Annotated in this window: 70 protein-coding genes, 1 tRNA gene and 1 pseudogene; 28 read left to right on the forward strand and 44 right to left on the reverse strand. The window is 52.2% G+C overall.

Annotation, left to right across the window (positions count from 1 at the left end; translation table 11 throughout):
* Positions 1–360 precede the first annotated feature (360 nt).
* Genes LZ634_RS00435 through LZ634_RS00455 form a run of 5 tightly spaced genes read right to left on the reverse strand, consistent with a single transcriptional unit; the run spans position 361 to position 3,227 of the window.
* Positions 361–798: a PerC family transcriptional regulator gene (locus LZ634_RS00435; RefSeq protein ID WP_234501792.1), complete on the reverse strand. Its 438-nt coding sequence runs from the start codon at positions 796–798 to the stop codon at positions 361–363.
* 18 nt (positions 799–816) lie between these two features.
* Positions 817–1,557, reverse strand: coding sequence for an ATP-binding protein (locus LZ634_RS00440; RefSeq protein WP_061283795.1), 741 nt, complete (start codon positions 1,555–1,557; stop codon positions 817–819).
* A 2-nt stretch (positions 1,558–1,559) separates the two neighbouring features.
* Positions 1,560–2,384, reverse strand: a complete 825-nt coding sequence (locus tag LZ634_RS00445; protein WP_234501793.1) for a DUF1376 domain-containing protein — start codon at positions 2,382–2,384, stop codon at positions 1,560–1,562.
* Between the two features lie 54 nt (positions 2,385–2,438).
* Entirely contained in the window at positions 2,439–2,993 is a 555-nt protein-coding gene (locus tag LZ634_RS00450; protein WP_234501794.1) for a toxin YdaT family protein, read from the reverse strand.
* Positions 2,994–2,996: 3 nt separating this feature from the next.
* Positions 2,997–3,227, reverse strand: coding sequence for a transcriptional regulator (locus tag LZ634_RS00455; protein ID WP_202216112.1), 231 nt, complete (start codon positions 3,225–3,227; stop codon positions 2,997–2,999).
* A gap of 122 nt (positions 3,228–3,349) precedes the next feature.
* On the opposite strand from LZ634_RS00455, the gene LZ634_RS00460 reads away from it, so the two are divergent.
* The 6 genes from LZ634_RS00460 (at position 3,350) to LZ634_RS00485 (ending at position 8,538) form a co-directional block, all read left to right on the forward strand.
* The gene (locus LZ634_RS00460; protein WP_234501795.1) at positions 3,350–3,754 is read left to right on the forward strand and encodes a helix-turn-helix domain-containing protein; all 405 of its coding nucleotides are present in this window, start codon (positions 3,350–3,352) and stop codon (positions 3,752–3,754) included.
* Between the two features lie 269 nt (positions 3,755–4,023).
* Positions 4,024–4,209, forward strand: a complete 186-nt coding sequence (locus LZ634_RS00465) for a hypothetical protein (RefSeq protein WP_052284084.1) — start codon at positions 4,024–4,026, stop codon at positions 4,207–4,209.
* A 41-nt stretch (positions 4,210–4,250) separates the two neighbouring features.
* Positions 4,251–4,595, forward strand: a complete 345-nt coding sequence (locus LZ634_RS00470; protein ID WP_082221741.1) for an Rrf2 family transcriptional regulator — start codon at positions 4,251–4,253, stop codon at positions 4,593–4,595.
* A gap of 141 nt (positions 4,596–4,736) precedes the next feature.
* Complete coding sequence (locus LZ634_RS00475) at positions 4,737–7,223, forward strand: exonuclease (RefSeq protein WP_234501796.1); 2,487 nt, start codon at positions 4,737–4,739, stop codon at positions 7,221–7,223.
* A gap of 69 nt (positions 7,224–7,292) precedes the next feature.
* The gene (locus LZ634_RS00480) at positions 7,293–7,571 is read left to right on the forward strand and encodes a DUF4224 domain-containing protein (RefSeq protein ID WP_072129105.1); all 279 of its coding nucleotides are present in this window, start codon (positions 7,293–7,295) and stop codon (positions 7,569–7,571) included.
* Positions 7,510–8,538 (forward strand): tyrosine-type recombinase/integrase, encoded by a 1,029-nt coding sequence (locus LZ634_RS00485; protein ID WP_234501797.1) that lies wholly within the window; start codon positions 7,510–7,512, stop codon positions 8,536–8,538. The genes LZ634_RS00480 and LZ634_RS00485 overlap by 62 nt, the downstream gene beginning before the upstream one ends.
* Before the next feature lie 103 nt (positions 8,539–8,641).
* On the opposite strand, the gene LZ634_RS00490 is transcribed toward LZ634_RS00485, so the two are convergent.
* Together LZ634_RS00490 and LZ634_RS00495 are read right to left on the reverse strand one after the other, a co-directional pair.
* A tRNA-Ser gene (locus tag LZ634_RS00490) sits at positions 8,642–8,729 on the reverse strand.
* A gap of 142 nt (positions 8,730–8,871) precedes the next feature.
* Positions 8,872–10,491, reverse strand: coding sequence for an ABC transporter substrate-binding protein (locus tag LZ634_RS00495; RefSeq protein ID WP_234501798.1), 1,620 nt, complete (start codon positions 10,489–10,491; stop codon positions 8,872–8,874).
* A gap of 235 nt (positions 10,492–10,726) precedes the next feature.
* On the opposite strand from LZ634_RS00495, the gene yccA reads away from it, so the two are divergent.
* Positions 10,727–11,386 carry an FtsH protease modulator YccA gene (gene yccA / locus LZ634_RS00500; RefSeq protein WP_234501799.1) on the forward strand — a complete coding sequence of 220 codons (660 nt, stop codon included), beginning with the start codon at positions 10,727–10,729 and terminating at the stop codon, positions 11,384–11,386.
* An 89-nt stretch (positions 11,387–11,475) separates the two neighbouring features.
* A complete protein-coding gene (gene tusE, locus LZ634_RS00505) occupies positions 11,476–11,805 on the forward strand; it encodes a sulfurtransferase TusE (protein ID WP_234501800.1) in 330 nt (109 codons plus the stop codon).
* Here tusE and yccX read toward each other — a convergent pair.
* A complete protein-coding gene (gene yccX, locus LZ634_RS00510; RefSeq protein WP_414467717.1) occupies positions 11,802–12,086 on the reverse strand; it encodes an acylphosphatase in 285 nt (94 codons plus the stop codon). The genes tusE and yccX overlap by 4 nt on opposite strands.
* 136 nt (positions 12,087–12,222) lie before the next feature.
* On the opposite strand from yccX, the gene rlmI reads away from it, so the two are divergent.
* Both rlmI and hspQ read left to right on the forward strand, forming a co-directional pair.
* Positions 12,223–13,413, forward strand: a complete 1,191-nt coding sequence (gene rlmI, locus LZ634_RS00515; RefSeq protein ID WP_234501802.1) for a 23S rRNA (cytosine(1962)-C(5))-methyltransferase RlmI — start codon at positions 12,223–12,225, stop codon at positions 13,411–13,413.
* A gap of 63 nt (positions 13,414–13,476) precedes the next feature.
* Complete coding sequence (gene hspQ / locus LZ634_RS00520) at positions 13,477–13,794, forward strand: heat shock protein HspQ (RefSeq protein WP_234501848.1); 318 nt, start codon at positions 13,477–13,479, stop codon at positions 13,792–13,794.
* A gap of 43 nt (positions 13,795–13,837) precedes the next feature.
* Here the strand turns inward: hspQ and LZ634_RS00525 are convergent, their stop codons facing one another.
* Complete coding sequence (locus LZ634_RS00525; RefSeq protein WP_234501849.1) at positions 13,838–14,251, reverse strand: CoA-binding protein; 414 nt, start codon at positions 14,249–14,251, stop codon at positions 13,838–13,840.
* Between the two features lie 133 nt (positions 14,252–14,384).
* Between LZ634_RS00525 and mgsA the strand changes: the two genes are divergently transcribed.
* Positions 14,385–14,843, forward strand: coding sequence for a methylglyoxal synthase (gene mgsA, locus LZ634_RS00530; RefSeq protein WP_234501803.1), 459 nt, complete (start codon positions 14,385–14,387; stop codon positions 14,841–14,843).
* A 43-nt stretch (positions 14,844–14,886) separates the two neighbouring features.
* Here mgsA and helD read toward each other — a convergent pair whose 3' ends face one another.
* Positions 14,887–16,941: a DNA helicase IV gene (gene helD, locus LZ634_RS00535; RefSeq protein ID WP_234501804.1), complete on the reverse strand. Its 2,055-nt coding sequence runs from the start codon at positions 16,939–16,941 to the stop codon at positions 14,887–14,889.
* Positions 16,942–17,064: 123 nt separating this feature from the next.
* Here helD and LZ634_RS00540 point away from each other — a divergent pair, with 123 nt between their 5' ends.
* On the forward strand, positions 17,065–17,511 hold the full coding sequence (locus tag LZ634_RS00540; RefSeq protein WP_234501805.1) for a YccF domain-containing protein: 447 nt from the start codon (positions 17,065–17,067) through the stop codon (positions 17,509–17,511).
* A 20-nt stretch (positions 17,512–17,531) separates the two neighbouring features.
* Complete coding sequence (gene yccS, locus LZ634_RS00545; RefSeq protein WP_234501806.1) at positions 17,532–19,658, forward strand: YccS family putative transporter; 2,127 nt, start codon at positions 17,532–17,534, stop codon at positions 19,656–19,658.
* Between the two features lie 11 nt (positions 19,659–19,669).
* Here the strand turns inward: yccS and LZ634_RS00550 are convergent, their stop codons facing one another.
* Positions 19,670–20,278, reverse strand: a complete 609-nt coding sequence (locus tag LZ634_RS00550; protein WP_234501807.1) for a TfoX/Sxy family DNA transformation protein — start codon at positions 20,276–20,278, stop codon at positions 19,670–19,672.
* A 218-nt stretch (positions 20,279–20,496) separates the two neighbouring features.
* On the opposite strand from LZ634_RS00550, the gene sulA reads away from it, so the two are divergent.
* Together sulA and ompA are read left to right on the forward strand one after the other, a co-directional pair.
* On the forward strand, positions 20,497–21,006 hold the full coding sequence (gene sulA / locus LZ634_RS00555) for an SOS-induced cell division inhibitor SulA (protein ID WP_234501808.1): 510 nt from the start codon (positions 20,497–20,499) through the stop codon (positions 21,004–21,006).
* 353 nt (positions 21,007–21,359) lie between these two features.
* Positions 21,360–22,415 carry a porin OmpA gene (gene ompA / locus LZ634_RS00560; RefSeq protein WP_234501809.1) on the forward strand — a complete coding sequence of 352 codons (1,056 nt, stop codon included), beginning with the start codon at positions 21,360–21,362 and terminating at the stop codon, positions 22,413–22,415.
* A gap of 93 nt (positions 22,416–22,508) precedes the next feature.
* Here the strand turns inward: ompA and matP are convergent, their stop codons facing one another.
* The gene (gene matP, locus LZ634_RS00565) at positions 22,509–22,964 is read right to left on the reverse strand and encodes a macrodomain Ter protein MatP (protein ID WP_234501810.1); all 456 of its coding nucleotides are present in this window, start codon (positions 22,962–22,964) and stop codon (positions 22,509–22,511) included.
* A gap of 184 nt (positions 22,965–23,148) precedes the next feature.
* Between matP and LZ634_RS00570 the strand changes: the two genes are divergently transcribed.
* Positions 23,149–24,909 carry an AAA family ATPase gene (locus LZ634_RS00570; RefSeq protein WP_234501811.1) on the forward strand — a complete coding sequence of 587 codons (1,761 nt, stop codon included), beginning with the start codon at positions 23,149–23,151 and terminating at the stop codon, positions 24,907–24,909.
* A 69-nt stretch (positions 24,910–24,978) separates the two neighbouring features.
* Positions 24,979–25,497 carry a bifunctional 3-hydroxydecanoyl-ACP dehydratase/trans-2-decenoyl-ACP isomerase gene (gene fabA, locus LZ634_RS00575; protein WP_003035875.1) on the forward strand — a complete coding sequence of 173 codons (519 nt, stop codon included), beginning with the start codon at positions 24,979–24,981 and terminating at the stop codon, positions 25,495–25,497.
* Positions 25,498–25,599: 102 nt separating this feature from the next.
* On the opposite strand, the gene rmf is transcribed toward fabA, so the two are convergent.
* From rmf to rlmKL, 6 genes are all read right to left on the reverse strand, one after another.
* The gene (gene rmf / locus LZ634_RS00580; protein WP_073971187.1) at positions 25,600–25,767 is read right to left on the reverse strand and encodes a ribosome modulation factor; all 168 of its coding nucleotides are present in this window, start codon (positions 25,765–25,767) and stop codon (positions 25,600–25,602) included.
* A gap of 261 nt (positions 25,768–26,028) precedes the next feature.
* Positions 26,029–26,586, reverse strand: coding sequence for a membrane integrity-associated transporter subunit PqiC (gene pqiC, locus LZ634_RS00585; RefSeq protein WP_234501812.1), 558 nt, complete (start codon positions 26,584–26,586; stop codon positions 26,029–26,031).
* Positions 26,586–28,223: an intermembrane transport protein PqiB gene (pqiB, locus tag LZ634_RS00590; protein WP_234501813.1), complete on the reverse strand. Its 1,638-nt coding sequence runs from the start codon at positions 28,221–28,223 to the stop codon at positions 26,586–26,588. The genes pqiC and pqiB overlap by 1 nt, the downstream gene beginning before the upstream one ends.
* Before the next feature lie 4 nt (positions 28,224–28,227).
* Positions 28,228–29,487, reverse strand: a complete 1,260-nt coding sequence (gene pqiA, locus LZ634_RS00595) for a membrane integrity-associated transporter subunit PqiA (protein WP_234501814.1) — start codon at positions 29,485–29,487, stop codon at positions 28,228–28,230.
* A 13-nt stretch (positions 29,488–29,500) separates the two neighbouring features.
* A complete protein-coding gene (locus LZ634_RS00600; RefSeq protein ID WP_234501815.1) occupies positions 29,501–31,408 on the reverse strand; it encodes an ABC transporter ATP-binding protein in 1,908 nt (635 codons plus the stop codon).
* Positions 31,409–31,420: 12 nt separating this feature from the next.
* The gene (gene rlmKL / locus LZ634_RS00605) at positions 31,421–33,526 is read right to left on the reverse strand and encodes a bifunctional 23S rRNA (guanine(2069)-N(7))-methyltransferase RlmK/23S rRNA (guanine(2445)-N(2))-methyltransferase RlmL (protein WP_234501816.1); all 2,106 of its coding nucleotides are present in this window, start codon (positions 33,524–33,526) and stop codon (positions 31,421–31,423) included.
* Positions 33,527–33,624: 98 nt separating this feature from the next.
* On the opposite strand from rlmKL, the gene LZ634_RS00610 reads away from it, so the two are divergent.
* The gene (locus LZ634_RS00610) at positions 33,625–34,734 is read left to right on the forward strand and encodes a YcbX family protein (protein ID WP_234501817.1); all 1,110 of its coding nucleotides are present in this window, start codon (positions 33,625–33,627) and stop codon (positions 34,732–34,734) included.
* Here LZ634_RS00610 and zapC read toward each other — a convergent pair.
* Complete coding sequence (gene zapC / locus LZ634_RS00615; RefSeq protein WP_234501818.1) at positions 34,731–35,273, reverse strand: cell division protein ZapC; 543 nt, start codon at positions 35,271–35,273, stop codon at positions 34,731–34,733. The two genes, LZ634_RS00610 and zapC, sit on opposite strands and share 4 nt — an antisense overlap.
* 164 nt (positions 35,274–35,437) lie before the next feature.
* Positions 35,438–36,448 (reverse strand): quinone-dependent dihydroorotate dehydrogenase, encoded by a 1,011-nt coding sequence (pyrD, locus tag LZ634_RS00620; protein ID WP_234501819.1) that lies wholly within the window; start codon positions 36,446–36,448, stop codon positions 35,438–35,440.
* A gap of 251 nt (positions 36,449–36,699) precedes the next feature.
* Here pyrD and ssuE point away from each other — a divergent pair, with 251 nt between their 5' ends.
* On the forward strand, positions 36,700–37,275 hold the full coding sequence (ssuE, locus tag LZ634_RS00625; RefSeq protein ID WP_234501820.1) for an NADPH-dependent FMN reductase: 576 nt from the start codon (positions 36,700–36,702) through the stop codon (positions 37,273–37,275).
* A gap of 126 nt (positions 37,276–37,401) precedes the next feature.
* On the opposite strand, the gene pepN is transcribed toward ssuE, so the two are convergent.
* A complete protein-coding gene (pepN, locus tag LZ634_RS00630; protein WP_234501821.1) occupies positions 37,402–40,014 on the reverse strand; it encodes an aminopeptidase N in 2,613 nt (870 codons plus the stop codon).
* 264 nt (positions 40,015–40,278) lie between these two features.
* Between pepN and pncB the strand changes: the two genes are divergently transcribed.
* The 4 genes from pncB (at position 40,279) to LZ634_RS00650 (ending at position 46,206) form a co-directional block, all read left to right on the forward strand.
* Positions 40,279–41,481, forward strand: a complete 1,203-nt coding sequence (pncB, locus tag LZ634_RS00635) for a nicotinate phosphoribosyltransferase (protein ID WP_234501822.1) — start codon at positions 40,279–40,281, stop codon at positions 41,479–41,481.
* A 167-nt stretch (positions 41,482–41,648) separates the two neighbouring features.
* Complete coding sequence (gene asnS, locus LZ634_RS00640) at positions 41,649–43,049, forward strand: asparagine--tRNA ligase (RefSeq protein ID WP_234501823.1); 1,401 nt, start codon at positions 41,649–41,651, stop codon at positions 43,047–43,049.
* Positions 43,050–43,664: 615 nt separating this feature from the next.
* Entirely contained in the window at positions 43,665–44,831 is a 1,167-nt protein-coding gene (locus LZ634_RS00645) for a porin (protein ID WP_320673439.1), read from the forward strand.
* 184 nt (positions 44,832–45,015) lie between these two features.
* Complete coding sequence (locus LZ634_RS00650) at positions 45,016–46,206, forward strand: amino acid aminotransferase (protein WP_234501824.1); 1,191 nt, start codon at positions 45,016–45,018, stop codon at positions 46,204–46,206.
* A gap of 79 nt (positions 46,207–46,285) precedes the next feature.
* Here the strand turns inward: LZ634_RS00650 and LZ634_RS00655 are convergent, their stop codons facing one another.
* The 7 genes from LZ634_RS00655 to cmoM form a co-directional block, all read right to left on the reverse strand.
* Complete coding sequence (locus LZ634_RS00655) at positions 46,286–46,933, reverse strand: MBL fold metallo-hydrolase (RefSeq protein WP_234501825.1); 648 nt, start codon at positions 46,931–46,933, stop codon at positions 46,286–46,288.
* A gap of 65 nt (positions 46,934–46,998) precedes the next feature.
* Entirely contained in the window at positions 46,999–47,550 is a 552-nt protein-coding gene (locus tag LZ634_RS00660; protein WP_234501826.1) for a YcbK family protein, read from the reverse strand.
* Between the two features lie 184 nt (positions 47,551–47,734).
* A complete protein-coding gene (gene ldtD, locus LZ634_RS00665; RefSeq protein WP_234501827.1) occupies positions 47,735–49,519 on the reverse strand; it encodes a L,D-transpeptidase in 1,785 nt (594 codons plus the stop codon).
* A gap of 291 nt (positions 49,520–49,810) precedes the next feature.
* A complete protein-coding gene (gene mukB / locus LZ634_RS00670; RefSeq protein WP_234501828.1) occupies positions 49,811–54,259 on the reverse strand; it encodes a chromosome partition protein MukB in 4,449 nt (1,482 codons plus the stop codon).
* Positions 54,259–54,963, reverse strand: a complete 705-nt coding sequence (mukE, locus tag LZ634_RS00675; RefSeq protein ID WP_234501829.1) for a chromosome partition protein MukE — start codon at positions 54,961–54,963, stop codon at positions 54,259–54,261. Before mukE ends, mukB begins: the two co-directional genes overlap by 1 nt.
* Positions 54,944–56,266 carry a chromosome partition protein MukF gene (gene mukF / locus LZ634_RS00680; protein WP_234501830.1) on the reverse strand — a complete coding sequence of 441 codons (1,323 nt, stop codon included), beginning with the start codon at positions 56,264–56,266 and terminating at the stop codon, positions 54,944–54,946. Before mukF ends, mukE begins: the two co-directional genes overlap by 20 nt.
* The gene (gene cmoM, locus LZ634_RS00685; protein ID WP_234501831.1) at positions 56,259–57,053 is read right to left on the reverse strand and encodes a tRNA uridine 5-oxyacetic acid(34) methyltransferase CmoM; all 795 of its coding nucleotides are present in this window, start codon (positions 57,051–57,053) and stop codon (positions 56,259–56,261) included. Before cmoM ends, mukF begins: the two co-directional genes overlap by 8 nt.
* A gap of 128 nt (positions 57,054–57,181) precedes the next feature.
* Between cmoM and elyC the strand changes: the two genes are divergently transcribed.
* Positions 57,182–57,961: an envelope biogenesis factor ElyC gene (elyC, locus tag LZ634_RS00690; RefSeq protein WP_234501832.1), complete on the forward strand. Its 780-nt coding sequence runs from the start codon at positions 57,182–57,184 to the stop codon at positions 57,959–57,961.
* Here elyC and LZ634_RS00695 read toward each other — a convergent pair.
* The 13 genes from LZ634_RS00695 to LZ634_RS00755 all read right to left on the reverse strand — a co-directional run bounded on the left by LZ634_RS00695 (position 57,938) and on the right by LZ634_RS00755 (position 72,874).
* A complete protein-coding gene (locus LZ634_RS00695) occupies positions 57,938–58,831 on the reverse strand; it encodes a YcbJ family phosphotransferase (RefSeq protein ID WP_234501833.1) in 894 nt (297 codons plus the stop codon). The two genes, elyC and LZ634_RS00695, sit on opposite strands and share 24 nt — an antisense overlap.
* 141 nt (positions 58,832–58,972) lie before the next feature.
* A complete protein-coding gene (gene kdsB, locus LZ634_RS00700; RefSeq protein WP_234501834.1) occupies positions 58,973–59,719 on the reverse strand; it encodes a 3-deoxy-manno-octulosonate cytidylyltransferase in 747 nt (248 codons plus the stop codon).
* Positions 59,716–59,898, reverse strand: coding sequence for a protein YcaR (ycaR, locus tag LZ634_RS00705; RefSeq protein WP_234501835.1), 183 nt, complete (start codon positions 59,896–59,898; stop codon positions 59,716–59,718). The genes kdsB and ycaR overlap by 4 nt, the downstream gene beginning before the upstream one ends.
* 51 nt (positions 59,899–59,949) lie before the next feature.
* The gene (locus tag LZ634_RS00710) at positions 59,950–61,182 is read right to left on the reverse strand and encodes a winged helix-turn-helix domain-containing protein (protein WP_234501836.1); all 1,233 of its coding nucleotides are present in this window, start codon (positions 61,180–61,182) and stop codon (positions 59,950–59,952) included.
* Between the two features lie 30 nt (positions 61,183–61,212).
* Positions 61,213–62,193 carry a tetraacyldisaccharide 4'-kinase gene (gene lpxK / locus LZ634_RS00715; RefSeq protein ID WP_234501837.1) on the reverse strand — a complete coding sequence of 327 codons (981 nt, stop codon included), beginning with the start codon at positions 62,191–62,193 and terminating at the stop codon, positions 61,213–61,215.
* Entirely contained in the window at positions 62,190–63,938 is a 1,749-nt protein-coding gene (msbA, locus tag LZ634_RS00720) for a lipid A ABC transporter ATP-binding protein/permease MsbA (protein ID WP_234501838.1), read from the reverse strand. The genes lpxK and msbA overlap by 4 nt, the downstream gene beginning before the upstream one ends.
* 36 nt (positions 63,939–63,974) lie before the next feature.
* Positions 63,975–66,236 carry a ComEC family protein gene (locus tag LZ634_RS00725; RefSeq protein WP_234501839.1) on the reverse strand — a complete coding sequence of 754 codons (2,262 nt, stop codon included), beginning with the start codon at positions 66,234–66,236 and terminating at the stop codon, positions 63,975–63,977.
* 245 nt (positions 66,237–66,481) lie between these two features.
* Positions 66,482–66,766, reverse strand: coding sequence for an integration host factor subunit beta (gene ihfB, locus LZ634_RS00730; protein ID WP_052284034.1), 285 nt, complete (start codon positions 66,764–66,766; stop codon positions 66,482–66,484).
* A 152-nt stretch (positions 66,767–66,918) separates the two neighbouring features.
* Positions 66,919–68,592, reverse strand: coding sequence for a 30S ribosomal protein S1 (gene rpsA, locus LZ634_RS00735; protein ID WP_061283710.1), 1,674 nt, complete (start codon positions 68,590–68,592; stop codon positions 66,919–66,921).
* Between the two features lie 113 nt (positions 68,593–68,705).
* A complete protein-coding gene (cmk, locus tag LZ634_RS00740) occupies positions 68,706–69,389 on the reverse strand; it encodes a (d)CMP kinase (RefSeq protein WP_234501840.1) in 684 nt (227 codons plus the stop codon).
* 186 nt (positions 69,390–69,575) lie between these two features.
* Positions 69,576–70,859, reverse strand: a complete 1,284-nt coding sequence (gene aroA / locus LZ634_RS00745) for a 3-phosphoshikimate 1-carboxyvinyltransferase (protein ID WP_234501841.1) — start codon at positions 70,857–70,859, stop codon at positions 69,576–69,578.
* Positions 70,860–70,930: 71 nt separating this feature from the next.
* Positions 70,931–72,019 carry a 3-phosphoserine/phosphohydroxythreonine transaminase gene (serC, locus tag LZ634_RS00750; RefSeq protein WP_234501842.1) on the reverse strand — a complete coding sequence of 363 codons (1,089 nt, stop codon included), beginning with the start codon at positions 72,017–72,019 and terminating at the stop codon, positions 70,931–70,933.
* A gap of 162 nt (positions 72,020–72,181) precedes the next feature.
* Positions 72,182–72,874 (reverse strand): DUF421 domain-containing protein, encoded by a 693-nt coding sequence (locus LZ634_RS00755; protein ID WP_234501843.1) that lies wholly within the window; start codon positions 72,872–72,874, stop codon positions 72,182–72,184.
* A 128-nt stretch (positions 72,875–73,002) separates the two neighbouring features.
* Between LZ634_RS00755 and ycaO the strand changes: the two genes are divergently transcribed.
* From ycaO to pflA, 4 genes are all read left to right on the forward strand, one after another.
* Positions 73,003–74,763: a 30S ribosomal protein S12 methylthiotransferase accessory factor YcaO gene (gene ycaO, locus LZ634_RS00760; RefSeq protein ID WP_234501844.1), complete on the forward strand. Its 1,761-nt coding sequence runs from the start codon at positions 73,003–73,005 to the stop codon at positions 74,761–74,763.
* A 404-nt stretch (positions 74,764–75,167) separates the two neighbouring features.
* Positions 75,168–76,025, forward strand: a complete 858-nt coding sequence (gene focA / locus LZ634_RS00765; protein WP_052284027.1) for a formate transporter FocA — start codon at positions 75,168–75,170, stop codon at positions 76,023–76,025.
* A 55-nt stretch (positions 76,026–76,080) separates the two neighbouring features.
* On the forward strand, positions 76,081–78,363 hold the full coding sequence (gene pflB / locus LZ634_RS00770; RefSeq protein ID WP_234501845.1) for a formate C-acetyltransferase: 2,283 nt from the start codon (positions 76,081–76,083) through the stop codon (positions 78,361–78,363).
* 206 nt (positions 78,364–78,569) lie between these two features.
* Positions 78,570–79,310 carry a pyruvate formate lyase 1-activating protein gene (pflA, locus tag LZ634_RS00775; protein WP_061283698.1) on the forward strand — a complete coding sequence of 247 codons (741 nt, stop codon included), beginning with the start codon at positions 78,570–78,572 and terminating at the stop codon, positions 79,308–79,310.
* Positions 79,311–79,380: 70 nt separating this feature from the next.
* Here pflA and LZ634_RS00780 read toward each other — a convergent pair whose 3' ends face one another.
* The 3 genes and pseudogenes from LZ634_RS00780 to LZ634_RS00790 form a co-directional block, all read right to left on the reverse strand.
* Positions 79,381–80,799 (reverse strand): APC family permease, encoded by a 1,419-nt coding sequence (locus tag LZ634_RS00780; RefSeq protein WP_234501846.1) that lies wholly within the window; start codon positions 80,797–80,799, stop codon positions 79,381–79,383.
* A 250-nt stretch (positions 80,800–81,049) separates the two neighbouring features.
* The gene (locus tag LZ634_RS00785; protein ID WP_234501847.1) at positions 81,050–82,201 is read right to left on the reverse strand and encodes an MFS transporter; all 1,152 of its coding nucleotides are present in this window, start codon (positions 82,199–82,201) and stop codon (positions 81,050–81,052) included.
* Positions 82,202–82,464: 263 nt separating this feature from the next.
* Positions 82,465–82,555: pseudogene (locus LZ634_RS00790) on the reverse strand (dimethyl sulfoxide reductase); the annotation flags it as partial.

Below are 82,555 nucleotides of genomic sequence, written 5' to 3' on the forward strand. Positions count from 1 at the left end.
CTTAAAAAGTAATGAGGATCTTCTTCTATAATAATATTTCTGATGTCAGTGTACTGTCGGCCATTAATAAATGATGAGTAAATACGCTCAAGCTTTTCATTATATTTTTTAAAACTATTCATTAAATCCCTACTCATCATTGATATCACATAAATACTTCATGGATTCTATCAATTATCAAACAAAGCAACAAGCAAAATAAATCAATAAAAAACCTTTTATTTCAATAAGTTATAGCAACATGGCTTATGCAGATCATTCTGCGCGTATGCATACCTAATAGCTAAAAATATTAAAGCCAGCCTTATTAATACAAACTTCTTTTAATCGATATCAACGAACCTTGTATGCTAGTTTATATTACCTTGCCGCTTTGCTTAGACAATGTCTTCTTAAAATTGCCACCTTCCATAGCTCATTTGAAGTGCTAGTCATCCCCATGATCGAGGTGTAAGCCGTCGCAGCTCTCCGCCAGAGCCCTTTGCTCTCCAGCGCTTTGGCCTTTGCCATTGCCTCCTGAACTTCCTGCAGGTTTTCTGGTGCAGAGCGCGGCGCCATATCCGGCAATTCAACATCGGGGATATCAACACCTGCACGCACCCGGTAAACGTACTGAGTGCCGTTGTTAATTCGTCCCAGCTTTCCTGCGTAGTACAGCTGGCGCAGATGATTTCCCGCACTGCTTGACGGAAGATCCAGCGCTTCACAAATATCCTGCAGGACGCAATCAGGCGTTCTGTCCACAATGGCGAGCACCAGCTGCGCCTGTGTTACTCGGTCTTTGGTCTTTTTGGTCATTGGTCAAAACTCGCTTTGTTACTTAACAACCCGTAAATGGGTCACGTTTTTGCGGTAACTTCCCCAGGTAAAATTCACCCAGATACCGCCGTCCATCGTCAGGCGATCCATTACTCGCTCGCCTAAGATATTCGTCAGTTCGTCATGGTTGAGGTTGGTCAATACCCCGACCGGTTTCATTGCCGCCAGGCGGCGATCGATAATCTGATTAAGTACCACCTGCTCGCCGCGTGTTTCTCGCTGTACCCCTACTTCGTCCAGCACCAGCAAATCGACGCGACACAGGCTATCCAGCAACGACGCTTCTGACTGGCCGCCGTCGTAGCACTCCCGAACTTTCAGCATCAGGTCCATGACGGTGATAACCAGCACGCTGTGATCTCGTTTGATCAGACTGTTGCCGATGGCCGCCGCCAGATGGTTTTTCCCAGTTCCGCAGCCGCCACTGAAAATGAAGCTGGCAAACCCGGTACCAAAATGATCGGCATAGCTCTTTGCCATGCTCAACGCATGCCGCTGGCCATCGCTGTTTACCTGGTAGCTGGCGAACGTGCAGCCGCGGTGAAGTTCGCAGATGCCAGACCGCCCGATGATCTTTTCGGTGCGAACTTTGCGGTTTTCTTTCTCGACTTCAGCAGCTCGTTTTTGCCCCTCCGTCCGCTGCCACTCCATCAGCTCCTGCGCATTCTGGAAGCGAGGCTGAACACCCGGCGGCATCATTTTTTGTAAACGGCTAAACAGGTCGCTCGTTGATTTCATGGTTATCCCCTGAATCCCGGTGGGATCGTTGTGTCAGGTTGAGAAATCTTTATCCCGGTCGTTTTTTTTGAACCGCCAAAGCTACGTGGCTGTGATCGGGAGTTTCTGAGGCTTTGTGCAAACGCCTGCTCCCACTGCTGGTGGTGTTTAACCTTGCCCTCTGGTTCCCAGAAGTCGCGGAACTGTTGCAACTCTTCGGGGGAGTAGCCCGGTTCAGTACCAAGCTGGATGCCCCACAACGCTGCTTGTTTCACAAAGTCGGGTCCCGGATGCCATTCAGGGGTGATCGAGAATTTCCCGAAAGGCGCGAGATATTCCTGGCCGGGACTTTTCCCGTTCTGTTCAACGCCAGGCTCGCACGCTTCTCTCTCTCTGGTTTTATTTATTAGATCTGTATCTGGATCTTTATTAGTTTGGTTTCCGTTGTCGTTCTGTTCCAACGGTGGATTAACACCCGTTGAACGCCCGTTCCCATTCCGTTGGTCATTCGTTGATTTTTTAGCCTTTCTAGCCTCTGCCGAGGCTTTTCCCGCTGCTGACTTCTGACTAATTGACGTTTTGACGGCTTCAAGATCTCTCTCGATTCTTTCCTGCGACCACTCGGTGCCGTTATCGTTGAAAAACTCTTTCAACGAACTTTCAACGGCAATCCAACGGTCGTTACTCAGCCGTGCAATTTTCGCTAGTCGGTTTTTGGGGATCGGCCTGCCTGTCTGCCAGTAATTGAACATCAGCAGCAGGTATGCTCCATGCTCTTCCGTAGACAAATGCATGGTGTCTGCCAGATAGTCAGCAATGTAGAGTTGCATGTAAGGCAGTGCTGCCATGGTTACTCCTACCCTCAACTTGCAGAGGATTTATGGTCATTGGTAAAAACTCGATTAAAAACACTGTGGCGCTACGGCGGCTACGCTCGCCAGTAGTGGTCCCGCCAGATCTGCTGGAAGCAGGTTAAACAATGCGATTGCAGCCTCTCTTATCTCGCGTTCAAGCTTCTGAACCGGAGCTCCTAACAACTTCGCCTGGTGAGCATCGCTGCACTCTTTGATCGCGCTGGCCACCAGCTCTGTTTCCGTTAATCCCTGCTTTAATCCATATTTACGGGCTACTTCAATCGGCATCGCATCAGCAATTGCCGTGGAAAGCTGGATGACATAGCCTGTGTATTTCTCAGAGCCGTTTTCGTTCTTCAGATAGCGATACAGGTTTTGCTTGTTAACACTGATGCCGCGCCCGTTTTGTTTTTCCCACTGCTCGGCCACCAGCTGCGCCACTATTTCCTGTGCTTTGCCTGGAATCGCGGATTCCCATTCCAAGACTGCCGCATAGATTTTTTGGCACTGCATGCCGTCCCGGCGACGCGGTAAATACTGATTTTTCATTTTCAGTGTTACCGACTTCTGTTGGTTATGATTTGTATAGGTCACTGATTGCATTTTTCAGAGCTCCTTCTGGGGCAGACCATCTGATTTATTTGGATAAAGATCCGGGCGTAATTCATGCGGTGTAACTTTCCAGTCAAGAGCCCTGCAGGCATTAAGTACCTCAGTGCTTGCTACCTGCGTTCTAAACCAGACAGAGACTGTCTGAGAGTTTTTGCCCAAACGACGCGCTAGCTCCGACTGACTCCCGCATAACGAAATGATTTTCTGTTGTGTTGCTTCGTTCATGTCACCTCCAAATTTATGAATCATATAATTGATAAATAATTTGTCAGTGTCAAGAAACTTAATCAGTCACAATTGAAAAGAAAGTTTGTATGCTTGTTTGATGGTTTGATTTGGATGCAACTATGAACTTCGAAGAAAGACTGTTAAGAGCTCTTGAGGAAGCTGGCATATCTCAATCTGAGTTAGGCCGTAGAGTTGGGGTGAACTCCCAGACAGTCAGCAACTGGTGTAATACAGGAAACTTTCCTCGCAAAGAAAAGCTTGAACTGTTCCCGCAAGCACTGGGTAAGCCTTTGTATTGGTTCTTTATGACTGATGAGGAAGAGGCTAAACTTGAAGCGACTACTGCTAGCAAGACCGTCCTGACCGAAAAGCAAAGCGAGCTGCTGGAAATCTTTGATCAGCTTCCTGAAATTGAACAGGATAGGTTCGTGCTCCTGGCTAGCCAGAGACTCGAAGAGCTTGATAAGTTTATGGCTGAGTTTCTGAGCAAACGTAAATTAGACCCCCATTCCCAGAAAGATTGAATCCCTTCAAAAAAATGCCGCGTATATGCGGCTTTTTTTTCGCCTATCCCTCACCCACAACAGACATACAAAACATCACTGCAATAATTTATATCAATTATGCGTTGACGGCTGACATATTTATTTGTAGTCTGATTTTGAAATATCAGCAGCTGGTTGCTAACCAGACAGCACTGTTTTGAACATTCAGCAGTACAAACGAAACACACAGTAAGCGCAGCAGGCATTACGTTCCGTCAGCCAGACGTAAAAGGCACACAGGAGAAATCATGATTGATTTTGCACGCAGACCAGCACGCCAGCAGGCCGTGAAGCTGAGTTGCTTTGCAGCCCGACCAGCTCGGCAACAAGCCGTGAAATTGAATTTAATCGAAGTGTGGATCCGCCGACTCTGCTACTTCCTAGCCCAGAAAGGCGACCCGGCTGCCGACCAACAGCCAGTAAAAAGTTTCTAATCGAGTTTTGACCAATGGCCGTCGCGGCCGGAGATGTGAATATGGAATTTGGAATGAAACGCGTTCTGGCATCCGTCCAGGCCGTCGCTACCCTGAACAAAATGTACGATGGTTCGCCGGTGTCCCTGACGGCTATCAGCAAAGAATCAAAGCTGTCCACTTCATACCTCGAGCAGATATTCAAAAAGCTGCGCAACGGTAACCTGGTTATCTCGCAGCGCGGACCCGGTGGCGGTTATAGCCCTCGAGGTGAAGACATCACCGTTACAGACGTAATCACTGCGGTATCTAAACTGCCAGCCCATAAAACCTTTGAGCCTATCCTGCGAGCGCTTGACGGCGTTCACGTGTCGCAGCTGCTGCGGGGCGATTCTCCAGCCCCATAAAGCACAAAACCCGCGCAAGGCGGGTTAAGCACCCGGAAAGCCGACCAAAGCGTTCCGGTTTCGAGTTTTGACCAATGACCACCACCAAGGCGGCTGCCATCAGCTGCCGGGTATCTTACAACCTGAAGGAGCCCGAACGCAATGAACAACTATGCGTACCTGATTAAAGCAAAAGCGAAAGCCACTGAGGCTAAAAGCATTTTTTGCTGGTTTTCTGCAAAATCTGATTCGCGAGCAGACCGCGAGATACTGAACATCCTTGAGGACGAAGGGATCACCGTCGGACGTGCTGCCGACCACCAGCTCCCTATCCGCACAAACTTTCCTGTTCTGGACGATCTGCCAGTAGAAAGCGTACTGGATGACACCTGGTGCGACCGTTACCAGCTAGATGACAACAACTGCTGGCAAAAAATCGTTGTGGAAGCCACGCCACCAGCTGTTTCCGAAAAGACTAAAACAGAGAGTAACGACTACATTTCTGTTCGCGAGCTCTCCCCTGCTCAACAGGTGGCCTGTCACTGGCTCTACGGCAAGCAGCACCCATCACAGGAAGAAGTCAGCACCATCAATGAATATCTCAAGAATAATGACGGTACTCACAATGCGCTGTGTGTCGCAGCTGCTGCGCTAACATCTCCGGACGTTTTAGAACTGACAGATAAACTCGCGGCAAAACTTATTGAGTCAGGCTGCGCCTGTGCGGCGCGTAGTTTGCTGGTTAAGCTGTTAGCAGAAATCTGGCATGAAAAAACTGATGAAATGACCGGGCAGGACATAGCCCTGTTTGTCCAGGACTATGAAACATGCGACACCGAAGATGAACGCGTTGCAGTGGTAGAAGCCTGGACACGGAAGCAAGAGCCACAAACCGAGCCAGAAAACCTGCAGGTAGCTGTTGCCAGCATGTCATTCCGCCGTCGTTTGCTGGCTCAATACTTAACTCATGAGCTGGTGACCATCGCCGACACAGACCTGATTAAACAAATCGCTGACGCCGAAACAGACACCGATAACAGCTACGTTCAGAATCTGCTTCTGGCCGCCGAGAACGCCGGTGAGTTTAAGGATAAGGCGAACGACGCAAACCTTAGTTTCCTGTGTGAAGCGATCAAATCAATCTGGCCGTCTGAAAATAAAAAACCAGAGCTCAACCAGTTAATCTCTTTCATCCGTGACTGGTGGATTACCCCGCATATCAACCGCGGCGTATTCGTGAAAGCATGGCGTACAGGCAAACCATGTGGTCCGATCCCAATGAAAACCACAGACACAGGGACAAACGCTGGCGGCGTTGGCAAAACAGACCGCGGAGATTTGTTAGAGCATTCCCTTGATACGCTGGACATCGATATCGCGGCCGCATTACTACCGATGGATTTTGATATTTACGCATTCCCTCGAGGGATCCTGCAACGTAGTAAGGACATCGTAAAAAACAAGCAAACAATGCCAGCGTTTAGCGCCTGGTCTGAATTGCTGCGGAAATCCGCTGGCATCCTGGACTATTCCCGCGCCGCAATATTTGCCCTGATTCGCCAGGCACGCCCGGAGATCCATTTATTCCCGAGCGAGCACCTTGCTTATATCAGCAAAAATCTGACGGAAACGGACCACGCTAACCCTAGCGCTGAATTACTCGCTGCGGCCCGGCATTTACCTTCCCCAGAAGATGAAAGCACTGATGTATCAACTGAGGATTCTCTGCGTGACGATATGAGCAAAAGACTCGCCGCCGGCCGCGGTGAATTTGTCGAGGGAATTAGCGACCCGAATGATCCTGAATGGGTTCATGAAGATCTCACCAAACCCAGAACAACTGAAGTCTGCAATGTCGGTAACGGGATATTTTCCATCGACAACTTAATTACAACCGTAGCGACACCTGATACAGCAATAGATCTGGAGACTACCAGCAATGTGCAGATGGAAGAAACTCGCAGTAATGAAGCCACGATTGCTCCTGAAGTGCCAATCAGCAAAACAGCAACTGACACAACTGCAGGCAATGTTGAAGATGGTGATCAAACAGATCCCATGATTAATGATACCGGTCATCACAATGATGATTATCGGCACCTCATGGTTGACCTCGAAACCATGGGAAATAAATCAAACGCTCCTATTGTTTCGATCGGCGCAGTTTTCTTTAACCCGAACACCGGCAATACAGGGGCAGAGTTTTATACAGCGGTTTCCCTTGAATCCTCCATGCTCCTTGGTGGTGTCCCTGACGCCGGGACAATTATCTGGTGGTTAAAACAATCCCCTGAAGCCCGTTCTGCTATTGCTATAGCCGACACCATAACTCTGATTGATGCGCTGGAGCTATTTTCTGATTTCATCAGCGAAAATTCAGACGCCGGTTCTGATGTGCAGGTTTGGGGGAATGGCGCGTCGTTCGACAACGTGATCCTGCGTTCATCCTATGACCGCGCCGATATCGAATGCCCGTGGAAGTTTTGGAATGATCGCGACGTGCGGACCATGACAGAACTGGGCAAAGCTATCGGTATTAATCCGCGCTACGACATCCCATTTGATGGGGACATGCACAATGCCCTCTCTGATGCCCGTCATCAGGTCAAATATGTTTCCGCCATCTGGCAGAAGTTAACGAATAACTGATTTTTTCTTTTCAGAAAACAGCCCACCAGCCGGTTACTTTTAACTGGCTGGCTATCTGAGGTGATAGCTATGCAAAACCTAACACTGTCACCGGCGGAAATAGAAGAAATAACAGGTTACAGACGCTACACAGAACAGCAGCGACAGCTCAGATGTCACGGAATCCCTTTCACCATCGATGGTAGAAACAGGCCGATTGTTCTGCGTAAAAATCTGGAGCCAGATATTACTGAATTACCAAAGGTTGATGAGTATGTTGCAACGGAACCAAATTTCGACGCCATTTATGGGACGACCACGAAAAAACCCCGCGGATGCGCAGCTGCCGCCCAGGGTTACCAAAAATAAGTACAGCTATGTGTGGAAGCCCAAGGGAACGAAATTAAGCATAACCCTTGGGAAGATCAGAGAAACCAGCATGTCAGCGCTTTGGCGGAGATATGAGGAGGAAAAAGCCAAATGTCACGACGTAATGACATTTTCCAAACTGTGGGGAATGTTTCTGGCGAGCCCAACGTTTACAGAACTAGCGGCCAGAACCCAGAAGGATTACCACCAGCATGAAAAGAAACTGTTAGCTGTATTCGGTAAGGTCAAAGCCGACGATATTAAAATTGAGCAAGTCCGAATTTATATGGATAAGAGAGGGATCAGCAGTAAGAACCAGGCAAATCAGGAAGTATCAAGTATGTCGCGGGTATTTGGCTGGGGATTTGAACGAGGTTATGTCCGTAATAATCCGTGCAAAGGGATTAGGAAATTTACTCTGGTTGATCGTGATGTCTATATTCCCGACGAGGACTACCTGGCAATTTATGAACATGCTCGCGTAGAGGTTCAGGTAGCAATGGAAATATCGTATTTGTGCGCAGCACGCGAGGGAGACGTGTTTGATTTGATGGTGCAGGATCTTATGACGGATGGGATCTTTATTGAGCAAAACAAAACAGGGAAAAAACAGATTAAGGAATGGACGCCACGACTACGCGCAGCGATAGATAAAGCGCTGGCGCAATTAGTTGGAAGATCTGCCGCTGGTTTTGTAGTCCCTAGCCCATCAGGGGGGAGACTGAACCGTAAAACGTTCAATACCTGGTGGAATGATGCCAAGAAAGCAGCAGGACTGAAATTAGGGAAAAAGATCCCTGGAACATTCCATGATATCAAAGCTAAGGCGATTTCAGATTTTGAAGGTAGCAGCAAAGACAAGCAGCTGTTCAGCGGACACAAAACTGAGATTCAGGTTACGACCTACGATAGAAAGGTCAAAATATCACCGACGTTGAACGTGCCGCCACTGGCCAAAAAGGAATAAATGAGGAGGGTTAAAACGAGAAATATACCAAGTGAATATACCAACACTATACCAAGAGCCCAAAACAACAAGGGGCTACCTTTCGGTAACCCCTTGTTTAATTTGGCGGAAGCGTAGAGATTCGAACTCTAGAACCCTTTCGGGTCGCCGGTTTTCAAGACCGGTGCCTTCAACCGCTCGGCCACGCTTCCAATGAGGCGCACTATAAACATCCCGAACGGACCTGTAAAGCACCAATACGTTCGTTTGCCTGAAAAACAGCCAAAAAGTTGTTGTTCGTCTGAAAAAACAACAAAACGGCTAGTTTTACAGCGCTTTAGCCGCCTTTTTCGCTTAGTGCTTTTTGATGTACATATCTTTGGTGTAGTAATAACCCAGTCTGTCTGGGGTAAATCCACCGACCCACGGTTTCACCAGGTGCGTGCGCACGTAGTGGTACACCGGAATCGCCGGAACATCACGCCCCAACATATCTTCTGCTTTCTGATAGTCGCGTGCGCGCTGGGCCGGGTCCTGCGCTTTTGCGGCATCGCGCAGCGCAGCGTCATAATCCGGGTTGCTGTATTTCGCCGTGTTCTCGCTATCACCGGTACGGAAGGTATTCAGGAAAGTCGACGCATCGTCGTAATCGGCAATCCAGGCGTAGCGCACCACATCAAAGTTGCCGGTGTGCATGGTATCCAGCATGGTTTTCCATTCCTGGTTTTGCAGCTTCGCTTCCACTCCGAGGTTTTTCTTCCACATCGATGCCGCCGCAATCGCTATGCGCTGATGTGATTCCGAAGTGTTATAAAGCAGATTAAACGACAGCGGATGCGAATCATTAAATCCTGCTTCCGCCAGCAGCTTCTTCGCTTCCGCGATTCGTTTATCGCGCGGCCAGGAAGCGTAGTCCGGTCCATTGAGCTTCACGCCGCCGATTTCAGGTTGGCTGATAACCCACGCCGGGCGCTGCCCCTGCCCCAACACTTTTTCAGCAATGATGTCTTTATCCAGCGCCATATTCAGCGCTCGACGCACGCGCACATCGTTGAAGGGGGCGCGGGTCGTATTGAATTCATAGTAATAGGTTGCAAGTTGCGGCGAGACATCAACCTCATCACCCAGCGTTTTTTGCAGCTGGCTGAACTGGTTAATCGGCAGCGTATAAACGATATCCACTTCCCCCGCTTTATAGCGGTTAACATCCGCCGCCTCAGAACGAATCGGCAGATAGGTCACTTTATTAACAACCGTATGTTTGTCATCCCAATAGCGCGGATTACGGACGGCGACAATGCGCTCATTCACCACCCAATCAGTCAGGCTGTAGGCACCGCTGCCAACAAAATGCTCTGGCTTAACCCATTTATCGCCGTAGCGAGTAATCAATACTTTATCAAGCGGCACCAGCGAGGGATGGGCCAGCATGGCGAGGAAAGATGAGGTGGGCTGTGACAGCGTGACTTCCAAAGTGGTGTCGTTCAGGGCCTTCACGCCAAGCGTGTCAGGATCTTTTTTACCCAGCGCGATATCAGCGGCGTTAACAATGTGCATGTTGCCCGGATAGCTGGCATACGGTGAACCGGTGGCTGGCGTCACCAGGCGCTGCCAGCTCCAGACAATATCCTGCGCGGTAATGGCGGAGCCATCTGCCCACGTAATACCGGGACGTAAGTGGAAGGTCCAGACGGTATTGTCTTTATTCTCCCAGGATTCGGCCAGACGTGGTTCGATACTGCCATCGCCCTTCACTGCCACCAGCCCATCGAACAGATCGCTGATAATGTTGAACTCGACGTCGCTTTCCACTTTATGTGGATCCAACGATGCCGGTTCATTACCGTTGCTGCGCACTAATGTCTGTTGTTCGGCAAGCGCGGTACCTTCCGGCACGTTTGCGGCCTGTGCGGCTCCTGCCATACCCATGGCCAGTATTACCATTGTGATGTAGTTATGTTTTTGTATTTTCATTTCCATTGCCTTGTTGTTTTAACCCTTTTCACTCTTGGCACGGATATGAAATAACGCAACTTCTTTCAACGACCTATAAGATATTGATCTCGCTCTTTGCTGCTTTCGCGAGGATTCTGTGAGCTGGCAGTAATCCCCTGATTAAGCAGAGTAAAGATGGGTAAAAACATTTGGGTATAAAGGAAACTTTTCTTATGCTGAGCCACTAATAACATCTGTCATAAGAGAGTGACTCATGGATCGCATAATTACATCATCGCGTGACCGCTCATCGCTTTTGAGCACGCACAAAGTCCTGCGTAATACCTATTTTCTGCTGAGCCTGACGCTGGCATTTTCTGCCATCACCGCCACTGCCAGCACCCTGCTGATGCTGCCATCTCCGGGATTAATCCTGACGTTGGTCGGCATGTACGGCTTGATGTTCCTGACCCATAAAACGGCAGACAAGCCGGTGGGCATTCTGTCGGCATTCGCGTTCACCGGTTTTCTGGGCTATATCCTGGGGCCAATCCTGAATGCTTACCTGTCTGCAGGTATGGGCGACGTTATCGGCATGGCATTAGGCGGTACGGCGCTGGTGTTCTTCAGCTGCTCGGCCTACGTGCTGACCACCCGTAAAGACATGTCCTTCCTCGGCGGTATGCTGATGGCGGGTATCGTAGTGGTGCTGATTGGTATGGTGGCGAACATCTTCCTGCAGCTGCCGGCGTTACACCTGGCCATTAGCGCGGTGTTCATTCTGATCTCCTCAGGCGCAATCCTGTTTGAGACCAGCAACATCATCCGCGGTGGTGAAACCAACTACATCCGTGCGACGGTGAGCCTGTACGTTTCCCTGTACAATATCTTCGTCAGCCTGCTGAGCATTCTGGGCTTCGCAAGCCGCGACTAACCCCAAGCCGCTTCAGTATCAAGGCCTCGCTTATGCGGGGCCTTTTTATTTGCTACACTTCCCGCCATCTGTTTGTTGTGTGAAAAATTATGCTTATCTACGAAAACACCGAAATTGAGACCGATAGCGAAGGCTATCTCAAAGACACGACGCTCTGGAGCGAAGGGCTGGCGGCGGCAATAGCGGCTAATGAAGGGATTGAACTGAGCCCTGAGCACTGGGAAGTCGTCCGTTTTGTGCGTAATTTCTACCTCGAGTTCAACACCTCGCCGGCTATTCGTATGCTGGTGAAGGCGATGGCCAACACCTTCGGTGAAGAAAAAGGCAACAGCCGTTATCTGTATCGTCTGTTCCCGAAAGGCCCGGCCAAACAGGCAACAAAAATCGCTGGCCTCCCTAAACCGGTGAAGTGCATTTAATAGCGAATACTAAAGTTGCTCCACGCTTGTTCGGGTTGATGAGGCTCTGCCAGAACTTTATCAACCCGGGCGCTGCGAGGACCACCGGCTTTTAACCACGCCAGCAGTTTCTCCACCTGCTCATCATTACCGCAGGCCACCACTTCGACGCTGCCGTCATCCAGGTTCTTCGCATAGCCGCAGAGGCCAAGTCGCAACGCCTCCTGCTGGGTAAAATAGCGAAAACCCACGCCCTGAACCTGACCGTAAACCCAACAAATCACACATTTATCCACGCGGATTTCCTCCCGTACATTTTTACTTTATCCAGACACTGTAGCGTCAATCGCCTGCACATTCTTCCGCCGTTCGTTGCATTTGTGCGGGGAAGTCGGGAAAATGCAGCCTGATTCCTTCAAAAAGCCAGATATAAAAACTATGAGTGTACGTTTAGTGTTAGCCAAAGGGCGCGAAAAATCATTGCTGCGCCGTCATCCCTGGGTCTTTTCCGGCGCAGTCGCCCGCATGGAAGGCAAAGCCAGCCTCGGCGAGACCATTGATATTGTTGACCATCAGGGTAAATGGTTAGCCCGTGGCGCGTATTCTCCTGCGTCGCAGATCCGTGCCCGCGTCTGGACATTTGACGCTAACGAAACTATCGATATCGACTTCTTCGTCCGCCGCCTGCAGCAAGCACAAAGCTGGCGCACCTGGCTGGCGCAAAAAGACGGTCTGGACAGCTACCGTCTGATCGCCGGTGAGTCTGACGGCCTGCCGGGCGTCACTATCGACCGCTTTGGCTCGTTCCTGGTGTTGCAGCTCCTGAGCGCCGGGGCTGAGTACCAGCGCGCGGCGCTTATTAGCGCCCTGCAAACGCTCTATCCGGAATGTGCTATTTACGACCGTAGCGATGTCGCGGTACGTAAAAAAGAAGGGATGGAACTGACACAAGGGCCGGTCACCGGCGAACTGCCGCCTGCCCTGCTGCCGATTGAAGAACACGGCATGAAGCTGCTGGTGGATATTCAAGGTGGGCATAAGACCGGTTATTACCTCGATCAGCGCGACAGCCGTCTGGCGACCCGTCGCTACGTCGAGAATAAGCGCGTGCTGAACTGCTTCTCCTACACCGGTGGTTTTGCCGTTTCTGCACTGATGGGCGGATGCAGCCAGGTCACTAGCGTCGATACCTCTCAGGAAGCTCTGGACGTTGCCCGCCAGAACGTTGAACTGAACAAACTCGACCTCAGCAAAGCAGAGTTCGTGCGCGATGACGTGTTCAAACTGCTGCGCAAATACCGCGACCAGGGTGAGAAATTCGATGTAATCATCATGGATCCACCGAAATTCGTTGAGAACAAAAACCAGCTGATGGGCGCTTGCCGCGGCTATAAAGACATCAACATGCTGGCTATCCAGTTGCTGAATCCCGGTGGCGTACTGCTGACCTTCTCTTGCTCTGGTCTGATGACCACGGATTTATTCCAGAAAATCATCGCCGATGCCGCTGTAGATGCCGGTCGTGATGTACAATTTATAGAGCAGTTCCGTCAGGCAGCCGATCACCCGGTGATTGCGACGTACCCGGAAGGACTCTATTTGAAAGGGTTTGCCTGCCGCGTCATGTAACTTGAAAAGCGAAATGGTGTCTATATATAGATAGTAGGCGCTGTTTCCCGGGAGGTGTATATGATGATTACCAGCAAATTCGGTATTGGCCAACAGGTGCGTCACTCCCTGCTCGGCTACCTGGGTGTGGTGGTGGATATCGACCCGGTTTACTCACTTGACGATCCCGAGCCCGACGAGCTAGCGGCTAACGATGAGCTTCGTGCGTTGCCCTGGTATCACGTGGTGATGGAAGACGACGACGGTCAGCCAATGCACACCTATCTGGCCGAAGCGCAGTTAAGCAGTGAGCCTCGTGAGGATCATCCGGAGCAACCTACGATGGATGAACTGGCCCGCACCATTCGCCGACAGCTACAGGCACCGCGGCTACGCAACTAGCCGCCCGCTATAATGAAGAAACCCCGCTACGCGGGGTTTTTTATTACTTCGCCAGACCAAGCCGGGGAATCTCGATCGCCGGACAACGATCCATCACCACGTTCAGCCCGGCATTGCGCGCCAGCACCGCCGCCTGCTCGTTAATCACCCCAAGCTGCAGCCACAGCGTTTTTGCGCCAATCGCAATCGCGTCTTGCGCCACACCCCATGCGGCTTCCGAGTTGCGGAATACGTCAACCATATCCACCTTTTCCGGTACGTCAGCCAAAGTGGCATAGCCTTTTTGCCCAAGCAGCGTACTTCCCGCTACCTTAGGTGAAACCGGGATCACGTGATACCCCTGATCCAACAGGTATTTCATCACCCGGTAGCTCGGGCGATCGGGTTTATCGCTGGCTCCCACCAGTGCGATGGTGCGCGTTGTGGTCAAAATACTGGCAATATCATTTTCAGTCATCATTATCCTCCTGGCCAATCACTTAAGTGTAAGCGAGTCCGCTAACGTCGCGCGTCAAATTTTTGCCAATCAGAGCTTGCAGCCTGATTCGCTTGCAGTAATCTGTCTGGATTACACACTTAGGGATAGTTTTATGGAACTCACTACTCGTACCCTGGCGGCGCGTAAACACATTGCGCTGGTCGCGCACGATCACTGCAAAGATATGCTGATGAAATGGGTGCAGCGTCATCGTGAATGTCTGGCGCAACATACGCTATCAGCCACCGGCACCACCGGTAATCTGGTACAACGTGCAACCGGCCTGGAAGTGCAGGCGCTGCTGAGCGGCCCAATGGGCGGCGATCAGCAGGTAGGCGCTCTAATTTCGGAAGGTAAAATTGATGTCCTGATCTTTTTCTGGGACCCGCTTAATGCCGTTCCGCACGACCCGGACGTAAAAGCCCTGCTGCGACTGGCTACCGTATGGAACATTCCGGTGGCCACAAACGCTTCAACTGCTGATTTTATCATCCAGTCGCCAAACTTCGGCGAGCCGGTTGATATTTTGATCCCTGATTATCAACGCTACCTCAGCGAACGACTGAAATAAGTCGCTGATAACACCGGCACCGCTCCTGCGGCGCCGGTAAAGATTACGGCTTACGCGCGACCGGTACCGACAGCTGCTTTAACACTTCAACAAACGGCGACGGCTGAGCCTTATTAAACAACAGCCAGACTCTCTGCTTAGCGCGGGTGATGGCCACATACAGTAACCGTCGTTCTTCGGCATCCGGGAAATCCTCCGGCATTGGCAGCAACGCCTGCTCCATAATCGACTCTCTGGCGGGAGCCGGGAAACCATCGAACCCTTCCTGAAGCCCCAGCACAATTACGTATTCAGCCTGTTGGCCTTTGCTGGCGTGTACGGTTATAAAATCGATATTCAGATTCGGCCAGCGGGTCGCCGCCTTCGCCAGCGCGGCAGGCTTGAGATGGTGGTAACGGGCAAGGACGAGGATCCGTTGCTCGGGTGTGGCGTAACCACTAAGCTTATCAAACAGATCGTCGAGCTTATCGTCTTCCAACAGCGTGACGGCGTTTTTATCCCCTGCGCTCAAGCTGTTAAGCGGTTTACTCAATTGATGCGGGTTTTGCTGAATGAAGCGGTTGGCTATCTCACCGATACGGCTATTAAAACGGTAGGTGGTATCCAGCGCGCAGTTATCCCCTTCACCAAAGTAGTGATTGAACGCGGTGGTCAGCGACAGCTGCGCGCCGCTGAAACGATAGATGGCCTGCCAATCATCGCCCACGGCATACAGCGATGTTTGTGAGTTCTGTTTCCGTAGTGCGGCCAGTAGCGCCGCGCGCTGCGGAGAGATATCCTGGAATTCATCAACCAGAATATGCTTCCACGGGCTGACAAACTTACCTTTTTCCAGAATGATAATGGCCTGATGGATAAGGCCCGAGAAATCCACCGCGCCTTCATTTTTCAAGGCTGTTTTCCAGGCTTTAAGCAGCGGTGCCATCAGCTTGATACGTTTACCGAAAAGATCGCGCACCTCTTCCGGCGCAGCGGCGATCATTTCAGCCTGTGAGCCACCGTGCATTCGCATCAGGCTTACCCAGCGGTCTAGTCGGCTGCCCATCCGTTTCAGGATCTTTTCATTCTCCCAGAAACTTTCATCCGCTACGTCCCAGCCCAGCTCTTCCTGCAACCAAAGCCGCCAGCCTTTCGCCTGGGCTTTTTTCTCACGACACTGCGCCTGCCAGCACTCGGTAAATAGGGTATGACGCGCGGCGGTATCATTCTCCAGTTTACTAACCACCGGCACTTTTTTACTGCCCTGCTGGATGATAAACAATGCCAGCGCGTGGAAGGTTCTCGCGGTGATCGCATCGGTATGCAATCGGGTTTGCAGGCGCTCGTCCATCTCTTGCGCCGCTTTACGACCAAACGCCAACAGCAATATCTGCTCAGCCGAGGCTTCACCGCGCGCCAGCAGCCAACCAGCACGCGCTACCAGCACGGAAGTTTTACCGCTTCCCGCACCAGCAAGCACCAGCAATGACCGCTCGCCGTTAACCACCGCCTGTGCCTGGGAAGCGTTGAGCGGGGAAGATTCAATCTGGGCAAAAAAGTCGCTGTACTGGCTGAGCATAGCCTCGGTATAGCGCTGGTTGTGCTTCGCCCTGCCACTTTCTTTATCAGCAAGCCAGGCCTGACACTGCAGCCAGGCTTCGCGACAGTTATCAAACTCGGCAAGACGGCTTGTCGGCAGCGGTAGACCTTCGAGCGCGGTAATAATTCGCTGACGAATCGCCTGCGCCTGTTGGCGGCTTAGCCATTGGCTTTCTAGGCTGCTGCCAGCGATAATCGCCAGCTGTGACTGGAGAAGCCCGGCGGCAATTTCACTCATTTCCGCACTCCACTCCTGCCATAGCCCCAGCAGATGACGGTGAAAACGCTGGGTATCGCTCCACTCCGTTCCGTGCAGGCGCACAACTTTGTCCTCTGGCAGAACGAATTCCAGCTCCCCCCACACCAGCCCGCGCTTGCAGTTGATGTTCAATAACTGATTGAAAGGAATAAGATATTCATGCTGAGGGCCGGATGCCCTGACGCCCGCATTGAGGATCTCAACCCGGTCGTAAGGATGCTGCGCCATGCGCTTGCCCAGCGTCGTTGCTTTTAATTCCATGTCATGCCGAGTCCTGACTTTTTTCGATATCTCACAGTGTAACCGCCAGAGAATAGGTGCTCCAGCGTAAAAAAACGTTACAATCATCAGGTCTTATTTTTCACAGCGCTGCACAGAGGTTTTATGCGTACTGTTCTGAATATTTTGAATTTTGTATTAGGTGGTTTTCTGACAACGCTGGGCTGGCTGATAGCAACGCTGTTCAGCATCGTACTGATTATCACACTGCCGCTCACGCGTTCATGCTGGGAAATCACCAAGCTGTCGCTGCTGCCGTACGGTAATGAAGCCGTGCATGTTGACGAACTGGAGCCTGGCGCAAAAAGCAGCGTCATGAATGCTGGCGGCACACTGCTGAACATTATCTGGCTGGTGCTGTTTGGCTGGTGGCTGTGCCTGACGCACATCATGGCGGGTATTGCTCAATGCATCACGATTATTGGTATCCCGGTAGGTATTGCGAACTTTAAAATTGCCGCTATCGCCCTGTGGCCGGTAGGCCGTCGCGTGGTACCTGTCGAAGTGGCGCGTGCTGCACGTGAAGCTAACGCCCGCCGTCGTTTTCAGTAAATCAGGATCCATCACAGAAGATGCTAAGCCCCTTGCTTCGCCGCTATACATGGAACAGCGCCTGGCTCTATAACGCCAGAATTTTTATCGCGTTAGTTGGAACCTGCGCTCTGCCCTGGTGGCTGGGCGACGTAAAGCTGACCATCCCGCTCACGCTGGGCGTGGTTGCCGCCGCGCTGACCGATTTAGACGACCGTCTGAGCGGGCGGCTGCGTAATCTGGTCATCACGCTTGTCTGTTTTTTTATTGCGTCCACTTCGGTAGAACTGCTTTTCCCGTGGCCGTGGCTGTTTGCGCTGGGGCTGACCGTTTCAACCATCGGCTTTATTTTGCTTGGCGGCCTGGGCCAGCGTTATGCCACTATTGCCTTTGGCGCATTGTTGATCGCAATTTACACCATGCTTGGCGTATCACTTTACAGCCAATGGTATATGCAACCGCTGCTGCTGATTGCCGGCGCGGTCTGGTATAACCTGCTGACGCTGACTGGACACCTGATTTTTCCTATTCGCCCGCTGCAGGATAACCTCGCCCGCAGCTATGAGCAGCTTGCTCACTACCTTGAGCTAAAGTCACGGTTGTTTGACCCTGACCTTGACGATGAAGATCAGGCACCGCTTTACGAGCTTGCGCTGGCTAATGGGCAGTTGATGGCCACGCTAAACCAGACTAAAGCTTCTTTATTAACCCGCCTGCGCGGAGACCGAGGCCAACGCAGCACACGTAGAACGCTGCACTACTATTTTGTGGCGCAGGATATTCACGAGCGCGCCAGCTCGTCGCACATTCAGTATCAGGCACTGCGGGATAACTTCCGCTATAGCGACGTAATGTTCCGTTTCCAGCGCCTGCTTTCTATGCAGTCGATGGCCTGCCAGGCGCTGGCAAAAGCCATTTTGCTGCGTACGCCTTATCAGCACGATGCGCGGTTCGAACGCGCATTTACCCACCTGGATGCTGCACTCGACCGTGTCCGCGCCAGCGGAGCTGCGCCGGAACAGATAAAAGCGCTGGGTTTTCTGCTTAACAACCTGCGAGCTATTGATGCGCAGCTTACAACAATCGAATCAGAGCAGCTGCAGTCGCAGATGAAAAGCGAAACGGAAACGCTGTTGGCAGATGATAGCTTGCACGGCTTTGATGATATTCGCTCACGTCTTAGCCGCAATATGTCGCCTGAATCCGCGCTCTTTCGCCACGCGGTGCGCATGTCGCTCGTCCTGTGCGCAGGCTATGCTTTTATTCAGTTTACCGGCCTACAGCACGGTTACTGGATCTTGCTCACTAGCCTATTCGTCTGTCAGCCAAACTATAATGCCACCCGTCACCGGTTGGCGCTGCGTATTATTGGTACGCTAGTGGGAGTGGCACTCGGCTTGCCGATTCTCTTGCTGGTGCCGTCTCTTGAAGGACAACTGGTGCTGATTGTGATAACCGGCGTCCTGTTCTTCGCCTTTCGCAACGTACAGTATGCCCATGCGACTATGTTCATTACATTACTGGTACTACTGTGCTTCAACCTGCTCGGCGAGGGGTTTGAAGTGGCACTGCCTCGCGTCATCGATACTCTGATCGGCTGTGGTATTGCGTGGATAGCGGTGAGTTTTATCTGGCCAGATTGGAAATTCCGTAATTTACCTCGAGTTCTTGAGCGCGCCGTCGATGCTAACTGCCGCTATCTCGACGCCATTCTTGAGCAATATCATCAGGGACGTGATAACCGTCTGGCCTATCGGATTGCGCGACGTGATGCTCATAATCGCGATGCTGAACTGGCGTCCGTCGTGTCAAACATGTCGACCGAGCCGAAAGTTACCGCTGAAATGCGTGAAACGGCGTTTCGTCTGCTGTGCCTGAACCACACTCTAACCAGTTATATCTCTGCGCTGGGCGCCCACCGCGAGAAATTAACTACACCTGAAATCCTGGCTCTTCTGGACGATGCCGTTTGCTATGTCGACGATGCTTTACATCATCAGCCTTCGGATGAAGACAGGGTTCAATTGGCCTTAGCTGGATTAGCCGCACGGATTAACCATCTCGATACTCGTCCTGACAGCAAAGAGCCATTAGTACTGCAACAAATCGGTTTGATGATTTCACTGTTACCGGAAATCTGTCGGCTACAAAAGCAAGTTCTGGCCTGATGCTAAACGTCTTATTTTTTTTGCATACAGGTTTGCGCCCAACTCTGCAACTCCTGACGCCTTTGCGTCAGAAGTGCGGCAGCATGGACACCAGTAATAGCCCCCTCGAGTGCATAAAGCACATTAATACTGATCTGTTTACGAATCTGGCGAAGACGGAGCCATGCGGTTTTCGCCCCCATTTGCCGTAGCGTCCGTGCATCCATAATGCCGGCTTCATTCAGCAATAATTCCATATGAAAAGAGAGATTAGGTAAATCCTTTAAGCGCGGTGGCATCATCTGTAGAGATTTCTCGCGTCGCGCATCCTCCAGCGAGGATAGGCCAAGCTGCAATAACACAGATTGATTCGACCACAGTGCAGCGTCAACGCGGAAGTATTTTAACTGCAACGGCATCCCTCGCTTACGCAACGTTAATAATGGCGGTGAGTGTTGAGCCTGATAAGTGGCATTTTGTTCACACATCCGCAGATACAACTCTCCCTCTGCAACCATAGCAAAGACCGTGCTGTCGACAGCCAGACTGTAGCCGCCGAACAGCGCCCGTGACCTGATTTTCCCTAATGTTGAGAAACATTCCTGGGATTGATAAATCCGTTTATATGATATTTCCTTCATGATTAATCCTTAATAATCATGGATGTGGGTGTATCTAATTCACTAATAGAACATTTAATAAGCAACATAAGGAAGTTCACCCTGGACGGCAAGATGAATTTGTTGTCCTGAGCGATTTGTATCCAATTTTGCGAGTTACTTTCAGAAATTGAGGTTGATCTTTAATGATATGGGTAGTACTGTATATTCATACAGTAACCCACAAGGTTGGATTAGCTATGTATACTTCTGGTGTTGTTAATCATTCTTCTGCAGCTGTTACAGCAACGGCTTCCCATGCTTTCACTTCGGCGAAAAGTACTTCTGCTGCCTTAATTAGTGAAGTGCTCTATCGCGAAGATCAGCCAATGATGGCGCAGCTGTTATTGTTACCTTTGCTCCAACAGTTGGGGCAGCAGTCGCGCTGGCAGCTTTGGCTTACCCCACAACAGAAACTGAGCCGTCAGTGGGTACAAGAGTCTGGACTGCCGCTAACAAAAGTAATGCAATTGCGTCAAATGTCGTCATGCGACATGCTCGACTCTATGGTTAGGGCATTACGTACCGGAAATTATAGTGTGGTTATCTGTTGGTTAACGGATGAATTATCAACAAATGAGCATGCCCAATTACTGGCGGCAGCTGAGGAAGGTAACGCGATGGTGTTCATAATGCGCCCAGTTCAAACTTCATCACACCCCACTGGACAATTTAATGGGCTAAAAATTCACTCGAATTTGTTCCATTAAGCTAAATTAGGATTATTCCTGGTATTTTTTTTGCAGATTTTTTATCTCTTAGATTTCCTGATAGATTTTTCTCAAAAGGCTTGTCTGGTGCGGTTTCTGGTAGTTTGAGCTGTTTGGTTTTCGACCAAATTTGTTAAATATTGCGTATACAACTCTTTTTTTTTCATAAGCCTGACGGAGTTCACACTTGTAAGTTTCGAACGACGTTGTAGACTTTACATCGCCAGGGGTGCTCAGCTTACACCGCAGATATCTGCTAAGTAATTCACTAAGCCCCACCCCGGTGGAAGGATTTAACCGTGAGTCTATTTAGAGCTTCATGGCAAATTTTGGATGATAACGAGGCGCAAAAAATGAAAAAGACAGCTATCGCGATTGCAGTGGCACTGGCAGGCTTCGCTTCTGTGGCGCAGGCCGCTCCGCAAGACAACACCTGGTATGCTGGTGGTAAACTGGGTTGGTCCCAGTTCCATGACACCGGCTGGTACCAGGCTGACAAAAACAACAACGGCTCTACCCACAACAGCCAGCTGGGCGCAGGCGCGTTCGGTGGCTACCAGGTTAACCCGTACGTTGGTTTCGAAATGGGTTACGACTGGTTGGGCCGTATGGAATACACCGGTAGCCAGACTAACGGCGCACTGAAAGCTCAAGGCGTTCAGCTGACCGCTAAACTGGGTTACCCAGTAACTGACGATCTGGACATCTACACCCGTCTGGGCGGTATGGTATGGCGTGCAGATTCCAGCAACAACAAAGCTGGCGATCACCACGACACCGGCGTTTCCCCAGTATTCGCTGGCGGCGTTGAGTGGGCTGTGACTCGCGACATCGCTACCCGTCTGGAATACCAGTGGGTTAACAACATCGGCGACGCAAACACCGTTGGTGTACGTCCTGACAACGGCATGCTGAGCGTAGGCGTTTCCTACCGCTTCGGCCAGCAGGATGCAGCGGCTCCAGTAATCGCGCCAGCTCCAGCTCCAGCTCCAGAAGTACAGACCAAGCACTTCACTCTGAAGTCTGACGTTCTGTTCAACTTCAACAAAGCAACTCTGAAACCAGAAGGTAAGCAAGCTCTGGATCAGATGTACAGCCAGCTGAGCAACCTGGATCCGAAAGACGGTTCCGTAGTGGTTCTGGGCTTCACTGACCGTATCGGTTCTGACGCTTACAACCAGGGTCTGTCCGAGAAACGTGCACAGTCCGTTGTTGATTACCTGGTATCTAAAGGTATCCCAGCAGACAAAATCTCTGCACGTGGCATGGGTAAATCTAACCCAGTTAGCGGCAACACCTGTGACAGCGTGAAAGCGAAAGCTGCGCTGATCGACTGCCTGGCACCAGATCGTCGCGTAGAGATCGAAGTTAAAGGTAGCAAAGACGTTGTAACTCAGCCACAGGCTTAAGTTATCGTCTAATAAAAAACCCCGCGCTGCGGGGTTTTTTTTTGCCTGTCGGTTTGTCGGTTTTTAACTACGCCAAACAACCTCAAACCAAGTCTACTTATCCTTACCCAACATCGCTTCAAGATCCTGCTTAAGGCTGGACATCTTCGTCGCGTACTTCTCTTTGTTTTCAGCATCTTCAATCAGCTGGACAACGGTTTCCGATAACGTTTTCCCGCGACGTTGCGCCAAACCGGCCAGTCTCTGCCAGACGGCAAACTCCAGATCGATAGACTTCTTGCGCGTATGCTGATGTTCAGCATTAAAATGGCGCTTGCGGCGTGCACGAATCGTCTGCTTCATTCGGTTAACCAGTTGCGGGTTAATATGCTGAGCGATCCAGTCATTAACCTGAACGGGTTCATGTTCCAGTTTCAGCAAAACATCGACAGCCTCTTGTGCGGCGCTGGCTTCAATGTAGCGGGTGACGGATTCGCCTTCCCGGTGCTTTTTAACCAGGTATTTCCACTTCCAGCCGCTTTCAAGATTTTCCAGTTGTTGATATTTCATTGCGATCTCAGTGTGACCGTGTAACTCTTTTCAGAATAACAGTTTTTTCTCAATGTGCTGAGAAGAAATCTGCAACTGTGATATCGATTAAGCCAACAACAGAAGATACTTCCGTATTCTCCGTGAGCTTCCCGTTGGCATCAGGTATAATCACGCACTTTACATCTGACTAAAAATAGCGACATTGACTATAAATACTCTTTCCCGGCGCTTTCTCGCCCCCGCGACTGAAGCATTTCAGGCGCTATTTGCCCAGCCTGATCTGGCCTCAGAAAACGAATCCTTATTCAGTGAACTGCAGGCGCGTTTACATTACGCCCTGGAGCAGTTTCTGCATCCTCAAGGTGTCTCCCCCCTCTTGCTGGTCAAAGCACCAGAAGAAAAAGATTACCTGCAGCTGCTCACGCAGACAACGCTGTCGCTGCGTAATAACGATGAGTCGGCCCTGACAGGCGTCGATTATCAAGTTAACGGCAGCAAAATCACGGTCACGCCAGCGCGCAGTACCGATGATAATTTTGCCAGCACCGGGCCAGTTATCTATGCCGACTGGATCGAAGCCGAGCAGCTTTTTGGTTGTGTTCGCCAATTCAATGGTGAAATCACTCTACAGCCGGGCCTCGTTCACCAGGCCAATGGTGGCATTCTGATTTTGTCACTGCGTACGCTTATGGCGCAGCCGCTGCTGTGGATGCGCTTGAAAAATGTGATTTCACACCAGCGATTTGACTGGCTCACTTTCGACGATGCGCGCCCTCTGCCGGTCAGCATTCCCTCCATGCCTCTGACACTCAAGCTCGTCCTGGTGGGCGATCGTGATTCGCTTGCCGACTTCGAGGAAATGGAACCAGAGCTGGCTGAAACTTCACTGTACAGCGAATTTGAAGACAACCTGCAAATCAGTGATGAAGAAACGCTTAAGCAGTGGTGCCAGTGGGTCTGGAATGTCGCTCGCGAAAAATCCCTGCCAGGTCTTGCTGCCGATGCATGGCCACTGCTGATGCAGGAAGGTGCCCGCGATACCGGCGACCAGGAGATTATGCCGCTCTGCCCGCTGTGGATTGCGCGCCAACTCAGAGAAGCCGCTCCGTTCACTGACAACGATGTCATCAATGCAGAACAGCTTAAAACCATGCTGGAACAGCGTCTGTGGCGAGAAGGCTTCCTGGCTGAACGTATGCAGGACGAAATTCTGCTTGAGCAGATCCTGATTGAGACTGAAGGTGAATGCATCGGTCAGATCAACGCTCTGTCAGTTATCGATTTTCCTGGCCACCCGCGTCCGTTTGGTGAACCGTCACGTATTACCTGCGTGGTACACGTCGGCGACGGTGAATTCACCGACGTTGAGCGTAAGGCCGAACTCGGCGGTAATATTCATGCCAAAGGGATGATGCTGATGCAGGCCTTCCTGATGGCTGAGCTCGATTTGGAGCAGCAACTGCCCTTCTCGGCGTCGCTGACGTTTGAGCAGTCATACAGTGAAGTTGATGGCGACAGCGCCTCAATGGCAGAGCTGTGCGCTCTTATCAGCGCCCTGGCCAACGTGCCTATCAACCAGAGTATCGCAATCACCGGCTCTGTCGATCAGTTTGGTCGCGCGCAGCCGGTAGGTGGTCTGAATGAAAAAATTGAAGGTTTCTTCGCTATCTGCGCACAGCGTGGCTTAAGCGGCAAGCAGGGGGTCATCATTCCTTCCGCTAACGTTCGCCACCTGAGCCTCTCAAGTGAGATTCAGGAAGCGGTAGAAGCCGGGGCGTTCTCTATTTGGGCTATCGATGATGTCGGTGATGCGCTGCCGCTTCTGACGCAGCTCAACTGGGATGGCGAAGGGCAAACGCTACTGCAAACGATTCAGGAACGCATTGCACAGGCCACTCAGCCGGAGCCTCGCTACCGTTATCCGTGGCCGTTACGCTGGTTAAACCGTTCACATTCCAACTGATCGGACTTGTTCAGCGTACACGTGTTAGCTATCCTGCGTTCCGAACTTAAAATAAGGCTTACTTAAAACATGGTAGATAAACGCGAATCCTATACAAAAGAAGACCTTCTTGCCTCTGGTCGCGGTGAACTGTTTGGCGCAAAAGGCCCGCAGTTACCTGCACCTAGCATGCTGATGATGGATCGTGTCATTAAAATGACCGAAACCGGCGGCAACTTTGACAAGGGTTATGTTGAAGCTGAGCTCGATATCAATCCGGACCTGTGGTTCTTCGGTTGTCACTTTATCGGCGATCCGGTGATGCCTGGCTGTCTGGGTCTGGACGCAATGTGGCAGCTGGTTGGTTTCTACCTGGGCTGGCTGGGCGGCGAAGGCAAAGGCCGCGCGCTCGGCGTGGGTGAAGTGAAATTCACCGGTCAGGTTCTGCCAACGGCGAAAAAAGTGACCTACCGTATTCACTTCAAACGCATCGTTAACCGTCGTCTGATCATGGGCCTGGCGGATGGTGAAGTTCTGGTTGATGGTCGTCTGATCTATACCGCGAACGACCTGAAAGTAGGTCTGTTCCAAGACACTTCTGCATTCTAATGCGACTCATCTTCAGGCTTTACTGGCCTGGCGGTTGATTAGTATTGTGAATCAAAAGGCGAAACCTCCGCAGTGCGGAGGTTTCTTTTTAAAGAGACAGTGTCAGGCAACTACTGCCCTGTCCTCCATGGCTTCTCGCCAGCCTCCCAGCCAGTAAGACCTCTGGTTAATAGTCTGGTAAGGACACATTTCTTTTGACCGTCCGGTAATCCCGGCCTGGTACCCACGCTGATGTGCCCGATCCAGGCGATCTCGTTTTTGTCTCTTCATGCCTCGTTTCCCTCATATCTTGGTCTGGTGGAAAAGAAAACAGTGGTTACAAAGTATGCGACCACATAATACGAATACCGCTAAAAAATGGCCCCGTCAATGCGCAGAATTCATACCAATGTCATATTTGTGAGCTAATCAGAAGTTCATTTGTACAAAAAACGTGATGTGGCATAAGTAACCAGTTGAAGCCAGACGTAAAAAAACCGCCGTCGGTTTTGCACCGACGGCGGTCCTTAGAACAATTAATTCTATTTATGGTTAGCGATTGATGGTCTGCGCAATAGAAGCGGCTTCCTGACTCCAGGCCTGGGCCAGAATTTTCACCATCGCATCATAACCATCCTGCTGCTGCGCCATTTCGATATGGAATGGACGCTTGATCAGCTGGCCCTGATGATTGAGCAACCATTCACCGCTCACCACCACTTTACCATCAAAGCGGCCATGGAAACCGGTCACAGAGACGTTCAGCGTGTCCTGATCGCTGCCTAATGGCTGTGATGACACCACCCAACCCGGCAGCTGATTGCTGAGGTTAAACACCAGCGTCGTACGCAGCTGCTGGTCCAGCGGACTGGCCCAGAGGTTATTGCTGGCAATCACATACTGAACGTCACTGGTCTGATAGACCACACCGCTGCCAGCGAGAAAATCAGGCACGTTAACTTGTTCAACCCACAGCATACGCTGGTGTGCGGTGGCGCTGTTTTGCACAGTGCCTGTTGCCAATGGCAGCTGGTAATAGGTTTTATTATCCCCGCTGCTGCTGCAGGCCGCCAACAGGCAGGCCGCAGCCATTACTAACCACTTCTTCATTATTTCGCCCTCTTAGGCTCTGGATCTTTCTTATCCTTCGCTTCGAATACCAGCGCGTTGCTCTTCTCATTCAATGTTTTCAGCACCGGCTGTAGTTCACGCAGTACCTGATCCAGACGCTGCATATCGGCAACCATTTTGTTGTAAGCCGCCGAACCCGGCTGGAAGCCCTGCATACTACGATTCAACTCGCGAAGCGTTTTCTGCATATCGGCCGGCAACTCCTGCGCTGACTGGCTAGCGGTGATTTTATTCAGGTTATCCAGCGTCGTTTGCAGACGACGCATCGTATTCTGAGTTTCACTGAGCGTATTGGTTGCCTGTTGAACCATCGGCGTGAGAGGCAGATTGTTAAATTTATCCAGCGTCTCCATCACTCGTTGCTGAATTTGCGCCAGGCCACCGCTTACCGAAGGAATAATATTGATACCATCGAATGTTTTCACATTAGAGATAGCCGGTTCTTTCGGGTAGAAGTCGAGATCAATGTACAGCGCGCCCGTGACCAGGTTCCCCGTTTTAAGCGATCCGCGCAGACCACGTTCAATCAATGCTGGCAGATGACCACGAATATCAGGACTCTCGCCAAACTGAGTGGCCAGGCGTTCAGGTTCAATCTGGATTTTCACCGGAATACGGTAGTCGCTGGACAATGCCTGGTGCAGCCTATTGGAGAAGTACGGTACCTGAGCGACAGTCCCTAAACGAATGCCCCGGAACTCGACCGGTGCGCCAACCTGCAGGCCGCGAACCGAATCTTTGAAGAACATCAGATAGTCAATATGCTGGGTATACAGCGAATCCTGAATACTTTTCTGATCGTCATAGAGTTTGAATTCGGTCTTCTCGACGATGGGTTGACCGAGATCGACGCCCTCCGGTACATCAAAGCTGACGCCGCCGCTAAATAATGTCGCCAGCGATCCCATTTCCACCCGCATCCCGGCAGAAGTGAGATCCATAGCCACACCGCTGTCTTTCCAGAAACGCACGTTACTGGTCACCAGACGGTCGTTTGGCGCACTGATAAACAGCTGGTAAGAGATGCTGCGATTTTTTGGGTCAAAAGTACTGGTTTCGACTGACCCTACACGATAGCCGCGGAACAACACCGGATCGCCCGGATTCAGTTGCCCTGCTTTTTTGCTGTCGAGTACCACGCGAATACCTTTAGCATCCGGCGGCGCGAGTGGTGGGGCATCAAGCAACTGATAGTTGCTAGGCTCAGGTCCTTTCGATCCCGGCTGTAGTTCGATATAAGCCCCGGACAATAGCGTCCCGAGCCCACTGATTCCTTCGCGGCCAATTTGCGGCTTCACAACCCAAAACACGGAGTCTTTATGCAGCAGTTTTTCCATGCCGGAATTCAGGCGCGCTTTAATTTCCACGTGCGTCAGATCATCGGTCAGGGTGGTACTCATCACCACGCCCACATCCACGCTGCGGCTTTTAATCGTCGTTTTACCACCCTCAATACCTTCAGCGTTGGTGGTGATTAACGTCACCTCCGGTCCCTGATGACTGTAATGATAAAACAGGATCCATGCGCCAATCAGCGCCGTGACAATCGGGAAGATCCAAACGGGAGACCAGTTTTTCACTTTCTGCACATTTGCCTCCCCACTCTTGGTTTCCATGCTTTTACGATTCCTTATGGCTTGATTCAGGTTCCCGATCCCAGGACAGGCGCGGATCAAAGGTCATTGCTGAGAACATAGTCATGATGACAACCAACGCAAACATCAGCGCACCAATGGCCGGGTAGATATTCATTAACCCCCCAATGCGCACAAGCGCGGAGAGCACTGCAATTACAAACACATCGATCATTGACCAACGCCCGACGAACTCCACTACTTCATAAATCAGGTGCATGCGTTCGCTGTCCCGGTGACGACGTTTAAGCCCGTTCGCATCCAGACACAGCCAGGCAATAGCGATCATCTTCAACGTCGGGACCAAAATACTGGCGATGAAAATCACCATGGCCACCGGATACGAGCCTTCACTCCACAGCAGGATCACCCCGGCAATAATCGTCGACGGCATCTTGTCGCCCAACAGATCGGTAATCATGATTGGCAAGATATTGGCGGGGAGATAAAGCATGATTGATGTTACCAGCAGTGCAACTGTCCACTGAAGGCTGTTTTTACGCCTCACATGGCCTTTGCTGTGGCAACGAGGACACTCATGCAATTCTGCGGGGAGAATCGCCGTGCAGCACGAACAGGAGCGTAACCCCTGCTGCATCCCGGTTATTCCCGGTTTTAGCGGCCGAGAAAGCATTGGCATAGCGCCGATGTCGTCCCACAGCCAGCGGCGGTCGACGCACTGGAAAGTGCGCAGTTGCAGCAGACAGAAGAGACACCATGGCAGGAAGCTGCTGCCCACACCAACGTCGCCATAGGCCATCAGCTTCACAAAGCTCACCAGCACGCCAGCGAGGAAAATTTCCGCCATTCCCCACGTTTTGAGCGTAAACAGAATACGCGCCAGGAATGTTTTAAGCCTGTAGGGCATTTTGACCTGATTGACCAGCAACAGAATGGTTATCAAGCAAAATGCCGGCACCAGCTGCACGAACAGCAGAAAAAAGGTGCCGAGGCTAGCGTAGTCTTCGGAAAACATAACGCTGGGGATTTCCAGCAGTTCAATTTCACTCTTGACGCCTGCCACGTTCATACTGATAAACGGAAACAGGTTCGCCAGCAGCAGCATAAAGAGCGCCACCAGGACGTACGCCGTTGGGCGCCGTCTTGGTTCATCCCACGAAGTGGTTAGCGTTGTACCACAACGTGGGCAATTTGCCTTATGTCGATGCTCAAGGTGCGGCAACGCCACCAGCATGTCACACTGTGAACACAGAATATGCTGCGCAGCATGATGTTGTTCGCACATGAAAAGTCCTCAATCAGGCGCCGTTTTTCAACGCTTCCAGATATTCCCATCGTTCAAACGCTTCTTCCAACGCCTGCTCTGCCTGCGTCATGTCAGCCAGTACCTTTTGAGTATGGTCATGAGGCTGGCTAAAGAACGTCGCATCGGCAACCTGTAACTGTAACGCTTCCAGATCCGCTTCCAGTTTTTCCAACTTTTGCGGCAGCTGCTCCAGTTCGCGCTGCAGGTTATAGCTTAATTTGCTACCCCCACGTTTGACAGTTTCTGCTTTTGGTTGGGCCGCTTCCGGAGTTTTTTTCACTGCCGCCTGTTGATGCGACTGTGATTGTGCCTGCTGCCCACGCGCATCGTGATAACCACCGACATAACGACCAATACGCCCTTCACCTTCGAAGATCCAGCATTCGGTCACGGTATTATCCACAAACTGACGATCGTGGCTCACCAGCAGTACGGTTCCCTGGTAGCCATCGATAAGCTCTTCCAGCAGTTCGAGCGTTTCGACATCCAGGTCATTGGTTGGTTCATCGAGAATCAACAGATTGCTTGGTTTCAGGAACAGGCGCGCCAGCAGCAGACGGTTACGCTCACCGCCGGACAGCGCACGTACCGGCGTCATCGCTCGTTTAGGGTGGAATAAGAAGTCCTGCAGATAGCCTAGTACATGGCGCGGTTTACCGTTGACCATGACCTCTTGCTTACCTTCCGCCAGGTTATCCATTACCGTTTTGTCCGGATCCAACTCTGCACGGTGCTGGTCGAAGTAAGCTACTTCCAGCTTAGTACCCACGTGGATACGCCCGCTATCGGCCTGCAGCTGGCCCAACATCAGTTTAAGCAACGTGGTTTTACCGCAACCGTTAGGCCCAATCATGGCGATTTTGTCGCTACGCTGTACCTGTGCGGAGAAGTTTTTCACCAGCACTTTGCCATCGACCTGGTAATTGACGTCTTCCATTTCGAACACGATCTTACCGGAACGCGAGGCCTCTTCGACCTGCATCTTCGCGCTGCCCATCACTTCACGGCGCGCGCTACGCTCGTTACGCATCGCTTTCAACGCACGGACACGGCCTTCATTACGCGTACGACGTGCTTTAATGCCCTGACGGATCCACACCTCTTCCTGCGCGAGTTTGCGATCGAATTCGGCGTTTTGCAGTTCTTCAACGCGCAGCGCCTCTTCTTTCTCCAGCAGGTACTGATCGTAATTGCCAGGGTAGGTCACCAGATTACCGCGATCGAGATCGACAATACGGGTCGCCATGTTGCGAATGAACGAACGGTCGTGGGAGATGAAAATGATCGTCCCCTTGAAGGACTTCAGGAAGCCTTCCAGCCAGTCGATCGTTTCAATATCCAGGTGGTTGGTCGGTTCATCGAGCAGCAGCACACGCGGTGCGCTAACCAGCGCACGACCCAACGCCGCTTTACGCAGCCAGCCGCCGGAAAGCGAGGCCAGTTCGGTATCCGCCGTCAGACCTAGTTGTTCCAGCACTTCATTAATTCGGCTTTCCAGCTGCCACAGGCCGTGGTTATCCAGCTGCTCCTGGACTTTCGCCAGCTCTTGCAGGTTTTTGTCGCTGGGATCGGTCATCACCAGATGCGAAGTCTCGTGATAACGCTTGAGATATTCAGCCTGTTCCGCAATCCCTTCGGCGACGAAATCATAAACGCTACCCTCTACGTTACGTGGAGGATCCTGCTGCAGACGCGCCACAACCAGATCCTGCTCGTAGATGATTCGCCCATCGTCGAGCCCCAGTTCACGGTTGAGAATTTTCATCAGCGTCGATTTGCCCGCGCCGTTTCGCCCAACCAGGCAGACTCGCTCGTTATCCTCAATATGCAGCTCGGCATTATTGAGAAGCGGCGCATCGCTGAATGACAGCCAGGCGCCATGCATACTAATTAATGACATTCTTTATTCCTTTCAGGCTGTGGTAATCAGCCAGCAGTTGTGGATCTGACGGTTACGGGCAAAATCTGGTGACTGTGTTTTTTGGGTAATATCTTGTGCTTTCAGTCCCAGTTCAGCCAGACCGTCGTGGTCCATACGGAAACCGCGTTTGTTGTTGGAGAACATAATGGTGCCGCCTTTACGCAGCAGACGTTTCAGATCTTTCATCAAACGCAAATGATCGCGCTGAACATCAAACGCATCTTCCATACGTTTGGAGTTTGAGAAGGTTGGCGGATCGATGAAGATAACGTCAAATTGTTCGTCGGTATCGCGCAGCCATGACAGCACGTCGGCCTGCATCAGGCGATGCGGGCGACCGGTCAAGCCGTTCAGGCGCAGGTTGCGTTCGGCCCACTCAAGATAGGTGCGTGACATATCAACGGTAGTGGTAGAACGTGCACCGCCCAGACCCGCATGAACGCTGGCACTGCCGGTATAAGAGAACAGGTTAAGGAAATCCTTACCTTTGCTCATCTGCCCCAGCATGCGGCGGGCAATACGGTGATCGAGGAACAGACCGGTATCCAGATAATCGGTCAGGTTGACCCACAGGCGCGCGTTGTATTCGCTCACCTCCATAAAGTCGCCCTTCTCGTTCATCTTCTGATACTGGTTTTTGCCCTTCTGACGTTCGCGGGTTTTCAGCACCAGTTTATTTGGTGCAATACCCAGTACGGAGATGGTTGCGGCGATGATGTCGAACAGACGCTGGCGCGCTTTGTTAGCATCGACGGTTTTCGGCGGCGCATATTCCTGCACTACAACCCAATCGGCGTAACGGTCAACGGCAACGTTATATTCCGGGAGGTCGGCATCATACAGGCGGTAGCATTCGATACCTTCCTGCTTCGCCCACTTTTCATATTTCTTCAGATTCTTACGCAGACGGTTGGCATAATCTTCGGCCACTGTCGCTTTCGTTTCACCGGTGCTTTCCGCCAGGTGATAGTTTTTCTGCACACAGTCCAGCGGGCCGTTTTTGGCTTTAAACTGGCGTTCGGCGCGCAGAGACACGCAGCTTAACAACTCTGGCGAGGCACTAAACAGCGATAAATTCCAGCCACCAAACTGGCTTTTCATGGTGCGACCCAGCAGGCTATGCAATGCAATCAGCGCCGGTTCACTTTCCAGACGCTCACCGTACGGCGGGTTACTGATAACCGTGCCGTATGGGCCTTTTGGCAATGGATTGCTAAGCTGTGCGACGTCTTTTTCTTCAAAAGTGATGAGCTCGCCAATACCTGCACGGCGGGCGTTGCTACGGGCAATGTCAACCACGCGTCGATCAGTATCGGAACCAAAGAAACGCGATTCATACGCGGCTAAACCAGCGCGGGCACGAGTTTGCGCATCCGCTTTCACTTCTTGCCAGATAACTTCGTCGTGCTGAGCCCAGCCGCTAAAACCCCAGTGGCTACGGTGCAGCCCCGGTGCCCGGTCGGTGGCCCACATCGCCGCTTCAATCAGCAGCGTCCCGGAACCACACATTGGATCGAGTAATGGCGTACCCGGTCTCCAGCCAGAACGCATGACGATAGCTGCCGCCAGATTCTCTTTGATCGGCGCCATACCGGCGCGATCGCGATAGCCACGCAGGTGCAGGCCGTCGCCGCTCAGATCGAGAGAAATGTAGGCGGTTTCTTTGTTCAGACGAACGTTAATGCGTAGATCTGGATTTTCGCGATCGACGTTCGGGCGTGGCAGATTTTTGCGCGTAAAGGCATCAACGATGGCGTCTTTCACCTTCAGCGCACCGTACTGGCTATTACGAATGCTATCGTTCAGACCGCCAAAGCTCACCGCGAAGGTGGCATCCGGGGTAAAGATCGATGTCCAATCGATGGCCTGTACGCCAAGATAAAGATCGAGATCGCTCCAGACGCTACATTCTCCCAGCGGCATCATGATGCGCGACGCCAGGCGACTCCACATCAGGCTTTTGTACAGAAGCTGCGTATCGCCCTGAAAATGGACGCCACCCTGGGTGATCTGGCACTCTTGCGCACCCAGACCTTCCAGTTCAGTTTTTAACAGCTCTTCCAGCCCACGGGCCGTACTGGCAAACAGAGAATTCATATCGTCACTTTTACTCGCAGAAAATTGTTGCGCATTATAGCCAATCTGCGGCCCATGTCATAAAGTTAAAGGCTTAATTTCGACTCAGGGACAGCGTTGTGGCTACATTATCGCGGCTTTTTATTCATCCGGTGAAATCAATGCGGGGTATTGGGCTCACGCATGCATTCGCTGATATTAGCGGAATGGCGTTTGACCGCATTTTTATGATTACCGAACCTGATGGCACCTTTATTACCGCCCGTCAGTTTCCGGCGATGGTGCGCTTTACCCCCGCCGTCTTGCACGATGGTCTCCATCTCACCGCCCCCGACGGCAGCAGTGCGCTGGTGCGGTTTGCTGATTTCACCGGTCAGACGTCGCCGACCGAAGTGTGGGGCAATCATTTTACCTCGCATATCGCCCCAGACGCTATCAATCAGTGGCTTTCGCCCTTCTTTAAGCGTGATGTCCAGCTGCGCTGGCTCGGAAATAACCTGAGCCGTCGCGTCAAGCGCCACGACGCGGTGCCGCTCTCTTTTGCCGATGGTTTCCCTTTTTTACTGACTAACGAAGCCTCGCTGCGCGACCTTCAGCAGCGCTGTAAAGCCAGCGTGAGTATGGAGCAGTTCCGTCCCAATCTGGTGGTGACGGGCGTGGAGGCATGGGCGGAAGACACCTGGAAAACAATTCGCATCGGCGCAGTAGTTTTTGACGTCGTGAAACCCTGCAGTCGATGCATCTTTACCACCATCAGCCCAGAAAAAGGGCAAAAACACCCGAGTGGAGAACCACTGAGTACGTTGCAATCCTTCCGTACCGATCCTGCAAACGGCGACGTTGATTTTGGCCAGAATCTGATTCCTCGCAATAGCGGCGTGATTCGCGTCGGCGATGAGATGGAAATTCTGACCACCGGGCCGGCAAAAATCTATAGCGCCGGGAAAAGCGATGATGTCATAGCGCCACAGGTTCAACAGAATGCGTTGGTTGAAATTGACTGGGAGGGAAAAACGTTCAGCGGCAATAATCAGCAAATTTTGCTTGAGCAGCTTGAACAGCAAGGTATTCGGGTGCCCTACTCCTGCCGCGCCGGGCTATGTGGTAGCTGTCGGGTTACGCTGGTAGGCGGAGAAGTAAATCCGCTGAAGAAAAGCGCGATTCGCAACGATGGCACCATTCTAAGCTGCAGCTGCGTTCCGAAAACGGCGCTGAAGCTGAAGCTTTAAACGGCCTGTTCCAGGCTGTAGCCGTCCAGCCCCGGTTGGGGTTGCAGCCTGTCGTTCATCACTTTAATCGGATCGCCTAACTGCATGGTTCGTCCAGCAAGGACCAACCCAGGCTGGGCAAGCAGGCAGAGCGCAGCATTCTCTCCAGGTTCAACCACCAACAAATTCACCTGACTGTCGTCATCACTTAGCCATACACAGGCGGCATCTCCGGTGGTCGGAGCCCATGCGTCCTGATGGGCGCGAAAATGCCAGCTTTTCGGCATTTGCGGTTTAAGGAAACGAATCGCTACCAGCGCATTTAAGATAAGCTCCGCACGATGTTCTTTTGACAGTACAAGGTCGCGACATTTTTCTTCAAAGGAAAAATAAAGCGCGGCATCATCAACACAAAAACCGGTTGGGTCAAAAGCATCAGGCGTTAACATTCGACGAGCAAAACGCGAGCGAAATAACATGCCATTGGCTAAATCGAGCATCATACGATCGTGCTCTTCATCATAATACCAACGCCAGTTATCATCAGGTTTAATTCGCATTTGTCTCCCCCGTCATTTTTGCCTCCATTGCTGTGCCTGTTCTTCCGTTGCGTGACTTTGTCTTAAATAATAAAAGACCAATATGTTTAAATAAGCAACAATATGGAAATATAAAGCAACCAGGGCTGGAAATAAAGCCCTGGATCACATTACGAGGAAAAAGACTAGATATGCGTGATGATTTCTTTAATCAGCGGTGGGCCTTTAAAAATAAAGCCGGAATAGATCTGCACCAACGAAGCGCCAGCCGCAATCTTCTCGCGAGCTGCAATCACCGAATCGATCCCACCAACACCAATAATAGGCAGTTGGCCTTTTAATTCCGCCGACAGCATACGAATAATCTCGGTGCTTTTTAATTGTAATGGACGGCCACTTAGTCCACCCATTTCATCACAATGTTTCATCCCCTGAACCAGAGAACGATCTAATGTGGTATTGGTCGCAATTACCCCATCAATATTATGGCGAACTAAACTATCGGCCACCTGGATCAACTCTTCATGAGAAAGATCCGGCGCGATCTTTACGGCCACCGGAACATATTTATGGTGTTTTCCCTGGAGTTCAGATTGTTTATTTTTAATACCAGAAAGTAAATCATCCAGCGCTTCGCCATATTGCAACGTACGTAACCCTGGGGTATTTGGTGATGAAATATTGATCGCAATATAACCGGCATAGGCGTAGATTTTTTCCATACAAATCAGATAGTCATCTTTGCCTTGCTCGACAGGGGTATCTTTATTCTTGCCAATATTAATTCCCAGAATACCGTCGAAATGCGCTTTTTTAACGTTCTCTACCAGGTTATCAACACCGTGGTTATTGAAACCCATGCGGTTGATCAAACCTTCAGCATCGACCAGACGGAACAGACGCGGCTTGTCGTTACCCGGTTGCGGGCGCGGCGTCACGGTACCGATCTCGATCGAACCGAAGCCCATGGCCCCTAAGGCATCAATACATTCACCATCTTTATCCAGACCCGCAGCCAGACCCAGTGGATTTTTAAACGTCAATCCCATGCAGGTGACCGGTTTTTCCGGCAACTTCTGGCGCACTAAAGCTTCCAGTGGTGTTCCGGTAATACGGCGTAATTGTTGAAATGTTAATTCATGGGCGCGCTCTGGATTGAGCTGAAAAAGTGCTTTACGAACGAAGGGATAGTACATGAACTCTCCTGGATTCCCGGTGTGCAAACCGGGGGCGTATTATGTGCGATCTTGCTACGAAAGGGAATTGACCTATGGCAAAAAAAGCGCAATCGTTTTCCTTCATATGGCCCACGCAGCGCTACACCATATGCATTTTCTGGTAAACCTACGCCAGAAAAAGTATTTCGCCTCCCCTTCGGCCTCTGACACACTAGCTAAAATGTTATCAATTTTAGTTCAATGTTTGTTTTTAGTTATAAGGAGAGGTTATGCGCGTCATTACTTTAGCAGGCAGCCCCCGCTTTCCTTCTCGCTCAAGCGCCCTGCTGGAGTACGCTCGCGAGAAGCTTTCAGCGGCGGATGTCGAAGTGTTTCACTGGCACCTACAGAACTTTGCGCCGGAGGATCTGTTTTACGCCCGCTTTGACAGCCCGGCGCTACAAACCTTAACCGAACAGCTAGCGCATGCCGACGGACTCATTATTGCGACCCCGGTCTATAAAGCCTCATTCGCTGGGGCGTTAAAAGCGCTGCTTGATCTGCTGCCAGAACGCGCACTGGAAGGAAAAATCGTGTTACCACTGGCGACCGGTGGGACAATCGCACATATGCTGGCGGTGGATTACGCCCTCAAACCGGTGCTGAACGCGCTGAAAGCGCAAGAGATCCTGCAAGGTGTCTTTGCCGATGATAGTCAAGTGACCGACTATCAGCATAAACCGCAGTTTAGTCAGAATCTGCACAATCGCCTCGATAGTGCTCTGGAAACATTCTGGCAAGCCTTGCATCGCCGGGATATACAAGTTCCCAGGCTAGGTGCGGCGCGACAGGCCGAGCATGTTTGATAAAAAAAACGCCGCATGGAAAACCAGCGGCGTTTTTTATGCCCTTTGGCGCTAAGCCCAGCCCGGCAATACGGCTGCGTGATGACCCGGAGTCAGCATAAACACCTCGTCCGGGTAACACATGCGTTACGCTAACGCCTTCGCAATCTTCTCGTACAGATCGCCGGACAGATTTTCCAGCCCTTTCAGCTGTTCCAGCGCCGCACGCATCAGCGCCTGACGTTTTACATCGTAACGTTTCAGGCGGATCAGCGGCTCAATCAAGCGTGAAGCCACCTGCGGGTTACGGCTGTTCAGCTCGGTCAACATTTCTACCAGGAACTGATAACCGCTGCCGTCTTCCGCGTGGAACGCCGCTGGGTTACTGCCAGCAAACGCACCAATTAGCGAGCGGATACGGTTCGGATTGTTCATGCTAAATGAACGGTGATTCAGCAGCTTACGTACCGTTGCCAGCGCATCATCTGCCGGGCTTGTCGCCTGAAGAATCAGCCACTTATCCATCACCAGACCATCCTGATGCCATTTATCGTCATACTCTTGCATCAACGCATCGCGGCATGGCAATTCTGCAGCCACGGCGGCTGACAGCGCCGCCAGTACGTCGGTCATGTTGTCGGCATCGTGGTACTGCTGGCTAACCAGTTTATCCGCCAGCTGCGCGTCGCCAAACGCCAGATAACGCAAGCAGGTATTACGTAATGAACGTTTACCGATATCTGCATGTTCGACGCGATAGCTGTCGAGTTTGTTGGCGTTATAAATCGCCAGACACTCGTCGGCAAGCTCGGTTGCCAGCGTACGGGTTAGCGCCTCGCGTACCGCCGCAATGGCAATAGGATCGATAATATCGAACAGCTCGGCAATTTCGCTGGCTGATGGCAGGGTCAGTATTTCTGCGGCCAGCGCAGGATCGATCTTCTCATCCAGCAGAATCGCGCGGAAAGCATCAGCCACATGCACTGGCAGCGACAGAGGCTGGCCCTGCTGATGGCGATTAACGTTCAGCTTGATATAGGTCGCCAGCAGGCTTTGCGCCGCATCCCAACGAGAGAAATCGTTGCGCGCATGACGCATCAGGAACGTCAGTTGCTGATCGCTCCATTTATATTCCAGTTTCACCGGCGCGGAGAACTCACGCAGCAGTGACGGTACCGGCTGGAAGTAGACGTTATCGAAGACAAACGTCTGCTCGGCCTGAGTCACGTTCAGCACGTGGTGCACCGGATGGCCGTCTTTTTGCAGCGGGATAACCTTGCCTTCGTTATCGTACAGTTCGATATCGAACGGAATATGCAGCGGGAATTTCTCCTCCTGCTCCGCCGTCGCCGGCGTGCGCTGGCGAATGGTCAGCGTGTACTGCTCGGTTTCCGGATTGTAGTCGTCATGAACGCTGACAATCGGCGTACCGGCCTGGCTATACCAGCGGCGGAAATGAGAAAGGTCGACGTTCGACGCATCTTCCATCGCCTGCACGAAATCATCACAGGTCGCCGCACTACCATCGTGACGTTCGAAATAGAGCTGCATCCCTTTCTGGAAGTTCGTTTCGCCCAACAGCGTGTGCAGCATGCGAATGACTTCGGCCCCTTTTTCATACACCGTCAGGGTGTAGAAGTTATTCATTTCAATAACTTTATCCGGGCGGATTGGGTGCGCCATTGGGCTGGCGTCTTCAGCGAACTGCAGGCCGCGCATGGTACGCACGTTGCTGATACGATTGACGGCGCGCGAGCCGAGATCCGAGCTAAACTCCTGATCGCGGAATACCGTTAAGCCTTCTTTCAGGCTCAGCTGGAACCAGTCGCGGCAGGTCACGCGGTTGCCGGTCCAGTTGTGGAAGTATTCATGGCCAATCACGCGTTCGATATCGAGGTAATCTTTATCGGTCGCGGTATCGGTACGCGCCAGCACGTATTTGGAGTTAAAGACGTTCAGCCCTTTATTCTCCATCGCGCCCATATTAAAGAAGTCGACGGCAACGATCATATAGATGTCGAGATCGTATTCGAGGCCAAAGCGCTCTTCATCCCACTTCATCGAATTTTGCAGCGAAGTCATCGCCCACGGTGCTCGGTCAAGGTTGCCGCGATCCACAAACAGTTCCAGCGCAACGTCCCGCCCGGAGCGGGTTTTGTAGGTATCGCGCAGAACATCGAAGTCACCGGCCACCAGCGCAAACAGGTAGCATGGTTTTGGGAACGGATCCTGCCACTGTACCCAGTGACGGCCGTTTTCCAGCTCACCTTCGGCAATGCGGTTGCCGTTGGAGAGCAGGAAAGGATATTTGCTTTTATCGGCGGTGATTTTGGTGGTAAAGCGGGCCAGCACGTCAGGACGGTCAAGGTACCAGGTAATATGGCGGAACCCTTCCGCTTCACACTGGGTACACAGCGCCTCACCGGACTGATACAAACCTTCTAATGCGGTGTTTGCCGAAGGGCTAATTTCGTTGACGATCTTCAGCGTGAAACGCTCTGGCAGACCGGAGATAACCAGCTGGCTTTCTTCTTCTTTATAGTCGGTCCACGGCTCGCCGTTAACATGAACGGAGACCAGCGTTAAATCTTCACCATCCAGACGGAGCGGCACATCAGACGCTGCGTGGCGGGAAACCTGGCTTTCCGCTGTCACGACGGTTTTTGCGGCATCCAGGTCAAAGGCCAGGTCAATATCACTAATCAGGTAGTCCGGCGCACGGTAGTCGTGGCGGTACTTGGCTTGGGGCTGTTGTGTCATAAAAAACCTTTAGCATCTTATGTAAATGTCATCTCCAGTCTATTCCTGTTGTGTTAATCACGCTACGCAGAATCTTCATCTTTTCCAGTCAAATAGGGAAAAATGATACATTTACGCAACATGACGCACAAAACGCATAGGTGCCTGTTCGTGCCTTATGATGTGATCGGGGTTCAATAAATCGATAAACAAGGTATACTCCAGCGATTCTCCCCTGTTGTTTATTGTACTAAACGCTCCTGTGAGAGGATGCTACTGCGCACCATGACACAATTCGCTTCCCCTGTTCTGCACTCGCTGCTGGATACAGATGCCTACAAACTGCATATGCAGCAGGCCGTTTTCCACCACTACGACGATGTCAATGTAGCGGCTGAATTCCGCTGCCGTGGAGACGATCTTCTAGGCATTTATGCTGACGCAATTCGCGAACAAGTCGACGCCATGCGTTCTCTTACGCTGCAAGATGACGAGTATCACTGGCTGTCCGGACTTCCTTTCTTTAAACAAGATTACCTGGACTGGCTGCGCGATTTCCGCTATGACCCGCAGCAAGTCACCGTCACCAACGCCAATGGCAAACTCAATATTCGTCTTGAGGGCCCATGGCGTGAAGTCATCATGTGGGAAGTCCCACTGCTGGCCGTCATTAGCGAACTGGTTCATCGCTACCGTTCGCCAGAGAACGGCGTTCCGGAAGCACTGGCGATGCTGGAACGTAAGCTGGTCGACTTTAATCAGATGACCGCCGACATCGACATGTCCGCCTTTAAGCTGATGGATTTCGGTACCCGCCGCCGCTTCTCGCGCGATGTCCAGGAGGCAATTGTTGGTCGTTTGCAGCAGGAATCGTGGTTTACCGGTACCAGCAACTACGATTTGGCGCGCCGTCTGACGCTGACGCCGATGGGTACTCAGGCACATGAATGGTTCCAGGCGCATCAGCAAATTAGCCCGGACCTGGCCACCAGCCAACGTGCGGCACTGGCGGCCTGGCTTACCGAATACCCGGATCAGCTTGGTATCGCTCTGACCGACTGCATTACCATGGATGCGTTCCTGCGCGATTTTGGCCCGGAATTCGCCACCCGCTATCAAGGTCTGCGCCACGATTCGGGCGACCCGTTTGAATGGGGCGAGAAAGCCATCCGTCACTATCAGAAGCTGGGTATCGACCCACTCACCAAAGTGCTGGTGTTCTCCGATAACCTCGATCTGGCTAAAGCCGTCGAACTGTATCGCCATTTCTCGGCGCGCGTGAACCTGAGCTTCGGTATCGGCACCCGCCTGACCTGCGATATTCCACAGGTCAAACCGCTGAATATCGTCATCAAGCTGGTAGAGTGCAACGGTAAACCGGTGGCAAAACTCTCCGACAGCCCGGGAAAAACTATCTGCCACGATAAAGCGTTTGTGCGCGCTTTACGCAAAGCCTTCTCTCTTCCTCAAGTCAAAAAGGCCAGTTAATCATCAAAGGGAGCCGCCAGGCTCCCTTCTTCTTTATTTATTTCTCAAAACACCCTCTCCCTATGCGAATTCTGCTTGTCTGATGGAAGATGACAGGTAACATAGATATCCCCCCGTAGTGATGGGGAAAACGATTTTTTTATTGGACTACGAATAGAGAGACTATTATGAGCGTTGTGCCTGTAGCCGACGTACTCCAGGGCCGCGTAGCCGTTGACAGCGAAGTCACCGTGCGCGGCTGGGTACGTACCCGCCGAGATTCAAAAGCTGGCTTTTCCTTCCTGGCCGTCTATGACGGTTCCTGCTTTGATCCTGTACAGGCCGTTATTAATAATTCTCTGCCCAATTACAATCAGGAAGTGCTGCGTCTGACCACCGGCTGCTCCGTTATTGTCACCGGTAAGATTGTCGCCTCAAAGGGCGAGGGTCAGAGTTTTGAAATTCAGGCCACCAGCGTCGAAGTCACCGGCTGGGTTGAAGATCCTGATACCTATCCAATGGCGGCAAAACGCCACAGTATCGAGTATCTGCGTGAAGTCGCGCATATGCGTCCGCGTACCAACCTGATTGGTGCAGTCGCTCGCGTTCGTCATACGCTGGCGCAGGCTCTGCATCGTTTCTTCGATGAGCAAGGTTTCTTCTGGGTTTCGACTCCGCTGATTACCGCTTCCGATACCGAAGGCGCAGGCGAAATGTTCCGAGTCTCTACGCTGGATATGGAAAACCTACCGCGTAACGATCAGGGCAAAGTCGACTACGACAAAGATTTCTTTGGTAAAGAAGCGTTCCTGACCGTTTCCGGTCAGTTGAATGGCGAAACCTATGCCTGTGCGCTGTCCAAAATCTACACCTTCGGCCCGACCTTCCGCGCTGAAAACTCCAACACCAGCCGCCACCTGGCAGAGTTCTGGATGCTGGAGCCGGAAGTCGCGTTTGCCGATCTGGCTGACAACGCCGCGCTGGCAGAAGCGATGCTGAAATATGTCTTCAAAGCGGTGCTTACCGAACGTGCAGACGATATGAAGTTCTTCGCTGAACGTGTAGATAAAGATGCTATCGACCGTCTGGAACGTTTCGTAACCGCTGATTTCGCTCAGGTGGACTACACCGACGCGGTTACCATCCTGGAAAACTGCGGTAAGAAATTCGAGAACCCGGTTTACTGGGGCGTGGATCTCTCTTCCGAGCATGAACGTTACCTGGCTGAAGAACACTTCAAAGCGCCGGTTGTGGTGAAAAACTATCCGAAAGAGATTAAAGCCTTCTATATGCGTCTTAACGACGACGGTAAAACCGTTGCCGCAATGGACGTTCTGGCACCGGGTATTGGTGAAATCATCGGTGGTTCCCAGCGTGAAGAACGTCTGGACGTTCTGGACGCACGTATGGCTGAAATGGGTCTGAATAAAGAAGACTACTGGTGGTACCGCGACCTGCGTCGTTACGGTACCGTTCCGCACTCTGGCTTCGGTCTGGGCTTCGAACGTCTGATTGCCTATGTCACCGGGGTGCAGAACGTTCGTGACGTAATTGCGTTCCCAAGAACGCCGCGTAACGCAACCTTCTAATTTATCTCTGTCTGAAAGGCCAGCCATCGTGCTGGCCTTTTTTTAGCCATAAGCCGATCATGTAAAGAAATCTTTATTAAGTTTAACAAACTTAAACTTCAAGACCTCTCCCTTCTCTCTTTGTTACAGCCCATTTCTCGTCATTAATCCGTACAAAAAACAGCCTGAATTTTATTGCACTTAAGATTTCACTAACGCCTTAGCATATTTTTTATCCAAAAACACAGCTATCTGGATGGCTAAAAATTGTCATAGGGAAATTATTACTCATCCGCTCTGTGCGATAAGAAAAAGCGTTATGCGAATAAAAGATAAGAAATTCATATTGATAGATAAGGGGTCGTTCATTTTTCCCGCGTACGTCTCAGAATTTTGAGTTAGTTCACAAAGTTCCTTAAAATACATAAATTCTTACACATTATTTCTTTTGCTTACTCATTCTCGATGTTTGTAGCATTTTCAGGCTAGCGAAAGAGTGTTTTGAATGGAAAGATGCCTCTCAGACACATAAAGACACCAAACTCTCATCAATAGTTCCGTAAATTTTTATTGACGGAAGTAATTGCCGAAAGTCGAGAGTGTCTATAAAAAAAAACCTAATGAGGGTAATAAATAATGATGAAGCGTAATATCCTGGCAGTGGTTATCCCTGCTCTGCTGGTAGCTGGTGCAGCGAATGCTGCAGAAATCTACAACAAAAATGCCAACAAACTGGACTTCTATGGTAAAGCAGTTGGTGAGCACATTTGGACCACCAACGGCGACACCAGCAACGAAGATACCACTTATGCGCGTATCGGCTTTAAAGGCGAAACCCAGATCAACGATCAGCTGGTAGGTTACGGCCAGTGGGAATACAACATGGACGCCTCCAATGCTGAAGGCTCCCAGGGTACCAAAACCCGTCTGGCATTCGCTGGTCTGAAATTTGGTGATGCCGGTTCTATCGACTACGGTCGTAACTACGGTGCCATCTACGACGTAGCGGCTTACACCGATATGCTGGTTGAATGGGGCGGCGATTCCTGGGCTGCTACCGACAACTTCATGAACGGTCGTTCTTCTGGCCTGCTGACCTACCGTAACAGCGATTTCTTCGGTCTGGTTGATGGTCTGAGCTTCGCGCTGCAGTATCAGGGTAAAAACGATCGTAACAGCCCAGTTGTTGCGACTTATAACTCAGACGGTTCTGTGAAGGATGTTAGCTTCGGCGGTAACGGCGCGAAAGCTAACGGCGACGGCTTCAGCACCTCCGCACAGTATGATTTCGGTAACGGTATCGCGCTGGCAGCCGGTTATGAAGTAGCTGACCGCACCAATGCCCAGGTTAACCCAGGCACCTCTCCGACCCGTACTTGGGCGAGCGCTGGCGGTAGCAAAGCTGAAGCATGGTCTACTGCGGCTAAATATGACGCTAACAACGTCTATGCTGCGGTAATGTACGCTGAAACTCTGAACATGACTCGTGAACCAGACAACAACTTCGCGAACAAAACTCAGAACATCGAAGCTGTGGTTCAGTATCAGTTCGACTTCGGTCTGCGTCCGTCCATCGGCTACGTTCAGTCCAAAGGTAAAGACCTGATCGCTCGCGGCGACTTCAAAGGCGGCGACGCGGATCTGGTTAAATACATCGAAGTGGGTACCTGGTACTACTTCAACAAGAACATGAACGTCTACGCGGCGTACAAGTTCAACCTGCTGGACGACACCGCTTACTCTGCTGAATCCGGTCTGGCGACCGACGACCAGGCGGCTGTAGGTATCGTTTACCAGTTCTAATCAGCAGACCCTCGCTGCTATATGCCTAAAAAGCAGGACTTCGGTCCTGCTTTTTTACGTTCCTAAGATGAAGATCGTAACTTTTGAAAAGCATCGCGCTTTTTGTCGCTAACGGTTGGCATTTTGTAAATCTACCGTTAACCTGATAGCGGATTTCCCCCGAACTTATAAATGGAACCTCGTCATGTTTGAGAACATCACAGCCGCCCCTGCCGACCCGATTCTGGGCCTGGCCGATCTGTTTCGCGCCGACGAACGCCCGGGAAAAATCAATCTCGGGATTGGTGTTTATAAAGACGAAACCGGTAAGACACCGGTTCTTACTAGCGTAAAGAAAGCAGAACAGTATCTGCTGGAAAACGAAAACACCAAAAACTATCTCGGTATTGATGGTATTCCTGAATTCGGTCGTTGCACTCAGGAGCTGCTGTTTGGTAAAGGTAGCGCGATTGTCAGCGATAAACGTGCCCGCACAGCACAGACTCCAGGTGGTACTGGCGCACTGCGCGTAGCGGCGGATTTCCTCGCGAAAAACACTGACGTGAAACGTATTTGGGTCAGCAACCCAAGCTGGCCGAACCACAAAAGCGTGTTTGGTGCCGCTGGTCTGGAAGTGCGTGAATATAACTACTACAGCGCTGAGAAACACGCGCTGGACTTCGATGCGCTGCTGGCAAGCCTGAACGATGCGCAGGCCGGCGATGTGGTGCTGTTCCACGGCTGCTGCCATAACCCAACCGGGATTGATCCAACGCTTGAGCAATGGCAACAGTTGGCTGCACTGTCGATTGAAAAAGGTTGGTTGCCGCTGTTCGACTTCGCCTACCAGGGCTTTGCCCGCGGTCTGGAAGAAGACGCTGAAGGCCTGCGCGCGTTTGCTGCGCTGCACAAAGAACTGATTGTCGCGAGCTCCTACTCGAAAAACTTCGGCCTCTATAACGAACGCGTAGGTGCATGTACTCTGGTTACTGCCGATTCTGACACGGCCGACCGCGCGTTTAGCCAGATGAAAGCCGTCATCCGCGCCAACTATTCTAACCCACCAGCACACGGTGCATCCGTGGTGGCAACCATCCTCAGCAATGACGCTCTGCGCGCCATCTGGGAACAAGAGCTCACAGATATGCGCCAGCGTATTCAGCGCATGCGCCTGCTGTTTGTGAACACACTGCAGGAGAAAGGTGCAGGCCGCGACTTTAGCTTTATCACCAAACAGAACGGTATGTTCTCCTTTAGCGGCTTGACCAAAGAACAGGTTCTGCGTCTGCGTGAAGAGTTTGGGGTTTACGCTGTGGCATCCGGCCGAATTAACGTCGCCGGTATGACGCCAGACAATATGGCTCCGCTGTGTGAAGCCATCGTCGCCGTCTTGTAATAATCACCCGGCTGAGTTTGACCTCGTCGGGGTTTATCACAGTGACAAAAAAGGCCGCAAATGCGGCCTTTTTATTATCTTACCAGACGGGTAGTTCATCCTGCAGGAACGGGTTGTGCAAACGCTCGTGACCCAGCGTCGACATTGGCCCGTGCCCGGCAATAAACTTCACATCGTCGCCCAACGGCAGCAGCTTGCGCTTGATAGCATCAATCAACTGCGCGTGGTCGCCGCGTGGGAAATCACTGCGCCCTACACCACCTTTAAACAACACGTCGCCAGAGATAAGTAAACGCGCCGCGTCGTCGAAAAAGACCACGTGACCCGGCGTATGTCCAGGACAGTGCAGCACCTGTAGCTTAACGTTACCGACGCTCACCGTATCGCCCTCATTCAGCCAACGGTCTGGCGTCAAAGGCTGACAGTCCTCAAGGCCAAACATCCGGCTTTGTGCAGGCAGCCCCTGCAACCAGAACTCATCTTCTTTTTCCGGCCCAATCACCGGCACACCGTAATGCTGTGCCAGCTCCGCCGCCGCACCCACATGGTCAAGATGACCATGGGTCAGCAAAATTTGCTGCAACGTCACGCCAGCGTCTGCAACCTGTTGTTTAATCTTTTCAGCATCACCACCTGGATCGACCAGCGCCGCCAGTTTGGTTTGTTCACACCAGATCAACGAACAGTTTTGCGCGAATGCAGTAACCGGAATAATGCGATAATTCATGTTGCTCCTGTTTATACTCATCGCCGTTCGGCCTCTTCAATGAAGCTAAACGGTCAGGCGTAGAGTTACCAGTTCCGTAACGGCCCGGTATCAATATGCACAAAGTTGCTACGTGGGTAATATCCTACACCACCTGCGCGCAGAGATAACGCTGCTTTGCGAACATTGCTTAATGAAATGCCTTCAATATGGAAATCCATTGCCTGCCCTTTTGTGTGATAGCTATGTTTAGCTACTCCACGACTGCGCGCTCGCAGTTCATCATTGGTATCAACGGAGCGATATCCAGAAATCAATTGCACAGGTTTATTGGTTCCTAATAACCCCTGAAGGCGATAGAGCTGATCGAACAATGAAGGATCCATACTCTTTATTTTATTCGCGCGATAGTCACGGAAAAAATGGTTAAGCTTTGCTAATTCATCCTGAATATAGCCTCGGCCGTCAAAAAACTCGGCTTTTATCAACTCACCTGTATGCAGGTTATTCAGCGTTAAAATACGCGGACGTGGGGTCGAGAGGGTAGCAAATGCAGGTGTGGGTAAGATGGCCGCTGCGCCCAGCGCAACACCACCTAACGCCAGCAGTTTGCGGCGATTAGCGTCAATTTTATCCATGATAATCAGGTCTACAGTCAGTAAGTGTGGTCGAAAAATATGCACTTCTGGCGCACGTTAAGCACCTTACCGGGCATCAAAGCCAGCGTCAAGGCGGCCTGCAGCGCAGATAGGCCAGCCCCTGGAGTTCAGGGCTGGCTTCTTTGCTTTTCATTCGACAACTACATTACCTGAACTACTTCATTTATCTGATCAATTGTTCCGCTTTTGGCAAAATCTGTGCACCGGATCGCGCAGTGATATCATAATTGTAAATATCTGTTCGATATTGTGTCTGACCATCAGACCCGACAAAGGCGGTCAAATAATAGAGATTAACCGGAATATTTTGCCGGATATTCACATAGCGGGTATTACCTTCTTTCAGCGCATCAGAAATTCGCGCGTCATTCCAGCCCGCATCCTGCAGCAGCATATTCGCCAAATCGGAGGCTTTATTAACCCGGACACATCCGGAGCTTAACGCCCTGGCATCTTTCTGGAACAGATTATGGTTCGGCGTATCATGCAGATAAATAGCGTCCGAGCTTGGCATATTAAATTTATAACGCCCTAACGAGTTACGTTCCCCCGGTGCCTGCTGGAAGCGGAAGGGTAAATTCGATGCGGTGATGGTTGACCAGTCCACGCGCCATGGATCGATAGTCTCTTTGCTATTCCAGCCACGCAGGACGGTGTAGTTGTGCCGCTCCAGATAGCCAGGATCATCGCGCAGCTTCGGTAGAATATCGTTACGCGCCAGCGTCGGCGGTACATTCCACGGTGGATTCACCACCACGTTATTCAACGCGCTGCTCATCATCGGCGTTTTACGATCCGGACGCCCGACAATAACGCGCGAAGCCAACGCTTCGCTGCCGTTCAAATAATAGACTAACGAGTAGGCTGGAATATTCACCATAATACCGGTGGAAACTTTCCCCGGTAATAAACGTAGGCGCTGAATATTAAGTGCCAGTACCCCGGCTCGCTGGGCTGAAGAGAGGTTAAGCCAGTCACGGGTTGATGCGCCGATGACCCCATCTGCGCCTAACCCCTGTGCCGCCTGGAAGCGTTTAACCGCAGCCACCAGCGTCTGATCGTAGCCTGCTGGGCCGCTCTTAGCAGTTTTCTTCGTCTTACCGATATTATCGCCAGGTAGCGCAATATCCGGCCCGGAGTCCAGTACGCCATTGCGCTGCAATATCTCACGCAGCGCCGGAACGTCGCTACTCCATTGTCCTGGGCGTAAAGAGACCGTGGAGGTCAATTTCGGCCACGGACGAGAGTCGCCCGTCAGCGCCAGCAGCGCCTGGTGCATCGCGGCATACTGTGGATGCTGTGGCGCCAGAGCAGCAATAAACTGCGGCAACGTACCATTATCGAGGGCCAGCTGCCACTGATTGATAACCGACAGCGGCGGCGTCGCTAACGTATAAGGCTTATCGCTATATAACCAGCGGTTCCCCTGCACCGGAATGCCGCTAATAAAGTGCAGATAGCCCATCAGCGCGTCGGATAACACCACGTCACGAGTCATGCCGCTGACGTTAGGATCGGTGAGCAGTTCTACCCAACGGGTAAACTGCGGCTGGAAACCGGCGATGGCCACTTCGGCTAACTGTTGTTGGAAGGCACGAACCGCATCACGGTTTTCCCACATCGGCTTCATTGCCCGAGCGGCATACAGCGTCACCAGTGGATTAAGATAGACGGGTTGGTATCCGGCAGGCAGAAGAGACAGGATTTCGGCACGACCTGCCGCCGCTGCCCCTGCGGCCAGAGGCTGACTTCCTGCCAAACTCGCCATCGCCGCCGATTGCGACTCCGGGTGCTGAAGCACTGCCGAAGGCTCTGCCGGCAGCGCGGTACTATCAGATGGAACCAGCTCGGGTTCATCCGCAAAAGCAGTAAACAGCGGAGCAAACGTCATTGCCAGACATAAAGTCACGGCAGACAATCGACGACCATTTTTTTTATTAAGCGACATCCCTTGCCCCCTGTTAAAGATACGAAGACCCATAAAGTGGGCTTACCTTCAGTATATAAAGACAAAAACATTTTTGCCCGGTGAAATGTAAAGAAGTCTAAAGATAATAACGCGATATCGCCGTTATGAGAAAAGCAAAAAGGGCGACATTTCTGTCGCCCTATATTCTGAATTCGGACACGATAACGGCTGCCCCGCCGGCCCAAGCCCATAGCAGGCCGGGTAAGGCCCGATAATTTTCGCTGAATGACCTGATACACTGCGTGTTTATCAGGCCGTTCAGGTGCCGTGCTATGAAGCGTCCGCGGTGCCTGGCAACGTTTCAGGAAGCTGAGCGGCGAAACCTCGCAGCCCAACCACGTGAACGTGCTCGTGGTTATTGACCACTTTACGCACAAGCTTATAGGTGGTCCCTTTCTCCGGACTGATGTTTTCCGGTGCCGCAATAATCAGCTGCATTTCCAGACGTTCACACAGCTCGAACAGCGTAGCAATGGAGCGGGCATCAAGACGAGCCGCTTCATCGAGGAACAGCAGACGGCATGGCGACAGATCTTTGCCGCGCAGACGACGCGCTTCATCTTCCCAGCTCTGCACTACCATCACCAGAATTGACATCCCGGTACCGATAGCCTCACCGGTAGATAGCGCACCGGACTCTGCACGCAGCCAGCCGTCGGAGCCACGGTTAACCTCAACTTCCATTTCCAGATAGCTACGGTAGTCGAGCAGCTCTTCACCAATGGTCTGCGGCGTACGCTGGCCCATATCAATCTGCGGGTTAAGGCGCTGATAGAGCTTCGCCAGCGCTTCCGAGAAGGTCAGGCGGTTGCTGTTAAACAGATCCTGATGCTGTTCATGTTGCTCAGAAAGCACATCGAGCAGCATTGCGTGGGTTTCACGCACGTTGACGTTCAGACGCACGCTGTTCACCTGGCCGAACGACACGTTCTGCAGCCCCTGGTTCAGCTGGCGAATACGGTTCTGTTCGCGCTGAATAGTTTTGCGAATAATATTCGCTACGCTTCGGGAGCTAATCGCCAGTTTCTGTTCGCGGTTGGTCAGCTCTTCGGTCAAACGACTCAGTTCAATTTCCATCTGTTCGATAGCTTCAACCGGGTCATCGGTGCGGATAATATCCTGACGGATACGCTCGCGCAGGTGCTGATAGACGGCAACGAAGAACTGGATTTTACGCTCCGGACGCTTCGGATCTTCCGACATACGCAACACATCACGCAGGTGTTCGTTATCCGCGACCGCCAGACGCAGCGCCCCCAGCGCTTTATCCGACATTGAGCGCAGATCGTCGGCTGAAAGATAGGCCAGTTCGCGACGATGCAGACGACGTTCAACGTTGTTGTCTTTCACCAAACGCATCACCGCACACCATCCGGCCTTCGCGCTCACTACCTGTTCACGCATTTCCAGATAATCACGTTCCAGCTTACGCAGCTTGCGGGTCAGGTTGTCCATCTCCGCTTCACAGAATGTCAGCGCTTTTTCCAGCTGGTTACGACGCGCGCGGTTGTTGCTGAGCTGTGCATGCAGTTCGTCACGACGCGCGCGCGCGCGCTCTTCGGCCCCGGCATCGGCGCGTACGCCGATATCTTTGAGTTCTTTATGCAGATCGTTGAGCAGCTCTTTTTTGGTGTCGTACGAGCTTTTCAGTGACGCCAACACCTGGCTGTACTGACTCACCTGGGCGGCGTGGGTACGCATCGCCTCACGGGCGCGGCTACGTTCGGTTTCGGCCTGCGCCAGACGCTGACGCAGTTTTTCGTTCAAATCGCTATTGCCGGAAAGCATATCGGCCGAGTCGGAATAGCCAAAGTGGGCGCGACGCTGCACCACTTCCGTCAGCGCAAAGGCCTGCTGACGCGCTTCTCGCTGTACCTGCTGCGACCAGGCGTAATCTTCTTTTAACTGCTCAAATTGCTGTGGATCGCTTTGCAATACAGAAGCAATCGGCTCCAGCTTCGCCAGATGATTACCGTGCTGCTGGATAAAGCGCGCGGCTTCCTGGGCTTCATCCAGACGTTCCTGAATCTCATCGACGCGGTCGGCCAGTGTTTCATCGGCTAACAGGCTCAGACGCGGTAGCAAACGGTTCAGCAGAGCCACGCCCTCTTTCGCCTGTTCAAACTGCGCCTGTTGCTGTTGGTTATCGCTTTCGTGGCTGTTGAGCGCACGCTCAAGCTCGTTGCGACGGGTATTCAGTTTACGGATTTCCGCTTCTGGATCGTCATCAAAGGCCACCGACAGATGGCTACCGATGAAGCGGCTGAACGCCTGGTGCAGACGTTGGGTTTTCTGGACGTCAAACGACAGCGTCGCGAAACGTTCGGACAGCACTTCACGCTCAGCGTGCAGGCTTTCAATGCGGCTTTCACGCGCGGCACGACCAAACAGCGGCAGCGACGGGAAGCGAGAGTAACGCCACTGGCGGTCGGCAATTTTAACGACAACCGCTTTTTCCAGTTCATCGACGGCAAACACGCTGTCATCAAACGACTGCGGATCCCCTTCAATCAGATAGAGATCTTCCGGGCAATCTTCCAGGCCTTCCAGATACTCGGCGATCTGTGACAGATCCGGCACCACGATGGCGTGACGCGATGGGCCATACAGCGCGGAGAAGTACGGCGCATCTTCAAGGCTAACGTCGTCATAGATTTCCGACAGCAGTACGCCGCCAAAGCGTTCCGCCAGCGCGTTGAGACGTGGGTCTTCCGAGCCACCCGGCTGGCTTAAGCGTTCAATTTCATCATCGACCGCACGTTTACGCGTCCCGACTTCGTCGCGTTCCACAATGGCTTCACGCTCACGCTCCAGCAGTTGCTGAACATATTCGGTGACGTCCTGGCTTGATTCAAACTGTTCGCCGCTTTGCTCGCACAGCTGGTTCAGGCTATTTTGCGCCGCCAACCATACCGGTGCACGATGCATCAGCGCGGAAATCCGCGATTGCAGCTGCTCCTGCTCCTGGCGCAACGTCATACGCTGTTCACGCGCATCGCTGACGCAGTCACTCAGGGCAGCAATACGCGCTTCCAGTTCATGATGCAGCGTTTCGAGTTCGTCGATATCGTACTGTTTGCCCTGACGTTTACAGAAATCAGCCAGCAGACGTTCAGCATCCTGCTGTTCACGCAGACGCTGTTCCAGTTCGTTCAGACGGCTGCGCAGCGGCTGCGCCTGTTCTGCCAGATGACGCTGGTTGACGCCGTCGCGCAGTAATTCACGCGCGATTTCCCAGGCTTCATCACGCGCCAGCGGGCCGTTAATCGCCTCGACGATTTTAAACGCCTGCTCAAACTGGCTGTGCGCGGTCTGCGAAACGCTCATTTTCTGCTCTAAAGTCAGCAGTTTTTCGGTCGCTTCCTGTTCTTTAGCCTGGAATGTTTCCAGCCATTCATCCGCACTTTCTGGGGTTAAATCCGGCAGGTGGCACAGCTCTTTTGCACGCTGTAACGCCTGCAGCGCCTGGGTGTACTGAATCGCGCGCGTCTGCTGCACGTCCAGCGCCTGCTGGTAGTCCGCCAGTTGGCTTTTCAGTTCATCCACTTCCAGCTCGGCGGCTTCCGCACGGGCTTCGTTGTCTTCCTGCAGCTCGGCAGCTTCCGCCACCACTTCATTTTGTTCTTCCAGACGAATTTGCAGCTCGTCCAGATCCGCTTCATAGCGTTCAATTTTTTCCTGCTGACGCAGGGCGGTTTGCACCAGATTCAGGTGATCGCTGGCAGCCTGATGATCGGCTTCGAGATCCCCTTCCGCTCCGTTATGCTCCTGCAGCTCACGCGCCATATCCACGTGCTTGTACTGCTCCGCCGCGAGCTGTGAGCGGGAGGTAAACAGTTCGCGACGATATTCCAGCGCTTTATCCAGATGCACCCGACGCTCGTTGGCATGGCGCATATAGTCAGCGGCAACGTAGTCGGTGGCTTCAGAAATAAGGTGTTTAAACAGGTCGCGATCGGACTGGGTCACGCGGATCGCTTCCAGCGTCATGCGGTTTTCACGCAGCGCCGCTTCCATATCCTGGAATGCTTTACGTACGCCGCTGTTTTCCGGTAACAGGTAGTCGCGCAGGGAGCGGGTAATAGCGCTGGAGATACCGCCGTACAGCGAGGCTTCAATCAGACGATAGAACTTGCTACGGTCAGACGCCGAACGCAGACGACGCGCCACGATGCCCAGATCGAACATCAGAGAGTGGTAGTCGGTAATCGAGTTGAACTGTTTGAACTGGACGCCTTCGATGGTATCGAGTTTGTCTTTAAGTTCCTGCAACGTCAGCACACGCGCCTGGCGATCGTTTAGCGTTTCGGTCAACAGTTGAGTCGGCTGGAAGGAAGTCGGCAGACCCTGAATCGCGAAGGGTTTGATATCCACTTTACGATCGCGACCGGCAACCTGTTGCAGACGCACACCGACGACCACGCGCTGGTTGCGTGAGTTCATCACGTCCAGCACTGAATAACAGACGCCCGCTTTCAGCTTACCGTGCAGACCTTTATCGCGTGAACCGCTGGTCGCCCCAGCCTCGGTGGTGTTACGGAAGTGCAGCAAGGTTAAGTCAGGGATCAGCGCCGTGACGAATGCCGCCATGGTGGTTGATTTACCCGCACCGTTACCGCCGGACAGCGTCGTAACCAGTTCATCGAGGTCAAAAGTACGAGCAAAGAACCCGTTCCAGTTAATCAGCGTTAGCGAACGAAATTTACCGCGATCGATCATTACTCTTCCTCCCCGCTATCCTGCTGATTGTCGTCGTTCTCGTCATTGAGCTGCAGATGGTTTTCGATAGGCATCGCTTCACCATCGCGGATCATGCGCAGCTGCGCTTCACGCGCGTCGTCACCGGAGCGCACGTCGGCGCCAAAGCGGAAAACGGATTCGGTGATGCGGAACTTGCTGCTGTCATGCCCCATAAACCAAACCATTCCCAGACGGCGCAGGCGGTTAAGTGAGGAACGCACTTTCTCTTGCAGTTTCTGACGGTCGAGGTCGGAACCCGTGGAGCGGTTGTTCACCAGCTTCAGCAGTTTGCTCTCTTCGGCCAGCGCCAGCAGTTCGTCATACAGCTCCTGCTGGGTGAAGATACCTTCGTTGGCCAAACGTTCCGGGCTTAGATAGAGGTAGCAGAGGATCTTGCCGACCATCATATCCAGCTCGGAGAGTACCGAACGCGGAATCAGCGTGGTGGAACGCGGGCGCAGATAGAAAAAACCTTCCGGCGCACGAATCAGTTCCACGTTATAGCGGGCGTAAAACTCTTCCAGATACTCCTGGAAATCCATTAAAAATGCGTGATTGTCCAGTTCGTCAAGACCAATATGACGACCGGCACGCAGCGCGCTGTCCAGCGCAGGAAAAAGAGGGTTGGCCAGGGCCTGTGCCAGTTTAACCGGCATCACTTGTTCAATATTTGTCGATGACATGCGCCTGTACCTTGGCTCCGTAATCATTAATCGACTGCCATTTTGCTGGCAGTCCGGTGAAATCTGCGTGTGCTATACCCAAACGTACCGCCTGGTCGACCACAATTCGCGCTACGTCAAAGTGACGCGCACGCGGGTACTGCACCAGGTACTCTTTGACCACCAGACCGAGATCCAGCGGCAGCTGTTTGGTTTTATAAATCGCCAGTTGCTGTTCAATCAGCGCGGCGAGCTGTTCGCGAATTTCGTTAAATTCTTCGTACTCTAAATCCGGCGGAAGTTCCCCGGTGACTTCTTCGTCACGCAGCGTCATCTCTTCATCACGCATATCCAGCAGGCGGTCGGCATTGGCGTAGGTGAGCGCCCACGGGGCATCGAAATAATTCTGCACCGACTGACGTAGACGCTGGGCGAAGACGCGGTTTTTATCCATATCAATCGCGGTACGGATAAATTTGTGCACGTGGCGGTCATAGCCAATCCACAGGTCAATTGCCTGCTGGCCCCAGCTCACAATGCGGTCGAGCTTGCTTTGCAAATCGAACACCAGCCGATCAACAAACTGCAAATCGTTATGGCTGAGCGTGGCATCCTGAATACGCAGCAGGTTAGCCTGTAGCTTATCGCCTGCGGCGTCCAGCGTATCCTGAAGTTCTCGCAGAGTGCCGGAGGTTTCTGACAGCAGCAGTTCGCAGCTGGAGATCGCCGCGCGCCAGTCTTTGTTCAGCAACTGAGCGATATCATCTTTAACCGACTGCTGTTGCTCATCCATGATGCGTTGCGTCAGATCGATGCTGTCGAAGATTTCCGCCACCGAGTATTTGAGCGGCGCGTAAACGTTGCGGTGCCAGTGGAATTCATCGCCCCCTTCATCCGCGGAATCCGCCGCCCTTTTCAACTCACCGGCAACAATGGACAGCTGCATTGACAGGCGCAGCGTCGAAAATTCGCGCTGACGAATATAGTAGTCGGTAATGCCAATACCCAACGGCGTCAGACGATAGATGGCGTTTCCTTCCGTGATTTCGCTGGTAAAGCGGTTCAGCAGACGTTGGCGAACCAGGTCGTTAATCGCGTTGTTGGCGCGAGTGCCGATGGTTTCACTGGTTTGCTCAAACGCATCACTGACGTAACGAAACGCATCCACCAGCTCGCCTTCCGTCATTTCACCTTCCAGTCGTTCGCCGTTCAGCGTTGCAACGGCCAGCAGAAATGAGAGCCTATCGACGGGTAGCGAGATGGCAAAATCATTTTTCCTGGCCCAGGCAACCAGTTCGGGGACTGTCTGGGAAAATTCACTCATCGTTTATCCTTGTTTCTGTCTGCGGCTTCAGTGCTGTGACATGAATATAGCGCCCCAGGCTAATGTACGGTTCCTGACGGCAATAGCGCGTTTCAAGCTCGAGCAGAATATCAAAACAGTTCTTCTGCATCTGCTTATCGCGCAAATAGTCATGAAACACTCGCACGCCGGTTTTCCCGTTAATGTGCCAGCCAATCTCTTCCAGCCAGCTATAGACCTGCTGCGGATCGCGCGGATAGTTCGGCGACAGCGTCCGCCTTTTCTTTTTCGGCATGCCGGCAACCACGTAATCGAAGTTGCCCACCACCATGTTATGCATCAACAGGCCGTTTGCATTGTAGAACATTAATGATAAAGCGCCGCCCGGACGCAGCACCGACCACAGCGTTTTTAACACGTCCTGCGGATCGGCCACCCACTCCAGCACAGCGTGAAACAATATCAGATCAACAGGGCTTTCCAAATGCTCGTCCACGTCCTGGGCCGCGCAATGTATGAAATGCATGTTGTCGCTCACACCTTTCTCGCAGGCGGCCTTTTGTGCACGGGCGATCATCTCTGCGGAAAGATCGCACAGCGTCACATGATGTCCACGCTCCGCCATTTTGAGAGCCGTCTGGCCTTCACCACCGCCAGCATCGAGAATGCGCAGCGGTTTCGTGCCCATCGTCGCCAGCAGTACGTCCAGATCCTGCCACAGAATAGCCTGACGCAACTTACCTTTGGTGGTGCCATAGATATTGCGCGAAAACTTTTCCGCCATGTCATCAAAATTGCGATCCTGCACCGGGCATCCTTACTGACTTCGCCAGCCACAAAAGGTCTATTTTGTCACACCCACGGCGAGAATGAAGCTACCTGGTGTAATATCACTGCATTCAGACGATCGGATGCTTAAAAAAGGTACTCTACAGAATGCTTTTTATGCTGAAAAAGTATATCGGCGGAATGATGCTACCGCTGCCGCTGCTTCTTTTACTGGTGGGTTTAGGAATCGTCCTGGTTTGGTTCACGCGCTTTCAAAAACTGGGGAAAACCGCCATCACTGCGGGTTGGCTAGCGCTGTTGCTCTTGAGCCTACAGCCGGTTGCCGATGGGCTACTGAAACCGATTGAAGATAAATATCCCACCTGGCGCGGCGAAGAGCCGGTGCAGTACGTGGTGGTGTTAGGCGGCGGTTATACCTGGAATCCGGACTGGGCGCCGAGTTCAAATCTTATCAACAACAGTTTGCCGCGTCTGGCGGAAGGGATTCGCCTGTGGCAAGCCAATCCGGGCGCAAAAATGATCTTTACCGGCGCACGCGCGCTAACCAACCCCGTGAGCACAGCGGAGGCCGGTGCGCGAGTAGCGGAGAGTCTTGGCGTGCCGCGCAGTGAAATCCTCGTGCTTGATACGCCAAAAGATACCGAAGAAGAGGCCAGCGCGGTTAAAGCGGCCATTGGCGACGCTCCGTTCCTGCTGGTAACTTCTGCGTCCCATCTGCCCCGCGCGATGATCTTCTTCCAGCATGCGGGCCTGCACCCGCTGCCTGCTCCCGCCAACCAGTTAGCCATCGTTTCGCCGCTCAATCCGTGGGAGCGCATGATCCCTTCCCCGGTCTGGCTGATGCACAGCGACCGGGTTGGTTACGAAACGCTAGGACGCCTCTGGCAGTGGCTAAAAGGCGATTCAGGAGAGCCAGGGGATCAGTGATTTTGAAGCTAGATCGAAGTGAGCGCGGTTAAATTTACCGGTATTCACTAACTTCTCGACTTCATCCCACAGCAGGTAGAGCCAGCGCCGCCAGAGGAACGCTTCTGCGACCGGGGCGCGCTGAATATAATGCCACAGCAGTTGTTCCGCCTGCGGGCTCTCATGCAGGCGGAATAGCTCGTATTCTCTCGGTGCCCACAAAATCGGTCCCGGTCCTACCGCCGCCAGCAGTTGGTCACTACGAGCATCTTTCAACATGCTGCGTAGCGTTAAATGACCGTGGATCAGTACGCAATTATCGCTGAAACCCTCAAATAGCCTGTCCAGACATTCTCGAGTGCGAAACAGCAGCCGTTTGTCCTGCATCGTCAGACCCGTGCTGTGATAAAGGCCGAGCGTGTCCCATAGCACTTCAATCCGCTGGCGATACCATTGCGGCCAGTTATTTTCCTGAGTGCCGTCAACAAAACCGACGCAGCCCGAACTGTCTATCCGGTGCCATGACAGCATCGCTTCAACGATTTGATCTTTCAGCGCATCCCAACGCTGCGGGCTGCGGGTCGGCGCTTCTACCGGGACACCGCGCAGGCGTTCCAGTAACAGGACGTCAGGGCCAGGATGTTCTTCATGCGTCATCACCCCGTACACCACCGGCATACGGACGGTGCCGCTGCGCGCCAGCATCGATATTTTCCACGCCAGCTGACGAGCCAGCCCCGGTGACGAAAAACTCCGCGCCAATAATGGCATCGGGTTTCCGTTCGCATCGTACAGCGACCACAGCGCGGTATCCGTCTGCTCGTTAATACACTCTACACGGCTGAGTGATTCCCCTAAAAGATGGCTGAGTTCTACGCGTAGCTGTTCCATGTCGGATTACCCCTATAAAAGCCATTGCTTTCATAATGAGCATACGAGATGTAAATTTCACCAGACAAGATCAAAATTGCAACAGAAAATCAGGAAACGGTGGGGCAGGAAATGCCCCCTTATCGCAAGGGGGCGAAAGGATTACTTCATTTCAGCACGAACGCGAGCCAGATCTTCCGGCGTATCGACGCCCGTACCTGGGACTTCTTTGGCCACGGCAACGTGAATTTTTTCACCGTACCAGAGCACGCGCAGCTGTTCGAGCATCTCAATATGCTCAAGCGGGCTTGGTGCCCAGTTGACGTAGCGGCGAATAAACCCGGCGCGATAACCATAGATTCCGATGTGACGTAAGAATGAGTCACCGACCTGTTCGCGACTTTTCGCAAAACGGTCGCGATCCCATGGGATCGCCGCGCGCGAGAAATAGAGCGCGTAGCCGTCTTTGTCCATCACCACTTTCACCGCATTCGGATTAAAAACCTCTTCGGCATCGTGGATAGGCACCGCCAGCGTCGCCATGCCGGACTGACTGGCTGCCAGATTATCTGCCACCTGACGGATAATCACCGCCGGGATCATTGGCTCATCGCCCTGAACGTTAACAATGACGGTATCGTCGCTGAAGCCACACTTCTCAACCACTTCCGCCAGACGTTCAGTACCAGACTGGTGATCGGCACGAGTCATGCAGACTTCGCCACCGGCGGCTTCAACGGCCGCGGCCACTTCCTGGTGATCGGTTGCCACGATAATACGTTCGGCACCGGATTCGCGCGCGCGCTCCAGCACGTGCACAATCATAGGTTTGCCGTTGATATCCTGCAGCGGTTTACCCGGCAGGCGCGTAGAGGCAAAACGCGCGGGAATAATAACGACAAAACTCATGGTCTGTTCTCTTCAGCAGCAAGCGCGCGGGCTTCGGTTTCCAGCAATACGGGGATACCGTCACGCAGGGGAAACGCCAGATTATCAAGTTTGCAAATCAGTTCTTGCTTGTCCTGGCTGTAGTAAAGTTTACCGTTGCAAACCGGGCAGGCAATAATTTCAAGTAGACGGTGATCCATGGTTCCTCCTGATGGGCCGTATCGAAAATCAGTGCAGCATATCATAGAGCGCTAGCGGTCGGCGTCAATCTCCCATCCGCAGCGTTGTTCGCTAAAGAGTTTTTCCGCCACCGAGCCCAATTTGACGCGCGTGGCTCCCTGCCAGCAGGCAAAGTCATCGATCGCCTGTTTCAGCCCACGTTCAAGATGCTGGCTTACCCGCACGCCTTCTTGCAGATACAGCGCGAAAATTTCCAGCACGCCATCGCTACGGTGTATTTTGCTGTCCATCCGGCCAACGATTTCTCCCCGATGCAGCAGCGGCAGAACGAAATAGCCATACTGTCGCTTAGGTGCAGGCGTATAGCATTCGAGGCGGTAGCTGAAATCAAACAGCTGTTCTGCCCGTTTACGATCCCAGACAACCGGATCGAATGGCGACAATACCGCGCTATGAGTGGCATTCAGTTTGCCCTCAGCCGCCCGCTCAAGTTCCGCAAGCAAGCTGTTGTGGACCCACATTTCGCCTAGCGCGTCGACATTGACGGCCACCACCCGCTGCTCAGCCTGCCACTGCGCCATGAGCGCGGTAAGATCGGGTTTACGCAGGCGATAGTAATCTGCCAGCCATTGGGGGCGAAAAATACCCAGGCTACGGGCGCTATTCTCCAGCATTACCGCTTCGGCCTCGGGCTGTGCCAGCGCGTCCGTTGCGTCATCCCAGTGAGGCATGGCGCGTTCGGTGAGATCGTAGACGCGCTGAAAGTTACGCCTTTCCACCACCATCACTTCACCAGCGGTAAACAGCCCTTCAAGATGGCGCTTATGTGGTTTCCACTCCCACCATCCGCTTTCACCTTTACGCGGATGGGAGAAATCGGCAGAGCGCACCGGGCCGTTATCCGCAATATGCGATTTAAGCGCGGCAATTTCCTGCGCATGTTCATCCATCCAGCTCTGATGGTACTTCCAGCCCATCTTATGCGGCGCCAGCATTCGATGACGCACCAGTGGGAAATCGCTACGCGGCAGGAAACAGGCTTCATGCGCCCAGTACTCCATCAGATCGCCTCGGGCAAGCGCCTCATCCAGCCACGCCGCTGAATATGCGCCCAGGCGGCTAAATAACACCAGATAAGGGCTACGAGCCACCACGTTAATGGTATCAATCTGCAGCAGAGACATTTGTTGGATGGTACGAAGAATATCTGTCGCTTTCGGCTGGCGACGAGGACGAGTGAGAAGTCCCTGTGCCGCAAGGTGAAGATGGCGCGCGGCGCGGAGGGTAAGATGCTGTTCGGCCATACCGGTTCCCCCGGGTATCGCCGACGCCGTTTAGCGTCGTGCGAGGGTAATCAAGTCCTGTAGCAGCGTCTGTGCGCGATCGCCCGAAAGAACAGCGTCGACCGGCAGATACCACCAGTTTTCCTGCGCAAAGCGGCGGCATTTTACCGCATCTTTTTCAGTCATAATAAGCTGTTGTCCCGGTTCAACCAGTGCCTGGACATCGACTTCGGTGAGCGCCTTATGGTCTGCCAATGCGATGGTGCGCACCGGTTGCAGACCGCACTCATTTAAGGTCGCGAAAAAACGCGGCGGATGGCCGATACCGGCCATTGCCACCACGTTTTGCAAGTCGGAAACCTGCCGTCTTTCGTGGGTTAGTAAATTAACCGCTTCGCCGGGACGCAGAGTCATCGGGATTTCCCCAGCCTGTGCTTCCCCACCGTTCACAATCCGCGCATCGACAGAGCTTAAGCGTGAGGCACGTTCGCGCATCGGCCCCGCAGGCAACCACCAACCGTTGCCAAAACGCCGCACACCATCGATAACGACAATTTCTTTATCCCGCGCCAGGCGATAGTGCTGTAGCCCATCATCCGTCACGATAAGCTGCAAATCATGGGCTGCCAACAGCGCCTTTACCGCATCAACTCGTACCGGAGAAACCGCCACCGGAGCGCCGGTACGCTGAAAAATAAGCACCGGCTCATCACCGGCTTGCGCGGTGGTGGAGTTCGCATCGAGCAGTAACGGATAGCTTTCCGCCTTACCACCATAGCCACGAGACACCACGCCAACGCGGATCCCCTGACGCTGCAACTGCTCTACCAGCCAGATAACGACCGGCGTTTTACCATTGCCACCCGCAGTCAGGTTACCCACGACCACAACAGGGCAAGGCGCACGCCAGCTTTTCTTCAGACCAAGCTGATAGCACAGGCGGATGATGCCGCTCACCAGGCCATACAGCCAGGAAAGCGGCAGCAGCAGGCGCCAAAGCGGCGATTCGCCCGACCAGATTCTGGCTATCATTCGCCAAACTGCATTTTGTGCAGCTGCGCATAAACACCGCGCTGCTCCAGCAGGTCACTGTGGCTGCCGCGCTCGACGATCTGACCATCTTCGACAACGATGATTTCATCAGCCTGTTCGATGGTGGAAAGTCGGTGAGCAATCACCAGCGAGGTGCGGTTTTTCTGCAGTTCATCGAGCGCCGACTGAATCGCACGTTCGGATTCGGTGTCCAGCGCAGAGGTGGCTTCGTCAAGGATCAGGATTGGGCTGTTACGCAACAGCGCACGCGCAATGGCAATACGTTGACGTTGACCACCAGAAAGCAGTACGCCGTTCTCGCCGATAACCGTGTCGAGACCATCATCCATTTTGTTGATAAAGTCCATCGCATAGGCCATACGCGCCGCATCTTCAATCTGTTCACGGCTGAACTCTTCCGTACGCGCATAGGCGATGTTGTTGGCAACCGTATCGTTAAACAGATGCACGTTTTGTGATACCAGCGCGACCTGATTACGCAGCGCGGAGAGCTTGTATTCGCGTAGATCGTGACCATCGAGCAGGATTTCACCTTCATCGATATCATAAAAACGGGTCAGCAAGCTGGCGATAGTGGATTTACCCGAGCCTGAACGTCCAACCAGAGCTACCGTTTTCCCGGCAGGGATCGACAGATTAATATGACGCAGTGCCGGAGTCTCACGGCCTGGATAGGTGAAGGTGACATCACGGAACTCAATTGTTCCCTTCGCACGTTCAACTTCCAGCTTACCTTCGTCTTTTTCCTGTTCGCTATCGAGAATAGCAAACAGCGTCTGACAGGCCGCCATCCCACGCTGGAACTGTGCATTCACGTTGGTTAACGATTTCAGCGGACGCATCAGGGCAATCATGGAGGAGAAGACCACGGTAATAGTACCTGCAGTCAGCGTTTCCATGACGCTTGGGAAGCTTGCGGCATACAGGACGAAAGCCAGCGCCAGGGAGGCAATCAGCTGAATGATCGGGTCAGAAATCGATGACGCAGAGACCAGTTTCATCCCTTGCAAACGCATTCTATTGCTGACCTTGTCAAAGCGATTAGACTCTACGCCCTGCCCACCGAACATCAGCACTTCTTTATGCCCTTTCAGCATCTGCTCAGCGCTAGTGGTCACCTGCCCCATGGTGTTTTGCATATTCTTACTGATGCTACGGAAGCGTTTGGAAACCACGCGAATCGCAATCGACACGATAGGTGCCAATACAATCAGGATTACCGACAGCTGCCAGCTGTAGTAAAACATCATGATAAACAGACCGATAATCGACGCACCTTCACGCACGACGGTAATCAGCGCGCTTGAGGAGGAGGAGGCAACCTGTTCGGAGTCATAGGTAATACGCGACAACAGCGTCCCGGTGGACTGTTTATCGAAGAATGAAACCGGCATGCCCATCATATGACTGAACAGCCGACGGCGCATGGTCATCACCACTTTGCCAGAAACCCAGGAAATACAATAACTGGAGACATAGCTAGTGATACCACGCAGGATCATCAAGCCAATAACGACCAGCGGCATCCACAGCAGCACTGAGCGATCTGTTTTACCAAAACCATCATCCAGTAATGGTTTAAGAAGCGATAACATGAAGGTATCGCTGGCCGCGTTAAGGACTAACGCAACGGCCGCCACGATCAACCCTGCTTTAAATGGCGCGATGGTCGGCCAGAGTCGGCGGAAGGTCTGCCACGTGGAGAGATCTTTGTCGTTCTGCATTCAAAAAACCAGCTTATGTTGAAATAGCCGCATATTCTACCCGTTATCGCGAGTCTCGCCAAACCACTGATGATACCAACGTGGTAAAAGTTGATCTCGTAAGCCTTCAATCTTCCAGCCGTTAGCGCTGAAGGTGACGGTTATCTGCCCCTGATGAGGGGTATCAAACCACGCGTACTGATGTTGGAGATAGCGTGCTTTTACCTTTGCGGAAGGCAGTCGCCACGCGTTATAGCGGGATGCGGAAGCCAGCGCTGCCAAGCCGCTAACCCGCTGAATCAACGCCATACCTGACGATGTCGAACTGCCATGATGTGGAACCTGAATAATTGTAGACGCAAATGACTGCCAGAAACGGCTAATCATGGCCATTTCTGCCGGTAATTCAATGTCTCCGGTCAGCAGAATACTGTTTCTTCCATCGTCGACCCTCACCACGCATGACGCATTGTTTCCCTTTTGCTCTTTGCCCGGTAGCGGCCAAAGGGCGCGAAAGGTCAGCCCTTGCCATTGCCAGGACTCACCGCGCATACAGGGTCGGTGCCCTTCCCAACCGAGCGGGCTTCTAATCCAAGCCTGCGGCCAGGCCTGCTGTACCGAGCGAAGACCACCCCGATGATCCAGATGATCGTGGCTCAGGATAATCCCTTGTAGCGTTAGCCCGTGCCAACGCAACCAGGGAATGATCAACTGTTCACCGCTGTCTCCATCAGGCCATGCCAGCCCGGTATCGTAGAGCAGCGCTTTATCCCCCTTAGCAATAACCAACGCCAGTCCCTGCCCTACATCCAGCATGGTGACCTGCCATCGATCCTGAGGCGTTTTTCGCCACAGCGGAAAAGAGAGCAGCACAGCTAAAGACAGCCATAGCGCCGGAAAACGCCACCACCCATGCAGACGCCAAAGTATCAGCACCAGCCAGGGAAGCAACGATACCCCAACCCAGGCAGCGCCAATATTCAGCCATCCGGCGGGGAGCAGGCGTAAATAGCCAAACACCAGCGCCATTACGTGGTCGGCACCACCCCAGACCACCATCTCAACCACGGCAGGAGCCCATAGATGCAGAAACATCGCCAACAGTATTAATGGCACAGCAATAAAAGTGACTACCGGTACCGCCACCGCGTTTGCCAGTAACGAGGTTATACTCACACCGTGAAATAGCATTATCTGTAACGGCGTCAACAACAGTAACAGCCCCAGCTGCAGATGGATGAGGCTCGCCAGCGGCCGGAGAAAACGGGGTAAAGATACAGCGGGTAATGGCAGCCATTGATACCAAAAAATCAGCACACCAACCGCATACGCCGACAGCCACAGGCTATCAGAGAGCACTGCCAATGGATCAATAAATACGATTGCAGCCAGACAGCAAAGCCACACTTCCCATCCCGTCCACTGGCGCCCCCTCAGGCGTAATGCATACCAGATAGCCGCTGCCACTACAGTACGTAGCGCAGGCGGCTGCATCCCCGTCAGCATGGCATAGGCAAGCCCAGTCAAAAGCGCCGCGATTAATGGCAATCGCCAGTTGATAAGCCAGCAGGGTAGGAAAAATTGAATGCTTCGAATAAGCAGCCAGCCCAGCGAAGCGCCAAGCGCAATATGCAAACCCGAAATAGCCATCAGATGGGAGGTACCGGTTTGTTGCATCAAGGTTTTAATCTCTGGTGCAACCGAAAGGCGCTCTCCCATCCCCAGTGCCAGCATCACATCACGCCAGGGATAGTCGGCAAGGGTTGTTTTTAAGGAGGCCAGAAAGCGTGCGCGGAGGCTACAACCGGTATCCAGTGGTTGGGCATCAACAATGCGCCCGGTCAGCGGACGATTTTGTGAGAGCGCATAACGCTGAGAGTCAAAACCACCATCATTGAGCTGTCCGTGGACGGCCCGCATGCTGACCGTCATGCGCCAACGCTGTCCGACACAGGGCGGTAGAGGTAAATAGCCACCGTACAAAACAATCCCGATTCGCGGAAATGCGAGTTTCCCCTCCAGGTGCGTTATCTCGCCCTGGTGGGTGGTTTGCCCATCCGTTTGCGTCAGCACTATTTCAATGTGACGATTTTTCCCAGGCAGCGTTTCAGCAGGCAGCACCACCTGCCATGCCGCAAACAGCCCCCAACAAAACAGCAGCCCGGTTAGACACACCGCGCGCCCTGCTCGCCCACAGAACATCAGGGCAATCAGCGCAGGCAGGGCACATTTTATAACACCTACCGGAGGGAGTCCCGGCAGTATGAGCAGCGGAAGGATCCCTAGCAGTGTGCAGCAGGCCAATTGTGGCAAACGCATTAACACCTCCTTGTTACCGGAAGTGTCGCGCTGGGTGGAACATTTGTCGTGAGGAGAAAATCAGGTTTTCGCGGACCATTCCAAAGAAACATTCAGGGTTGGTAAGCGTTACGAACAATATGCGAGGTGGATTCCAGAGATGCAGGAGGTTGATGAGTCTGGCGAATTCGAAACAGCAGAAACGAAAAAAGCACCCGTAGGTGCTTTTCTCTCAATCAAGTTCATCGCACACAGGCGATCTGAACTCAATCGTAAATATTGGCGCGATCGCGCAGTTCTTTACCCGGCTTGAAGTGCGGCACGTATTTGCCTTCCAGTTCCACTTTATCGCCAGTTTTCGGGTTACGCCCGGTACGTGGTGCTCTGTAGTGCAGAGAGAAGCTGCCGAAACCGCGGATTTCAATGCGCTCACCCTCAGCAAGAGTTGAGGCCATATGCTCCAGCATCTCTTTCACCGCATCTTCCACTGCTTTAGCAGGGATATGGGATTGCTGGCTGGCAAGTCTTTCAATCAATTCTGACTTGGTCATGATTCCTCCGGTTTCCTTTAAAGGAAAATTAGCTAACAGCTTATTAAACAAGGGCGGCCGTAGCCGCCCTTTGTGCTAGATTACAGGCCGAAACCTGCAATCTGTCAAGTAAACTCATCACAATTCAGGTTGTTAAACCCGAATCGGCAAGATTACTCGCCTTTAGCTGCTTTGAATGCTTCAGCCATAGCGTTGGAGAAGTTGCCGTCTTCCTGTTTGTTGTTAACAGTAGCGATTGCATCTTTCTCGTCAGCTTCGTCTTTAGCACGAACAGACAGGCTAATTGCGCGGTTTTTACGATCAACGCCGGTGAACTTAGCTTCAACGTCATCGCCAACGCTCAGAACCAGAGTTGCATCTTCAACGCGGTCACGGGATGCTTCAGAAGCACGCAGGTAACCTTCAACGCCGTCGGCCAGTTCTACGGTTGCGCCTTTAGCGTCAACTGCAGTTACTTTACCGTTAACGATAGCGCCTTTCTTGTTCAGAGCAACCCAGTTGTTGAACGGATCTTCTGCGAGCTGTTTAACGCCCAGGGAGATACGTTCACGCTCTGCGTCAACCTGCAGAACAACTGCTGCGATTTCGTCGCCTTTTTTGTATTCACGAACTGCTTCTTCGCCTGTAGCGTTCCAGGAGATGTCAGACAGGTGAACCAGGCCGTCGATGCCGCCGTCCAGGCCGATGAAGATACCGAAGTCAGTGATAGACTTGATTTTACCTTCAACGCGGTCGCCCTTGTTGTGGGTTTCTGCGAACTGCTGCCATGGGTTGTTTTTGCACTGCTTCAGACCCAGGGAGATACGACGACGTTCTTCGTCGATATCCAGAACCATAACTTCCACTACATCACCAACGTTAACAACTTTGGATGGGTGGATGTTTTTGTTGGTCCAATCCATTTCGGATACGTGAACCAGGCCTTCAACGCCTTCTTCGATTTCAACGAAGCAGCCGTAGTCGGTCAGGTTGGTCACGCGGCCAGTCAGTTTGGTACCTTCTGGATAACGCTTAGCGATAGCTACCCATGGATCTTCGCCCAGCTGTTTCAGGCCCAGAGATACACGAGTACGTTCGCGGTCGAACTTCAGCACTTTAACAGTGATTTCGTCGCCAACGTTTACGATTTCGCTTGGATGCTTAACGCGTTTCCATGCCATATCAGTGATGTGCAGCAGGCCGTCAACGCCGCCCAGATCAACGAATGCACCGTAGTCAGTGAGGTTCTTAACGATACCTTTAACTTCCATGCCTTCCTGCAGGTTTTCCAGCAGCTGATCGCGCTCTGCGCTGTTTTCGGATTCGATCACGGCACGACGAGAAACAACAACGTTGTTACGTTTCTGGTCCAGCTTGATTACTTTGAATTCAAGCTCTTTGCCTTCCAGGTGCAGCGTATCGCGCACTGGACGAACGTCTACCAGGGAACCTGGCAGGAACGCACGAATACCGTTCAGCTCAACAGTGAAGCCACCTTTAACTTTGCCGTTGATAACACCAACAACAGTTTCAGCGTCTTCGTATGCTTTTTCCAGCGTGATCCAAGCTTCGTGACGCTTAGCTTTTTCACGGGACAGCAGGGTTTCGCCGAAGCCGTCTTCTACTGCGTCCAGCGCAACGTCAACTTCGTCACCGACCTGGATTTCCAGCTCGCCGGCTGCGTTTTTGAACTGCTCTGCAGGGATTGCAGATTCAGATTTCAGGCCCGCATCAACCAGAACGATGTCTTTGTCGATAGCAACAACAACACCACGAACGATGGAACCCGGACGGGTTTCGATTGTTTTTAAAGATTCTTCAAATAGTTGAGCAAAAGATTCAGTCATGTTTAATCTTCGAAGTTAGATTTAACGTCCACCTGACACCTTGTCGGATGGGGTTGTTTCACATACCCGCTGTCAATCCATTGCAACGGGGGTACTACAAATTCTGTCGCGTTTTACGCGAGTGCCAATTTCTGGCGCGCATAGTCTAACGCTTTTTCAATTACTTGCTCAATGCTTAAGGTGGTGGAATCCAACACTAAAGCATCAGCGGCAGGGACCAGTGGCGCAACAGCACGATTACGATCGCGGTCGTCACGCTCCTTTATCTCTGCCAAAAGGCGCTCAAAGTTAACACTAAAGCCCTTTTCCTGCAACTGTAGCATGCGGCGGTTAGCACGTTCTTCCGATGAAGCATCAAGGAAGATTTTTACCGGCGCATCCGGGAAGACCACTGTGCCCATATCGCGACCATCGGCAATCAGGCCCGGTTCGTCGCGGAATCCACGCTGGCGGCGCAGCAGCGCTTCGCGAACGCGTGGGAATGCGGCAACCTGCGAAGCCGCGTTAGCAACTTCCTGGGTGCGAATTTCACCGCTGACGTCTTCACCCTCAAGGATAACTTCCAGTTTCCCGTCGGTCGAAACAAAGCGAACGTCCAGATGAACCGCCAGTGGAACCAGCGCATCTTCCGACGTCACGTCGACATGATGATGCAACGCAGCTAAAGCCAGCACGCGATAAATCGCGCCTGAGTCCAGTAAGTGCCATTGCAATGCTTCTGCCATGGCTTTGCACAGAGTGCCTTTACCCGCGCCACTTGGGCCATCAATGGTAATTACCGGGGCAATTGCCGTCATCTCTATCTCCTTAATAAAAGGCATATTCAACGTAAACGCCGCGCATTATACGCATCTCTGCGCTCGACGGTTACTTTTGTCTGCGAATTCCAGAATTAGCCTCAGGAAGTACAAGAGAATAGATAAGTATAGTGGGCTGGCAAGATACCAGCCCGGAAAGTGTGCTTTTTACGGGTAGAGCAACGATCAAGCCAGGGTACTAATGCGCGCCAACTGTTCGAAATAGTCCGGGAAGGTTTTCGCCGTACATTTCGGGTCGAGAATAGTCACGGGCGTGTCGGACAGCGCCACCAGCGAGAAACACATCGCCATACGGTGATCGTTATAGGTGCCGATTTCAGCAAAATTCAGCGACGCTGGTGGCGTAACGCGAATGTAGTCTTCGCCCTCTTCCACTTCAGCACCCACTTTGCGCAGTTCGGTTGCCATGGCAAACAGACGGTCAGTCTCTTTAACGCGCCAGTTGTAAATATTGCGCAGCGTGGTGGTGCCTTTGGCAAACAGTGCCGCGGTGGCAATGGTCATGGCCGCATCAGGGATATGGTTCATGTCCATGTCGATAGCGTTGAGCTCACCGTGAGTACAGGCAATAAAATCATCACCCCAGGTCACGGTAGCACCCATTTTTTCCAGCACATCGGCAAAACGGATATCGCCCTGAACGCTGTGACGACCGATACCGGTCACTTTCACGGTGCCGCCTTTAATCGCGCCCGCAGCAAGGAAATAGGAGGCAGAAGACGCATCCCCTTCCACCAGGTATTGACCTGGAGAGACATACTGCTGATTGCCACGCACAATAAAGCGCTGGTAGTTCTGGTTATCCACTTCTACACCGAAGGTTTTCATCAGGTGCAGAGTGATATCGATATAGGGTTTAGATACCAGATCGCCTTTAATGCTTATCGTGGTGTCTTGTGGAGCTAGCGGCGCGGTCATCAGCAGCGCGGTGAGGAATTGGCTTGATACGCTGCCGTCAACCTCAACATTACCGCCGGTGAAACCACCTTTCAGGCGCAGCGGCGGGTAGTTTTCCTGCTCCAGATAATCAATCTGAGCCCCGCCCTGACGCAGCGCATCAACCAGATGACCAATTGGGCGCTCTTTCATACGCGGCTCGCCGGTCAGTACGATGTTATTCGTGCCCAAACATAAAGCGGCGGCCAGCGGACGCATCGCCGTACCCGCATTGCCAAGGAACAGCTCCAGCTCGTTTGAGGACTGCAGCATGCCCGCATTGCCGGTCACTTCACAGCGGGTGCGGTCAGCTGACAGGGTATAGTGAATTCCCAAAGCCTTAAGCGCGTTCAGCATATGGCGAACATCATCACTGTCCAGCAGATTGGTCAGCACGGTCGTGCCATGCGCCAATGCCGCCAGCAGCAGTGCGCGGTTCGACACGCTTTTAGAACCGGGCAGATTAATGGTGCCGTCGACACGCGCAATAGGTTGTAACGTCAGGGATTCCATGAAACTCAACTCTCTAAAACAGAAGTAAAAACCCCACGGCATAGCCGTGGGGATGAATAGATAAAACCAAATTAACCGTGGCGGCGTTCGAAATCTTGCATGAAGTTCGTCAGCGCCTGTACGCCCGCCAGCGGCATTGCGTTGTAGATAGAGGCACGCATTCCACCTACCACACGGTGGCCTTTCAGCGAATGCAGACCGGCCGCAAATGACTCTTCGAGGAACAGTTTATCCAGCGCGCTATCGGCCAGCTGGAATGGAACGTTCATACGGGAGCGGTTAGCGTTAGCTACATCGTTGCGGTAGAAATCGCTGCCATCAATGGTGCTATACAGAAGATCGGCCTTCTGCTGATTGATGCGATCCATTGCCTCAACGCCGCCCTGCTCTTTGAGCCATTTGAACACCAGCCCTGAAAGATACCAGGCAAAGGTCGGCGGCGTGTTGAACATGGAATCGTTGTCATTCAGCACGGTGTAGTCGAGGATTGACGGGCAGGCAACGTGGGCTTTACCCAGCAGATCTTCACGAACAATCACCAGCGTTAAACCGGCAGGACCGATATTTTTCTGTGCACCAGCGTAGATAACGCCGTAGCGGCTCACGTCAATCGAGCGGGACAGGATAGTGGAGGAGAAATCGGCGGCAACAACCACGTCTTTGCCAAAGTCCGGCGTCTCTTCAATGGCGATGCCATCGATAGTTTCGTTCGGACAGAAGTGCAGATAGGCCGCGTTATCGCTGAGCTGCCAGTCACGCATCGGTTTCACCGCGCGCTTGCCGTCTACGGTGACTTTCGCATCGATAACGTTCGGAGTGCAGTATTTTTTCGCTTCTTTGACCGCGCTGGCAGCCCAATAGCCGGCATCAACGTAGTCTGCGGTCGTTTTATCGCCCAGGATATTCAGTGGAACGCCAGCAAACTGACCGCGGCCGCCGCCATGGCAGAACAGGACTTTGTAGTTGGAAGGGATGTTGAGCAGGTCGCGGAAATCTTTTTCTGCTTCCTCTGCCACCTGGATAAACTCTTTACCACGGTGGCTGACTTCCATTACCGACGTACCTAACCCGTTCCAGTCGCAAAGTTCTTGCTGCGCCAGTTTAAGAACATCTGCCGGTAACATTGCCGGACCTGAACTAAAATTAAAAACCTGAGCCATTTTCCCTCACCACGCTAAAAGCCATAAGTAATAACTGTGGATATCGGTTTTATCATTCAGTGACACGCGCCGCAATGTCTAAAACTTTCCACCGGCGAATTGTGGCCCTGGTCACACAAAAGATTCTGCCGCTCGATTGCGTCAAAACCGACAAAATGGCTGTCAGGCGACGCGTTTAGCCCGGCTAACCTTCGTCCATGCCGGATTCGCACAGCGAGGACATAATTGACGGCAACCCACCTTGAGGCTGGCGATATGACTACATCTCGCACAAGCGAACTCTCCCGACTCTGGCATCACCTTGAACCGCGGCGCAAAGCGCTCCGGCAAAATACACATCCCCGGTTTGACGTCATCATCGCGGTAATAAAACACGCTGATCTGCCCGTTGGTCTCCATAATAGCCAGCCGCACCTGCCCCAGCTGTTCGACGCTGTTCAAACGCAGTTCCATCAGAAACTCCAGCTCGGTCATATTCGCTTTACGGATGTTTTCCCATGCGAGCTGCCCCTCTTCCACAACGACAATGGCCTTGCCTTCCAGCAAATCCTCCAGCTTTTCGCTTTTGGACATCAGCCACATCACCAGACGGTAAAGTAAAGCAAGGGAGACGAACACCACAAAAATCGGCACCAACGGCACATCATCATAAAAAGCGACGTCCCCAGCCGCCGATCCTAGCGTCAGAATGATCAGTACTTCAAAAAGTGACATCTGCCGGACGCCACGACGCCCGGTAATTTTGAGAAATATAAAGACCAGTAAAAAAGTAAAGAGGGTCCTTAACGCCACTTCGCCTAAAAATTCAGGCGGGAATTTATCAAACGCCATCCGCTGAAGATCAAACGCTTTCATCTTTTCTATGCCTTAACAATAGGTTATTACCTATAAGCATAGTCCTACCTTTTATTTTCGCCGGAGATAGCACCTGTCACGCAAAACCCGTATCATTGCGCGCTTTCCGTACGACAAAAGAGATTGCTATGACGCAGACCTATATTCCCGGCAAAGATGCCGCGCTGGAAGATTCCATCGCTCGCTTCCAGCAAAAGCTGCTCGACCTGGGCTTCGATATCGAAGAAGCCTCCTGGTTGAACCCTGTTCCTAACGTCTGGTCGGTGCATATTCGTGATAAGGCATGCTCTTTATGCTTTACCAACGGCAAAGGCGCCACTAAAAAAGCAGCGCTGGCGTCAGCGCTGGGTGAGTACTTTGAACGCCTCTCTACCAACTATTTCTTTGCCGACTTCTGGCTGGGCGAAGAGATCGCCAATGGCCCGTTCGTGCACTATCCGAACGAAAAATGGTTCCCGCTGACCGAAAATGACGACGTGCCGGAAGGCCTGCTCGATGCACGCCTGCGCGCATTCTACGATCCTGACGATCAGTTGACCGCCAGCATGCTGGTCGATCTGCAGTCCGGGAACGACGATCGCGGCGTCTGCGGTCTGCCGTTTACCCGTCAGTCCGACGGTGAAACTATCTATATCCCGATGAACATCGTTGCCAACCTGTACGTATCCAACGGCATGTCTGCGGGCAACACCCGTAACGAAGCCCGCGTACAGGGGCTGTCAGAAGTGTTTGAACGCTACGTGAAAAACCGCATCATTGCGGAAAGCATCAGCCTGCCGGAGATCCCGTCAGAGGTTCTGGCACGTTACCCTGGCGTCGTCGAGTCCATCGCTAAGCTGGAAGCCGAAGGTTTCCCAATCTTCGCTTACGATGGTTCACTGGGCGGTAAATACCCGGTTATTTGCGTTGTACTGTTCAACCCAGCGAACGGCACCTGCTTCGCTTCTTTCGGCGCGCACCCGGACTTCGGTGTCGCACTGGAGCGTACCGTTACCGAACTGCTTCAGGGCCGTGGTCTGAAAGATCTCGACGTGTTCACCCCGCCAACCTTCGATGATGAAGAAGTGGCCGAACACACCAACCTGGAAACCCACTTTATTGATTCCAGCGGTTCTATCTCCTGGGATCTGTTCAAGCAGGATGCCGACTATCCGTTCGCCGATTGGAGCTTCTCCGGTACCACCGAAGAAGAATTCGCGACACTGATGGCTATCTTCAACGAAGAAGATAAAGAAGTGTATATCGCCGACTATGAGCACCTGAGCGTCTACGCTTGCCGCATCATCGTACCGGGTATGTCCGATATCTATCCGGCAGAAGATCTGTGGCTGGCCAATAACAATATGGGTAGCCACCTGCGCGAAACCATTCTCTCCCTGCCTGGCAGCGAGTGGGAAAAAGAAGAGTACCTGAACCTTATTGAGCAAATCGACGACGAAGGGCTGGATGACTTCACTCGCGTGCGCGAACTGCTGGGTCTGGCAACCGGTTCTGATAACGGTTGGTACACCCTGCGTGTGGGTGAACTGAAAGCGATGCTCGCACTGGCGGGTGGCGATCTGGAACAAGCGCTGATCTGGACCGAATGGACCATGGAGTTCAACGCTTCGGTCTTTAGCGCTGAGCGTGCGAATTACTACCGTTGCCTGCAGACGCTGCTGCTGCTGTCTCAGGAAGAAGAACGCGAACCGTTGCAATACCTCAACGCATTCGTGCGTATGTACGGCGCAGACGCTGTAGAAGCAGCCAGTGCCGCGCTCAGCGGCGAAGAGGCATTCTATGGCCTGCAGCCGGTCGACGGTTCGTTAAAAGCCTTCCCGGCGCATCAGTCACTGTTACAGGCTTACGAAAAACTGCAGCGTGCGAAAGCCGCGTTCTGGGCGAAGTAACACGATCCCGCAGAAAAAGTAGGTTTAACATACACTCTACGTTATATTACGGGGCCACTTGTTGGCCCCTTTTTTTATTTCCGCGCTTCGCCCCACCAGAGTGTGAAAATAAAGTTAAAGATAAGTAAACTCAATTATTAGTAGCTTACTTTTATTGTTAATTTACTTGATCATTACTCCATTTTAATTAACTAGCAAAATGAAGGGTAAAGAAATAATTCAACTGAATTTGTAAATCTTAAAATTTATTTTTATCATTGCATTCAATAATTTACCCTGCTTTCGTTGAAAAACCATCCAACTTGCAGGCCTATAAGCCAGGCGAGATATGATCTATATCAAATTCTCATCTATAATGCTTTGTTAGTATCTCGTCGCCGATTAAATAAAAAGAGAGAGTTAGTGTGAAAGCTGACAACCCTTTTGATCTACTTCTCCCTGCTGCAATGGCCAAAGTTGCCGAAGAAGCAGGTGTCTATAAAGCAACCAAGCATCCGCTGAAAACCTTTTATCTGGCGATTACTGCGGGCGTCTTCATCTCGATTGCTTTTGTATTTTATATTACAGCAACCACGGGTACAGCTGGCATGCCGTTCGGCATTGCGAAACTGATTGGTGGTATCTGCTTCTCACTAGGCCTCATTCTTTGCGTTATTTGTGGCGCCGACCTCTTCACGTCGACCGTGCTTATCGTGGTAGCGAAAGCCAGCGGCCGAATCACCTGGGGTCAACTGGCAAAAAACTGGCTCAATGTCTATGTTGGTAACCTGGTGGGTTGCCTGCTCTTCGTACTGCTCATGTGGCTGTCCGGCGAATATATGACAGCCAATGGCGGCTGGGGGCTAAACGTCCTGCAAACCGCTGACCACAAACTGCATCACACATTTATCGAAGCCGTCGCTCTCGGCATCCTGGCGAACCTGATGGTCTGCCTGGCAGTCTGGATGAGCTACTCTGGTCGCAGCCTGATGGATAAAGCCATGATTATGGTCTTACCGGTTGCCATGTTCGTTGCCAGCGGTTTTGAGCACAGTATCGCAAACATGTTTATGATCCCTATGGGTATCGTAATACGCGATTTTGCTAGCCCGGAATTCTGGACCGCTGTCGGTTCATCTCCGGAAAATTTCTCTCACCTGACCGTGATGCATTTCATCACCGATAACCTGATTCCTGTCACTATTGGGAACATTATCGGCGGCGGTTTGCTGGTTGGGTTGACATACTGGGTCATTTACCTGCGTGGCGGTGACCGTCATTAATTGATGGTTGCTCCAGGCAGTAAATAAAAAGTCCACTTAAGAAGGTAGGTGTTACATGTCCGAACTTAATGAAAAGTTAGCCACAGCCTGGGAAGGTTTTACCAAAGGTGACTGGCAGAATGAAGTAAACTTACGTGACTTCATCCAGAAAAACTACACTCCGTATGAGGGTGACGAGTCCTTCCTGGCTGGCGCAACTGACGCGACCACCAAGCTGTGGGACAACGTTATGGAAGGCGTTAAACTGGAAAACCGCACTCACGCGCCAGTTGACTTTGACACCTCCGTTGCATCTACCATCACTTCCCACGACGCTGGCTACATCAACAAAGCGCTGGAAAAAATCGTTGGTCTGCAAACTGAAGCTCCACTGAAACGTGCGATTATCCCGTTCGGTGGTATCAAAATGGTTGAAGGTTCCTGCAAAGCGTACAATCGCGAACTGGACCCGATGCTGAAAAAAATCTTCACCGAATACCGCAAAACCCACAACCAGGGCGTATTCGATGTTTACACCAAAGACATTCTGAACTGCCGTAAATCTGGCGTTCTGACTGGTCTGCCAGATGCGTACGGCCGTGGTCGTATCATCGGTGACTACCGTCGCATCGCGGTGTACGGTATCGACTTCCTGATGAAAGACAAATACGCACAGTTCCTGTCCCTGCAGTCTGACATGGAAAACGGCGTAAACCTGGAAGCGACTATCCGTCTGCGTGAAGAAATCTCTGAACAGCACCGTGCGCTGGGTCAGATCAAAGAGATGGCAGCTAAATACGGCTACGACATCTCTGGTCCGGCTACCAATGCTCAGGAAGCTATCCAGTGGACTTACTTCGGCTACCTGGCCGCAGTTAAATCTCAGAACGGCGCTGCAATGTCCTTCGGTCGTACTTCCAGCTTCCTGGATATCTACATCGAACGTGACCTGAAAGCAGGCAAAATCACTGAGCAAGACGCTCAGGAAATGATTGACCACCTGGTCATGAAACTGCGTATGGTTCGCTTCCTGCGTACCCCTGAGTATGATGAACTGTTCTCCGGTGACCCAATTTGGGCAACTGAATCTATCGCAGGTATGGGCGTTGATGGCCGTACTCTGGTTACCAAAAACAGCTTCCGCTTCCTGAACACCCTGTACACCATGGGTCCTTCTCCAGAGCCGAACATCACCGTTCTGTGGTCTGAAAAACTGCCACTGGCGTTCAAAAAATACGCAGCAAAAGTATCCATCGATACTTCTTCCCTGCAGTATGAGAACGATGACCTGATGCGTCCTGACTTTAACAACGATGACTACGCTATCGCTTGCTGCGTAAGCCCAATGATCGTTGGTAAACAAATGCAGTTCTTCGGTGCTCGTGCAAACCTGGCGAAAACCATGCTGTACGCAATCAACGGCGGCGTTGATGAAAAACTGAAAATGCAGGTTGGTCCTAAAACTGATCCTATCAAAGGCGACGTTCTGAACTTCGACGAAGTCATGGACCGCATGGATCACTTCATGGATTGGCTGGCTAAACAGTACGTCACCGCACTGAACGTCATCCACTACATGCACGACAAGTACAGCTACGAAGCCTCTCTGATGGCGCTGCATGACCGTGACGTTATCCGCACCATGGCGTGTGGTATCGCAGGTCTGTCCGTTGCTGCTGACTCCCTGTCTGCAATCAAATATGCGAAAGTTAAACCAATTCGTGACGAAGATGGTCTGGCTATCGACTTCGCAATCGAAGGCGAATACCCGCAGTTTGGTAACAACGATTCTCGCGTAGATGACATGGCTGTTGACCTGGTAGAACGTTTCATGAAGAAAATTCAGAAACTGACTACTTACCGTAACGCTATCCCGACTCAGTCTGTTCTGACCATCACCTCTAACGTGGTTTATGGTAAGAAAACTGGTAACACCCCAGACGGTCGTCGTGCTGGCGCGCCATTCGGCCCAGGTGCTAACCCAATGCACGGTCGTGACCAGAAAGGTGCAGTTGCCTCTCTGACTTCCGTTGCAAAACTGCCGTTTGCTTACGCTAAAGATGGTATCTCTTACACCTTCTCTATCGTTCCTAACGCACTGGGTAAAGACGACGACGTTCGTAAAACTAACCTGGCAGGCCTGATGGATGGTTACTTCCACCACGAAGCGTCTATCGAAGGCGGTCAGCACCTGAACGTTAACGTTATGAACCGCGAAATGCTGCTCGACGCGATGGAAAATCCTGAGAAATATCCTCAGCTGACCATCCGCGTATCTGGCTACGCAGTACGTTTTAACTCCCTGACTAAAGAACAGCAGCAGGACGTTATCACCCGTACCTTCACTCAATCTATCTAATAGATTTGACTGAAATCGCGATTAAAAACGCGTAACATAAAGGCTCCACTTCGGTGGGGCCTTTCTTATAACCTACTCACGCTGAGTGGATTTTGCCTGCTGACTTCTATACTTGAGGTTAATACGCAAAATAAACTCGACGCGGCTTTATAACCGTGCTCGCAAACCTGGCTGTAAAGCCGGGAAGAACTGGAGATAACACCGCAATGTCTGTAATTGGTCGTATTCACTCCTTTGAGTCCTGTGGCACCGTCGATGGCCCAGGCATCCGTTTTATTACCTTCTTCCAGGGCTGCCTGATGCGCTGCCTTTATTGCCATAACCGCGATACGTGGGATACCCATGGTGGTAAAGAGATAACCGTTGAAGAGTTGATGAAAGAGGTGGTGACCTATCGCCACTTTATGAACGCATCCGGCGGCGGCGTAACTGCATCCGGCGGCGAAGCGATTCTTCAGGCCGAGTTCGTCCGCGACTGGTTCCGTGCCTGCCATAAAGAAGGGATCCACACCTGTCTCGACACCAACGGTTTCGTTCGTCGTTACGATCCGGTGATTGATGAACTGCTGGAAGTCACCGACCTGGTGATGCTCGATCTCAAACAGATGAATGATGATATTCACCAGAATCTGGTCGGCGTATCCAACCATCGTACGCTGGAGTTTGCCCAGTATCTGTCGAAGAAAGACGTGAAAGTGTGGATCCGCTACGTTGTAGTGCCAGGCTGGTCAGACGATGATGACTCCGCGCACCGCCTGGGTGAATTTACCCGCGATATGGGTAACGTCGAAAAAATCGAACTGCTGCCATACCATGAGTTGGGCAAACACAAGTGGGTAGCGATGGGCGAAGAGTACAAACTCGACGGCGTTCACCCACCGAAGAAAGAAACCATGGAGCGCGTGAAAGGCATTCTTGAGCAGTATGGTCATAAAGTGATGTACTAAGCACAGCCCTCACTCCGGTGAGGCGACCGCACTTGCTTAATAACCCGGCATCACGCCGGGTTATCTGTTTTTAACGCTTACGCGCCAACATCGGGAAGATTAGACCCAAACCTATCAGCACAAACGGCATCGCGATGTTCAGCGATAGCTGGAAGATCCACTCAGGCGTAAAGGCCGTCATTTTCGGGAAAATCCCGGTAACACAGGCAAAAGCGGTGAACAAGAAGCACCACACGCCAACGGTCATTGCCAGAGTCCGATTACGAATAAAGACATACTCAGAGCGGTATTTCTGCCCAAGGCGAATCACCGCGATAAAGGCCACGAATACCCACAGATAGCGCAGCGGCATCACCACCGAGTTGAGGTTCAGCAGCCATTTGTACAGGTTATTCATATCGCCAATACCTAACGTTGGCAGCATAATCAGCAACGCTACCAGCACCAGCGTCAACAAATAGCCATTAACTGGCGTACCCGACGCGTTGGTCCGGCAGAGCTTTTCGGGGATATAGCGGCTATCGGCATCGCTCAGCAGCACCTTCAACGGCGCGTCGATAGAGAACACCAGCGCCGCAATCTGCCCCAGAGTATTAGCAATGGCGTAGATAACCATCAGCGTATTACCCATGCTGTAGTACTCACCCAGCTTCTGGAATGCGTAATACTGGCCGTTAGCCATCAGATCGTCAGGAATGTTGTTGGAATCAAACATCATCCCCATCGCCAGCGACCCCAGAATGGCACACACCGCCACCATCACCGCCAGGAAGATCATCCCACGCGGAAACTCTTTCCCTGGATTACGGGTGTTATTAACGTAAGGGGAGATTTTTTCCGCACCGCCCACGGCAAACACCAGCATCGAAATGGTGGTGATGTAGGTGAAATCGATATGGGGAATAAAAGTACGCCAGGTGATATTGGTCGTCGCGATTTTGACCTCGGTAATCGCAGGTGCCGTCACCGCCATCACGACGTACAGCAGCGACATCACGAACATGGCAATCCCGGCAATGGAGCCAACCAGTTTCAGCGACTTCATGCCTCGGGATGCCACCCACATAAAGAAGATAAACAGTGCCAGCGTGAAGCCCTGCAACGCGACAACACCGTATTCAGTGATCAGTGAGCCGTTACCCTTCAATGCCCAGCCCAGCGCAATCAGAATGGCCTGTGGCTTCTGCGCCAGATACGGAATATGTACCACCCAGTAGGTCCAGGCCGCCAGATATGCCAACCCCGGCCCCATGGTATTTTTAATCCATGTACTCACCCCACCCTTGCCATCCTTGAAGGTCGACCCAAGCTGACCGACGATCAGCGCATACGGCGTAAAGTAGAGCGCAAAGATAAAAAGCCATGAGAAGACAACCACCAACCCCTGATTAGCGTAGTTGTTGACGACGTTACCAAAACCCCAAACCGTAATGAACGACATCAGCGCGATGTTGTACCACCGCAACTGCTTTTCTTGACCGCTTGCCATAAATCCCGTTCCTTGAATGTTATTCTTTGCGAATGCATTTTTTAGCCGGATGATTATGCGAGCGTGATGGGAAAAAGGATAACGTCGTAGTACAAAACTCCAACATCACGCACATTTAATAGGGTTATTGCGGATAAGTTCAGAAGGATATAGATTCGCCAAGGCCTGCGTATGATTACGCACAGCGTGAGCCAGGTATCGTGGTGATAAGAGAAAGGCGCGTTATCAGGCTGACAACGCGCCTATTGAATCAGGCGTGGGCCACAGGAGTAGGATGATGCCCGGCCTTGCGCAGCAGCATCATCAGGTAGACAAACGATACGCCGGCGATCATGATAAACAGCAGGTTATCCGAGTAGTTTTGCATCAGCATGGCAGTAAACGTTGGGCCAATCAGGCTACCGATGGTATAGCTCAGCAGCAATGCCTGGTTCATGGCAACCAGTTGATGATGCTCCACTTTCTCACAGGCCCAGGCCATCGCCACCGGATAGAGCGTGAAGCCCGCGGCACCAAGAATAAACAGCGCTGGGGCCATCATCGCCTGATTCAGCATGGCTATGCAGCCAAGGATCACCACAAATACCTGCACACGCAGCACCAGCAGGCGACCGTAACGGTCCGCCAGACGGCCAATCGGCCACTGCCCCAGAATACCTGCGCTAACCATCACCGCCATCCAGAAACCAATCCCCGAATCGCTCACCCCGCGATGATTCAGATACAACGGCATCAGGCCGTACAGTGAACCCAACACGATACCGGAAATGATGCAGCCATTAACGCCCAAACGCGCCTGGCGCAGCTTAAACATCGGCCAGACACGCGTACTGCCATCCTGCGGCTCGCTGTGCTGATTCAGGATGCGGGTAAACAGCAGCGGCAGAATACCGGACAAAATGACCCCGGTCATCAGCGGCAGAATAGTCGCGATATCGGTCGGCAGTTTGCTGACAATAAGCTGGCCCAGCACGGTACCGATATAATACATCATCATATAAGCCGCCAGCAGGCGGCCACGGTTGCGTGAGGTACCGCTGCACATCAGCGCGCTCTCCACCACGACCCAGATCATGGCGCAGCCCACGCCGGCAATAAAACGCCAGAACATCCAGCTCCAGAAACCCACCATAAAGCCCAGCCCAACGCAGCCCGCGGCAAAAATCAGCGAAGCAATGTAATAGCTGAAGTTGAATCCCAGACGCTTAATCAGACGCCCGGTGAGCATGGTACCGACCAGGTTGCCGGTAAAATAGGACGATCCGACCATCCCCACCTGCCAGGTAGGCAGATTTTCATGGGCGAGCCAAAGCGGGACGAGCGTGTTTAATACCGCGATCGCCAGCGTCAATAAGAGTAAGCCACAGAGCAATAACAGCACTGGGCGAGTATAGGTGGACATGGGCTACAAACCGTGAGGATAGACAGATTTCGAGCGCATCATGCCACCGCCAAAAACATTGTCAATCCACCTGTTTTCCGCCGGTCCGTGCTTTCTGAGGCAACGATTGATGTTTCTTATTCAGCGCGACGATATAAATTAATCGAATGAATATATTTAATTGTTTTTATTAGATAATAGAGAAAAGACTCAGGCAGGGTTCAGTTGAAAAAATTCATGAACAAAAAGTGCCAGGGCAAGAGCGCCCCGGCAGCTTTATTTGCTTAGCTGGCAATCGCCATACCAACGGTCATATGTAGCCCGTAGAACACACCTCGACCAATTAGCTCCCCGACCAGCACCAGCACAAAGGCC

Source organism: Kluyvera intermedia (assembly GCF_021440345.1).
In the GTDB taxonomy this organism is placed as follows: domain Bacteria; phylum Pseudomonadota; class Gammaproteobacteria; order Enterobacterales; family Enterobacteriaceae; genus Kluyvera; species Kluyvera intermedia_A.

Coding starts and splice junctions, on each gene's coding strand:
- kdsB (WP_234501834.1), bottom strand. CDS start 59,719: ATGAGTTTTGTCGTTATTATTCCCGCGCGTTTTGCCTCTACGCGCCTG.
- LZ634_RS00435 (WP_234501792.1), bottom strand. CDS start 798: ATGACCAAAAAGACCAAAGACCGAGTAACACAGGCGCAGCTGGTGCTC.
- rpsA (WP_061283710.1), bottom strand. CDS start 68,592: ATGACTGAATCTTTTGCTCAACTATTTGAAGAATCTTTAAAAACAATC.
- hspQ (WP_234501848.1), top strand. CDS start 13,477: ATGATTACCAGCAAATTCGGTATTGGCCAACAGGTGCGTCACTCCCTG.
- LZ634_RS00655 (WP_234501825.1), bottom strand. CDS start 46,933: ATGAATTATCGCATTATTCCGGTTACTGCATTCGCGCAAAACTGTTCG.
- mgsA (WP_234501803.1), top strand. CDS start 14,385: ATGGAACTCACTACTCGTACCCTGGCGGCGCGTAAACACATTGCGCTG.
- LZ634_RS00480 (WP_072129105.1), top strand. CDS start 7,293: ATGCAAAACCTAACACTGTCACCGGCGGAAATAGAAGAAATAACAGGT.
- pqiC (WP_234501812.1), bottom strand. CDS start 26,586: ATGAAGAAGTGGTTAGTAATGGCTGCGGCCTGCCTGTTGGCGGCCTGC.
- serC (WP_234501842.1), bottom strand. CDS start 72,019: ATGGCTCAGGTTTTTAATTTTAGTTCAGGTCCGGCAATGTTACCGGCA.
- pyrD (WP_234501819.1), bottom strand. CDS start 36,448: ATGTACTATCCCTTCGTTCGTAAAGCACTTTTTCAGCTCAATCCAGAG.
- LZ634_RS00440 (WP_061283795.1), bottom strand. CDS start 1,557: ATGAAATCAACGAGCGACCTGTTTAGCCGTTTACAAAAAATGATGCCG.
- rlmKL (WP_234501816.1), bottom strand. CDS start 33,526: ATGAATTCTCTGTTTGCCAGTACGGCCCGTGGGCTGGAAGAGCTGTTA.
- asnS (WP_234501823.1), top strand. CDS start 41,649: ATGAGCGTTGTGCCTGTAGCCGACGTACTCCAGGGCCGCGTAGCCGTT.
- helD (WP_234501804.1), bottom strand. CDS start 16,941: ATGGAATTAAAAGCAACGACGCTGGGCAAGCGCATGGCGCAGCATCCT.
- sulA (WP_234501808.1), top strand. CDS start 20,497: ATGTATACTTCTGGTGTTGTTAATCATTCTTCTGCAGCTGTTACAGCA.
- ompA (WP_234501809.1), top strand. CDS start 21,360: ATGAAAAAGACAGCTATCGCGATTGCAGTGGCACTGGCAGGCTTCGCT.
- LZ634_RS00455 (WP_202216112.1), bottom strand. CDS start 3,227: ATGAACGAAGCAACACAACAGAAAATCATTTCGTTATGCGGGAGTCAG.
- LZ634_RS00650 (WP_234501824.1), top strand. CDS start 45,016: ATGTTTGAGAACATCACAGCCGCCCCTGCCGACCCGATTCTGGGCCTG.
- LZ634_RS00460 (WP_234501795.1), top strand. CDS start 3,350: ATGAACTTCGAAGAAAGACTGTTAAGAGCTCTTGAGGAAGCTGGCATA.
- zapC (WP_234501818.1), bottom strand. CDS start 35,273: ATGCGAATTAAACCTGATGATAACTGGCGTTGGTATTATGATGAAGAG.
- LZ634_RS00525 (WP_234501849.1), bottom strand. CDS start 14,251: ATGACTGAAAATGATATTGCCAGTATTTTGACCACAACGCGCACCATC.
- LZ634_RS00710 (WP_234501836.1), bottom strand. CDS start 61,182: ATGGCCGAACAGCATCTTACCCTCCGCGCCGCGCGCCATCTTCACCTT.
- pncB (WP_234501822.1), top strand. CDS start 40,279: ATGACACAATTCGCTTCCCCTGTTCTGCACTCGCTGCTGGATACAGAT.
- pflA (WP_061283698.1), top strand. CDS start 78,570: ATGTCTGTAATTGGTCGTATTCACTCCTTTGAGTCCTGTGGCACCGTC.
- LZ634_RS00645 (WP_320673439.1), top strand. CDS start 43,665: ATGATGAAGCGTAATATCCTGGCAGTGGTTATCCCTGCTCTGCTGGTA.
- LZ634_RS00660 (WP_234501826.1), bottom strand. CDS start 47,550: ATGGATAAAATTGACGCTAATCGCCGCAAACTGCTGGCGTTAGGTGGT.
- LZ634_RS00445 (WP_234501793.1), bottom strand. CDS start 2,384: ATGGCAGCACTGCCTTACATGCAACTCTACATTGCTGACTATCTGGCA.
- pepN (WP_234501821.1), bottom strand. CDS start 40,014: ATGACACAACAGCCCCAAGCCAAGTACCGCCACGACTACCGTGCGCCG.
- LZ634_RS00470 (WP_082221741.1), top strand. CDS start 4,251: ATGGAATTTGGAATGAAACGCGTTCTGGCATCCGTCCAGGCCGTCGCT.
- LZ634_RS00475 (WP_234501796.1), top strand. CDS start 4,737: ATGAACAACTATGCGTACCTGATTAAAGCAAAAGCGAAAGCCACTGAG.
- rmf (WP_073971187.1), bottom strand. CDS start 25,767: ATGAAGAGACAAAAACGAGATCGCCTGGATCGGGCACATCAGCGTGGG.
- LZ634_RS00485 (WP_234501797.1), top strand. CDS start 7,510: ATGGGACGACCACGAAAAAACCCCGCGGATGCGCAGCTGCCGCCCAGG.
- LZ634_RS00465 (WP_052284084.1), top strand. CDS start 4,024: ATGATTGATTTTGCACGCAGACCAGCACGCCAGCAGGCCGTGAAGCTG.
- LZ634_RS00600 (WP_234501815.1), bottom strand. CDS start 31,408: ATGTCATTAATTAGTATGCATGGCGCCTGGCTGTCATTCAGCGATGCG.
- ycaR (WP_234501835.1), bottom strand. CDS start 59,898: ATGGATCACCGTCTACTTGAAATTATTGCCTGCCCGGTTTGCAACGGT.
- ldtD (WP_234501827.1), bottom strand. CDS start 49,519: ATGTCGCTTAATAAAAAAAATGGTCGTCGATTGTCTGCCGTGACTTTA.
- LZ634_RS00550 (WP_234501807.1), bottom strand. CDS start 20,278: ATGAAGGAAATATCATATAAACGGATTTATCAATCCCAGGAATGTTTC.
- rlmI (WP_234501802.1), top strand. CDS start 12,223: ATGAGTGTACGTTTAGTGTTAGCCAAAGGGCGCGAAAAATCATTGCTG.
- matP (WP_234501810.1), bottom strand. CDS start 22,964: ATGAAATATCAACAACTGGAAAATCTTGAAAGCGGCTGGAAGTGGAAA.
- pqiA (WP_234501814.1), bottom strand. CDS start 29,487: ATGTGCGAACAACATCATGCTGCGCAGCATATTCTGTGTTCACAGTGT.
- LZ634_RS00540 (WP_234501805.1), top strand. CDS start 17,065: ATGCGTACTGTTCTGAATATTTTGAATTTTGTATTAGGTGGTTTTCTG.
- tusE (WP_234501800.1), top strand. CDS start 11,476: ATGCTTATCTACGAAAACACCGAAATTGAGACCGATAGCGAAGGCTAT.
- cmk (WP_234501840.1), bottom strand. CDS start 69,389: ATGACGGCAATTGCCCCGGTAATTACCATTGATGGCCCAAGTGGCGCG.
- LZ634_RS00755 (WP_234501843.1), bottom strand. CDS start 72,874: ATGAAAGCGTTTGATCTTCAGCGGATGGCGTTTGATAAATTCCCGCCT.
- msbA (WP_234501838.1), bottom strand. CDS start 63,938: ATGCAGAACGACAAAGATCTCTCCACGTGGCAGACCTTCCGCCGACTC.
- mukE (WP_234501829.1), bottom strand. CDS start 54,963: ATGTCATCGACAAATATTGAACAAGTGATGCCGGTTAAACTGGCACAG.
- fabA (WP_003035875.1), top strand. CDS start 24,979: ATGGTAGATAAACGCGAATCCTATACAAAAGAAGACCTTCTTGCCTCT.
- LZ634_RS00785 (WP_234501847.1), bottom strand. CDS start 82,201: ATGTCCACCTATACTCGCCCAGTGCTGTTATTGCTCTGTGGCTTACTC.
- LZ634_RS00495 (WP_234501798.1), bottom strand. CDS start 10,491: ATGAAAATACAAAAACATAACTACATCACAATGGTAATACTGGCCATG.
- ycaO (WP_234501844.1), top strand. CDS start 73,003: ATGACGCAGACCTATATTCCCGGCAAAGATGCCGCGCTGGAAGATTCC.
- LZ634_RS00450 (WP_234501794.1), bottom strand. CDS start 2,993: ATGCAATCAGTGACCTATACAAATCATAACCAACAGAAGTCGGTAACA.
- yccA (WP_234501799.1), top strand. CDS start 10,727: ATGGATCGCATAATTACATCATCGCGTGACCGCTCATCGCTTTTGAGC.
- aroA (WP_234501841.1), bottom strand. CDS start 70,859: ATGGAATCCCTGACGTTACAACCTATTGCGCGTGTCGACGGCACCATT.
- mukF (WP_234501830.1), bottom strand. CDS start 56,266: ATGAGTGAATTTTCCCAGACAGTCCCCGAACTGGTTGCCTGGGCCAGG.
- pflB (WP_234501845.1), top strand. CDS start 76,081: ATGTCCGAACTTAATGAAAAGTTAGCCACAGCCTGGGAAGGTTTTACC.
- pqiB (WP_234501813.1), bottom strand. CDS start 28,223: ATGGAAACCAAGAGTGGGGAGGCAAATGTGCAGAAAGTGAAAAACTGG.
- ihfB (WP_052284034.1), bottom strand. CDS start 66,766: ATGACCAAGTCAGAATTGATTGAAAGACTTGCCAGCCAGCAATCCCAT.
- lpxK (WP_234501837.1), bottom strand. CDS start 62,193: ATGATAGCCAGAATCTGGTCGGGCGAATCGCCGCTTTGGCGCCTGCTG.
- ssuE (WP_234501820.1), top strand. CDS start 36,700: ATGCGCGTCATTACTTTAGCAGGCAGCCCCCGCTTTCCTTCTCGCTCA.
- LZ634_RS00695 (WP_234501833.1), bottom strand. CDS start 58,831: ATGGAACAGCTACGCGTAGAACTCAGCCATCTTTTAGGGGAATCACTC.
- elyC (WP_234501832.1), top strand. CDS start 57,182: ATGCTTTTTATGCTGAAAAAGTATATCGGCGGAATGATGCTACCGCTG.
- LZ634_RS00725 (WP_234501839.1), bottom strand. CDS start 66,236: ATGCGTTTGCCACAATTGGCCTGCTGCACACTGCTAGGGATCCTTCCG.
- yccS (WP_234501806.1), top strand. CDS start 17,532: ATGCTAAGCCCCTTGCTTCGCCGCTATACATGGAACAGCGCCTGGCTC.
- mukB (WP_234501828.1), bottom strand. CDS start 54,259: ATGATCGATCGCGGTAAATTTCGTTCGCTAACGCTGATTAACTGGAAC.
- LZ634_RS00780 (WP_234501846.1), bottom strand. CDS start 80,799: ATGGCAAGCGGTCAAGAAAAGCAGTTGCGGTGGTACAACATCGCGCTG.